This window comes from Mycobacterium sp. MUNTM1, assembly GCF_054660795.1.
On record NZ_BAAGDE010000002.1, the window covers coordinates 1 to 112,028 of the forward strand.

The window sequence follows — 112,028 nt, forward strand, 5'->3', positions numbered from 1 at the left end:
CCGCTTCCGTCGTGCGGCGCCAAGTCGTGCGACCGGCCCGGGCGGCTGTTGACACTGCGGCCAAATGGTGCCACCCTCACTGATCGATCGACAAATAATTGACGTCGACCGATCAGTGAGGTGCAGTCATGGGCGGAAGAGTCGAGGGCAAGGTCGCGTTCATCACCGGGGCGGCCCGGGGGCAGGGCCGCAGTCACGCGGTGCGCCTGGCGCAGGAGGGCGCCGACATCATCGCCGTCGACATCTGCACCCCGATCAGCAGCAACAGCGAGATCCCGGCGTCGACGCCGGATGACCTGGCCGAGACGGCCGATCTCATCAAGGGGCTCAACCGGCGCATCGTGACCGCCCAAGTCGACGTGCGCGACTACGACGCCCTGAAAGCGGCGGTGGACAGCGGGGTTGAACAACTCGGCCGCCTGGACATCATCTGCGCGAACGCCGGGATCGGCAACGGCGGCCAGACGCTCGACAAGACCAGTGAAGACGACTGGCGGGACATGATCGACGTCAACCTCTCCGGGGTCTGGAAGACCGTCAAAGCCGGTGTGCCGCATTTAATTTCCCAGGGCCAGGGCGGATCGATCATTTTGACCAGCTCGGTCGGTGGGCTCAAGGCCTACCCGCACACCGGTCACTACATCGCCGCCAAACACGGCGTCGTCGGACTGATGCGTACCTTCGCGGTCGAACTCGGCCAGCACTTCATCCGGGTGAATTCCGTTCACCCGACCAATGTGAACACGCCGATGTTCATGAACGAGGGAACCATGAAGCTGTTCCGGCCGGATCTGGAGAACCCCGGCCCGGACGACCTCAAGGTCGCCGCGCAGTTCATGCACGTCCTCCCGGTCGGCTGGGTCGAACCGGTAGACATCAGCAACGCGGTGCTGTTCCTGGCTTCCGACGAATCGCGTTACATCACAGGCCTTCCGGTCACCGTCGACGCGGGGAGCATGCTCAAGTAGCCGCAGACGCCGGTTGCACCGGGCGGGCCCACGCACCGCTGCTGCGGATTGCAACGTGGTGGCCACGGACAGTTCATAGCCGCGACATCTGCCGTCAGGTTCAGGCCGCATCAGTTCCGCTATTACGATCAGCCAATGCGCGCGGTCGAACGCGAGCTGGCCAGAGAACGCGAGGGCAGGTCGATGACGACGAGCGAAGAACCCACGGCCGCAACCGAGGAGCCCGACGACGAGCAGCCAAGCGCGCCAGAAGAAGACGGTAAACCCAGACACCGCGGCGTCATCCAGGCTTTCACCGCACTGTGCGTCCGGTACGTCGAACGGTTAATGCCCGACCCCTACCTGTTCGCGGTCATCCTCACCGTCATCGTCGCCGCGCTGGTCGCGCTGCTGGTCCGCGGCGCCTCGGCGGGCGGCATGCTCAAGGCGTGGTACGGGGGCGTATGGGGATCGCAGAACATCTTTACGTTCGCCTTCCAGATGGTCTTGATCCTCGTGACCGGTTACACGCTCGCCGAGGCGCCGGTTCTCAAGCGAGCCATCGTCCACATCGCGGGCAAACCGAGGAACCAGGTGCAGGGAGCCCTGCTCTGCTTCGGCTTGAGCGCCGCTCTCTCCCTTTTGAACTGGGGGCTCGGGCTGGTCGCGGGTGCGCTGATCGCGCGCCAGGTCGCAAGGCGCTTCACCGACACACATTTCGGCTACCTCATCGCGGCGGCGTTCATGGGCTTCATCGTCTGGACGCAGGGATTGTCGTCGTCGATCGCGCTGGCGAACACGGATGACGGCAGCCCAATCAACGTGATCCACAAGATGACTGGCGCCACGGTGCCGCTCAAGCTGACGATCTTCGAGCCCTACAGCTGGCTATCGGTGATCGTGGTGCTGGCGCTGCTCGCGTTGGCGATCTGGCGCATGCAGCCGACGCAAAGCCTTGCGCCCGACCCCGCCGTGTTCGAGGACGAGAGCCAGCCCGAGGCCAAGGCCAAGGGCAAGCGATCGTTCGCCGAATGGCTGGAAAACCAGTGGATCCTCAACGTCCTCGTGTTCGCCGCGGGCATTGCCTACTTCTGCCTCAGCGGTTTCGCGCTGAACATCTCGTCGATGATCATGTTGTTCACGATCACCAGTGCGCTGCTGCATCGCACGCCGATCCGGTTCATCCGGGCATTCACCGGTGCCGCGAAAGTGTCCGGTCCGCTGCTGCTGCAGTACCCGCTCTACGGCGGCCTGGTCGCCCTGCTCGGCTATGCGCCGCCGCACGCCGGCGGCAAGTCCGTGCCCCTGCAGACCCTGCTGGCCCACGGGCTGGTGAGCGGCGCGACGCAGTACACGCTGCCGTTCCTGACCTTCATCGGCTCGTTGATCATCAGCTTGTTCGTGCCATCCGGCGGCGGCCACTGGGCCGTGCAGGGCCCGATCGCGGTCGACTCGGCGCGCGCGGTCGGTCAGATCTCGCCGGCATACCTCGGGTTGATGTCCATGGCGGTCGCCGTCGGCGAAGGGGTGGCGAACATGATCCAGCCCTTTTGGTTGCTGCCCCTGCTCGCGATCGCGAAACTCAATGTCCGTCAGGTGATGGGCTTCACGATCGTCGCGTTCCTGATCGGGCTGGTGGTTTTGGGTGCCACCACTCTGATTGCGCCCTACGTGGTTTGACGCCGCGCGACGCCGAGAACTCGCACATCCGTGGTGGCCAGGGGCGGGATCGAACCGCCGACCTTCCGCTTTTCAGGCGGACGCTCGTACCGACTGAGCTACCTGGCCGGAGGGCAGCGATTTCCTCGCCGCGCTTGGCGACCCTGACGGGACTCGAACCCGCGACCTCCGCCGTGACAGGGCGGCGCGCTAACCAACTGCGCCACAGGGCCTTGCTGCTGCTCCGCGTCACCGCGTCGCGTACCCCCAACGGGATTCGAACCCGTGCTACCGCCGTGAAAGGGCGGCGTCCTAGGCCACTAGACGATGGGGGCCAGAACCGAATCACTCCGGGGTACTCGCAACGTGGTTTCGTTGGGAGCCACGTCAGCTTAGGTCACGGTGTGCCCAATCCTCAAACGAGCCTCGTTTTCGGTCCAAGTATCCTGAATCTCCGCGGCCCCTATAGCTCAGTTGGTAGAGCTACGGACTTTTAATCCGCAGGTCCCAGGTTCGAGCCCTGGTGGGGGCACCATACGGCGCGCGGCCCGCTCCGCGCACCGCAATCAGCGCCCGAGCACCGCGCTGCTGTAGGTGACATCGGCGAAGGCCGCCGCGACGTCGTCGTCGGCGTAGGCAAACCCGTTGGCCGCATGCAGCTCAGCAATCGTCCGGGAGCTGGTCTGCCAGCCGCGCCGGCTCAGGTGGTCGACGATGTGGCTGCGCTGGCCGTGGTAGACGAGATCGTTGAAGTCGATCTCGAACCCGAGTTCGCTCATCCGGTCGTGGTGGGCGCGCCACCGCGGGTCGGCGAAAACGGCAGTGTCAGGTACGAATTCGAAGGCGAGACGGCTGCCGGGGGCGCTCAGCGTGGTGATGTTGTCGAACAGGGCGTCTTGGGCCTCGTCGGGCAGGTACACCACCAGTCCTTCCGCACTCCATGCCGATGGGGCCTGCGGATCGAACCCGGCCGCCTGCAGGGCGGAGGCCCAGTCGTCGCGCAGGTCGATGGCGACGGTCCGCCGCTCGGCGGCCGGCTCGGCCCCCAGGTCGCCCAGCGTCAGCGTCTTGAATTCGATCACCTCTGGCATGTCGACCTCGTAGACGACCGTCCCCGCCGGCCAGGGCAGCCGGTAGGCGCGGGAATCGAGTCCCGACGCCAGGATCACCACCTGGCCGATGCCCCTGCCGGTCGCGTCCAGAAAGAATTGGTCGTAGAACCGGGTTCGGCAGGCCATCCCCCGCGCCATCCGCTGCGGGTCGAACTCGGCGTTGCCGCCGGCTGGGATTTCGCCGTTCACCAGCCGGACGTAGACGTCGATCCCGACCGCGCGCACCAGCGGTGCGGCGTACGGGTCGTCGATCAGCTTGGCATCGGATGACAGCGCCCGCTGCGCGGCCACCATCGTCGCCGTCGCCCCGACACTCGTCGCCAGGTCCCAACGATCACGTTCGGCGCGCGCCATGATGCCCCCTTAACCGGGTCAGAAAAAACATAGACAATCTAGTTAGTATCACAAGGTCGCATCCCGGTCGGCGGGACTACTCTCCGAGTTATCTGCCCCCCGTTCTACGCCGGAGGACCCCATGACCGACTTCGCCCAACGGACGATCGAGCTGGCCCGCCGAAACGTGACCGAGGGCGGCCGCCCGTTCGCGACCGTCATCGTCCAGGACGGGGCGGTGCTGGCCGAGAGCGCCAACAAGGTGGCCCAGACGAACGATCCCACCGCCCACGCCGAGATCCTGGCGATCCGCGAGGCCTGCATGAAGCTGAACACCGAGCACCTCGTCGACGCCACCATCTACGTGCTGGCCCATCCCTGCCCGATGTGCCTGGGCTCGCTGTACTACTGCTCACCCAAGGAAGTCGTGTTCCTGACCACCCGGGACAGCTACGAGCAGTACTACGTCGATGACCGTAAGTACTTCGAGTTGTCCACCTTCTACGACGAGTTCGCGAAGGAATGGGACCAGCGACGCCTGCCCATGCGCTATGAGCCCGACGACGACGCCGTCGAGGTCTACCGGCTCTGGAACGAGCGCAACGGCGGCCGCCAGTCGACGGTGGTCCCCTCGGCCTGATCGGCGTCCTTGGCAGCGCGGGCGGCCTTCGCTAGTATTTGCGTATGCATGCAGATAGTGGCAAAGGTCGACTGCCCGATGACCAGGCCAACCTCGTGGTCGAGGTGTTCCGAATGCTGGCCGATGCCACTCGCGTGCAGGTGCTCTGGTCGTTGACCGACGACGAGATGTCGGTCAACGAACTCGCCGAGCACGTGGGCAAGCCGGCGCCGTCGGTTTCCCAGCACCTGGCGAAATTGCGGATGGCACGCCTGGTCCGCACCCGCCGGGAGGGCACGACGATTTACTACAGCCTGGAAAACGACCACGTCCGCCAACTCGTCATCGATGCGGTCTTCAACGCCGAGCACGCCGGCCCCGGAGTGCCCGGTCACCACCGCCGCGACAGCGGGCTCAAGGCCGTCGCCGAGCCGTCCCGCCCGCCCAGCCGGCAGCGCAGCGCCGGCCGCTGAGTGCGCAACAGCCACAAAGCATTTCACAAAGGAGAGAACAGCAATGAGCGAAGACCACACCCACGACGCGCCACACGCGCACGAGCACCAGCACGGCGACGTGACGCACGACCATGCGCACACGAGCCACGAGCACGAGCACGTCGAGCACGAACACTCACACGCGCACGCCGACGGCACCGAACACACCCACACGCACGTCCATCAGGCAGGCCTGGAAGAAGTTCACGGTCACACCCACGCGTAGCGCGACCGGCGCCCGGTCGGGTCAGGAGACCGCCGGGCAGTAATGCTTGGGGTTACCGCGCTCGTCTTCGGGCGGCAGGTTGCGCGCCGGGGTTTGCACCAGGGGCGTATCGAGCGGGATGCGACCGCTGGCGCGGTCCAAGCCGGCCCGGGCCCGAGGATGCTTGCGGAATCTGGGCGGCACCAGGGCGAACACGCCTCGCACGAGGTCGCCGAAGCGCCGGTGCAGCCACTCGTCGCGGCGTGACCAGCGATAGCCCATCAGCTCGCGCACCGGCGGATCGTAGAGGCCGACCGTCAGCCAGACGAAGAACGGCGCCAGCAACTTGCGTTGTGCGGCCCATAGCGGATTCGGAATCCATTGCGCGAACGGGGGTTTCGGCAGCTCGGTCAGATCGAGCACGGCCCGGGCCGCCCAATTGTTCTCCAGCACGTTGCGGCACATGTGGTCCCAGTAGACCTGGAACTCCTCCCAGGAAGCCGGCACCGGCCGCATGCTCATGCCGTACATCCGGTACCACTCGACGTGTTCGTCGAACAGCTGGCGCTTCTGCTCCTCGGTGATGCCGCCGCAGAATCGCTCGGCCACATGGATGGTGCCCATAAAGAAGGTGGAGTGCGCCCAGTAGAAGACGTCGGGGTTCAAGGCGTGGTAGCGCCGGCCCTGTTCGTCGACCCCCTTGATGTCGGTGTGGTAGTCGCGCACCTCGGCACCCGTGCCCGGGGCGCGGTCCCCGTCGAACACGACTCCCCCGATGGGATACAGCGAACGCAGCAGACGCGGCCAGCGCTCGCGGAAGAACGTGGAGTGATCGATGACCGCCGCCCCCAGCTGCGGGTGCATGTTCTGCATCGAGCCCGCCCACGGACCCTGCAGCATGCCTCGCCAGTCCCCGAAGTACCGCCAGGTCAGCGAGTCGGGCCCCAGCGGTGCCGGCGGCGCGTCGTACCCCGCCGGCGACACCGGGCAGCCGGCCGCGACACCGCCGGACGCGTCGGACTGCCCGGCCGAAACCGACTGCTCAGCGGCGCCGACGGCGTCACCACGTGTTACGTCGCTGGTCAGAGGGTGGGATGCGGACGTATCTTGAGTCACTATTGGATTCCTGTAGGTACCGTGAATTTTTGACTACAGCCGTTGTCATTCTAGAGCTTAGGAGCGATGTGCAGACGGGTCAACGACGGGGGCGCTGGACCGGCGTTCCCTTGGAGAGTCGCCTCGCCCTTCGCCGTGACAACCTCATCAGCGCCGGCGTGCAGCTCCTGGGCAGTCCCGGCGGGCCGGCGCTGACCGTGCGCGCGGTCTGCCGCCAGGCCGCGCTGACCGAACGCTATTTCTACGAAAGCTTTGCCGACCGTGACGAGTTCGTGCGCGCGGTCTACGACGATGTGTGCACGCGCGCGATGAATACGCTGACGTCGGCGACCACCCCGCGTGAGGCCGTCGAGCGATTCGTCGAGCTGATGGTCGACGACCCGGTCGGCGGACGCGTGCTGTTGCTGGCACCGGCGGTGGAACCGGTGCTGACCCGCTCCGGCGCGGAGTGGATGCCCAACTTCATCGACCTGTTGCAGCGCAAGCTGTCGCGGATCGGCGATGCCGTGCTGCAGAAGATGATTGCCACCAGCCTGGTCGGCGGGCTCTCGGGCTTGTTCACCGCCTATCTGCACGGGCAGCTGGGTGCCACCCGCAAGCAGTTCATTGATTACTGCGTCAACATGCTCTACATCACGGCCGCGCCCTACGTCCCGGCCGCCGAGCTCGGCAAGTCGCAGTAACGCGCGTTTTCTTTTCCGCCGCATCGGCAAGCCGTACAACTGAACCTACAAAAAACGTCGGCCCGAAACCGGCATCAAAACGTCACCTGGCGCGCCGGATCAGGAACTTGATGCTACTGAAGTACACAGATATATTGACTGCTACCCATCGACACAGATAACTGGAGGCCCTATGTCAGCCGAGCTGACAAACCTACAGCTGCTGCACGAGCTCGAGCCGTTCGTCGAGAAGTACCTGAACCGGCACGAGTCCATGCACAAAAACTGGAACCCGCACGACTACATCCCGTGGTCGGACGGAAAGAACTACTACGCGCTCGGTGGGCAAGACTGGGAGCCCGGCCAATCCCAGCTTTCTGACGTCGCCCAGGTGGCGATGGTGCAGAACCTGATGACCGAAGACAACCTGCCGTCGTACCACCGCGAGATCGCGATGAACTTCGGGCTAGACGGCGCCTGGGGTCAGTGGGTCAACCGGTGGACCGCGGAGGAGAACCGGCACGGCATCGCGCTGCGCGACTATCTGGTGGTGACCCGCGCGGTCGACCCGGTCGAGCTGGAGAAGCTGCGCATCGAGGTGGTGAACCGCGGGTTCAGCCCGGGCCAGAACCATCAGGTGCGCGCCGACCTGTTCGCCGAGAGCCTGTTCGACTCGGTCATCTATGTGACGTTCCAGGAGCTGGCGACCCGGATTTCGCACCGCAACACCGGCAAGGCCTGCAACGAGACCATTGCCGACCAGCTGCTGGCCAAGATCTCGGCCGACGAGAACCTGCACATGATCTTCTACCGCGATGTCAGCGAGGCCGGTTTCGAGGCTTCGCCGAACCAGGCGATGAGGTCGCTGCACAAGGTGTTGCGCAACTTCCAGATGCCGGGCTACCAGGTGCCCGAGTTCCGCCGCAAGGCCGTCGCCATCGCCGTCGGCGGTGTGTACGACCCGCGCATCCACCTCGACGATGTGGTGATGCCGGTGCTGAAGAAATGGCGCATTTTCGAGCGCGAGGACTTCACCGGCGAGGCCGCCGCGATGCGCGACGACCTGGCTGTGCTGATCAAGGAACTCGAGCAAACCTGCGAGAAGTTCGAGATTTCCAAGCGGCGCCAGCTCGAGCGGGAAGAACGCACCGGCAAGAGGACCACCGCAGCCGAGCTGCACAAGACCGCCGGCACGCTGACCATGAGCCGGCGGTAACCAAGCGGTGCGCATCGGTTCCATCGCGCTCGCCAGCCCGGTGGTTCTGGCACCGATGGCGGGCGTGACAAACGTCGCATTCCGGACGCTGTGCCGCGAGCTCGAGCTGGCCAAGGTCGGCACCGTAAGCGGGCTTTATGTGTGCGAAATGGTAACGGCGCGTGCGCTTGTCGAGCGTCATCCGGCGACCATGCACATGACCACGTTCGCCGACGACGAGTCGCCGCGCTCGCTGCAGCTCTACACCGTCGACCCCGCGACCACCTACGCGGCCGCCAAGATGATCGCCGACGAAGGCCTGGCCGATCACATCGACATGAATTTCGGCTGCCCGGTGCCCAAGGTCACCAAGCGGGGCGGCGGGTCGGCGCTGCCGTACAAGCGGCGGCTGTTCGGTCAGATCGTCGCCGCAGCGGTGCGCGGCACCGAAGGCACCCAGATACCGGTGACCGTCAAGTTCCGCATCGGCATCGACGACGAACACCACACGCACCTCGACGCCGGCCGCATCGCCGAGGCCGAAGGGGCCGCGGCCGTCGCGCTGCATGCCCGCACGGCGGCGCAGCGCTACTCCGGCACCGCCGACTGGGAGGAGATCGCCCGGCTCAAGCAGCAGGTGCGGACGATCCCGGTCCTCGGCAACGGCGACATCTATGACGCCAGCGACGCGCTGACCATGATGGCCACCACGGGCTGCGACGGCGTCGTCATCGGCCGCGGCTGCCTGGGCCGGCCCTGGCTGTTCGCCGAGCTGTCGGCCGCGTTCACCGGCAATCCGCCACCCACGCCGCCGACGCTGGGCGAGGTCGCCGCCATCGTCCGACGGCACGGCGAGTTACTCGCCGCGCACTTCGGCGAGGACAAGGGCATGCGCGACATCCGCAAGCACATCGGCTGGTACCTGCACGGCTTTCCGGCCGGCTCCGAGCTGCGCCGGGCCCTGGCGATGGTCAAGACGCTCGACGAGCTGGACTCGCTGCTCGACCGGCTGGACGGCACCGTGCCGTTCCCGGACGAGGCGACGGGCCCGCGCGGCCGGCAGGGTTCGCCGGCCCGGGTGGTGCTGCCGGAGGGTTGGCTCACCGACCCCGACGACTGCACGGTGCCGGCGGGTGCCGACGTGATGCACTCCGGCGGCTGAGCCGACAACTCGAGATCGCGTCTGGACCAATAACTCAGTACGATGTGGGCTTTGTTGCGTACGTCTGGGTGGCGGATGGATTTCGCGCCGCTGCACCAGGGCAACAAAGTGGTTGGCACCAGCGGCGGCGCTCGCGACGCGGGGCTGCGCTGACATTACGCACGCACACGCTGACGTCTGCAGCAGAGCTTCGGAGGCCGGTACGACATGAGTGACGCCCAGAGCGACGCCACTCGTAATGGTCGGCGCGGGCCGGGCGGGGCACACGCCTACCCGATCGCGCCGGAACCGGCGCCGTTGGGCGCCGCGCCCTGGGAGCGATTCTTCGAGCCCCCCGCCGACGACAGCCTGCACCGCTGGCAGCCTGAGGCCCCGATGGAGGCCGTCGCGGCGCGCGAGGAAGAACCCGAACAGGGCGGATCCCACACCGGCGGCGGCGTCAGCGTCGCCGATCTGATCGCCAAAATCGGTGCGCCCGGACGGCCCGTCCACCATCGTGCTGCCGCGGAGGATCCCGAGCTCGAGCCATTCGACGCCGAGCCGTTGCGCGCCGAGCCGTTCGACGCCGAGCCGGGCCTGCCGATCGAGCTGCAGACGACACAGGTGATCGACGACCTGGCCTACTCCATGGACGCCGTCGCCGAACTTCGCGCCCTCGAGGCCACGGACTATCCGATCGACGACGACTGCGACGACCTGGCCCCGGACACCGGCGCCGAGAAACCCAGACGCCGGCGGCGTCCGCTGCTGGTGGCCGCGCGGTCGACGGCCGCCCTGGCCGCGGTGCTGGCCCTGGCCATGACCGGTGGCGCGTGGCAGTGGAGCTCGTCGAAAAACGCCAGGCTGAACACGATCAGCGCGCTGGACCAGAACTCCAGCGACATCCGCGATCCGGGCGGACAGTACGGCGACGAGGACTTCTTGATCGTCGGACTTGACTCGCGGTCGGGCGACAACGCCAACATGGGCGCCGGCACCACCGACGACGCCGACGGCGAACGCTCGGACACGGTCATGCTGGTCAACATTCCGGCCAACCGCAAGCGCGTGGTGGCGGTGTCGTTCCCCCGCGACCTGGCGATCACCCCGATGCAGTGCGAGGCGTGGAACCCCGAAACCGGCAAGTACGGGCCCCTCTACGACCCGAAGACCAAGACCTACGGCCCGAAGATGGTCTACACCGAGACCAAACTGAACTCGGCATTCGCCTTCGGTGGGCCGAAATGCCTGGTCAAGGAAATCCAGAAGCTGTCCGGCCTGAACATCAACCGCTTCATCGCCGTCGACTTCTCCGGCTTCGCGAAGATGGTCGACGCCCTCGGCGGCGTCGAGGTCTGCTCGAGCACCCCGCTGCACGACTACGAGTTGGGCACGGTCCTCGAACACGGCGGGCGCCAGGTTCTCGACGGGTCCACCGCCTTGAACTATGTACGGGCGCGCCAGGTCACCACCGAAGTGAACGGCGACTACGGCCGGATCAAACGCCAGCAGCTGTTCCTGTCATCGCTGCTGCGGTCGTTGATCTCCGAGGACACGCTGCTGGACCCCAACAAGCTCAACAACGTCGTCAACATGTTCATCAGCGACACCGTCGTCGACAACGTGCAGTCCAAGGACCTGATCCAACTCGGTCAGTCGTTGCAGGGCATGGCGGCCGGGCACGTCACGTTCGTCACCGTGCCGACCGGGGTGACCGATCAGAACGGCGACGAGCCGCCGCGGATGGCCGATATGCGGGCGCTGTTCGACGCCATCATCAACGACGATCCGCTGCCAGAGGAAAACGACCAGAACGCCCAGAATCTGAGTACGTCTCCGACGAAGGGCCCGTCGAAGGCGCCCACCACGAAGAAGACGCCGGCACCGGCGCAGGAGGCGCAACACGAGCAGGTCACCACGACCTCGCCCAGCGGCGTGACGGTGCGGGTGTCCAACGCGACCACGCAAACTGGCCTGGCGGCCACCGCAACCAGCCAGCTCAAGCAGGACGGCTTCAACGTGATGTCGCCCGACGACTATCCGAGCTCGGTGAACGCGACGACCGTGCTGTTCTCGCCCGGCAACGAAGAGGCCGCCGCCACCGTCGCCTCCTCGTTTGCCAACGCGAAAGTGCAACGGGTTTCCGGCTACGGACAGGTCGTGCAGGTGGTCCTGGGCCCCGACTTCAAGTCGGTCGCCAGCCCGCAGCCCAGCGGATCGTCGATGAGCCTGCAGATCGAACGCGGTTCGAGCAATGCGCCGGCCAAGCTGCCCGAGGACCTGACCGTCACCAACGCGGCCGACACCACCTGCGAGTAGCGGCTTTTGACGGCGTTCCGCCGCCCGTTTCGGTCGGCGAGACCGTAGGCTTGATGCCATGCGGACCGCCTACCACGAGCAACTCTCGGAGTTATCCGAGCGCCTCGGCGAGATGTGCGGCTTGGCAGGAATCGCCATGGAGCGGGCCACCCAGGCTCTGCTGCAGGCCGACTTGGTGCTGGCCGAACAAGTCATCTCCGATCATGAAGCCATCGCCGCGCTGAGTGCGCAGGCCGAGGAAAGCGCCTTCGTACTGCTGGCATTACAGGCACCGGTGGCCGGCGATCTGCGGGCCATCGTGAGTGCCATCCAGATGGTGGCGGACATCGACCGGATGGGCGCGCTGGCGCTGCACGTCGCCAAGATCGCCCGGCGGCGCCATCCCCAGCACGCGTTGCCCGAAGAGGTCAACGGCTACTTCGCCGAAATGGGCAGCATCGCAGTCGAACTCGGCAACAGCGCCCAAGAGGTGGTGTTGTCGCGCGACCCGGAGAAGGCCGCCCGGATTCGCGAAGAAGACGACGCCATGGACGATCTGCACCGGCATCTGTTCTCGGTGCTGATGGACCGGGAATGGAAGCACGGCGTCGCGGCGGCGGTCGACGTGACGTTGCTGGGCCGGTTCTACGAGCGCTTCGCCGACCATGCGGTGGAGGTGGCCCGGCGGGTCATCTTCCAGGCGACCGGCAGGCTGCCCGAGGAAGAAACGAGATCCGCCTCGCAGTAGGTGCGGCGCCCGGCTAGCCGAATCGGCCGGAGATGTAGTCCTCGGTCGCCTTCTGGCTCGGGTTGGAGAAGATCTTCTCGGTGTCGTCGACTTCGATCAGCCGCCCCGGCTTCCCGACGGCCTCCAGGTTGAAGAACGCCGTGTAGTCGCTGACCCGGGCCGCCTGCTGCATGTTGTGCGTGACGATGACGATGGTGTAGTCCTGCTTGAGTTCGCTGATCAGCTCTTCGATGGCCATCGTCGAGATCGGGTCCAGCGCCGAACACGGCTCGTCCATCAGCAGCACATCGGGTTGCACGGCGATGGCCCGGGCGATGCACAGGCGCTGCTGCTGCCCGCCGGACAGTCCGCCGCCGGGCCGGTCCAGCCGGTTCTTCACCTCGTCCCACAGGTTCGCCCCACGCAGCGAGTACTCGGCCGTCTCGTCGAGCACCTTGCGGTTGCGCACACCCTGCAGCTTCAGGCCTGCGACAACGTTGTCGCGAATTGACATGGCGGGGAACGGGTTTGGTCGCTGGAACACCATTCCGATGGCCCGGCGCACGCCGACCGGGTCGACGCCGGCGCCGTAGATGTCTTCGTCGTCGAGCAGCACGCTGCCCTCGACCCGTCCGCCGGGCACCACCTCGTGCATCCGGTTGAGCGTGCGCAACACCGTCGTCTTGCCGCAACCCGACGGGCCGATGAATGCCGTCACGCTGCGGGGCAGAACCGATAGCGTCACATCCGAGACCGCGTGAAACGATCCGTAATAGATGTTGACGCCCTTGAGGTCCAACCGTTTGGCCACTTAGTGCTCCTGCCTATGACTTTCTGACGCCCAGAAATTTCGCTATCACCCGGGCCGCGACGTTGATGGTGGCGATCACCAGGATGAGGGTTAATGCGGCGCCCCACAACCGATCCGTGGGGATGGGGTTGAGGCTCGCGCCGGCCGTCGTCTGGTTGAACATCATGCCGGGCAGCGTCCCCATGAACCCGCTGAAGATATCGAAGTTCATCGATTGTGCGTAACCGACGAGGATCAACAGCGGCGCCGTCTCCCCCATCACCCGGGCCATAGCCAGCAGTATCCCGGTGACGATGCCGGACAGCCCGGTGGGGATGACCACCCGGGCAATGGTTTTCCACTTGGTGATGCCCAGCGCGTAACTGGCCTCGCGTAGGTCCACCGGGACGATCCGCAGCATCTCCTCGGTGGCGCGAACGATCACCGGGAGCATCAGCAGGACCAGCGCCAGCGACACCGCGAACTCCGACCGGGGAAGTCCCAGGGTTGCCACGCACAGCGCATAGATGAACAGTGCCGCAACGATTGACGGCACACCGCTGAGAATGTCCACCATGAACGAGGCCAATCTGCCCAGCGCGGTGCCGCCGCCGTACTCGACCAGATAGATCGCGACCATCAGGCCCAGCGGGACGGAGATGAGGGCGCACAGCAATCCCTGCAGCACGGTGCCGACCAGCGCGTGGTAGGCGCCTCCTCCGGTCACGAATGCCGTCATCCCCGCTTGCGAGTGCGACCACCATGTGGTTGACGCCACCGCCTTGAAGCCCTTGGCGACCACCGACCACAGCACCATCACCAGCGGGGTCACCGCGACCAGCAGCGACAGCGAAACCAGCAGGGTGGCAACATAATTCGTGATGCGTCGGCGCCAGCTGACCGGCGAGAACGTCCGCGGCTTGAGCGGGCGGTCCAGCATCGAGGTCATCGGGCGGCCTTCCGCCCGGCTCCGGCGACGGCGCCCCGCGCCAGGGCGTCGACCAGGAAGGTGAGCACGAACAGCGTCAGCCCGGCGGCGATGTACGCACCGGCCTTGTACCGGTCGTCGAATTCGGCCGCGGCGCCGGCGATCTTGGTCGCGAAGGTGGAGCCCCCGTCGAACAGCGACCAGCCGAACGCCGACTGGGTGCCCCGCAGGATGATCAGCAGCGCCACCGTCTCGCCCAAAGCGCGGCCCAGCCCCAGCATCGAGCCGCTGACGTAGCCCGACCGCCCGAACGGCAGCGTGACGGTCTTGACCACTTCCCAGCGCGTGGCACCGAGCGCCAGCATGGCCTCGATCTGGTCCTGCGGCGTCTGGACGAACACCTCGCGCGTGACCGCGGTGATGATCGGCAGGATCATCACCGCCAGGACGACGCCGCCGGTGAAGATGGTGCCCCCGCCGGCGGGCGACGCGTTGCCGCTGGCGAACAGAAAAAACCAGCCCAGGGAGCGATTGAGCCACACGGCGACGGGCCGCAGCTGCGGCGCCAGCACGTACAGACCCCACGCTCCGTAGATGATCGACGGCACTGCCGCCAGCAGATCGACCGAGTAGGCCAGCGGTGTGGCGACCCGCCGCGGCGCGTACTGGGTGATGAAGATGGCCACGCCCAGCGCGACCGGCATGGCCAGGATCAACGCGAACAGCGACACGAACACGGTGACCGGGACCAGGCTGGCGATGCCGAAGTGCATCGCGGAGGGGTCCGTGGTGACCCAGACACCGCCGTAGCTGAAGAAGTTCTCCCGATTGCGGTGCAGCGCCGGTATCGCACGTCCGAGCAGAAAGGCGGCGATTGCGGCGATGACCACGATGATGACCACGCCCGACGACTGCGCGAGCCAGCGGAAGACCCGGTCCGCCACATGCGGCCGGCCCTCGCCCCAGGGGCTGGTGGGTGTGGTCTGCTGCTCCGGATACGGCGCAGCCACCACGGCGCCCGAGCCCGCGTCGATGGGATTTGGCGTTGTCACTGTGATCCCGCCACAGTTCTGTTGTCGCTCCTTGAAACCCGATTCACTTGGTCACTGCATCGCATTGATGGCCGTGATCAGTCGCTCCCTGACCTTATCGGGCAGCGGAACGTAGCCGGCCTTCGCGAGTTCGCCCTGCGCGCTCGTGGCGGATATGGAGAGAAACGATTTGACGGCCGCCGCGGTCTGCGCGTCGTAGCCCTTTGAGCACACGATCTCGTAGGTGACCAGCAGCAACGGGTAGACGCCCGGTTCCTCGGAGCCGTACATGGCATTGAGGTCGAGCACCAGGTCCTGGCCTTCGGCCAAAAATCGCGCCGCGTTGACGGCGTTCCCGGCCGTGTCGTTGGTCAGCGGAATCACGCCGCCGCGGGTGGCGATCTTGGCGTAGGGCACGCCGGCCTGGTCGGCGAAGCCCTTCTCGACGTACCCGATGGCGCCCGGGGTGGCCCGCACCGCCTGGATGACGCCGGCAGACTTCGCGGCGCCCTCGCCGACGCCGCCCTGAAATTCCGTGCCGACCCCTTTGGACCAGCTCTGCGGCGCGGCCGCGGTCAGATACTTCTGAACGTTGTCGGTGGTTCCCGACGAGTCGGTCCGGTAGATCGGCGTGATCTTGGTGTTGGGCAGCGGCGTGCCCGGATTCAGGGCGGCCAGGATCGGATCGTTCCAGCTGGTGATCCTGCCGGTGAAGATCTTGGCAAGCGCGTCGCTGTTGATCACCAGAGGCGGATTTCCGGGCAGGTTGTAGACGATCCCGATGGGGCCGAAGACCATCGGCAAGTCCCACGCCGGATTCCCGTCGCAGCGCTTGGCGGCGGGTCCGATCTGGTCGGCGACCAAGGGAGAGTCCGCGCCCGCGAAATCGACGTGTCCGGCGATGAACTGCTCACGGCCGGCGCCCGATCCGGTCGGGTTGTAGGACAGGCCCTTGCCCGGGCAGTACTGGCCCCACACCTGGTTGAACACCGTGACGGCGTTCTCTTGAGCGGTCGAGCCCTCCGCCGTCAGCTTGTCCTTGCCGCCGCAGCCCGCCGTTCCGGTGACGCCGGAGCTCGGCGCAGGGGCCCCGTGGGGGTTCTCGTCGCTGCCGCAGGCGGTGAGCGCTCCGGCACCCAGCGCCGTGACCAACGCCGCGGCGGCCAGCGCCCTGCCCTGCCTGTCGAGCCTCACCATCTCGCTTTCCTGACGCGTTCCGGACGCATGTGGGCGGCCGCCGGCCATCTCTCATGTGAGGTTGCCAAGCGCCGGCGGGAATATGCGCCGGCGCGGTCCACAGCAACATCTCGGTGGCCAACACCAGATTAACGATCGGGGTAGGTGCGGCTCGTACCCGCGTCAGTGCGCCGCGGGTACGACCGCGTACGCGGTGTCGACGCTGTAGGTGCTGAAGCCCAGCCGCTTATAGGTGCGCACCGCGGCGACGTTGTCCGACTCCACGTAGAGCATCACGGTGGGGTCGGGGGCGTCGGCCAGGCGCCGGCCCAACCAGTCGAGCCCGACGGCGGTCAACGCCTGCCCCAGGCCGCGGCCCTGGGCCGACGGGTCGACGCCCACCACGTACACCTCGCCCAGCCCGGGCCGATCTAGATGCACCTTCGTCCAGTGGAAACCCAGCAGCCTGCCCGCCTCGCTGCCCGAGTCGGCGAACGCGAGGAACAGCCCCGCCGGGTCGAACCACTGTTCGTTGCGGCGCTCCGCCAGCTCGACGTCCGTCCAGCCGCCCTGTTCGGGGTGGTAGGCGAACGCGGCGTTGTTGACCCGCAGCAGCTCGGCGTCGTCGGCGGTGCCCGCATAGGTGCGGATCGTGACCCCAGGCACCGACGGCACCGTGCCGGGCAGATCGCGCAGGGAGCGCCGCATCTGCATCAGCTCCCGCACCGGCGCCAGGCCCAGCGCCGACGCGGTCGCGCGGGCCGGCTCGAGGGTGCCATGCGCCCAGAAGCGGTTTCCCGCACCGGTTTTGGCCAATGCTGCGCGTGCCAGTGTGGACCCGATGCCGCGCCGGCGCGCCTGCGGGTGCACCACCAGTTCGGCCATCCCGGTCTCCCCTTCGCGCGCCGGGCTCAGGTTGAGGTAGCCGACGATCGCGTCGCCGGCCGGGGCGGGGTTCGTGATCAGCAGGTGCTCGGTCCGGTCGTGCCCGAGCTCGCGCAGCACCTGCTCGCCGACCGGTGCGACGCCATCGGATTCGGTTGCCGCACTGACAAGTTCGCGTACGCCGCGCTGCTCTTCGACGGTCAGCGTCCGGCGCCAGTCGGGCGCCGTCACTGCGTGTGCAACGGATCGACCAACGGATCTTGGGCGTCCTGCGATTCGGATTCGGGGTCGGCCTCGTCGGATTCGTCGGGCTCGGCGACCGGCGTGCGGCCCCGCGCCGGACGGACAGCCTTGTAACCGACGTTGCGGACCGTGCCGATCAGCGCTTCATACTCGGGACCGAGTTTGGCCCGCAGCCGGCGCACGTGCACGTCGACGGTGCGGGTGCCGCCGAAGAAGTCGTAGCCCCACACCTCGTGCAGCAGCTGCGCGCGGGTGAACACCCGCCCGGCATGCTGAGCCAGGTACTTCAGCAGCTCGAATTCTTTGTAGGTGAGATCCAGCGGGCGCCCCCGCAGGCGGGCGGTGTAGGTGCCTTCGTCGATCACCAATTCGCCCAAGCTGACCTTGCCGGCGCTCTCCTGGTCCGCGAGGCCGCCGCGACGGCCGATCACCAGCCGTAGTCGCGCGTCGACCTCGGCGGGGCCGGTCGTGGGTAGCAAAATCTCGTCCAGGCCCCAGTCCGAGCTCACGGCCACCAGCCCGCCCTCGCTCACCACCGCCAGCACCGGGACCGAACGGCCGGCGGTGCTCAGCAGGCGGCACAGGCCGCGCGCCGAGGACAGGTCGGTGCGCGCGTCGACGAGCACCGCATCCGCGGTCCCGGCCTCGAGCAACGAAGAGGGTTCCGGCGGCGCCGTCCGGACGGCGTGTGGAAGCAGGGACAGCGACGGCAGGACCGGGTCGGGATGAAGCTCCGAGGTCAGCAGTAGTAGCTCCAACTAGCCCCTCCAGCTCGGGGGAACGGCATCTCCCAATTTCACGACGTCGTTAAGCGTTAGTTACCAGGTCATCTAACGATAACGTGTCACCTGGTTTTTTCGCGTGGCAGACGAACCGGTGTGAGCGCCGCCACGACCGATCCGGCGGCGACCCGCTTTCCGGTGTTGGGCCACAATGTGCGGGTGCGCAAGGTGCTGATTGCTGTGACCGCGACGGCGATCCTGGTCGCGGTGATCGCACTCGGCGCGATCGGTTTCGACTACGGGACCAGCATCTATGCCGAATACCGGCTGTCGTCCAGCGTCCGTAACGCGGCCAGGCTGGGCAGCGACCCGTTCGTGGCGATCGTGGCGTTTCCCTTCCTTCCGCAGGCGATGCGCGGCAACTACAGCCAGGTGGAGATCAAGGCGAACGCCGTCGAGCACTCGATGACCGGCAAGGCCACGCTGGAGGCCACGATGTACTCGGTGGACCTGGCCCGGGCGTCATGGCTGATCAGCCCGGATGCGCAGCTCGCGGTGGGCAAGCTGGAGAGCCGCATCATCATCGACTCGACGCACCTGGGCCGGTTCATGGGCATCAGCGACCTGATGGTCGAGGCACCGCCCAAGGTGACCAACACCTCCACCGGCGGCGTGACCGCGTCGGGCATCTCGGACAGCCACGGGCTGGTGTTCACCGGCACACCCAAATCGGCGGGCTTCGATCGCCGGGTCAGCGTCTCGGTCGACCTGTCCATCGCCCCCGAAGACCCGGCGACGCTGGTGTTCACCCCGACCGGCGTGCTCACCGGCTCGGACACGGCCAACCAGACCGTGCCGGCGGACAAACAGGGCGCCGCGCTGCACGCCTTCAGCGCGAGACTGCCCAACCAGCGGCTGCCCTTCGGGGTCGCGCCGACCACCGAGGGCGCCCGGGGATCCGACGTCATCATCGAGGGCATCACCCATGGAGTAACCGTGACCCTCGATGGGTTTAAACAGTCATGACCCGCGCCAACGACGATGCAGAGCGAAGCGATGAGGAGGAGGGGCTCAGATGACCGCAGTCGTCGTGATCGTCGCGGTGCTGGCCGTGGCAACCCTGGCCGGGTGGTTGCTGACCCGGCGCTCCGGACGCATCCGTGAAGTCGGCGCCGAGCCGGATCGGGATACCGACGCCGATATCGCGGCGCTGGGGCTGTCCCGCAGCGGGCCGACCGTGGTGCACTTCAGCGCCCCGTGGTGCGGGCCCTGTGACCGGGTCCGCCGGGTCGTCGAGCAGGTCTGCGACGACCTGGGCGACGTGGCGCACGTCGAGGTCGACCTGGACGCCAATCCGGAGACCGCACGCCGGTATTCGGTGCTGTCCCTGCCCACCACGTTGATCTTCGACGTCGACGGCCGGCAGCGGTACCGCACGTCCGGGGTGCCCAGCAGCGCCGACCTGCGCTCCGCCCTGAAACCGCTGTTGGCTTGACCACCATGTCATTGGGTAAGCTGACCGACGTGTTAGCCCGCCTCGAGCCCACGCTCACCCAGCGTCGCGCAGTCGAACTGTGCCGCACTGCGGGCTGTTGTTGTTGCTGTTGCTGCTGAGTAGCCGCGCTTCCGCGTAGCACTCGGAGCGGCCCGGGTTCCAGACCGTGGCACGTCTCCATTCGTCGTTTCCGTCAGCAACAGAGGTATCGAGGAGTTTCTACCTTGCCAAGCAGCAACACCACCACGCAGCCCGACCTGGTCGACGTGCGTGGACCACGATTCGCAGCTTGGGTCACCACCGCAGTCCTGGTGATCGCGCTCGTCGTGTCCACGGCAAGTCCGCTGGCCGCCGCGGTGATCCTGGCCGCCCAGGCCGTCATCTTCGCCATCGGCGCGGCCCGCGGGCCGCGCAAGCACCCGTACGGCCGGATCTTCGCCACCTTCGTCGCCCCGCGGCTGGGTCCGGTGCAGGAGCGTGAACCGACCCCACCGCTGAAGTTCGCCCAACTCGTCGGCCTGATCTTCGCGGTGCTCGGAACCGCCGGATTCGCCAGCGGCGCCGTCCTGTTCGGCGTCATCGCCACCGCGGCCGCCCTGGCGGCCGCGTTTCTCAACGCGGCCTTCGGCATCTGCCTGGGCTGCCAGCTCTACCCGCTGGTGGCCCGCTTCCGACGCCCTGCGCGTCCCACCTGACCTGCTGTAACAAAAGCGATTGAAAGGATCCACCCCATGGCACGCTCCGACGTCCTGGTCTCGACCGACTGGGCTGAGAGCAATCTCGACGCCTCAGGCGTCGTCTTCGTCGAAGTCGACGAAGACACCAGCGCTTACGACGCCGGCCACATCCCCGGCGCGATCAAGCTGGACTGGCGCTCCGACCTGCAGGACCCGGTCAAACGCGACTTCGTCGACGCCCAGCAGTTCTCCAAACTGCTCAGCGAGCGGGGCATTTCCAACGACGACACCGTGATCCTCTACGGCGGCAACAACAACTGGTTCGCCGCCTACGCCTACTGGTACTTCAAGCTGTACGGCCACGACAAGGTCAAGCTGCTCGACGGCGGCCGCAAGAAATGGGAACTCGACGGCCGCGCGCTGTCCAGCGACCCCGTCAGCCGACCGGCGACGTCGTACACCGCCGCCGCGCCAGACAACAGTATCCGGGCGTTCCGCGACGACGTCATCGCCGCCATCAACGTCAAGAACCTGGTCGACGTGCGCTCCCCCGACGAGTTCTCCGGCAAGATCCTGGCGCCCGCGCACCTGCCACAGGAACAAAGCCAGCGGCCCGGCCACATCCCCGGCGCCATCAACGTGCCGTGGAGCAAGGCCGCGAACGAGGACGGCACCTTCAAGTCCGACGAGGAACTGGCCAAGCTCTACGCCGGCGCCGGCCTGGACGGCGACAAGGAGACGATCGCCTACTGCCGCATCGGCGAGCGGTCGTCGCACACCTGGTTCGTTCTCTATGAATTGCTCGGGCATCGGAATGTGAAGAACTACGACGGAAGTTGGACGGAATACGGCTCCCTGGTGGGTGCCCCGATCGAGTTGGGAAGCTGATATGTGCTCTGCACCGAAACAAGGACTGACGTTGCCCGCCAGCGTCGACCTGGAGAAGGAGACGGTGATCACCGGTCGCGTCGTGGACGGCGAGGGCCAGGCAGTGGGGGGCGCGTTCGTCCGCTTGCTGGACTCCTCGGACGAGTTCACCGCCGAGGTGGTGGCGTCGGCCACCGGTGACTTCCGGTTCTTCGCCGCACCGGGATCCTGGACCCTGCGCGCCCTGTCGAAGGCCGGCAACGGCGACGCCGTGGTGGCGCCGTCCGGCGCGGGCATCCACGAGGTCGACGTCAAGATCGCCTGACTCGCCAGCCGCCCCCGACGGCGGCGCCGCGGGACGAATAGACTTGTCCCCGTGGTGCTGTTCTTCGAGATCATGCTGGTTGTGGCGGTCGTGGTGATTTCATGGTTCGCCCTGTACACCCTCTATCGGCTCATCACTGACGAGTCGTGAGTGCCGACGAACCGCTGAGTTCCGCCGGTTCCGGCGACCGGGCGGTGGCCGCAGCCGCCGAGCGCGCCAAGCTGACCGCCGGCCGCAACATCCCGTCCTACGATGACCTGCCCCTGCCCGCCGACACCGCGAACCTGCGCGAGGGCGCCAACCTGAGCGATGACCTGCTGGCGCTGCTGCCGCTGGTGGGTGTGTGGCGCGGCGAAGGCGAAGGCCGTGGGCACGACGGCGATTACCGGTTCGGCCAACAGATCGTGGTCTCCCACGACGGCGGCGACTACCTGAACTGGGAAGCCCGATCCTGGCGGCTCAGCGAGACGGGCGACTACGAGGAACGCGGCCTACGCGAGACCGGTTTCTGGCGCTTTGTCCCCGACCCCGACGACCCCGGCGAATCCCACGCGATCGAACTGCTGCTGGCCCATTCGGCGGGCTACGTCGAACTGTTCTACGGCCGCCCGCTGACCCAGTCGTCGTGGGAGCTGGTCACCGACGCGCTGGCCCGCAGCAGATCGGGTGTGCTGGTCGGTGGCGCCAAACGCCTCTACGGCATCGTCGAGGGCGGCGACCTCGCCTACGTCGAGGAGCGGGTGGACGCCGACGGCGGCCTGGTGCCGCATCTCTCCGCGCGGCTGTCCCGCTTCGCGGGCTAGTCAACCGGCCCGCGGCCGGACTTTCTGCGTGTACTGTTCGACGTCCGAGCATCCGATGGTCGACGATATGCCCGGGAAGGGAGGTCGATCGGATGCGTCCCAAACGGTCAGCCCCGCCTGCGCTGCGGCACGCGGTGAGTGGCACCGGCCTGCTACTGATCCTGTATTTGGCCGTCCTGGATCTGCGGCCCTCGGTACTCGACGCGCTGCCGCCGTCGCTCGGGTGGTTCGGCCGGCCGGGATCGATGCCGACGCTGGCGATCGTGGTCACCGTGCTGATCGCGGCGTGCGTGCTGACCTTCCGATCCGACAGCAGCCATCGGGTGGTGGGGGTTTCGTTCACCGTGATCGCTGCGCTCGTCAGCATGGGCGCGGTCCTGGGCCTCACCTCGTACTGGGGATGTCACGACGCGAACCATCCGGCCTTCTTCACCCCGCTGATGGCGACGGCCAGCCTGGTCAAGGGTGGCACCGGCGACTTCTCGGTGAGCGGGCGAACCTGCCCCAACCCCACGCCGGTCGGGCTCGAGCTGGCCCGGATCGCGGCGCTGGCGGCGATTTTCACCGGCCTGGGCGGCGTGGTGGTCGGCGTGTTCCGGTCCCAGGTGGACCGGCTGCGCGCCAACCTGGCCGACTCTGTCACCGCCATCGTCGGTGTCGACGCCGACACGCAGTCGATGATCAGCGCGGTCGCCCGGACGCTGGACCGCCGCGGCACCCTGGTCGTCATCACCGGCGCCAGCGACGACCGGGTGGCACGGGCCCGCAGGCAGGGCGCCCGGGTGGTGCTGGTGGACTTCAACACGCCGTCCACGCTGGTTTCACTTCGGTTGTGGCGCAATCTTTCCCGGCTCTATCTGATGGCACCGGACCCGGCCGTCAACCTGATGTGGCTCGACCTGATCAGTCGTCGCCTCTCCGAGGTCGCCCACAAGCGGCGGCTGCCGCTGATCGTGCGCATGGACGACCCGTGGCTGGCCCAGGCGTGGCGCGCCCAGCAGTTCGGCGGCTCGGACACCCGCTGGGCCGCCGACGTCGTCGGCAAATACGAGGTGACCGCGGACAGACTCCTCGACGCCCTCAACGCGACGCACCGAACACAACGTGTGTTCGTCTGCGGCACTTCACAATTGACGCTGGCCCTGTGTGCGAATCTGACCCAGCGCGCGCTGGAGCGCGACTTCTACACCCCGCCCGACGCGGTGCCGTTGCCCGCGCTCACCCTGGTCGAGCGCGACGCCGAGGACTACCTGGCCGATCACGAGTTCTACCGGCAGCAGGCGGGATTCATGTCCGACGGGCCGGCCATCGACGCGGTGGCCGAGGCTCCGACCGTACCGACCATGCTGAAGTTGATCGGCGAGGCCGACCCGGCGACCTGCGCGGTGATCTTCGTGGACGCCCACGCCGCCACCACGGCGGCCCGGCTGGCCGCCCGGTTTCCCGAAATGCCCATCCACGCCTCGGATCTCAACACCAGCATCAGCGACGACTCGATCCAGGTCGTCGGCCGGCTGCAGTCCTACTCGCTGGTGCTCGACACCCAGGAGGGCCTGGTTCAGGACGCCTGGGAACGCGCGGCGAGGCTGATCCACGAGCGCTACGTCTCGACGATCGACCCGGCGGCGCCCCGGTCGGCCGCCGCGATGCCGTGGGCCGAGCTCAATGAGTTCTACCGCGGCTCCAACCGGCGTCAGGTGCGTAACGCGTTGTGGATGGTCGAACAGATCGCCGGACATAGCTGGAACACCTGGGGCAGCCCGCCGGCCCAGCTATCCGGGAGCGACATGGCGGGGTTGGCGCCGCTGGAACAGCTGGCACTGATGGGCTTCGACGATCACGCGGCGATGAACATGGCCCGCGCGGAGCATGAGGACTGGTGTCGCTACTACCGCCGCAACGGCTGGAAATACGGTGTGCCGCGCGATGATTCGCGCAAGATCCACGACAAATTGGTCGATTGGCCGACGGTCGAAGGCAACCCGGATCTGCTCAACGCCGCCGTTCGCAGTCTGGCCGGCACTCTGTGGAGCCTGCGGCAGCTGGGCTTTCGTTCCCGCCCGCTGTGGCAATCCTTCTGCCGGGTGGGGACGGTCGCCGCGGAGCAGCGCAGCGCCGGCTGGACGTGGACGTCGGATTCGGGCCACATCATGCGCGCGGCCCCGGGCGACTGGGCGATCACCGAAGACGGCAAGCTCTGGTCCGTGCGCGACGACATCTTCCGCGACACCTACGAGCCCGCCGGCGATGGGCGGTGGCGACGGAAGGGACGGGTGCAGGCCCGCCCGGCCGAGCCCGGCGAGACCATCAACACCCTGGAGGGCCCCACCACGGCCGCCGACGGGGACTGGGTGGTTCGTGGGCAAGGCGGCGAGCAATGGCCGGTGCCCGGAGCGGAATTCGCGCGCCGCTACGCCAAGGTCCACCCCTTTGAAGACGCCCGCGTTCTCGACGGCGGCACGGCCTAGTTGCGGCCGCTGACAACCCGACTGGCAGCGGATTTACGCCTTCTGATAGGGCCCAACACTGATACGGTATCGACGCATGTGAAATAGCCGCATCCGAGACTTTCGCCGTTCGCTCCGCCTCACCCAAGGAGACTTCGATGGCGCTGTTCATCAGCTACTCGAGCCAAGACCGGTCGACGGTCGACGCCCTGACGAACGCGTTGCGGCGCGGACAGCAGCAGGTGTGGTTCGATCAGGAGCTCGGCGGCGGCGATTCCTGGTGGAACAAGATCTTGGAGCAGATCCGCTCGTGCGACGTGTTCATCGTCGCGCTGTCGAACAATTGGCTGCAGTCCAAGCCCAGCCAAGCCGAGCTGCGCTATGCGAGGGCCCTCAACCGGCCGATCCTGCCCGTCCGCATCGGCGACGTCGACAGCATGCGCGTGAATCCCCTTGCCGCATTGCAGATCATCGACTACCGCGAGCCGACCGTCGACGCGGGCATCCAACTGGTCACCGCCGTGCACGCCCTGCAGAGCAAGCCGGTGCCGTTGCCGGACCCGCTGCCCGACGAGCCGCCGGTGCCGTTCGGCTACATCACCCGGCTGGGCAACATCCTCGCCGAAAAGGAGCTCAGCCCGCAGCAGCAGACCCAACTGCTGATCGAGCTGCGGTCGGGCTTCGACGAGGACGGCGACGACCCCAGCGCCCGCGGTGACATCGCCCAACTGCTGCGCATGCTGCGCCTGCGCCACGACGTCACCTACCGCACCCGAACCGAAATCGACAACGTGCTGGCCGAAATCGAGGCCAAGAACGGCGCGGCGGGAGGCCCGGCGGCCGCCGCCACGGCACAGGCGGCGACGACCGTCGCGAAAGGGCCGGCGCCGGCACCGGCACCGAAGGCGCCCGTGCCGCCCGCAGCGGGCGGCGGATCCAACAAGCGGCTGCTGATCATCGGTGGCGCCGCCGTCGCGGTGATCGCCGCGATCGCGATCGTCGTCATGTTGGCGACGCAGGGCGGCAAAGCCAAAACGCCCAAGGCCGGCCCGAACTCGGCACCCGGTGCCGGTGCGGAACCCGCCGCCGGTTCGGGGCCGACGGCCACGAATGGCTCGAACGGCTCGAAGCTGGACTCGTATCTGCTCGGCCCCGCCGAGATCGGCCCCATCATCGGCGACCAGAACCTGGTGGTCTCCGAGAAGGCCGCACAGCTGCGCAACCTGAGGGCCACGCTGTCCAACCCGAACTGCAAAGCCGCCTGGGAGCCCATCGAAAATACGGCCTATCAGGGAGCGGACGGCTACACCGCGGTCAGCGGGCAGGCCGTGCACACCGCCGGCGAGAACGCGCCGCACCGGGTGTACGAGGCCGTCGCGGCGTTCTCGTCGCCGGAGAAGGCCGCCGCGTTCGTGGCGGCGACGGCCGGCAAGTGGAGGGCGTGCGCCGGGCAGTCGATCACGATGAGCTTCAACGGCAAGTCGTCGGGGTGGACGTTCGGTGACGTCACCGGGGCCCCGCCGAAGGTTTACCAGCAGCGGACCGAAGCGGACGGCACCCGAGTGTGCCACCACGCGCTGCACGCGGCGTCCAGTGTGGTCGTCGACCTGTTGGTGTGCGGCCCGGACGCCGGCACCGGTCAGGCCGGCAAGCTCGCCGGGGAGATCGCCGCGAGGGCGAGCCAGTAACTGCCTGCAGACATGGAGCGGCCCCCGAGCCGTGTTCCTGGTTGGACAAAACCGGAAGCTCGGGGGCCGGGTGACTGCGGGGAATTCGCTAGCGCACTTGTGACGCCAGCTCTTCCGAGCAGGTGCTGCTAGCGCGCAGCCACCTCACATGTCCATGAAGCTAACAATTCGCGGACCACCTCCTTCCTTGTGTACGACCGACCGTACCGGCGAATCGGCCAGCCGACAACAGAATTCAGCGCTCAGCGATCGCTGACGATGGCGGCGTCGATCAGTTCGGCGAAGTCCGCCGCCATCGGTGACGGCTGCAGCGGACGACCGTCGAGGGTGTGCACGCGGGCGGCCAAGGTCATGCTGGAGATCAGCCAAACACCTTGGGCGGCATCCAGATCCGCGACGCGCAACGCCCGGTAGTCGCAGTCATATCCCTTGTCCCTGGCCACTTCGAACAGGGCCTGCTGGGTGGTGCCGCGCAAAATCGGATACCACGGCGGCGGGGTCAGCAGGCACGGCGTCTCGGACGCGGTGGCGATCACCACCGTCGAGCGGGGGCCTTCCAGGATGTAGCCGTCGGTGCTGACGAAAATCACGTCACCGGCGTCCTGGCGGGCGGCATGGCGCAGGGCCGCCATGTTGACCGCGTAGGACAGGGTCTTGGCGCCGGCCAGCAGCCACGGCATCGCATCGACACCGGTCGCGGGCAGCCCGCGCTCCAGCGTGATCGCCGCCAGCCCGCCACGCCGGACCGCCGTCACCCGCTCGGGAACGGCGTTGACCATGACGAAGGCCGTCGGCGCCGAACCGCCCTCGCGCCCGCGGCTGTAGATCAACCGCATCGCGCCCTCGTCGGCGCTGCCCGCGCACCACTGCCGGGTGGCCACCTCGATCGCGCTGCGCCACCGTGGCAGATCGGGCGCGGGCAGATCGGTCAGCGCGGCCGACTGAGTCAGCCGCTGCAGATGCGACTCGATCAGACAGGCCCGGCCGTCGCGGACCAACAGCGTCTCGAACACACCGTCGCCGCGGACGGCCGCCAGGTCGTCCGCGTGCAGCAGGGGCGCGTCGGGCGAATGCATTTCGCCGTCCAGCGTGACGATCACACCCTTCTGCCCGGCCATGATGGAGAAGCCTATCCAATGGCACCCGACCCGGGACCGCAAGCGGGGCGACGCCGGCGTGCACGCGCTCGCCAATCCGTAGAGTTGACTCGTGACCCGCGCTGTTCCCGCACCCGACACCGGACCCGACGCCGGCGCCGTCTGGCACTACGGCGACCCGCTCGGCGAGCAGCGCGCGGCCGACACCGAGGCGATACTCATCGACCGCTCGCATCGCGGCGTGCTCACCCTGACCGGAAACGACCGGCAGACCTGGTTGCACAGCATCTCGACGCAATTCGTCAGCGACCTGCCCGACGGCGCCAGCACGCAGAACCTCAGCCTCGACGGCCAGGGCCGCGTCGAGGATCACTGGATCCAGACCGAGCTGGCCGGCATCACCTACCTCGACACCGAGCCGTGGCGGGCCGAGCCGCTGCTGCAATACCTGCGCAAAATGGTGTTCTGGTCGGAGGTCACCCCGGCCGGCGCCGAGCTGGCCGTACTGTCGTTGCTCGGTCCGAAGCTGGCTGACAAGGCGGTCCTCGACGTGCTCGGGGTGGACGCGCTGCCCGCCGAGCTGACCGCGGTTGCCGTCGGCGACGGCTTCGTACGGCGGATGCCGGGCACGCCGGGCGGCCCGATCGAGCTCGACCTGCTGGTTCCGCGCGCCGCCGTCGATGACTGGCGAAATCGCCTGGTGCAGGCCGGGGTGCGACCCAGCGGCGTGTGGGCCTACGAAGCCCGCCGCGTCGCGGCGGTGCGACCCCGCCTCGGCGTCGACACCGATGACCGCACGATTCCGCACGAGGTCGGATGGATCGGCGGTCCCGGCGCCGGGGCCGTCCACCTGGACAAAGGCTGTTACCGCGGGCAGGAGACCGTCGCGCGGGTGCACAACCTGGGCAGGCCGCCCCGCATGCTGGTGCTGCTGCACCTCGACGGGTCGGTGGACCGGCCGTCGACCGCGGATCCGGTGCTCGCCGGCGGCCGCACGGTCGGCCGCCTCGGCACCGTCGTCGACCACGTGGATCTCGGGCCCATAGCGCTGGCGCTGCTGAAGCGCGGGCTACCCGCCGACACGGAACTGGCGACCGGACCGCAGGCCTCGGTGGCCGCGGTGATCGATGCCGATTCCCTGCCTGAAACCGAACAGATCGGCGCCGGACGGTTAGCTGTTGAACGGTTGCGGGGCGGTGCGGGATAATGAACGGTAACGTCCGCCACAGCAAGCAGGGGGCGCCAACGCCCGGTGGCGGGGCACGGTAAACTGTTGGTAGGACAATACGACACCAGGAGATCGGAGCCGCCTACTCGTTAGGCCGCTCCGTTATTGCGCGAGGGGGTTCCCCCATGGGCCGCGGCCGGGCTAAGGCAAAGCAGACCAAGGTTGCTCGAGAACTCAAATACAGTTCTCCGCAGACCGACTTCCAGCGGCTTCAGCAAGAGCTGTCCGGGACGGGTTCGGACGAGTCCAACGACCTGGACAGCGACGGATCCGACGAATCCTGGGACGACCAGGACAGCTGGCGGCGCTAGAGCCAACGCCCTGGCGCCGATGCGAGTGCACCGGCGCCGCGTTAGTTGTACCGGAGTCCGAGCTCCCTAGAATCGCGGGTGCTGACCCACCATCTTGGCCCGCGGGCCCTCTTTTCCGCCTTTGCCGACGGTCCCCAGCACCCAGCAGTCCAAATGCCGGGCGGTCAGGATGGCCAGCGCGCGGTCGGTGTCCTCGGGAGCCACGATGGCGATCATGCCGACGCCCATGTTGAACGTCTTCTCCATCTCCTCGCGCGTCACCCGGCCGCGCTGGGCGATCATGGCGAAGACCGGAGCGGGCGTCCAGGTGCCGCGGTCCATCTCGGCGACCAGCCCGTGCGGGATGACGCGCTGCAGGTTGCCAGCCAGCCCGCCGCCGGTGACGTGGCAGAAGGTGCGGACGTGGGTCTCGGCCGCGAGGGCCAGGCAGTCCTTGGCGTAGATGCGGGTGGGTTCGAGCAGCTCTTCGCCCAGGGTGCGGCCGAACTCCTCCACATAGCCCTCGAGGTTCATCCGGTCGATCTCGAGCAGCACGGTGCGCGCCAGCGAATACCCGTTGGAGTGCAGGCCGGACGAGCCCATCGCGATGATGACGTCGCCGGGTTTGACCCGGTCGGGCCCCAGCACGTCGTCGGCCTCGACGACACCGATGCCGGTGGCCGAGATGTCGTAGTGGTCCGGTTCCATCAGACCGGGGTGTTCGGCCGTCTCGCCGCCCAGCAGGGCGCAGCCGGCCCGCACACATCCCTCGGCGATGCCACTGACGATGGCGCTCAACCGTTCCGGCACCGTGCGGCCCACCGCGATGTAGTCCTGCAGGAACAGCGGTTCCGCGCCGCACACCACCAGGTCGTCGACCACCATCGCGACCAGGTCCAGCCCGACGGTGTCGTGCTTGTCCATCGCCTGGGCGACCGCCAACTTGGTGCCGACACCATCGGTGGACGCCGCGAGCAGCGGTTCGCGGTAGTCGCCGCGTAGCGCGAACAGGCCGGCGAATCCGCCCAGGCCGCCCCGAACCTCGGGTCGCGTGGCTTTTGTGGCCAGCGGCTTGAACAATTCAACGGCGCGATCGCCGGCTTCAATGTCCACCCCGGCCGACGCGTAGGTGATGCCCTGACTGCCGTGGTGGCGTCCGGGGCTCTTTCCGGGATCCGTCATCGCGATAAAGGCTACCGGGCGGCGCTGACGGCCGGTATCAAACGTCGGCGAAGGTGTGCAACCGGGTTCTTTCAGTGCACGACGGGCACTTCGTCGGCCGCGAGATCCTCGAGGCCGGCGCCGCGCGCGGCATTGGCGAGCATGTGCTCGATGACGTTCTTGCCCAACGCGGTTTCGCCGGGCAGTTCGATCGGATACTGGCCGTCGAAGCACGCGGTGCACAGTCGGGATGCCGGCTGTTCGGAGGCCGCGACCAGGCCGCGCAGCGAGATGTAGCCCAGCGAGTCGGCGCCGATGGCGTGCCGCACCGCCTCGAGCATCTCCTTCTTGTCTTCGACCGCGTTGGCGATCAGTTCGGCCGGCGACGGGAAGTCGATGCCGTAGAAGCAGGGCCATTTGACCGGGGGCGAGGCGATCCGGACGTGCACTTCGACGGCGCCGGCCTCGCGCAGCATCCGCAGCAGGGCGCGCTGGGTGTTACCGCGCACGATGGAGTCGTCGACGACGATCAGTCGCTTGCCGCGGATCACCTCGCGAAGCGGGTTGAGCTTCAGCCGGATACCGAGTTGGCGGATGGTCTGCGACGGCTGGATGAAAGTGCGCCCGACGTAGGCGTTCTTCATCAGGCCCTGGCCGTAGGGAATGCCCGACTCCTGCGCGTATCCGACCGCGGCGGGCGTGCCCGACTCGGGCACCCCGATCACCAGGTCGGCGTCGACGGGACGCTCCCGGGCCAGCCGGCGACCGATCTCCACCCGGGTGGCGTGGACGGACCGGCCGGCGATCGTGCTGTCCGGTCGCGCGAGGTAGACGTACTCGAAGACGCAGCCCTTCGGGGTGGGGTTGGCGAAGCGGGTGGAGCGGACGCCGTCGGCGTCGATCGCCAGGAGCTCTCCCGGCTCGATGTCACGCACGAACGACGCGCCGACGATGTCGAGCGCCGCCGTTTCGGAGGCCACCACCCAGCCGCGGTCCAGCCGTCCGAGCGAAAGCGGCCGCACCCCATGCGGATCGCGGCACGCGTACAGGGTGTTCTCGTCCATGAAGGTGAGGCAGAACGCGCCGCGCACGGTCGGCAGCAGGTCCAGCGCCGCCTGCTCCAGGGTGGCGTCGGCCGCGCCGTGGGCCAGCAGCGCGCCCAGGATGTCCGAGTCCGTGGTCGCGGGCGCCGGGGCGCGCTTGGCGATCAGGCCCTCGTCGCGCGCGCGGGCGGCGAGCTCGGCGGTGTTGACCAGGTTCCCGTTGTGTCCCAACGCAACCCCGGTGCCGGCCGCGGTATTGCGGAATACCGGCTGCGCGTTTTCCCAGGTCGTGTCGCCGGTCGTCGAGTAGCGACAGTGGCCGATGGCGACGTGGCCCTGCATGGCGCCCAGCGTCTGCTCGTCGAACACCTGGCTGACCAGGCCGAGGTCTTTGAAGACCAACACCTGGGACCCATCGGCGACGGCGATGCCGGCGGCTTCCTGACCGCGATGCTGCAGCGCATACAAGCCGTAATAGGTGAGTTTGGCGACGTCCTCGCCCGGGGCCCAGACCCCGAATACACCGCATTCTTCACGGGGTGCGCTGAAATCCTCTTCGGGCTCTTGGACGGTCACGATTAGGCAGCTCCCCGGGGAACGGTTGGTGACGTAACGGAGTCTACGGGCACCGAAGCCGCGTCGACGAATCCCCCGGGCGTGTTGAGCGACGAATTGCCCACCAAAATGCCTAAACCTGCAGTTCAGGGTTATGTTCAGCCCACATCGAACAGGGGCAGGCAGTGTCCAATCTCACCGGCCCGTGAACCGGAAAGCCGCAGCGCACCGGTGCTCTGGGCCTCGGCGAACGACGACATTCCGGTGGCCAGCAGCAGCCAGGTCCGCGGGTCGGTTTCCACCACATTGGGCGGCGTCCCCCGGGTGTGGGTGAGCCCGGCGACGCACTGCACGGCGACGAACGGCGGGATGCGCAGCTCCACGCTCCGCCCCGGCGCCACGGCGGCCAGGGTGCGGGCGGTCAGGCGCACGGCCGTCGCCAGGTCCTGCCGATCGGGCGCCGGCCGAGTTTCGTCGCGGAGCCAGTCCGCGACGGCCAGCACGGCCTGCCGGGTCTTCGCCGGATCGGCTTTGTCGCGCGGGGCCATACCCCAGGGTCTCAAAAGTCAGCGGTCCGACGCCCGCACGGCCAGCACGGCGATCGCCCCGGCTTCGTTGACGGCCAGGTGCGCGAGCATGGGTGCGGCCAGGCTGCCCGACCGGTCGGCCAGCCAACCGAAGAGCCAGCCCGCGATCCCGGTGACCAGCACGGTCGCGGTCGCCGGCTCACCCGTCGCGCGCGCATCGGCGATGTGCGACAGGCCAAAAGCGCCGGCCTGCAACAACCGTCCGCCGCGTGGCCCGAAAGCGGCGGACCCGACCCCGGCCAGCGCCCTGCGGAAGGCGGACTCCTCCGACCACACGGTGCCCACCGGTATTCGCAGCAGCAGCCAGTCCGGGGCCGTTGTCGGCGGCTCGCGGCCGGCCATCGAGCGGCGCACCGGCGGCAGCAGGGTGGTCGCTGCGACCGCGCAAGCCGTCGGCGACGCGACCAGCGACCCCAGCCGCAGGCCGGCCAGCAATCGGGGCGGGCACAGGCCCAGGGGCGCACGCGTTATCGACACCAGCAGGCCGCCCATGGCGGCCTGCGCCACCGGTCGCCACGAGGCCGGCAACCGGGGACTGACTAAGCTCCAGCCGACCAGCGCGGAGGCCAGAGACAACGCGCCAGCCTGACGGAAACGCCTGTCAGACATCAGGTTTCGCTGCGGGCACTCATCCGAAGAGCCGCGGCAGCACCGCCTCGGAGGTCTCGCGCAGTTCGGCCAGCGAGATCGTGAACAGTCCTTGCACCTCCACCGCGTCGGACGCGTGGTCGACCACGCCGATGCGCACCGCGGGCAGCCCCCGCGCCTCGCACATTGAGCGGAACCGGCTCTCCTCGGTGCGCGGCACCGCCACCAACACCCGCCCCGCCGACTCGGAGAACAACGTCACGAACGGATCGGCATCCTCGGGAAGCACGATGCGACAACCGGTTTCGCCGGCCAAGGCGGCTTCGACGATGGCCTGCGCCAGGCCGCCCTCGGACAGGTCGTGCGCCGCGGACACCAGGCCGTCGCGCGACGCCGAACGCAGCACCTCGGCAAGCAGCTTCTCGCGGGCCAGGTCGACCTTGGGCGGCAGCCCGCCGAGATGGTCGGCGGTCACCTGCGCCCAGATCGAACCGTCGAACTCGTCGCGGGTATCCCCGAGCAGCATCAGGGTTTCCCCGGGCTCGGTGCCCAGACCGGTGGGGATGCGCCGGCCGACGTCGTCGATTATGCCGAGCACCCCGACCACCGGGGTGGGCAGGATCGCCGTCGACCCCGTCTGGTTGTAGAAGCTGACGTTGCCGCCGGTCACCGGAATGCCCAGTGCCACACAGCCATCGGCGAGACCGCGTACCGCCTGCGAGAACTGCCACATCACTCCGGGGTCTTCGGGGGAACCGAAATTCAGGCAGTTGGTCACCGCGACCGGGGCCGCCCCGGTGACGGCGACGTTGCGGTAGGCCTCGGCCAGGGCGAGCTGGGCGCCGGTATACGGATCGAGCTTCGTGTAGCGGCCGGACGCGTCCGTCGACAAAGCGATGCCGCGGCCGGTGGATTCGTCGACCCGCAGCACGCCGCCGTCGGCGTGCTCGGCCAGCACGGTGTTGCCGCGCACGTACCGGTCGTACTGCTCGGTGATGAACGCGCGGCTGCACAGGTGCGGACTGCCCAGCAGCGCAAGCAAAGTCGCGCGCAGTTCGTCACCGGTTGCCGGCCGTGGCAACCGCGTCGAGCTGTCGGCGTTCAGCGCGTCCTGCGTGTCGGGGCGGGCGACCGGGCGCTGGTAGACCGGGCCTTCGTGAGCGACGGTGCGCGGCGGCACGTCGACGACCGTCTGGCCCTGCCAGGTGATCCGCAACCGGTCGCCGTCGGTGACCTCGCCGATCACCGTGGCCAGCACGTCCCACTTGCGGCACACCGCCATGAAGGCGTCGACGTTTTCCGGGGTGACGACGGCGCACATCCGCTCCTGCGACTCGCTGCACAGGATCTCCGCGGGCGTCATCTGGTTGGTGCGCAGCGGCACGGTCTCGAGCTGGATCGCCATCCCACCGTCGCCCGCTGACGCCAATTCCGAAGTGGCGCATGATAATCCGGCACCGCCCAGGTCCTGGATGCCGACCACGAGATGGCCGGCGTACAGCTCGAGGCAGCACTCGATGAGCACCTTCTCCATGAACGGGTCGCCGACCTGAACCGAGGGCAGCTTCTTGCGGGAGCCCTCACTGTCGAAGGTGTCCGACGCCAGCACCGACACCCCGCCGATGCCGTCCAGCCCGGTACGGGCACCGAACAGGATGATCTTGTTGCCGGTGCCCGAAGCGAAGGCCAGGTGCAGGTCCTCCTGGCGCAGCACACCGACGCACATGGCATTCACCAACGGGTTGCCGGCGTAGCACGCATCGAAGACGGTCTCGCCGCCGATGTTGGGCAGGCCCAACGAGTTGCCGTAGCCGCCGATCCCGCGCACCACGCCATCGACCACGCGACGGGTATCCGGCGCATCCGCGGCGCCGAACCGCAGCTGGTCCATCACCGCGACCGGCCGCGCGCCCATCGCCATGATGTCGCGGACGATCCCGCCGACTCCGGTGGCCGCACCCTGATAGGGCTCGACGTAGGACGGGTGGTTGTGCGACTCGACTTTGAAGGTGACCGCCCAGCCGTCGCCGATGTCGACGACGCCGGCGTTCTCGCCGATGCCGGCCAACATGCCGGCGCGCATCTCGTCGGTGGTGGTCTCGCCGAAGTAGCGCAGGTGCACCTTGGACGACTTGTAGGAGCAGTGCTCGCTCCACATCACCGAGTACATCGCCAGCTCGGTGTCGGTGGGGCGACGGCCGAGGATCTCGCGGATGCGCTGGTATTCGTCGTCTTTGAGGCCCAGCTCGGCGAAGGGCTGCGGTTCGTCGGGAGTGGTGGCGGCGTGCTCGACGGTGTCGATGGCCTGGGTGCGCGCACTCGTCCCGGAGACAGTCACGCCAGACAGTCTAGGGCTGGGCGCGGTGCTGGCGCCGAGATGGCCGACCCCCCGGCCAGGCGGGACCTATCCGCCGCGGAGCAGGTCCGCGCTTTCGGTGTCGGCGGGGTAGAACAATTCGACGGCCAGTTCGGACAGGGTGACGTCGAGTGGCGTCCCGAACGTCGTCAGCGTCGTGAACATCGACAGGCGTCGGCCCCCGCCGGCGTCGAGAACGAACGGAATCAGCAGCGACGCGCTGTCCGGGGTCCCGCGCCGCGCTTCGGCCGCGGCCGCGACCCCCGGATAGTCGCGTACCTCCTCATCGAGTGCCGCCAATCCCGGGTCGCTGGTGAGCGCCATGGTGCGCCGCAGCTGGTGCAGCAGATAACCCGCCCAGTCCGCAAAATTCAGCGTTCGCCCCGCCAGGCCGTCGGGGTGCAAGCACAACCGGTAGACGTTGGCCGGCGGCCCCAGCAGCTCCTCGGGTAGGCCGGCGGTCAGCGCGGAGGCCGCCGCGTTGGTCCCCACGATGTTCCAGCACCGGTCGATGACGATGCCCGGGTAGGGGTGGTGCGCGTCGAGCAGGCGCTGCACCGCGTCCCGAGCCGGGGCGAGCGCGGCATCCTCGAACGGACGCGATTGGTAGCGCGGCGCGAAACCGGCGGCGAGCAGCAGTGTGTTGCGTTCCCGCAGCGGGATATCAAGGCCGTCGGCCAGGGTGAGCACCATTTCCGGACTGGGGCGCGAGCGTCCCGTCTCGATGAAGCTCAGATGCCGCGCCGACACACCGACGCTCAGCGACAGATCGAGCTGGCTCACCCGTCGGCGCGTCCGCCATTCGCGCAACAACTCACCAACCGCCGCATGGCTCACCAGGCAACGGTAACCACGCGGGCGCATTCACTGCGATGACCTCGGAGGTAATTGCGCGGCCGCACAGCGCGCCGACACGCTTGCCCTACGCGCTCGATCGGAGCGCCCGATCCAAGGAGGAACCATGACGGACGTTCAATCCGCCCCGAAATTCAGCGCCGAGGTTTTCGCGGCATACTGGGCCGCACCCACCATGTCGCGCGGCTTCGACATCCTCGCCGAGGACATTGTGGGCTACTGGCCCGGCGATCCGGAGCCGGTTCGCGGCATCGAGCCCTACACGGCGAAGATCGCCGAAATACTGGCCGCTGCACCGGATTTGAAGCTCGAGGTGGTCGACAGCGCCACCGTGCCAGCCGCCGCCGAAGGCGAGGAGCTGGTGTTTTTGCACTACGTCGGCCGCGGCACCGGCCCGGACGGACCGTTCGAGATCCGCGGCATCGACCGGGTCCGCACCCGCGACGGGATCGTCGTGGAGAACGTGATCCGCTACGACCCGCTTTTCCTCGCCCAGGGCTGAGGGCGAGTTACTGCCCCACGACGCAGAACACGTTGCCCTCGGGGTCGGCCAGCACCACCCAGCGGAAGTTGTCGCCGAAGCTGTGCCGGCCGACCTCGCCGGCTCCGGCGGCCTTCAGCCGCGTCACCTCGCCGTCGACGTCGGCGGCGCTGAAGTCGAGGTGCACGCGGTTTTTCCCGGGAGTGGGGTCGGGCACCTTCTGGAATCCGAGTTTGGGTCCCTCCCCCAACGTCACCGCGGTGAACTCGTCGGCGAGCAACTCCTGCGTCGTACCACCGAACTGCTCGGCCCACCAACCGGCCAGACCCGCGGGGTCGTTGCAGTCGAATGTGACCATTTCTACGTTGAGCGTCATGGCCGGATCGTAGGTCAGCGGGGTGACAGAAAAGCCTGCATCGCGGCCGAGTAGGCGGCCACGTCGTGCGCGCCCATCAACTCCCGCGCGGAATGCATAGCCAGTTGAGCGGCGCCGACGTCGACGGTGGGGATGCCCGTGCGCGCCGAGGTCAACGGTCCGATCGTCGATCCGCACGGCAGGTCGGCCCGGTGTTCGTAGCGCTGCAACTCCACTCCGGCCTGCCGGCAGGCCAGCGCGAACGCCGCGGCGGTGCGGCCATCGGTGGCGTAGCGCAGATTCGGGTGCACCTTGAGCACCGGCCCGGCGTTGACCGCGATCGGGTGACCGGGCTCGTGTCGCTCCGGGTAGTTGGGGTGGGTGGCGTGCGCCATGTCCGCCGAGGCCAACAGCGAGGCCGGCAGCCGGCGCAGGTAATCCTCGCGGCTACCCCCGGCCGCCAGCACGATTCGCTCCAGCACGGTGCCCAGCAGGTCGGATTGCGCGCCGTGATCCGACGACGAGCCGACCTCCTCATGATCGAAAATCACCAACACGGGCAGGTGAGCCCCGGCCCGTTCCACGGCCAGCAGCGCCTCCAGCCCCGCGTAGCAACTGGCCTGGTTGTCCAGCCGGGGCGCGCTCAGCAGGCTGGCGTCGGCGCCGATCACCGCGGCGGGAGTCAGGTCGTGAGTCATCAGATCGGCCGCAAGCACGTCGGTTGCCGCCACGTCGGCACGCTCCGCAACGTAATCGACGAATGACCGCGGCGTGTCCCCGACACCCCACACCGCGTTGACGTGCCGCTGCGGGTCCAGCGTCAGGGACTTACGGTCCTCTGCCAGATGGATCGCCAGCTGCGGGACTCGAAGGATCGGCTCGTCGATGCGCACCAGCCGGTGCGCGATCCCGCCGGCTTCGTCGTCCGCCCGCACCGACAGGCGACCACTGACGCCCAGATCGCGGTCCAGCCACGAGTTGAGCCACGCGCCCCCATAGGGTTCCAGCGCCACCACCCGCCAGCCGGCGACCACCCGGTCGGGATGCTGCTTGACCCGGAGGTTGGGACTGTCGGTGTGCGCTCCCACGATTCGGAACGGCCCGTCGGCGCCGTCGGAATTCCAGGCGACCAGCGAGCCCGCCCGCACGGTGAAGTAGCGCCCGGGCTCGGACGGCCAGTGTTTAGCCTCGCTCAGTTCGGTGTATCCGGCAGCGATCAGCCGAGCGGCCACCGTGGCGCACACGTGAAATGGCGACGGAGAGGCGTCGATGAAATCGCAGAGTCCTTGCGCGCTCGCTGAGGACTTCGCCTGGTTTCGAGGCCCGCCGGACATGTTGAACATCATGGCTGTCCGTCGTTGCGCGGTTCACGTTAGGGTCGACCACGTGCCTCCCGTCCAGCCGCAACCCATCCTTGCGCCGCTGACCCCCGCGGCGATCTTTTTGGTGGTGACCATCGACGACGGCGGCGAGACGGCAGTGCACGACGCGCTGCCCGACATCCCCGGGCTGGTGCGCGCCATCGGTTTCCGCGAACCGCAGAAGCGATTGTCGGCGATCGCCTCGATCGGCTCCGACGCCTGGGATCGCCTGTTCTCCGGACCGCGGCCCGCCGAACTGCATCGGTTTCCCGAGCTGCACGGGCCGCGGCACACCGCTCCCGCCACACCCGGCGATCTGTTGTTCCACATCAGGGCCGAGAGCCTGGACGTCTGCTTCGAGCTGGCCGACCGGATCCTCAAATCGATGGCCGGTGCGGTCACCGTGGTCGACGAGGTGCACGGTTTCCGCTACTTCGACAACCGCGACTTGCTCGGATTCGTTGACGGCACCGAGAACCCGGACGGCGCACTCGCCACCAGCGCCACCGCGGTCGGCGACGAGGACCCCGACTTCGCCGGCTCTTGCTATGTGCACGTGCAGAAGTACCTGCACGACATGTCGTCGTGGAATTCGATCCCGGTCACCGAGCAGGAGCGCGTGATCGGCCGCACCAAGCTCGATGACATCGAGCTCGACGACGACGTCAAGCCGAGCAACGCGCACATCGCCCTCAACGTGATCACCGACGACGACGGCACCGAACTGAAGATCGTGCGGCACAACATGCCGTTCGGCGAGCTGGGCAAGAGCGAATACGGCACGTACTTCATCGGCTATTCGCGCACGCCGCAAGTCACCGAACGGATGCTGCGCAACATGTTCCTCGGCGACCCGCCGGGCAACACCGACCGCATCCTGGACTTCTCCACGGCCGTCACCGGCGGACTGTTCTTCTCCCCCACCCTCGACTTTCTCGACGATCCACCGCCGCTGCCCGCAGCGCCGGTGGCGGAAACGCCTGTTACACAGAACGGCTCACTTTCGATCGGCAGCCTGAAAGGACCCACGTCATGAACAACCTCTACCGCGACCTGGCACCGGTCACCGAAGCAGCTTGGGAAGAAATCGAATTGGAGGCCACCCGCACCTTCAAACGCCACATCGCCGGGCGCCGGGTGGTCGACGTCAGCGAGCCGGGCGGGCCGGTCACCGCCGCGGTGAGCACCGGTCGGCTGGCAAGCGTGGCCGCCCCCACCGAGGGTGTTGAGGCCCACCTACGGGAAAGCAAACCCCTTGTCCGACTGCGGGTTCCGTTCACGCTGTCGCGCTACGAGATCGACAACGTCGAGCGCGGAGCCAACGACTCCGACTGGGACCCGGTCAAGGAGGCCGCCAAGAAGCTGGCGTTCGTGGAAGACCGGGCCATATTCGAGGGCTACGCCGCGGCGTCCATCGAGGGCATCCGCTCCGCCAGTTCGAACAAGTCGCTGACCCTGCCGGCGGATCCGCGCGAGATTCCCGACGTCATCACCCAGGCGATCTCCAAACTCCGGCTGGCCGGCGTCGACGGACCCTACTCGGTGCTGCTGTCCGCCGACGTCTACACGAAGGTCAGCGAAACGACCGAGCACGGCTATCCGATCCTCGAGCACATCGACCGGCTGGTCCCCGGGGACATCATCTGGGCGCCGGCCATCGACGGCGCCTTCGTGCTGACCACCCGCGGCGGCGACTTCGATCTGCAATTAGGGCACGACGTGTCGATCGGGTACACCAGTCATGACGCGGACAACGTGCAGCTCTATCTTCAGGAGACGCTGACCTTCCTGTGCTACACGGCCGAGGCATCCGTCCCGCTCAGCCCGTAGGAATAACCGGGTACGCCACATCAAGGCATCGGAAATCAGCTCCGACACAGCACAATCGGAGGGATTGCGGCGCTTCGCCGCCCTGTCCGGCAGCTCGGTCGGCGCGGAGAAGCTCTGGATGGGCGAGACGCACGCGGCGCCGCAATCGGCTTCGGACAACCACCATCACGGTGACTCCGAGACCGCCATCTATATACGAAGCGGCAACCCGGAATTCGTCTTCCATGACGGCACCGGAGAGGTCCGCATCGCCGCCGCGCCCGGCGATTACGTCTTCATCCCGCCGTATCTGCCGCACCGGGAGGAAAACCCGGATCCACACACCACCGCCGAGGTGGTGATCGCGCGCAGCAGCCAGGAGGCCATCGTGATCAATCTGCCGGCCCTCTACCCGCTGGCCGACCCTCAGTAGACGGCGATCTCGATCAGGTTGCCGTCGACGTCACGGCAGTAGTGCGAGGTCATCTCGCCCAGCGCCCCGGTCTTGGTGACGGGTCCTGCGATCACGTCCACGCCACACGCGGCGAGGTGGGCGCGGACGTCATCCGGGCTGGCGCGGGTGATGAAGCACAGGTCCGCGGAGCCGGCAGCCTCGATCGCCCCGGTGAACCAGTCGGGATCGTCGGCCGACGCACCGACCGGTCGCAGGTTGATCTTCTGATCCCCGAAGCGCAGCGCCGTTCGCCCCGACGGCCCGAACGTCTCGCGCCGCATGCCCAGCACCCGCTCGTACCACCCGGCGGTGGCCTCGACGTCGCGGCAATTCAGGACGACGTGGTCGAACCGTTCCACGGTGAGTGCCACCTTCGGTCCTCCTCACCCACGCAAACGCGCGAAAAGCATTCGGCACCAGTGTAATCCGGTCGACGGGGCGCCCCGCACCGGGACGCGTTGCTTTACGCCCCGCGCATAGAACGTTTTAATACATCTCGTGGCTCCCGATCAGCTGGACCTCGACTCCGCCGACCTCCGGATATCCCGCGGCAGCGTGCCGGCCAGCACCCAACTCGCCGAAGCCCTCAAGGCGGCCATCGTCAAGCAGCGCCTGCCCCGCGGCGCACGATTACCGACCGAGCGAGAGCTCATCGATCGCACCCGCGTGAGCCGGGTGACCGTGCGCGCGGCGGTCGGGCTGCTCGAGCGCCAGGGATGGCTGGTCCGAAAGCAGGGCCTGGGCACGTTCGTGGCCAACCCGGTCAAACAAGAACTCGGGCCCGGCGTGCGCACCATCACCGAGGTACTCGCCGCCTCCGGCATCACGCCGAACGTCGACGTCCTGTCGCACCGCGTCGAAGACGCCCCGCAACGGATTGCCGAAGCACTGGGCCTGCCCAAAGTCCTGTGTGTGCACCGGCGTTTTCGCGACGGTGACCAGCCGCTCGCCCTGATGATCGCCTACCTGCCACCGGGCTTGGGCGCGGCGGTGGAACCACTGCTGAAGAGCGCGACCGACGAGCAGACCGCTCAGGCGATGGAAAGCACCTACACGATGTGGGAGCGCCGGCTGGAAGTCCCGATCTCTCGAGCTAACTACGAGATTCATGCGGCCGGCGCGTCGCTGGAGGTGGCCGGCGCCCTGAACCTGCCGCTGGGGTCTCCCGTGCTAGTGCTCGAACGCACCAGCTACGACCACGACGACAAACCCCTCGAGGTCGTGGAGTTTCACTACCGACCCGAGAGGTACAGGTTCTCGGTCACGCTGCCGCGCACCGTGCCGGGCCCCGGCGCCGGCATCGTGGAACGGCGCGAGCCCAGCTGAGCGGGGCCAAAACTTCTGGAAGGCCGCGCTCGCTCAGCCAATTCTCAACAGATTCTTCGGTGCCGCTTCGCTCGGCTCCAAGCATTCCCCAAGCCGCGGGCAGCACCATCGAACTCATGACGAATGAGCAGCTGTGCGCGAACCTGGTCGAACGCTACCTGCGCACCCGCGGGCGGCGCTATTTTCGCGGCCACCACGACGGCGAATATTTCTTCGTCACCAACACCCCGCGGCGCTTGCACGTTCACTTCGAGATTTCGCCCGCGCACGACGACGTGTTGGTCATCCGCGTGACTCCCGGATGCTATTTCCCGGCGGCCGACCGCCCGTGGCTGACGTACTTCTGCGATCGGTGGAACCGCCTGGACCGCGGGGTCACCGCGATCGTGCACGGCTCGTCGGACCCGCAGCGCATCGGCGTGACGGCCCGCAAGTCGCAATGGATCCGAAACGGCGCCTCCTTCAACGATTTCGCGTCGTTCGTCGATCGGACCGTCGCGGACGCCACCGAGCTCTTCGGCGAGCTGAGCCCCACCGTCGAATTGCCGTCCACGGAACGGCCGTTGCTGCGCGACGCCGGCTGACGTGTCAGACCGACTACTTACGTCGACGGGGCATCCGGGCGCGGCTCACCCAACCGGGCCCGGATCGCGCCCCACGGATCGGCGTAGCGCCCGGGCGTATTCCGATAGGCCGCACGGCTTTTGAGGAACCGTCGGGCCAGCGGCGAGATCAGCCGCATCGGGTAGCGCCGCCACCCGGCGGCCGCGCGCATCTCGGCGAGCATGTCCGGCCACGCATGGCTCTGGAATCGCAGGAGCTGCTGGGACCCAACGGTATCCATCCAGTCCGTGACGAACCAGTCGTCGTCGCTGTCCGGATCGCCCGGCCGGCCGCCCGGCAGGACGTCGACCAGACCCCGCGCGGCGGCCAGCGACTTACCGACCTCCCCCTGCCGAAGCAGGTGCGACTCGTCGCCCGCGATCAGCAGCGTCTCACCGGCGACATCCGCGGTGACCGCGGCGGCGAACGCGCGCGCGACATCGCGGACGTCGACGGTGTGAATGCGGCCGTCGGCCGGCAGGGCGCTCTCGAAGAACAACGCATCGACGCTGAACGGCATGGCGTCCGGCTCGACGCTGATCACCCCGGCCAGGCGCAGGATGACCCACTCGAGATCCGACGCCCGCAGGTGCTGTTCCGCTTCGGCCTTGTGCGCGCCGTAGAGGTCGGCCGGATTCATCGGGGAGTCCGGGCGCAACAGCTCGTGATGCCGGTGCGGGTTGCGCGCGCCGTACACGGCGTTGCTCGACGCCTGGATGAACCGGACCGGATGCGGCCTCGACTGCGCCGCGCGCAACAGCGTGACGGTCGCGTCGACGTTGACGCGACGCCCCAGCGCGGGCTGGCGATAGATCAGCGGCGGGATCACCGCGGCCAGGTGGACGATGGCGGTGGGCGACGTCTCGGCGAGCAGCCGATCAACCTGATGCGGCTCGGTCAGATCCGCCCAGCGTGCCTCGGCGCCGGCCGGCAGCGCCGCCGCGGCTTTGCGCTGGGGGGCGGTGCCCAGGTCGGTCGCGACGACGCGATGGCCGTCCGCAATTAGCCGCCGCACCGTTTGCGAGCCGACAAGTCCGAAACCCCCCGTGACCAGAACCTTTTCGGACATGCTCCCCCGCTACGCGTTCGCCCCCCAGCAAACGGATATGACATTCTCTTAAATGGAGAGTAGCATATGTCGATCGAAGGCTCAGGTTTGAGACCGGCGTCACACCGGCAATTAATAGCAAAGGGTGCAGAAACGGACGGCGGGAGCCATGAAGGGTAACGGTGTGGACGCGGCGGACAACCACGAAACCGCAAAATGGGATCCGGCTTTCACCGAACAGGTGGCGAAGGTGCTCGGACCGGCCATCAAGCGGTACTACCGGGCCGAGGTGCGCAACATCGACAACGTCCCGGCGTCGGGCGGAGCCCTGGTGGTCTCCAATCACTCGGGCGGCATGCTGACCCCGGACGTGCTGATCTTCTCGCCCGCCTTCTACAACAGGTTCGGCTACGACCGACCGGTCTACACGCTGGGCCACTACGGACTGTTCATCGGGCCTTTGGACGGCTGGCTGCGCCGCCTCGGGGTGATCGAGGCAAGCCGTGAAAACGCCGCCACCGCCCTGCATTCCGGCGCGGTGGTGCTGGTGTTCCCCGGCGGCGACTACGACTCCTACCGGCCCACCTTCAGCGCCAACACCATCGACTTCAACGGACGCACCGGCTACGTGCGGACCGCAATCGAAGCCGGGGTTCCCATCGTCCCGACCGTGTCCATCGGCGCCCAGGAGACCCAGTTGTTCCTGACCCGGGGCAACTGGCTGGCCCGCAAGCTCGGGCTAACCAAGGCACGGATGGACATCCTGCCGATCAGCGTCGGATTCCCCTTCGGACTGAGCGTCATCTTCCCGCCCAACGTGCCCCTGCCGGCAAAGGTCGTCACCGAGGTTCTCGAGCCGATCGACGTCACCGCCCGGTTCGGTGCCGACCCCGACGTCGACGAGGTCGACGCCCACGTACGCGCCGTCATGGAAGCCGCGCTGCAGCGGCTCGCCGGCGAGCGCCGGTTCCCGATCCTGGGCTGACGGCGCCCGGGTCGCTGGAGGTGGCGTGTGAAAAGGCTCAACGGCATGGACGCGATGCTGCTCTACAGCGAGACGCCCAATCTGCACACGCACACGCTGAAGGTGGCCGTCATCGACCCGGCCGACTTCGACGGCGATTTCGGTTTCGAGGTGTTCCGTCACCATGTGCGTCGTCGCCTCCATCTTCTAGAACCGTTGCGCTACAAGCTCGTTGACATTCCCTGGCATCTACATCACCCCATGTGGCAGGAGAACTGCGACGTCGACCTGGACTATCACCTGCGGCGGGTGCAGGTGCCGGCGCCGGGTGGCCGGCGTGAGCTCGATCGGGTGATCGGCGAAGTGGCGTCCACTCCCCTGGATCGCAGTCGCCCGCTGTGGGAGTTCCATTTCGCCGAGGGGCTGGCCGGTGGCCGATTCGCCTTGATCGGCAAGGTTCACCATGCGCTGGCCGACGGTGTCGCATCGGTCAACCTGCTGGCCCGCGCGATGGACCTGCGCGACGGGCACACCGACGAGCGCGACAACGACGAGGCCGGTGTCACCGCGTCCACGGCCGACCTGCTGCGTGCGGCGGCGCGCGACCACGTCCGCCAGATCGGTGAACTGCCCCGGCTGCTCAAGGACGCGGCCGTCGGCATGATGCGGGTGCGCCGGCGGTCGAAAGAGCGCGGGCCTCACCCCGACCTGGCCGAGGCGTTCGACGCACCGCCGACGTTCCTCAACCATCGCGTCTCGCCGCAACGGCGGTTCGCCAGCACGTCGTTGTCGCTGCCGGAGGTGAAAGCGACGGCAAAGGCGTTGGGAATCACGGTGAACGATGTGGTGCTGGCGATGGCGACCGGTGGGCTGCGAACGCTGTTGCTCGCGTACGACGGCGCGGCCGAGCGCCCGATCATCGCCTCGGTGCCGACGGCCACCGACAAGTCGGACCGGATCACCGGCAACGAGATCAGCGGGCTGATGATCTCGCTGCCGGTCCACGTCACCGACCCCACGGAGCGCGCCCGGCTGGTCGCCCTGGCCACCACGATCGCCAAGGAAGACCACGAGGTCCTCGGCCCGGAGCTCTACGGGAAAATGATGGCCTACCTTCCGGCCGCCTTCGCGCCCGCCGCATTTCGGTGGCTGGGACTGCGCGACGCGCCGAACAAGCTGATGAACGTCGCGGTGTCCAGCGTGGTGGGGCCGCGCGAGCGCGGCCACTTCGGCGGCGCGGCCGTCAGCGAGATCTATTCCACCGGCGTGCTGTCGCCCGGCGCCCCGGTCAACATCACCGTATGGAGTTACGTGGACCGGCTCGGCGTCGCGGTGCTCACCGACGACCAGACGTTCAACGACCCGCACGAGGCGACGGATGCCATCGCCGCGTCATTTGCCGAATTGCGTGATGCCGCAGGCGTTTCCGCTCAGCCGGCGAGCACACCATCCAGCACCGAATAGAACAGGCCCAGGCCGTCGTCGGAAGGACCGGTCAGTGCCTCGATGGCGTGCTCGGGATGCGGCATCAGCCCCACCACACGGCCGTTGGCGGAACTGACCCCCGCGATGTCGTGCAGCGACCCGTTGGCGTTCTCGTGGTACCGGAACACCACCCGCCCCTCGCCCTCGAGCTCCTCGATCACCTCGGTCGGCGCCACGTAGCGCCCCTCGCCGGACTTCAGCGGGACCAGCAGATCGGCGTCGGGCTCGAATCGCGACGTCCACGCCGTCGAGGTCGAGGCCACCCGCAACCACACGTCGCGGCAGATGAAGTGCAGGCCCACGTTGCGGGTCAGCGCCCCGGGCAGCAGCCCGGCCTCGCAGAGCACCTGGAAACCGTTGCAGATGCCCAACACTGGCATCCCTCGCCGCGCGGCCTCCACCACCTCGGTCATCACCGGGGCGAACCGGGCGATCGCACCGGCGCGCAGGTAGTCGCCGTAGGAGAAGCCGCCGGGCACCACCACGGCGTCCACGCTCCGCAGATCGGCGTCGGCATGCCACAGGTTGACCGCCTCGGCACCGACCCGTCGCGCCGCGCGGGCGGCGTCCACATCGTCGAGTGTGCCGGGAAAGGTGATGATCCCGATGCGTGCCGTCACTGCGTCTCCCGGCTGATCGTCCAGTCTTCGATCACGGTATTCGCCAGCAGCGATTCCGCGATCTCGGCGAGCGCCGAATCGTCGACACTGTCGTCCACTTCGAGCTCAAAGCGCTTGCCTTGCCGAACTTCTGAGATTCCCGGATGTCCGAGGCGACCCAGCGCTCCCACAATCGCTTGACCTTGCGGGTCGAGAATCTCCGCTTTGGGCATCACGCTCACGATCACCCGGGCCACCGGCGCTCCTCCTCAGTTGGCGTTTCGGCGCCAACTCTACCGGCGAAAGCGCAGCTCGGGGTCACGGGCACGAGGCGATGTAGGCCTCGCACAGGGGCGCGCTCATGGCATTGAGCACCGGATCGTCCGCCATGGCCGGCCAGGCCGTCTGCGGCGGGGCCGTCGACCACAGCGTGACCTCGCTGATCGTGCTGCTGGCCGGGTGGGCGAACAGGTAGGTGTGCATCACCACCGGGCCGCTGATCACGGCGGCCATCCGAGTCGATTCATCGGTGGTCAGCGACGGTGACTGCTGCGGTGCGCGCTGCTGGCAGGCCCGCAGCGCGGCGACGGCGTTGCTGAACGCCGTGGTCGCGATGGCCCCACCGTGGGAGGTGTCACCGCGCCAGTGCAGAACCTGGGCCTGCAGTAGCCATTGCCCGTCCGGATGCTGCACCGTCGCGCGGGCGGCCACGGCCGAGTCGCGGGGATCCTGGGGTATCGCCGGCGCGGCGCACAGCTCCTCGAACCGGAACCGCGGGCCGGGCGCCGAACCGGTGGTCTGCACGGCCTGGCCGGCCAGAGCGGGCCAGTGGTACACCGCGTCCAGGGGGACGGCGTGCTGATCGATCCACGCGGTGTTCGGGATCCGGTCGCACAGCCCCGGGCAGGTCTCCGGCTCCGCGTGCGCAGGAACGACGACGATCAGAGCAACTGCGAAAGTGCCGGCGACCAGCATCGTGGCCAGGATTACGCGCATCGGCAGCTTGTCCATCAAGGCACAATCGTAGATATGCAACTGACGCATTTCGGCCATTCGTGCCTACTTGCCGAGTTCGACCACACCCGCGTGCTCTTTGACCCCGGTACCTTCGCGCACGGATTCGAGGGAATCACCGGCTTGACCGCCATCTTGATCACCCATCAGCATCCCGACCATGTCGACGCCAAACGGCTGCCGGCATTGCTTGAGGGTAACCGGGATGCGGCGCTGTACGCCGATCCGCAGACCGCCGCGCAACTCGGCGCGCCCTGCCGCGAGGTGCACGTCGGCGACGAGCTGCACATCGGTGAACTGACGGTTCGTGCGGTCGGCGGCAAACACGCGGTCATTCACCCGGAAATCCCTGTGATAGAGAACATTTCGTTTCTGGTGGGCGACGCCGGCCACCGCGCGCGGCTGATGCATCCCGGTGATGCGCTCTTCGTGCCCGACGAGCCGGTGGACGTGCTGGCCACCCCGGCGGCCGCGCCGTGGATGAAGGTGTCCGAGGCGGTCGATTACCTGCGTGCGGTGGCCCCGGAGCGCGCCGTTCCCATTCACCAGGGGATCATCGCCCCGGAGGCGCGGGGCATCTACTACGGACGCCTGACCGAGATGACCAGCACCGACTTCCAGGTGCTGCCCGAGGAAGACGCCGTCACGTTCTAGCCGGCGTCACGCTGGCGTGACGCTCGCGTCCGGCGGTCACGCTGGCGTGACGCTCGACGACAAGTGGCGCTCCCCGCTGGCTAGGTGATGTCGTCGGCGGCGCCGCGCCCGGCGGCGCGGCCGGAGAAGATGCAGCCGCCCAGGAAGGTGCCCTCCAGGGCGCGATAGCCGTGCACGCCGCCGCCACCGAACCCGGCCACCTCGCCGGCGGCGTACAGGCCGCTCAGCGGCGTGCCGTCGGCCTTCAATACCCGTGAGGCAAGGTCGGTTTCGATGCCGCCCAACGTTTTTCTGGTCAGGATGTGCAGCTTGACCGCGATCATCGGCCCGGCCTTCGGGTCGGTCAGCCGGTGCGGCGCCACCACCCGGCCCAGCCGGTCGCCCAGATAGTTGCGAGCCGCGCGGATCGCCGTGATCTGGCCGTCCTTGCTGAACTTGTTGGCCACCTCCCGGTCGCGGGCGGTGACCTCGGCCTCCACCGTGGCGTAGTCAAGCGGCTGCACGTCGGGCAGCTTGTTCATCGCGGTCACCAGGTCGCGCAACGAGTTCGCGCTGACGAAGTCCACGCCGCGGTCCACAAACGCCTGCACCGGCCCCGGCGGCCCGGAACGCGCCCGGTTTCGCAGCAGCTCGCGCACGCTCTGGCCGGTCAGGTCGGGATTCTGTTCCTGACCGGACAGCGCGAACTCCTTCTCAATGATCTTGGCGTTCAACACAAACCAGGTGTAGTCGAACCCGGATTTGGTGATGTGTTCCAAGGTGCCCAGCGTGTCGAAGCCGGGGTAGAGCGGGACCGGCAGCCGCCTGCCGCTCGCGTCCAGCCACAGCGACGACGGACCCGGAATGATCCGGATCCCGTGCAGCGGCCAGATCGGGTCGTAGTTGGTGATGCCCTCGGTGTAGTGCCACATCCGGTCGGGGTTGATGACCCGCGCGCCGGCCCGCTGGGAGATGGCGATCATCCGGCCGTCGACGTGGGCCGGCACCCCGCTCAGCAGTTGCTCGGGAACGCGGCCCATCCGCTTGGGCCAATTCTTGCGCACCAGTTCATGATTGGCGCCGATGCCGCCGCTCGTAACGATTACCGCGTCGGCGCGAAACTCGAACTGTCCTACCGCTTTTCGCGATGACGCAACTCCCCTGGGCGTGGCCGAGGGCTCCAGCACCGTACCGCGGACGCCGGTCACCGCCTCGCCCTCGACAATCAGCTCGTCGACCTGGTGGCGGTGCGCAAACCGCACCGACGAGCGGTCGCGCAGCTGACGGGCGAAGATTTCGACCAGCGCGGGTCCGGTGCCCCAGGTGATGTGGAAGCGCGGAACCGAATTGCCGTGTCCCTGTGCGTCATACCCCCCGCGCTCGGCCCAGCCCACCAGCGGGAAGAGCTTGAGCCCCCGCGACCGTAGCCAGTTGCGTTTCTCCCCGGCGGCGAAATCGACGTAGGCGTGCGCCCATTGGCGTGGCCAGTAGTCCTCGGGACGGTCGAAGGCCGCCGTGCCGAGCCAGTCCTGCAACGCGAGTTCATGGCTGTCGCGGATACCCAACCGGCGCTGCTCGGGGCTGTCGACGAAGAACAGGCCGCCGAAGGACCAGAAGGCCTGCCCGCCGAGGTTGGCGCTGTTCTCCTGATCGACGACGAGCACCCGTAAGCCGCGATCCACCAGTTCGCAGGCGGCGACCAGGCCGGCCAGGCCCGCCCCGACGACGATGGCATCAGCGCCGAACCCCGCAACCGAAGAATCGCTCATGCCGGACCAGGGTAGTGCCCCGACGAGCAGGTCGGGCAGGCGCTTGGTCAGGCGGCGTCGAGCACCGCTTTGGCCGGCTCCCAGCGATACACGGTGGGCGTGCAGGCGTGCATCAAAGCCAGGTCGACCGCGTCCACCATGGCCTGCAGCGGCCCGGGCTTGCGCAGGTGACGGGCTGCGACCGCAACCCGCACGATGCCGCCGCGGCGAGCGATCCGCTCGGCGGACAGCACCACCATCCGACACCACCACGGTTCGGTGAGGAAGCCTTCGCCGATGCCGAGGACACGTGCGCGCACGGTGTGGTGGCGGACCAGGTCGGTGATCCCATGCAGATCAGCCAGCAAACGGAATCCGTTGTCCGGCAACGCTTTCACAACGCCGGGTGATACCACCCAGCCGGGCGCCGCGAACAGCCGGGTACGCAGCCCGAGGTGCTCGAGCACCCGGTCGGCAGCCGTCAATCGCAGGTTGGCCTCGTGGGCCCGCAGGATGGCGAATTCGCCGCGGCGCTTTTTCGTCGCGGCGTCGTCGTAGCCGTGCAGCACGATGGCGTCGCCGCCGGCACGACGGTTGGTCAGCCATTCGACGGTTTGTGGGTCGTGGTCGAGGCGGTAGTCACCGGACAGGCGGGGAGCCACGAGCAGTGACACCGGTACCTTGCGGGCATCCATTTTCGCGCAGAACGCCTCGACGTCGGGAAGGGTGCGGTCACCGATCCCCGAGACCGAGACGATCAATTTTCCAGACACACCAGCAGTTTGCCGACTCCAAGTGTCGGAATGGTGAAGGACACGCAGACAGCAGGCGTATATGCGCTCGCCCAAGCGCGATAACTGATTTCGGCGGTTGTCAGACCTGCGCTGACGACAACCGCCGTGCGCGTCAGCCGAGGTGATCAGTTCGATATGCTAAGCAACGCCATGGATGAGGCCTCGTACGCAGCGGCCAAAACGCCGCTGCCCCACGCCCACACCGGGCAGCCGGGCGTCGAGGAACGGGAATATCCCGACAAGCTCGATGCCGCGCTGTTGCGGATCTCCGGCGTGTGCATCTTGGCCACCGTGATGGCGATCCTGGACGTCACCGTCGTCAGCGTCGCGCAACGCACCTTCATCGACCAATTCGCGTCCTCACAGGCGGTCGTGGCCTGGACGATGACCGGCTACACCCTCGCCCTGGCGACGGTGATCCCGATAACCGGCTGGGCGGCCGACCGGTTCGGCACCAAACGCCTCTTCATGGGTTCGGTGGTGGCGTTCATACTGGGCTCGCTGCTCTGTGCGGTTGCCGCAAACATCGTGCAGCTCATCGTCTTTCGCGTAGTGCAGGGCATCGGCGGTGGGATGCTGCTGCCGTTGGGATTCATGATCCTGACCCGCGAAGCGGGCCCCGGGCGGCTCGGGCGCCTGATGTCGATCCTGAGCATCCCGATGCTGCTCGCCCCGATCGGCGGGCCGATCCTGGGCGGCTGGCTGATCGACACCTCGAGCTGGCGGTGGATCTTTCTGATCAATGTGCCGATCGGATTTCTCACGATCGCGCTCGCGGCCATCATCTTCCCGCGGGATCACCCGGCCCGGTCGGAGACCTTCGACGCCGTCGGCGTGCTGCTGCTCTCGCCGGGCCTCGCCACGTTCTTGTTCGCGGTGTCCTCCATCCCGGGCCGCGGCACCGTGGCCGACCGCCACGTGCTGGTACCGGCGGCGATCGGGCTGGCATTGATCGCGGGCTTCGTCGCGCACGCGTGGCGTCACGGCGACCACCCGCTGATTGATCTGCGGCTCTTCCGCAACCCCGTGCTCACTCACGCCAACGTGACGATGCTGGTGTTCGCCGGCGCCTTCTTCGGCGCCGGACTGCTGCTTCCGAGCTATTTTCAGCAGGTGCTGCACCAGACGCCGATGCAGGCGGGCGTGCACATGATCCCCCAGGGGCTGGGCGCCATGCTGACCATGCGGCTCACCGGCCCGCTGGTGGACAGGCAGGGCCCGGGCAAGATCGTGCTGGTCGGGATCGCGCTGATCACCGCCGGCCTGAGCGCCTTCGCCTTCGGGGTGGCCACCCAGGCCCACTACCTGCCCATCCTGCTCGTCGGTCTGGCGATCATGGGCCTCGGCATGGGCTGCACGATGATGCCGCTGTCGGTCGCCTCCGTGCAGGCGCTGGCGCCCCATCAGATCGCCCGGGGAACGACGCTGATGAGCGTCAGCCACCAGGTGGGCGGCTCGATGGGCACCGCGCTGATGTCGATGATCCTGACGAACCAGTTCAATCGGAGCCCCGACATCCTCGCGGCAAACAAGCTCGCCGCCCTGCATCAGAAGGCGGCCCTCGACGGGGTGCCGGTCGATCCGTCGGCGATACCCCGGCAGTCGCTCGCCCCCGGATTCGCGAGCAATGTGGTGCACGATCTGTCGCAGGCCTATACCGCGGTATTTGTGATTGCCGTCGTACTGGTGGTGTGCACCTTCATTCCGGCATGGTTTTTGCCGAAAAAGCCGGCAAGCGAAACCGCCGGCGAATAGGATTGTTGCCCGTAACCACGCGACCAGGCCGTTTGCCGGTTTAGCGCCCGTGCAAGACGCAATCTTCGCGGCGCGAATTACACGCGTGCGAATAAGCGAATACGCTTAAAAACCCTTCAGCCGGGGCAACCCTGCGGATATGCTCAGCGGCGCCATGCAGAAGACCCGCTCCGCAGCCCTCAATGTCCCGTTGCCTACCGCTCCGGGACCGTCGCTGCGCTCGGATGAATACCCCGAGAAGCTGGACGCGGCGCTGTTTCGGATCGCCGGGGTGTGCGGCCTGGCCTGCATCATGGCGGTGCTGGACAGCACCGTCGTCGCCGTCGCGCAGCGCACCTTCATCGCGCAGTTCGGGTCCACCCAGGCCATCGTCTCGTGGACGATCGCCGGTTACATGCTCGCGTTCGCCACCGTGATCCCGATAACCGGATGGGCGGCGGATCGGTTCGGCACCAAACGCCTGTTCATGGGTTCGGTGCTGATCTTCACGATGGGATCCCTGCTGTGCGCGATCGCACCAAACATCCTGCTGCTCATCCTGTTTCGGATTGTCCAGGGCGTCGGCGGCGGCATGCTGTTGCCGCTGAGCTTCGTGATCCTGACGCGCGAGGCCGGACCGAAGCGGGTCGGGCGCCTGATGGCGGTGGGCGGGATCCCGATTCTGCTGGGCCCCATCGGTGGGCCCATCCTGGGCGGCTGGCTGATCGGCGCCTACGGCTGGAAGTGGATCTTTCTGATCAACCTGCCGATCGGGCTGACCGCCTTCGCCCTCGCCGCGATCATGTTCCCGAAGGATCGTTCGGCCCCGTCGGAGGCGCTCGACATCACCGGCGCGCTGCTCTTGTCGCCCGGCGTGGCGATCTTCTTGTGTGGGGTGTGTTCCATCCCGGGCCGGCACACCGTCGCCGACCGCTACGTGTTGGTCCCGGCCCTCCTCGGCGTGGCCCTCATCGCCGCGTTCATCCTGCATGCCTGGTATCGCACCGATCACCCCCTGATCGACCTGCGACTGTTCCAGAATCCGGTGGTCACCCAGGTGAATGTGACGTTGCTGGTGTTCGGCGCCGCCTCGGTCGGCACCGGCCTGCTGGTGCCGAGCTTCTTCCAGATCGTCGGCCACGAGACGCCGATGCAGTCCGGCCTGCACATGCTGCCGATCGGGATCGGCGCGGTGCTGACCATGCCGCTCGGCGGGGCCTTCATGGACAAGCGCGGGCCCGGCAACATCGTGCTGATCGGACTGCCGCTCATGGCGGTGGGGCTGGGTGTCTTCACCTACGGCGTCGCGAAGCAGGCCGCGTATTCACCGGTCTTGGTGACGGGGCTGGCGATCATGGGCCTGGGCATCGGCCTCACCACCACGCCGCTCTCCGCGGCGCTGATGCAGGCGCTGGCGCCGCATCAGGTTGCCCGCGGGACGACGCTGATCAGCGTGAACCAGCAGGTTGGCGGGTCGATTGGGGCCGCGCTCATGGCGGTGATCCTGACCAATCAGTTCAACCGCAACGAGGCTCTGATGGCGGCGAATGAGATGGGCGGGGTGCGCCCGGCCCCCGGCAAGCACGGCCTGCCGTCCGACCCGGCCGCCCTGCCGCGACAGCCGCTTGCCCCCGATCTGGCCAGCCACGTGTCGCACCACCTGGCGCACGCCTACACCGCGGTGTTTGTGCTGGCCGTCGTCCTGGTGGCGTTCACCATCATCCCGGCATCGTTCCTGCCGAAGAAGCCGCCCGCCCAGCCCGCCGGCGAATAACGGGATCACCCGGCGAACAGCATCCTCGCGATCCGTCGCGCCGTCTCCATCGGGTCGGTCGCCCTGATCTGATCGTTGACGGCATCGTTGAGCCACAGCGTCGCAAAGCCGTGCACCAGCGACCACGCCGCCAATTCGGCCCCGCCCCGGATACCCGATCCGCCGAAATCGATGACGGCCAGGCTACCGCTGCGGGTCGGCGTCGAGATCGTCTTCCTGGCGGCCGCCGTAGCGGTCGCCGTCGGCAGCCGCTAACAGCCACGCGTATTGGAAGGCGGCTTCCTCCCAGCCCTTGTAACGGCCGCTGACGCCGCCGTGTCCGGCGTTCATCTGGGTCTTCAACAGGACCGGGCTGCCCTCGCCGTTGGCGTGGCGCAGCGCCGCGACCCATTTGGCCGGCTCCACGTAGTAGACCCTCGTATCGTTCAGCGACGTCATGGCCAAAATCGACGGATACCGCTTGGCCTCGACATTCTCGTACGGGGAATAGGACTTCATATAGGAGTAGACCTCCTTGTCCGCCAAGGGGTTTCCCCATTCGTCCCACTCGGTGACGGTCAGCGGCAAGGAGGGATCCAGGATGGTGGTCAGCGGGTCGACGAACGGCACCTGCGCGAGGATTCCGGCGAAGAGCTCCGGTGCCAGGTTGGCCACCGCCCCCATCAGCAATCCGCCGGCGCTGCCCCCGAGCGCCACCAGTTGACGCGGCCGGGTCACGCCGGAATCCACCAAATGCCGTGCCACCGCGACGAAGTCGGTGAAGGTGTTCCGCTTCTCCAACAGTTTGCCGTGCTCGTACCAGAGCCGGCCCATCTCACCGCCGCCACGCACGTGGGCGATGGCGAACACCATGCCGCGGTCCAGCAACGACAATCGGGCGATGGAGAAGCTGGGGTCGGTGCACAGCTCGTAGGCGCCGTAACCGTAAAGCAATGCGGGCGCCGGAAATTCGATGCCGGCGCGGTGCACGATGGAGACTGGGACCCGGGTACCGTCGTCGGCGACCGCCCAGTCACGCCGTTCCACATAATCCTCGGGCCGGTAATCGCCGAGTACGGGCTGCTCGCGCAGCAGGGTGCGTTCGCCGGTGGCAAGGTCGATGTCGTAGACGCGGGCCGGAACCACCAGCGATCCCGCCCTGATCCGCAGCTTAGGAGCCTCCCAGTTGGGGTTGCCGGCCAGGCCGGCCGTCATCAGCTCGGAGTCGAATGAAATCTCTTCGGGCTGACCATATGTGCCATCGGCGTTAATGGGCCACAGCTGCATCCGGGGCAGCGCCTCGCGCCTATAGCTGACGACCAGGAGGTCGGCGAAAGCGTCGACCCCGTCCAGCCGAACATCGTCGCGGTGCGGGATAAGGGTGCGCTGCTGTGTCGGATCGTCGAGCGGCGCCTCGGTGAGGGTGAAGTTGACCGCGCCGTCGTTGTGCAGGATCAAGAACCGGTCCTGCCCACCGATGACGGCATGCTCGACCGCGTACTCGACGCCCTCGCGGCGCGGCAGCACGACGGTGAACTGCGCCTGCGGGTCCGCGGCGTCGGCGTAGCGATACTCGGAGGTGATCGAGGATCCGGAGGCGATGAAGACGTAGGCCTCGCTGCGGGTGAGTCCCACACCGAGCCAATATTTTTCGTCTTCTTCGTGATAGACCAGCTCGGCCTCTTCGCCGGAGCCCACCCGATACCGCCACACCTTGTCGGGGCGGTGTGCGTCGTCCAGGGTGAGGTAGTACACGGTCCGGTTGTCGGCGGCCCACGTCGCCCCCGCACCGATATCGACGATCTCGTCGGCGAACAGCTCGCCGGTGCGTAAGTCCTTGAACCGCAGGGTGTAACGCTCGTCGCCGAGGGTGTCGACGGAGTACGCCAGCAGATTCCCATCCAGGCTCACCGTCGCGGCCCCCAGGGAGAAGAACTCGTGCCCCTCGGCCTCGGCATTGGAATCGAGCAGGATCTGCTCGCCCGGGATCTCGGTGTCCTCGTCCAGGGTCGGCGGGACCCAGTCGTCGGGTCCGCCGACCGGACAACGGCATTGGACGCGGTATTGCTTGCCCTCGTAGGTGCGCGCGTAGTACCACCACTCGCCCTGCCGGGTGGGCACCGAAAGATCCGTCTCCTTGGTGCGCGCCTTGATCTCGTCGAAAATCTGCTGCCGCAGCGGCTCGAGGTGGGCGGTCATGTGGTCGACGTAGGCGTTCTCCGCCTCGAGATGGGCGATGACTTCGGGGTTGGTCTTTTCGCGCAGCCACTCGTACGGGTCGACGAAGACGTCGCCGTGGTGCTCACGCCGAGTCTCCACCCGCTTGGCGACCGGGGGCACCGAGCCGTCCAGGTGCGCTTCGGTCATGCGCTGGGGCCGATCCAGTCGTTGAAGCTCAGGCCGGAAATGCGTTCGTACGCTTCGATATAGCGGTCGCGGGTGGCGGCGATGATGTGCTCCGGCAGTGGTGGCGGGGGCTGTGTACCGTGGCGGTCCCAGCCGGAATCGGGCCCGGTCAGCCAGTTGCGGACGAACTGCTTGTCGAAGCTGTTCTGGACGACGCCGACCTGGTACTCGTCGGCCGGCCAGTACCGCGACGAGTCCGGCGTGAAGATTTCGTCGGCGAGCAGCAGGTTGCCGTCGCGGTCGGTGCCGAACTCGAATTTGGTGTCCGCGATGATGATTCCCTTCCGTAGCGCGTGATCGGCGGCCTGCACGTAGATCTGTAGGGTGCGGTCGCGCAGTTGGTTTGCGGGCACGGCGCCGACCAGCTCGATGACCCGGGCGAAGGGGATGTTCTCGTCGTGATCGCCCAGTGCGGCTTTCGTCGCCGGGGTGAACAGCGGTTCGGCGAACCTGCTGGCTTCGACGAGTCCCGGCGGCAACGTGATGCCGCAAACCGTTCCGGTCGCCTGGTAGTCCAGCAATCCCGAGCCGGTCAGGTAGCCGCGCGCCACGCATTCCACCGGAAGCATCTCCAGCTCGCGCACCACCAGCGCGCGGCCTAGCACCTCGTCGGGGATGCGTGGGTCGTCGGGCGGACCGGCCAGATGGTTGGGGGCGTCGACGAGACCGAAGAAGAAGACGCTCATCGCGGTGAGGATGCGGCCCTTGTCCGGGATGGTGCTGTCCAGGACGAAGTCGTACGCCGAGATCCGGTCGGAGGCGACAAGCAGCAGGTGTTCGTCATCGACGCGGTACAGCTCGCGGACCTTGCCGCTGGCCAGATGCTGGTAGTCGGACAGTGCAGGCATCCGGTCAGCCTATCGGGCACCCGCAAACGCGCTTTGTGCTGGGATCGGGGCTATGACACTGCGGTTTCTGCCCTACTCGACCAGGCCCGGCCGGCTGGCGGTCCAGCTGTTCAGCGACTTGGCCGTCGTCATCTGGACGGTGCTCTGGCTGCTCGTCGGGCTGGCCGTCTATGACGCCATCGCCACCATCGCCGATGCGGGCCGGCAGGTGGAGAACGGCGCGAACGGCATCGCCGGCAACCTCGAGTCCGCCGGCCACGGCGCCCAGCACATCCCGGTGGTGGGTGACACGGTCAGCAAGCCGCTCAACTCCGCCAGCCACGCCGCGCTGGACATCGCCGGGGCGGGCCACGATCTGGACAGCGCGGCGAGCTGGCTCGCGGTGCTGCTCGCGATGGCCGTCGTTGCCGTCCCGATCCTCATCGCGGCGCTGCCGTGGCTCTTTCTGCGGCTGCGATTCTTTCGGCGCAAGCTCACGGTGACCGCTCTGGCCGCGACCCCGGCCGGTGCGCAACTGCTCGCGTTGCGCGCACTGACCAACCGCCCACCCCGGAAGTTGATCGCCGCCAGCGCGGATCCGGTCGGCGGCTGGCGCCGCGAGGATCCGGCCACCATCGGGGCCTTGGTCGCCCTCGAACTACGGTCGGCCGGCATCGCGCTGCGCGGGAGCTAGCAGCAGCGCCCGCGCCACCAGCAGCAGCCCGGCGACGACCACAATGAGCCACGCGGCCAACGCATCCCAGAAGAACACCAGCGAGACGGTGAGCAGCGGGTGCTGGCGGAGCTCCACCGCCATGGCGAAGCTGGCCGCGGAGTACATGCCCAGCGGGAACACGAACGCCCACCACACGCCGGTGAATTGCAGCATGTTGGGGTGGCGCCTGATGCGGTGCAGCGCAAAGTAGATCAGCGGCGGGATCCACAGCGTGGCGGTCACCCAGGTCACGATGCTGACCGCGCGCACCGGACCGGCCAGCCAGGCGGGAGCCACGGCGTGGATGTTGTCGCCGGCCAGCGTGGCGATCGCCATGGCGCCCATGAGGATCCACGTGTCGGGTTCGAAGCCGTCGCGGTCCTGGCGTTCGTTGACGACCCGCCAGAGGGTCAGCCACGTCATCAGGCCGTAGATGCACAGCGCCGCGACCCAACCGGCCACCGCCACCGCCAGCCACCAGTGATGGCCGGTCTGTCGGGCCGCCCGGGCGATCACGATCGCCAAGCCGGAGGTGCCCACGCTGCCCAGCTGCCAGGGGCCGTGGGCACGATCGCGCAACTCGGTCCACCGGTGCGCCAACATGTTTCGCGCGCTGAATAGGATCAGCACCAGCCAGCAGGCCAGGCCGACCGCGCCGAGCACCCGCGCCACCCACACGTTCGACGACAGGCGGGTGTCAATCACCGCGCAGGCGGCGACGAAAGTGATCAGGCGCAGGGTGACATCGGGATCGGTCAGGTCCCACCGCAGCTTCTGGCCGGGAACGGCGACCTTCGCAACGACCAGGGCGACCAGAACCAACAGCCCGACCGTGGCGATGACACCCATCGTGTCGCTGATCAACCGGTACCCGTGGTCGTGCGCGCCGATCGACAAGATTCCCGTCGCCATCACCGCGGCGAACACATCGGGTGAGGGCTCGACATCGGCGAACGGGATCGTCACGGTCGTTCGTGTAGCTCCACGACGAGGTGCCGGATGCCGGTGTGCCGATTGCTGCGGGCCCATTCAACCGGCCGGACGACGCGGACCCCGCCGAACCGCGACAGCAGCTCCTCGAACAAGACCCGCAGCTCCAGCCGGGCCAGGTTGGCGCCCAGGCAATAGTGCACACCCTGGCCGAAGCCTAAGTGCGGGTTGGGCTTTCGCGCGATATCGAACTCGTCGGCGTTCTCGAACACGCCGGGGTCGCGATTCGCCGAACCTTCCCAGATCTGTATCTTATGTCCGGCCTCGATCGACTGCCCGCCCAGCGTGACATCGCGGGTGGCGGTGCGGCGCTTGGAGGGCGACGGCGACGTCCACCGCACCATCTCCTCTACGGCCGTGGGCAGCGCGTCGAGATCGTCGCGCAGAGACCGCAATTGGTGCGGATGGTCGGCCAGCGCCAGCAGGCCGCCAGCGACGGCGTTGCGGGTGGTCTCCGCGCCGGCGCTGAACAACAGGCTGAAGAACAGGTACAGCTCGAGGTCGGACAGGGCGGACCCGCCGTCGGCGTCGTCCAGCATCGCGTTCGCCACGACCGACAACATGTCGTCGGTCGGGTTGTCCCGCTTGGCCGCGATCAGCTGCTGACCGTACTCGTACATCCGCGACCCGGCCTCTTCGACCGACAGCTGCGACAGCGCGGCCTTGCGCGAGCCGCCGAAGTCGAACTGCGGCTCGATCGCCTCGAACAACCAGTGCCGTTCGGATTCAGGCACTCCCAGCAGGATGCAGATCATCTGCATCGGCAGTTCAGCGGCGATGTCGACCAGGAAATCGAACGGCTCGCCCGGCACCACCGCGTCCAGCAGCCGGCGCGCCCTGGTCCGCAGGTCGTCCTCGACCAGCCGGATCATCCGCGGCGTCAGCCCGGAGCTGACCAGCCGCCGGATCTGCGAATGCCGCGGATCGTCCATCATGTTGAGCACCTGACCCGCGATCGCCAGGTCCTGCAGGAGCGTGCCGCCATACGGCCGCGGGCCACCGGTGACCGATGAATACGTCACCGGATCCTTAAGGACCTCAAGCGTTTCCGCGTAGGTGGCTACCGACCAGAAGCCTTCGCCGTCCGGGGTGTTGTCGGTCGGCGCATGCCAGTACACCGGCGCCTCACGGCGATGGATCGCGAACAGATCGTGCGGAAAACCGTTGGCGAAGTTGTCCAGATCGGTGAAGTCGATCTCCGCGAGCGCGCCGGCCAGCGTCACAGGATCGCACCCGGGGTGTACTTGGCCGCGTCTGGGTAGCGGTTCACCAGCGCGTCCACCTGTGCCGCCACCTCGTCCACCTGGTCACCGGCGGCGCCGGTGAATGCCGTCTTGTCGGCGAGCGCGGCGTCCAGCGCCGCCCGGTCCAGCGGCAACCGCTCGTCGGCCGCCAGCCGCTCCATCAGGTCGGGCTCGGCGCCGTGTTCGCGCATCGCGAGCGCGGTGGCCACCGCGTGTTCGCGGATCACGTGATGCGCGGCCTCGCGCCCGACGCCGGCGCGCACCGCGGCGATCAACACCTTGGTGGTGGCCAGGAACGGCAGGTAGCGGTCCAGCTCGCGACTGATCACCGCCGGATAGGCGCCGAACTCGTCGAGCACGGTCAGGAACGTCTCGATCTGCCCGTCGATGGCAAAGAAGCTGTCCGGCAACGCAACTCGGCGCACCACCGAGCAGAACACGTCGCCCTCGTTCCACTGCGCGCCCGCCAGTTCGGCGGCCATCGAGGCGTAACCGCGCAGCACCACCTGCAACCCGTTGACCCGCTCGCAGCTGCGTGTGTTCATCTTGTGCGGCATGGCCGAGGAGCCGACCTGTCCGGGAGCGAATCCCTCGGTGACCAGTTCGTGCCCGGCCATCAGCCGGATGGTGTGGGCCAGCGACGACGGCCCGGCGCCCAGCTGCACCAGCGCCGAGAGCACGTCGTGGTCCAGCGAACGGGGATAGACCTGCCCGACGCTGGTCAATACCGTTGCGAATCCCAGGAATTCGGCCACGCGCCGCTCGAGCTCGGCGAGCTTGGCCGCGTCGCCGTCGAGCAGGTCGAGCATGTCCTGCGACGTGCCCATCGGGCCCTTGATGCCGCGCAGCGGGTAGCGGTCGATCAGCTCCCGCAGCCTGGTCAACGCGATCAGCGTCTCCTGTGCCGCCGAGGCGAACCTCTTGCCCAACGTGGTGGCCTGCGCGGCGACGTTGTGGCTGCGCCCGGCCATCACCAGATCGCGGTAGGCCACGGCCCGCTCGGCGAGCCGCGCGGCGACCGCCACGCCGTGACCGAAGACCAGTTCCAGCGAGCGCCGGATCTGCAACTGCTCCACGTTCTCGGTCAGGTCGCGACTGGTCATGCCCTTGTGCACGTGCTCGTGTCCGGCCAGCGCATTGAATTCCTCGATGCGCGCCTTGACGTCGTGGCGCAGCACCCGCTCGCGGTCCGCGATCGACGCCAGGTCGACGTCCTCGATCACCCGCTCGTAGTCGGCGATGGCTTCGGCCGGCACCGGTACGCCCAGTTCCGCCTGCGCGCGCAGCACCGCCAGCCACAGCCGCCGCTCGGCGACGACCTTGGCCTCCGGCGACCAGATCGCGACCATCTCGGCGCTGGCGTACCGGGCGGCCAGCACATTCGGAATGCTCACTTGGTCCTCACGAACACACAGCTTACGGTCGCGGTCATAGCCTATGCGGATGTACTTCGCGGGCGTCGACCTCGCCTGGGCGGGTCGTAACCCGACCGGCGTCGCAGTCGTCGACTCGGGCGGTGCGCTGGTGAGCGTGTGCGCGGTCCGCGACGACGACGAGATCCTGGCCGCGCTGCGCCCGTATCTGGGGGGCGGCTGCCTGGTCGCCTTCGACGCGCCCCTGGTGGTGACCAACCCGACCGGCCAGCGTCCCGCCGAGACCGCACTGAACCGCGATTTCCGCAGGTACGAGGCCGGTACGCACCCCTGCAACACCGGAAAGCCCGAGTTCGCCGCCGGCCCGCGCGCGGGCCGGCTGGCCGCGGCGCTGGGCCTGGATCTCGATCCGCGCTCGGCGGCCGCCCGGCGCGCCATCGAGGTCTACCCGCACGCGGCGACCGTCGCGCTGTTCCGGCTGGAGCGGACCCTGAAATACAAGGCGAAGCCGGGCCGCACCGTGGACGGGCTCAAATCCGAGCTGTTGCTGCTGATGGACGGCGTCGAGCGGCTGGCCCAGGCCCCGGTGCCGCTCCGCGTGGCCGGGCACGCCGGTTGGGTCGCGCTGCGCCGGGCCGTCGCGTCCGCACACCGCAAAAGCGAGCTGCGCCGCGCCGAGGATCCGGTCGAAGCTGGTCTGCGCCTATGTGGCGTTGTACGCCCACCAAAGCCCCCGCGACGTGACGATCTACGGCGATCTGGACACCGGATACATCGTGACGCCATCGCTGCCGGCGGATCCGGTCGGCGCGTAGCGGTCGGTCAGATCTGCACGGGCCGCTGGTCGATGGGCGCGAGCACCTCGATGAGGTCGACCACCGCACCTTGTGCCGCCGCGCGCGGATCCCGGCCCTCCACCAGGGCCGACACCACCGAACCGTCGACCGCGCAGATCAACGTGCACACCAGTTCGATGTGCACCGAACGACCCGAGCGCTCGATCGCCTCGGCGATCGCCTCGGCGCGCTGGCGCAGGCTGCGGCGCATGGTCTCGCGCAGCGCGGGCAACCGGGTGCACGCGATGTGCCGCTCGTAACGCGAGATCAGCTGATCGGTGCGGCCCGGGCCGGACACGTCGCCCACCAGCAGATCGGCCAGCACCTCGGCGATGGTCTCCGGCCCCCGGCGCCGCCGCGACAAGCCGCTGACCCGCGACCGCAACTGCGCCACCTCGATCATCGCGATGTGTTCGACGGCGCGTGCGATCAGATCGTCGAGGGAGGAGAAGTAGTAAGTGGTGGACGCCAGCGGCAGTCCGGCCCGCCGGGCGACCGCCCGGTGTCGCACCGCTTCGAAGCCGCCCTCGGACAGCAGCTCGGCAGCGGCGCTGACGAGCGCGTACCGTCGACGTTCTCCTTTTGGAGTAACCGCTGCAGTCACGAGTAGCCATCGTGCCAGCCAAAGTGGTACTGCATTGCCATTTCGGCCAAACGGCCAGGGCATAATGGCCCGCATGCCCGACTTGAGCCGACGCGCCCTGCTCGGCCTCGGCGCCAGCGCGGCCGTGGGGGCGGTGGGCGCCTACGGGCTCGACATCCTGTTAGAGCCCCGCACATCTCACGCGATGCCGGCATCGACGGCCGCCACCCAGGTGCCGTTGGCGCCGCCACCCGGCCCACCGCGCGATCCGGCTCCGCCGGCCGCGGCCGCGCCGACGATGGTGACCGGTTCCTTCGTCTCCGCCGCGCGCGGCGGGGCGACCACCAACTGGGCCATCGCCCGTCCGCCGGGCCAGACAAAGCCGCTGCGACCCGTGATTGCGCTGCACGGCAAAGGCAGTGACGCGTCCACCGTGATGGCGGGCGGCGTCGAACACGGTCTGGCGCAGGCCGTCGATGCCGGGCTGCCACCGTTCGCCGTGGTCGCGGTCGACGGCGGCGGCGGCTATTGGCACAAGCGGTCGTCCGGTGAGGACAGCGGCGCGATGGTGCTCGACGAGCTCATCCCGATGCTGGGCAACCAGAATCTGGACACCTCACGGGTGGCGTTCCTGGGCTGGTCGATGGGCGGCTACGGCGCGTTGCTGCTGGGCGGCCGGCTGGGACCGGCCCGCACCGCGGCGATCTGTGCGGTCAGCCCGGCGCTGTGGATGTCGTCGGGTGCGGCCGCACCGGGAGCCTTCGACGGTCCGGACGATTTTGCGGCGAACTCGGTGTTCGGCATGCCCGCCCTGGCCTCGATCCCCATCCGGATCGATTGCGGCGACAGCGATCCGTTTTACGCCGCGACGAAGCAGTTCATCGCGCAACTGCCCAATCCGCCGGCCGGCGGCTTCTCGCCCGGCGGTCACGACGGGGCATTTTGGAGCTCGCAGTTGCCCGCCGAGCTCACCTGGATGGCACCGCTGCTGACGGCCTGACCGGTTACGCTCGCGGAGGTGACCGCACCTTTCGACTGGAACCTCCCCTACGCCTGGCCACGCAAGCCCATCCTGGCGGAAAACGTTGTGTGCACGTCGCAACCGCTCGCCGCCCAGGCGGGCCTGCGGATGCTCGCGCAAGGCGGCAGCGCGGTGGACGCGGTCATCGCCACCGCCATCACCCTGACGATCGTGGAGCCCGTGTCGAACGGCATCGGTTCGGACGCCTTCGCCATCGTGTGGGATGGCAGGCAACTGCACGGCCTGAACGCCTCGGGCCGCTCGCCCGCGGCGTGGACGCCGGACTACTTCGGCGGCAAGGGCGTTCCAGTCCTGGGCTGGAATTCGGTGACCGTGCCCGGCGCGGTGTCGGCGTGGACCGAACTGCACGCCAAGTTCGGCAAGCTGCCCTTCGAGCGGCTCTTCGAGCCCGCAATATCGTACGGCCGCAATGGCTTTCCGGTATCGCCGACCGTCGCGGAGCAATGGGCGGCGCAGGTGCCGCTCTTCGAAAGCCAGCCCGGTTTCGCCCAGGCGTTTCTGCCCGGCGGGCGAGCGCCGAAACCGGGTGAGCGTTTCAGCTTGCCGGATCATGCCGCGACGCTCGAGACGATCGCCGCGACCAACGGCGAGGCGTTCTACCGTGGGGAACTGGCCGCCAGGCTCGAAGCGCACGCGCTGGGTAACGACGGCGCCATGCGGGCCGCCGACCTGGCCGCTCACCGCGCCGACTGGGTAGGCACGGTTGACGGCGACTACCGCGGATACACGGTGCACGAGATCCCGCCCAACGGGCAGGGCATCGTCGCGCTGATCGCCCTGGGCATCCTGGAGCATTTCGACATGGCTTCGCTGCCAGCGGATTCCGCCGACAGCGTGCACCTGCAGATCGAAGCGGTGAAGCTGGCGTTCGCCGACGCCCAGGCCTATGTCGGCGACATCGAACACATGCCGCTGGCGCCGGAACTCCTGTTGGACAAGGAGTACCTGAAGCAGCGCGCGGGACTGATCGACCGCGGGCGGGCCAAGCCCGCATCCGCGGGCGCCCCGGCGGGCGGAACCGTCTACCTCACCGCGGCCGACGCCGCGGGGATGATGGTGTCGATGATCCAGTCGAACTACATGGGGTTCGGTTCGGGCGTGGTGGTGCCGGGCACCGGGATCTCATTGCAAAACCGGGGCGCGAATTTCGTTGCCAACCCTGGACATCCGAACACCGTGGCCCCGAACAAGCGTCCCTACCACACCATCATCCCGGCGTTCGTGACCAAGGACGGCGCACCGGTCATGAGCTTCGGGGTGATGGGTGGGATGATGCAGCCCCAGGGGCACGTGCAGGTGATGGTGCGCATCGCCGACCACGGGCAGAATCCGCAGGCGGCATGTGACGGCCCGCGGTTCCGGTGGGTCGAGGGCATGCAGGTCAGCTGTGAACAGGGTTTCCCGGATTCGACGCTGGACGAATTGCGCCGGCGTGGACACGATCTGGTTGCCGTCGACGATTACAACCAATTCGGCAGCTGCCAGGCCATCTGGCGCCTCGACGGCGGGTACTTCGCGGCCAGCGATCCGCGCCGGGACGGCCAGGCCGCCGCGTTCTAGACGCGAATCTTGCCGTCGGCCGCCAACTGGGCGATGTCGCTGCGGAAGTGGCTGCCCGGCAAGCGGATTGAACGCACGACCTCGTAGGCGTGCGCCCGCGCGGCCGTCAGGTCGGCACCCGTGCCCACCACCGACAGCACCCGGCCACCCGACGAGACGATCTCGCCGTCGTCGCGCCGCGCCGTTCCGGCGTGCAGCACCCCGTCGGCCTCCGAGCCGACGATGACGTCTCCCACCCGGGGGCGTCCGGGATAGCTCTCCGCCGCCACCACCACCGTCACGGCCGCGCCGTCGTGCCAGCGCAGCTCGCCGAAGTCCGCCAAGGTGCCGCTTGCCGCCGCGTATAACAGCTGGCCCAGGGGCGATTCCAGCAGCGCCAGCACCACCTGCGTCTCGGGATCGCCGAAGCGGCAATTGAATTCGACCACCGCGGGTCCGTTCGCGGTGATCGCGAGTCCGGCATAGAGCAGTCCGCTGAACGAGCTGTCCCGCGCAACCATCTCGGCCGCAACGGGTTCGACGATGTTGCTGACCACGTCGCGATACACCTCGTCGGGCAGCCACGGGACCGGCGCGTAGGCGCCCATACCGCCGGTGTTGGGCCCGTTGTCGCCGTCGCCGACACGCTTGAAGTCCTGGGCCGGCAGCAGCGGCACCACGGTCGCGCCGTCGACGACGCAGAACAGCGACACCTCCGGGCCGTCCAGATAGGACTCCAACAGCACGGGGTGCCCCGCCTCGAGCAGCCCGGCGGCATGCGCGCGTGCGACGCCGCGATCCGCGGTCACCACGACGCCCTTACCGGCGGCCAGGCGGTCGTCCTTGACCACCCAGGCGGCATCCCCCACCGGCGGACCGAACCGGTCCAGGGCGGCGTCTAAATGCGCGGGGCTATCGACGATTTCACTGGTCGCGGTGCGCACCCCGGCCGCGGCCATGACCTCTTTGGCGAATGCCTTGGAGCCTTCGATGCGGGCGGCGTCCTTGCTCGGACCGAAGCAGGCGATGCCCGCGGCCCGCACCGCGTCGGCCACGCCGAGGACCAGCGGCACCTCGGGACCGATGACCACCAGGTCGGCGCGGACCTCGCGCGCCAGGGCGACGACGTCGTCGGCCGAGGTGACATCGACGTCGTGCTGGTCGGCCAGCCGGGCGGTGCCGGCGTTGCCGGGAGCGATCGCCAGCCCCGTGACCTCGGGGTCTTTGCGAAGCGCCAGCAGCAACGCATGCTCACGGGCTCCGGAACCAATCACCAGGACGCGCACGACACGTCAGACTAGCCCGGTCAAACGGCCCACGCCCACCGTCCCCGGATTCAGACGATTTTCTCCAGCAGGGCCCTGAGGTCGTTGCGCTGCGCCGCGGTGAGGCGTCCGAGGCGCTTGTCGAACTCGTCGGACAGCAGGGTCAGGCCTTTCCTGGCGGCCTGGCGTCCGGCCGGGGTGAGCAAAAGGCGGTGGCGACGCAGATCGCCCGGGTCGATCTCGCGGCGCACGAACCCCGCGGCCTCGAGCCGCTTCAGGTACAGCGTCACCGTCGCCTTGGGCATGCTCAGCGTCGCGGCCAGTTCGGCCGGATAGGGGTGCTCGTCGATCTCGGCGAGCAGAAACAGTTCCTTGGACTCGAGGCCCAGCGCGCAGATATCGGCCTCGGCGCACGCGATGACCGAGAGCAGCACCCGGTAGTTCAGGGACCAGATCTTGGCCGCGTCGACTGCAGACATTCGACCTGCCGGATCGTTCAGCGCGCCGACTCTCACAGCTCGAGGACAACGTCCGCGCCGTCGACGTGAACCTGAGCGCCGACGAGCTGGCCCGACTCGATGCGTTGACCAAGCCGCGGTTCGGATTTCCGCACAACATGCTGGAGATGGCGCCGGGCATCATCAACGGCGGAACGACGATCAACGGCGTCGCAGCGCCGATCTCCGAGTATGTGATGCCCGAAGGCGTTCAGCCGTACTGAGATTGGGGGATCACTCGCCCGAGTGCATCTTCAGCGCGGCGTCCACGTTGGCCTTCTTGTCCTCACCGGAACCCTTCGCCGCGGCCTTCTTGCGCTTGGCAACGACGGCATCGACCGCGCCGTTGAGCGCCGAACCCAGCGGGAAGCCGAGGTAGTGGGTGAGGAAGACGGCCATCTCCTTCAGTTCGGTCTCGGTGAGCTCCTCATTGAGAAGCGCGGCGTTGATTTGGATCTCGGCCAGGTCGCGGTTACCGATCGCGGTCACCGCCGTCAGCGTCATGATGCGCTTGTCGCGCATCGACAATCCCGGTCGCGTCCAGATGCTGCCGAACAGGTGGTCCACGGTGAGGTCGAAGTACGCGTCGCCTTCGATGTTGGGCATCTCCCAGCCGTAGACCTCGTTCATCTTCGCGAGGCCCTTGCTCCGCAGCTCGTCCATTACGCCTGTTCCTCCTTGTGTGGTACCCCAAGGCTCGCGGCCAACCGCTGGTAGGCCAACTCGGCGAGCGGCAGGTCGACCGACACCGCCTCGCCGAGGGACAGCGCCAGGCTCAAGTCCTTCTCCCCGAGCCCGCGGGCGTGCACGAAGGACTCGTATAAGAAGGTGTCCGGCTCAATGTCTTTCATGTTGTCACGGACCATGATCGCCCCCGGGCCGCTGGTGAGCGCATCGGTGTGACGTACCACCCGGCCCAGGGCCTGCAGATCCAACCCGGCCGCCTCGGCCAGCTTCATCGCCTCACACGCCGCGGCATACGAGGTGAACGTCAACATGTTGCGCGCCAGCTTCATTCGGGTTCCTGCGCCCGGCTCGCCGGCGTGGACGACCATCGCCGCCCAATGTTTGAACGCCGGCTTGATCTTCTCGTAGACCGCACGCTCGGCGCCTACCATGGTGGCGAGCTCGCCCTTCGCCGCCGCCGCGGCCCCACCGCTGACCGGCGCGTCGACGATGTGGATGCCCCGCGGTTTGTGTTCGGCCGCGAGCTCGACCGCCGTGGTGTCGCTGATGGTCGAGTGAATCGCAATGACGGTCCCGGGTTTCGCCTTGGCGGCCAGCTCGCCGACCACCTCACGCACCTGCGCGTCGTTGAGCACGGTGATGTGGATGATGTCGGCGGCGGCGACGTCGGCGACGCTGTCGGCCAGGCTGGCGCCCTTTTCGGCCAGCGGGGTCATCGCCTCGGTGCGGATGTCGTAAACCGTTACCCCGCCGGGCCATTCGGTCATCTTCGTGGCCATCGGCGCGCCCATGTTGCCCAGCCCGATGTAGCCGAGCTTCAAATCGTCACTCATGGCGCCGCTCCTCTTCGTCGCTTCGCTCTGCATCGTCACCGGCGCGACTCATGATCGGATTATCTGCCCGCCGTCAACGTTGAAGATCTGTCCGGTGATCCACGACGCCTCGTCGGAGAGCAGGAACAGGCACATGCCGACCAGATCCTCGGGCGTGCCCATCCGCGACAGCGGCAGTCCCTTGACGATGTCGGCGACCATCTCCGCCGGCGTGGTGGTCCGGTTGGCCTCGGTGTCGATGGGGCCGGGTGCGATCGCGTTGATCCGGATGTTCTGGCCGCCCAGTTCTCGGGAAAGTTGTTGCGTCAGGCCGTTGAGCCCGACCTTGGCCAGGGCGTAATAGTTCGCGTAAAGCCAGGCGGCGGTGGAAGATTGGTTGACGATCGCTCCGCCGCCGCGCTTGGCCATCTTCTTGTACACCGCACGGGTGCACCACAGCGCCCCGTCCAGATTCACGCTCATGAACTTGCGGTAGTACGCCGGGTCGATGGTGAGCAAGAAGTCGAGCTTCATGCCGCCGAAGATCGCAGCGTTGTTCACCAGGTAGTCGATGCCGCCGAACTCGGCCAGCGTGCGGTCGGCCATTTCCTTGGCCGACGCGGGGTCGGACACGTCGACCGGGATGCTGATCGCGGTGCCGCCGTCGGCGACGATCTGCTTGGCGACCGCATCGGCGGCCTCGGCGTTGATGTCGGCGACCACCACCGCCGCACCCTCGCGGGCCAGCGCCTCGGCGTACGCCTGCCCGATGCCCCCACCGGATCCGGTGACGATGCCGACTTTATTCTCGAATCGCATGTTTTCCTCTCGGTCGCCTATGTGGCGCGGTCACTGCACAGCTGTGGCAATGGTCTTGATTTCCAGGTACTCCTCGAAGCCGGCCACGCCCATTTCCCGTCCGTTGCCGGATTGCTTGTATCCGCCGAACGGCGCGTCGGCCGAGTACCAGACACCGCCGTTGACGTTGACCGTGCCCACCCGCATCCGCGCGGCGAAGTTGGCAGCACGCTCGGGATCGGCGCCGAACACGGTGCCGGACAAGCCATATGGCGAGTCGTTGGCGATGCGCAGCGCGTCGTCTTCGCCGTCGTAGGCGATCACGGTGAGCACCGGCCCGAAGATCTCCTCCCGGGCGGGCCGCGCGTCGTTGGTCAGGCCCGCGATGACGGTGGGTTCGATGAAGAAGCCGCGGTCTTTGTCCGCCGGGCGGCCGCCGCCGCAGGCGAACGTGCCGCCCTCGGCAACGGCCAGGTCGAGGTAGCTCTGGACGCGGTCCCGTTGCCGGGCGGAAATCACCGGGCCGCACACGGTTCCGGAGTCGTCGGGGTCGCCGGGCTTGATCGAGCCCATGGTGCCCGCCGCGATGGCGACGGCCTCGTCGTAGCGGGCCCGCGGCACCACCAGCCGGGTCGTGATGGCGCAGCCCTGCCCGGCGTGCATGGCCGCGGTGAACGCCGACATCGAGCACGCCCCGCCCAGGTCGGCATCGTCGAGAACGACGAACGCCGACTTGCCGCCCAGCTCCAGGAACACCCTCTTGATCGTCGCGGCGGCATCGCCCATCACGCTGCGCCCGGTCGCGGTCGACCCGGTGAACGAAACCATGTCCACCCGAGGGTCTTTCGAGAGCAGCGCCCCCACCCGGTGGTCGTTCGACGTGATGATGTTGACGACGCCGGGCGGGAAGTCGGTGTGTTCGGCGATGATTTCGCCGAGCACGGCGGCACACCAGGGGGTGTCCGGTGCGGGCTTGAGCACCACGGTGTTGCCGGCGGCCAGCGCGGGTCCGAGTTTGGCGAGGTTGATCTGGTGCGGGAAGTTCCACGGGGTGATGGCGCCGACGACACCGACCGCTTCCCGCGCGATCGTGCGCCGGGTCGGGATGCCCATCGGCGATGCCTGGCCGAGATCGGAGTTCCACTCGTAGGACTCGGCGGTGTCGGCCGCGAAGCTCAGGTCGTTGACCGGCCCCTCCAACTGGGCGGCCGACGTGAGCATCCGGGGGGCACCGACCTCGGCGATGGTGATGTCGCGCAGTTCTTCGATGTGCTCGCGCATCGCGTCGCGCAGCTGTCGGATGCAGCGCACCCGCAATTCGGTGTTGCGCGACCAGTCCGTCTCGTCGAAGGCGCGCCGCGCGGCGTCGATGGCGCGGTCCACGTCGGTCGCGTCCGCGTTGGCCGCGACGCCCAGCAACTCCTCGGTCGCCGGGTTCACCGTGGGGAAGTTGCCGGCGCTACCGGCCGACAGTTTGCCGTCGATGAAGAGTTCACTCACGCCGTCGGCCAACAAGGCCATGTCCCGCTCCCGTCTGTGCGCGGCCAACCCGGCACGCCAATCTGATGGACAGCTGTCCGATATTGTCCGAACGAACCATAGTCGCCAGATCGCCGACGGTGCAAGAGCAGATCTCGACCGGCGTCCCGAACTCGCCGATAAATAGCGATTTAGCAGTATCTTCGCGCTACGGGCTTGCTTCACGCCGTTTCGATCCACTAGCTTGGACATGTGTCCAGCGACGCACTGGTGACGATCACATCCGACGGCGACCGCCAGACCGGTCAGCCGGCGCGCAACCGTCGCCAGGAGGAGACATTCCGCAAGGTGCTGGTAGCCGGCATTGAGACCTTGCGGGAGAAGTCGTACGCGGACCTGACCGTGCGCGCGGTCGCCGCCCGCGCCAAAGTCGCCCCGGCCACCGCGTACACCTACTTCTCGTCGAAGAACCACCTGATCGCCGAGGTCTACCTCGACTTGGTGCGGCAGGTTCCTTTCTTCACCGACGTCAACGACCCGATGCCGGTCCGGGTGGACAAGGTCTTGCGTCACCTGGCATTGGTGGTAGCCGACGAGCCGGAGGTTGGCGCCGCGTGCACGACGGCATTGCTCGGCGGTGGCACCGATCCGGCGGTGGGTGCCGTGCGCGACCGCATCGGGGCGGAGATCCACCGGCGCATCGCGACGGCGATCGGGCCCGGCGCCGACCCGAACACGGTGGCCGCGCTCGAGATGATGTTCTTCGGCGCGTTGGTACAGGCCGCCAGCGGCCAGTTCACCTATCACCAGATCGCCGACCAATTGGCCTATGTAGTGAACCTGATCCTGCCCGGCCCCGGGAACACAACCCAGGAGACAAGAAGTTAGATGACCGTCCATGTGGGCGACCACGAGCTGGTCCTTGATCCCTACGACTACGACTTCCACGAAGATCCTTACCCCTACTACAAGCGGCTGCGCGACGAGGCCCCGCTGTATCGCAACGACGAGCTGAAGTTCTGGGCGCTGTCTCGGCACCAGGACGTGCTGCAGGGATTCCGCAACAGCACAACGCTTTCCAACAAGTACGGCGTCTCGCTGGATCCGGCGTCGCGGGGCCCGCACGCCAGCAAGACGATGTCGTTCCTGGCGATGGACGATCCCGCCCACCTGCGGCTGCGGACGCTGGTCTCAAAAGGCTTCACGCCGCGCCGGATTCGCGAGCTCGAGCCCCGCGTCACCGAGATCGCGACCCAGCATCTCGACGCGATGCTGGCCAAGGCCGAGGACGGTGCGGTCGACTACGTCGACGAGTTCGCCGGCAAGCTGCCTATGGATGTCATCTCCGAATTGATGGGCGTCCCCGAGCCGGATCGGGACCAGGTGCGGGCCTGGGCCGACGGGGTGATGCACCGCGAGGAGGGCGTCACCGACGTGCCACCCGAGGCGGTGGAGGCCTCCCTCAACCTGATCGTCTACTACCAGGGCATGGTGGCCGAGCGGCGCGAGAAGCTGACCGACGACCTGACCTCGGCGCTGCTGGAGGCCGAGATCGACGGTGACCGGCTCACCGACGACGAGGTGCTCGGCTTCATGTTCCTGATGGTGATCGCCGGAAACGAGACCACCACCAAACTGCTTGCCAATGCCGCATTTTGGGGCCACAAGAACCCGGATCAACTTACGCCGGTCTACGAGGACCTGTCGCGGGTGCCGCTGTGGGTCGAGGAGACCCTGCGCTATGACACCTCCAGCCAGATCCTGGCTCGCACCGTGTCCGGCGAGCTCACCCTCTACGACACCGCCATTCCCGAGGGCGATGTCCTGCTGCTGTTGCCCGGGTCCGGGCATCGCGACGAGCGGGTCTTCGACAAGCCCGACGATTACCTGATCGGGCGCGAAATCGGGCCCAAGCTATTGAGTTTCGGTAGCGGCGCACACTTCTGCCTCGGCGCGCATCTGGCGCGGATGGAGGCCCGGGTCGCGCTCACCGAGTTGTTCAAGCGAATCCGCGGTTACGAGGTGGACGAGGCCAACGCCGTCCGCGTCCACTCGAGCAATGTCCGCGGATTCGCTCACCTACCAATGAGCGTGGAGGTCCGCTGAATGCCCCGGTTTGAACCCTTGCCCGAACGCCGGCCCGCCATCGTGGCCGGCGCGTCCTCCGGCATCGGAGAGGCAACCGCCATCGAACTCGCGGCGCACGGTTTCCCGGTCGCCCTGGGCGCCCGCCGGGTCGAGAAGCTCGACGACATCGTCGGCAAGATCAACGCCAACGGCGGCGAGGCGGTCGGGTTCCACCTGGACGTCACCGACCCAAACTCGGTGAAATCCTTTGTCGCACAGTCGACCGAGGCGCTCGGCGACATCGAGGTGCTGGTGGCCGGCGCGGGCGACACCTACTTCGGCAAGCTCGCCGAGATCGCAGGCGACGAGTTCGAGTCGCAGCTGCAGATCCACCTGGTCGGCGCCTTCCGCCTGGCCTCGGCCGTCCTTCCGGGCATGCTCGACCGGCAGCGCGGCGACCTGATCTTCGTGGGTTCCGATGTGGCCCTGCGCCAGCGCCCACACATGGGCGCCTACGGTGCGGCCAAGGCCGCGCTTGTCGCGATGGTCACCAACTTCCAGATGGAACTCGAGGGCACCGGCGTGCGGGCCTCGATCGTGCACCCCGGCCCGACGAAGACCTCGATGGGCTGGAGCCTGCCGGCCGAGAAAATCGGCCCCGCACTGGAAGATTGGGCCAAGTGGGGCCAGGCCCGCCACGACTACTTCCTGCGCGCGGCGGATTTGGGACGCGCCATCACGTTCGTTGCCGAGACGCCGCGCGGCGGCTTCATCGCGAACATGGAGCTTCAGCCCGAAGCCCCGTTGGCCGACAACAAAGATCGCCAGAAACTCGCCCTGGGTGAAGAAGGGATGCCAGGACAATGACGACCACCACTGTGGTGCCCCGGGTCTCCGGCGGCGAAGAAGAGCACGGCCACCTCGAGGAATTCCGTACCGACCCAATCGGTTTGATGAAGCGCGTCCGCGACGAATGCGGCGACGTCGGCTGGTTCCAGCTGGTCGACAAGCACGTCATCCTGCTGTCCGGCGCGGGTGCCAACGAGTTCTTCTTCCGGTCCGCCGACGAAGACCTCGACCAGGCCGCGGCGTACCCGTTCATGGCGCCGATCTTCGGCAAGGGTGTGGTCTTCGACGCCAGCCCCGAGCGGCGCAAGGAGATGCTGCACAACTCGGCGCTGCGCGGCGAGCAGATGAAGGGCCACGCCGCGACCATCGAGGCTCAGGTGAAGGGCATGATCGCCGGCTGGGGCGACGAGGGCGAGATCGAGCTGCTCGACTTCTTCTCCGAGCTGACCATCTACACCTCGACGGCCTGCCTGATCGGCGTGAAATTCCGCAACCAGCTCGACCACCGGTTCGCGGAGTACTACCACGAGCTGGAACGTGGCACCGACCCGTTGTGCTACGTCGACCCCTACCTGCCGATCGAGAGCTTTCGGCGTCGCGACGAGGCCCGCGTCAAACTCGTTGCGCTGGTGCAGGAAATCATGAACCAGCGGCTGGCCAACCCGCCGAAGGACAAGGCCGACCGCGACATGCTCGACGTGCTCGTGTCGATCACGGACGACGACGGCAACCCGCGGTTCTCCGCCGACGAGGTCACCGGGATGTTCATCTCGCTGATGTTCGCCGGGCACCACACCAGCTCGGGGACCTCGGCGTGGACCCTCATAGAGCTGATCCGCCACGCGGACGTGTACGCCGAGGTGCTGGCCGAACTCGAGGAGCTCTACGCCGACGGCCAGGAGGTGAGTTTCCATGCGTTGCGGTCGATCCCGAAGCTGGACAACGTGGTCAAGGAGACGCTGCGACTGCACCCGCCGCTGATCATCCTGATGCGGGTGGCCCAGGGTGAGTTCGAGGTCGAGGGCTTTCCGATCCACGAGGGCGACTACGTCGCGGCGTCCCCGGCGATCTCGAACCGGATTCCCGAGGACTTTCCCGATCCGGATGCGTTCAAGCCGGACCGCTACAACAAGCCCGAGCAGGCCGACATCGTCAACCGGTGGACCTGGATTCCGTTCGGCGCGGGCCGGCACCGCTGCGTGGGGGCTGCGTTCGCCCAGATGCAGATCAAGGCGATCTTCTCGGTCCTGTTGCGCGAGTACGAGTTCGAGATGGCGCAGCCCGCGGACAGCTATCACAACGACCACTCCAAGATGGTCGTGCAGCTGGCCCGGCCGGCCAAGGTCCGCTACCGCAAGCGCAGCGCGTAAGGAGTAAGTCCGATGGGCGGATTCAGAATCGAAGCGGATCTGGATTTGTGTCAGGGCCACGCCATGTGCGAACTGGAGGCGCCCGACTACTTCCGGGTGCCCAAGCGGGGCAAGGTCGAGATCGTCGACCCCGAACCCCCCGAAGACGCCCGCGACGAAATCGAGCGCGCGGTCGATATGTGCCCAACACAAGCACTTTTCATCAAGACAACAGAGGAGACTGAGGGCTCATGAACCCACAGGCGTCACACTCGCGCGAAGATCTCGAGGCATGGGTCGACCGCTGGCTGCAGGCCAACAAGGACTGCGAGAAGGCCGGTGACTGGCGACCGTTGGCGGACTTCTACACCCAGGACGCCACGTACGGCTGGAACATCGGCCCCAAGGAAGACGTGATGTGCGTCGGCGTCGACGAAATCCGCGACGTCGCCCTGGGCCTGGAGATGGAGGGCCTGGAGAACTGGGTGTACGAGTACCAGAAGGTGCTCATCGACGAAAAGCAGGGCGAGATCGTCGGCTTCTGGAAGCAGATCGTCAACAAGACCGACGGCACCCAGGACGAGATCTACGGCATCGGCGGCAGCTGGTTCCGGCTCAACGGCGACCGGCAGATCGAGTGGCAACGCGACTTCTTCGACTTCGGTCACGTCGCGTACATGTTCGGCAAACTCATCGAGTCCGGGGACCTGAGCGAGGGCATGCAGAAGCGGATCGAGCGCAGCATCGCCGGCGAAAAGCTGCCCGGTTACTACCCGCTTGGCGAGGCCCCCGTCCCCATCTGGTGACAGCGGGAGCCAACCAAGCATTTGATTTGTTGCACGCGCTATGCTGACGCGACAAGGGTGCCTGTGGCACCCGTCACCTAGCTGGCCGGCATGAAGGGGCCGGTCAGCGCTGATCAATTCAAAGGCGAAATGGGGTCAGGACCATCGTGAAGACAAAAGGCGCACTGATCTGGGAGTTCAACCAGCCCTGGTCTATCGAGGAAATCGAGATCGGCGACCCGCAAGCGCATGAGGTCAAGATCCAGATGGAAGCGGCGGGCATGTGCCACTCCGACCATCACCTGGTCACCGGGGGCATCCCGATGGCCGGATTCCCGGTGCTGGGCGGCCACGAGGGCGCCGGCATCGTCACCGAGGTCGGCCCGGGCGTCGAAGACATCGAGCCCGGTGACCACGTCGTGCTGTCGTTCATCCCGTCGTGTGGGCAGTGTCCGACCTGTCAGGCGGGCATGCGCAACCTGTGCGACCTGGGCGCCGGCCTGCTCGGCGGCGCCGCCGTGTCCGACGGCACCTTCCGCATCCAGGCCAAGGGCCAGAACGTCTACCCCATGACCCTGCTGGGCACGTTCTCCCCGTACATGGTCGTGCACCGCAGTTCGGTGGTGAAGATCGACCCGTCGGTGCCGTTCGAGGTCGCCGCGCTGGTCGGCTGCGGCGTCACCACCGGTTACGGTTCGTCGGTCCGCACCGCTGACATCCGCCCGGGCCAGGACGTCGCCATCGTCGGCGTCGGCGGGGTCGGCATGGCGGCGCTGCAGGGAGCCGTCAACGCCGGCGCCCGGTACATCTTCGCGATCGACCCGGTCGAGTGGAAGCGCGACCAGGCGCTGAAGTTCGGCGCCACCCACGTCTACCCCGACATCATGGCCGCGATGGCGGGCATGGCCGAGGTCACCTACGGCCTGATGGCGCATAAGGTCGTCGTCACCGTAGGCGAGTTGCAGGGCGCCGACGTCGACAACTACCTGAACATCACCCAAAAGGGCGGCACCTGCGTGCTGACCGCTATCGGTAGCCTGCTGGACACCAACGTCAACCTGAACCTGGCGATGCTGACCCTGATGCAGAAGAACCTGCAGGGCACCATCTTCGGCGGCGGCAACCCGCAGTACGACATCCCGCAGCTGCTGTCGATGTACAAGGCCGGCAAGCTGAATCTGGACGACATGATCACCCGCCAGTACAAGCTGGAGCAGATCAACGACGGCTACCAGGACATGCTGGACGGCAAGAACATTCGCGGCGTCATCCGGTTCACCGACGCCGACCGGTAACCAGTTATCAGCCGCGTCCGCTCAGTGACCGGCTTCGGCCACCTCATGGCGCCGGGACGAATCGGCGCCATGAGCGTGCGCAATCGTCTGGTCATGTCTCCGATGGAGACGATGTACGGTACGCCGGACGGGCTGCCGTCGGAGCGCACCCGCGACTACTTCGCGGCACGCGCCCGCGGCGGGGTCGGGCTGATCACGTTGGGCGCCACCGGGGTTGACCACCATCACCCTGAGACTCCCGGCGGCCTGCACCTGGGTACCGACGACGCCGTGAGCGCGCATCGGGCGTTGGTGGAGGTGGTGCACGAACACGGCGCCAAGATCCAGCCCCAGATCGTGCATGCCGGGCCCGACGGCCTGGGACCGGAAATTTACGGCGTGGAATCGTTGGGGCCCTCGGTCATTCCCTCCTACCTCACGGGGCGCCCGTCGGCCGAGATCAGCGTGCAGCAGCTGATGCAGGTGCTCGATCTGTTCAAGGCCGCGGCCCGGCGGGCCGCCGAGGCCGGCTACGATGGCCTCGAGCTGCACGCCGCGCACGGCTACATGCTGCTGGGGTCCTTCCTTGCCCCGCAACGTAATCGGCGCACCGACGACTATCGCGGCGACTCGGCGCGGGGCCGGGTGCGGGTGGTGCTCGAGGCGCTGGCCGCGATTCGCTCCGAGATCGGCGACGCCCTGCCGATCACCCTGCGCATTTCCGGGTACGAACGGGTCGCCGGCGGCCGGGCCATCTACGAAACCGCCCGGCTGGCACCCGAACTCGTCGCCGCCGGCGTCGACGCCTTCCATGTCAGCGGCGGGGTGATCGACCGGCTGGTCACCGGCATGGTCAACGGCGCCGACGACGGTGACGAACTCAACGTCGGCGCTGCGGCCGCGGTCAAGCAGGTGGTCGATGTGCCGGTGATCGCGGTCGGACGCATCCACGACCCGGCCCGGGCCGAACGGATCGTGGCCGACGGCCGCGCGGACTTCGTCGCCATGGGCCGCCCGCTGCTGGCCGACCCCGACCTGCCGCGCAAGATCGCCTCCGGCGAGGCGCACCGGGTCCGCAAGTGCATCTCGTGCGAAAACTGCATCGACGCAATGGAACAGCGCTTCTCGGTCGACTGCGCGGTCAATCCGCGCACCGGTAAGGAGCGTCAGCTGTCCGCTGCCCGCGCCGACCGCGCGAAACGGGTGGTGGTGATCGGCGGCGGGCCGGCGGGGCTGGAGGCCGCGCGCGTCGCCGCCGAGCGAGGCCACCACGTCACGCTGTTCGAGCGGGGCCCGCAGTTGGGTGGGGCATTGCGCTGGGCGTCGGTGCTGCACCCGGAAAACCAGCCGTTCCTGCGCTACCTGTGCGACGAACTCAAGGCCGGCAGCACCGAGGTGCGGCTGGGCCACCCGGCGTCGGTGCACGACGTGGTCGCGGCCGCACCCGACGCGGTGGTGGTGGCCACCGGCGGCCGCGTCGTCGTGCCCCCGATTCCCGGCGCCGATCGCGCGCACGTGCACACCGGGCCCGGGCTGCGCGAATTGCTCGGTGGCCGTGCACAATCCGGCGCCCCCGCCTGGCAGCGCATCGGCGCCTCTGCAATGTCCGGCTGGCCGCAGCGGCTGTTGCGGCCCGGCGCGATCCGGTTCGCCAGCCGGGCCTGGATGCCGATCGGCCGCCGCGTCGTCATCGTCGGTGGCGACCTGGTGGCCCTCGAATTGGCCGAATTCCTTGCCAGCCGGGGCCGGTTGGTGGCCATACTCGAAGCCGGCAAGGACATCGCTCCCGAAGTGGGCAACAAGCGCAAGACCGAACACATGGACCGTCTCGACCGGCTGGGCGTCACCGTGCACGTCCGCGCGGCCACCGACCGCATCACCGCCGACGCGGTGGAATTCACCCCCGCGGGCGGAACCACCCGGCGGCTGGCCGCCGACAGCGTCGTGCTTGCCGGCACCGTCGAGCCCGACACCGCCCTGTTCGACGCGATAATCGACGCCCTGCCGGGCGCCGAGGTGCACGCCGCCGGCGACTGCACCGGGCTCGGCCTGATCCGCAAAGCCACCGAGGAAGGCGCGCGCGCCGCGTGCGCCATTTAGTGACAGGAGAAACAACGATGACCCAAACCGCCCAATCCCCCGCACTGACGGCGTCGCAATCGTCCTGGCGTTGCGCACAGGGCAAGGACCGCGAGGGATGGCTCGCGCTGATGACCGACGACGTCGTCATCGAGGACCCGATCGGCAAGTCCGTCACCAACCCCGACGGCACCGGGGTGCGCGGCAAGGCGGCCGTCGGCGAATTCTTCGACAACAACATCGCGCAGAACCAGCTGACCATCACGTGCGAGGAGACTTTTCCGTCCAGTTCGCCCGACGAGATCGCTCATATTCTGGTGCTGCAGAGCAGGTTTGAAGGCGGGGTCACCAGCAAGGTGCGCGGTGTGTTCACCTACAAGGTCGACGAAGCCGGGCTGATCACCAACATGCGCGGTTACTGGAACCTCGACGTGATGGAGTTCGGCAAGGAGGACTGAGTCGGCCCTCGACCAACGGATCCCCCTAGCGGCGCGTGAAGATCAGGTGCACGACGCCGCTGGGGCTGCTGATTGACTCCACGTCGAATCGCTGTTCAAGGCCCTCCAGCCCCTCCCACATCGGCTCGCCGCGCCCCAAGATGATCGGCACCACCGCGATGTGCAGGTGGTCGACGAGGTCCGCGGCAAGGAATTGGCGGACGCTCGACGGCCCCCCACCGAGGCGAATGTCGCTGTCACCAACGGTCTTTCGTGCGATCTGGAGGGATTCGACGGGACTTGCGTCGATGAAGTGGAAAGTGGTGCCACCTTCCATCTCGATCGAGCGCCGGCGGTGGTGGGTGAGCACGAAGACCGGGGTGTGAAAAGGCGGCTCTTCGCCCCACCAGCCTTTCCACTCCTCACCCGTCCACGGTCCGCGCTGCGGCCCGAACTTGTTACGTCCCATGATTTCGGCGCCGATACCCGGCGCCCATTGGCTGGCCAAGGCGTCGTCGATGCCGGTAGCCCCGCCCGACTCGCCGTGCATCGTGCGGAAGGTCCGTGTCGCGAAGAACCACTCATGTAGCCGTCCGCCGGCGTGCCCGAACGGGGCATCCATGCTTTGGCCGATACCCGTGCCGAAGCCGTCGAGGGAAACCGAAAAGTTGTGCACGCGCACTCGTGACATGGTGAGATCTCCTGAATCCATCCGCGTTGTGGGGCGTCGCAGGATTGACCCGAGACAGCAGCCGAACTCATCGGCACGCGCCGAGATTGCTTTGCGGCTCGCGGCGCGAGTGCGACCACAGCCGCTACCGCAATTTCGACGCACCTATGCTGGGCCCCATGGCGTCGATCTTCACCAAGATCATCAACCGTGAGCTTCCCGGCCGCTTCGTCTACGAGGACGACGACGTCGTCGCGTTCCTGACGATCGAGCCGATGACGCAGGGACACACGCTCGTCGTGCCGCGCGCCGAAATCGACAACTGGCAGGACGTCGACGGCCCGGCCTTCGCCCGGGTCATGGAAGTGAGCCAGCTGATCGGCAAGGCGGTGAGCAAGGCGTTCAGAACCGAGCGGTCCGGCCTGATCATCGCCGGGCTGGAGGTGCCGCACCTGCACGTGCACGTGTTCCCCACCCGCAGCCTCAGCGACTTCGGCTTCGCCAACGTCGACCGCAACCCGTCGGCGGAATCGCTGGACGAGGCGCAGGCCAAGATCAAGGCGGCGCTGGCTCAGTTGGCGTGAACCGGCTCGGACGCGGGCACGTCGCTGACGCGCGGCAGCGTCACCCGGAAGCGGCAGCCTTCGCCGGGCGCGGTGGTCACGCTGACGGCACCGCCGTGCGCGCGCACCAACGACTCGACGATGGATAGCCCCAATCCGGTACCGCCGCTGGCCCGCGCCCGCGACGAGTCGGTGCGATAGAACCGCTCGAAGACGCGCGACGCGTCCTCCTGGCTCATGCCGGGACCCTGGTCCGCCACTTCGAGCACCGCGTCGCCGCCGTCCGTGCCGACCCGCAGGGTGAGGGGGGCGCTTTCCGGGGTGTGCTGCAGGGCGTTGGCGACCAGGTTGCTCAGCACCTGGCGGATCCGCGCCTCATCACCGAGCACCTCCGGGGTGCCGGGACCGTCCAGGACCTCCATGGTGATAGTGCGCCCGGGGTCCATCGCCTGGCCGTCGTGCACGGCATCGCTGGCCAGCGCCAGCAGGTCCACCCGATGGTGTTCCAGGGGGCGTTGCACATCGAGGCGGGCCAGCAACAACAGGTCGTCGACCAGCAGGCCCATCCGGGACGCCTCGCTCTCGATGCGCGACAACAGCATCGCGACGTCGCGGGCGGCGCCCTGGCGATACAGCTCCGCGAAGCCGCGGATGGTGGTCAGCGGCGTGCGCAGTTCGTGGCTGGCGTCGGTGATGAACCGGCGCATCCGGTGTTCGGAGCCGCGGGCCTTCTCCGCGGAGGACTCCGAGGACGCCAACGCCTGCTGGATCTGCGCGAGCATCCCATTCAGCGCCTGGGACAGCCGGCCCACCTCGGTCCGCGGATCTCGTTCTGGCACACGGCGATCCAGCTGACCGGCGGCGATCGCCGCCGCCGTCTGCTCGACCTCGACCAGCGGCCGCAGGCTGCGCTGCACCACCGCGAAGCTGGCGATCCCGACCACGGCCAGCACCGCCACCCCGATGCCCATCTGCAGCCAGACCAACGAGCTGACCGTGTGCTGGACGTCGGACAGGTCGATCGCGACCGTGGTCAGCCCGTGTGGACCGTGCACCGAGACGGCCCGCCACTGAATGTCCGAGCCGTTCACCGAGGGCAGCGTCGTCGGGTTGGGGCCCACGTCGTTGTTGGCCGGTAGCGCCGGTTCGGCGTTGCGGTCGTTGATGGCGGTGAACGGGGTGCCGTCGATGCTGACGCCGCGCACATAGAACTTCGACGGCGGCCGGCCCGGGTCGGGCCCCTCGTAGGGCGGCCCCGACTGCCGCCGCGGGGCCTGCGCCCAGCCGCGCGACGCGTCGAGCAGTGTGGAGTCAATGCGGCTGACCAGGCTGTGCCGCAGGATCGACGTGACCGCGATGCCGGACACGGCGAGGCCGCAGGCGACCAGGGCCAGGGTCGCGGCGACGAGCCCTATCCGAAGGGGCAATCCACGTCGAGGCTTGGTGTCCATCTACTTCTCGCAGCCAACCGGCTCAGCGCGGTTCCCGCAGCACGTAACCCACGCCGCGCAGGGTGTGCAGCAACCGCTTTTCCCCGGTGTCGATCTTGCGGCGCAGGTATGACACGTAGGACTCGACGACATTGACGTCACCTCCGAAGTCGTAGCGCCACACGTGGTCGAGGATCTTCGGTTTGCTCAACACCGTGCCGGCATTGATCACAAAGTAACGCAGCAGCGTGAATTCGGTCGGCGACAGCGAGACCGGCTGACCCGCCTTCCACACTTCGTGGGTTTCCTCGTCGAGCTCGATGTCGGCGAAAGTGAGCCGCGCGCTGCGCGGTTCGGCGCCGCCTTTGCCGGCGCGGCGCAGGATGACCCGCAACCGGGCGACGACCTCTTCGAGGCTGAACGGCTTCGTCACGTAGTCGTCGCCGCCCAGCGTCAGGCCGGCGATCTTGTCCTGCAAGGAATCCCGGGCGGTCAAGAACAGCGCGGGGGCATCGATGCCGTCGGCGCGCAGCCGCCGCAACACCCCGAACCCGTCCATGCCCGGCATCATCACGTCGAGGATCACCGCGTCGGGCCGGGCCTCGCGCGCCCGATCCAGGGCCTGGGCGCCGTTGGTCGCCGTATAGACCTCGAATCCCTGGAACTTCAAACTCACCGAGAGCAGTTCGACGATGTTGGCTTCGTCATCGACGACGAGGACGCGGGCCTCCGGTTTCGTGTCAGTGGGGGTTGTCGAAGTCATCAGATGCTCAGGTCCCTTGCTTGAAGGTTTGCTATGTGACGGTTGTGTGCTTCCTGAAAGCTCAGTGCCAACAGACTGATAGTAGTCTGCCAGGAATCATCGCATTGCCTTGGGACGTAAAGCCCTTTCCCGGCCTGCGTCGCGAATAGACTCGTGGGATGAACCTCGCCAGAAACATCGTGTCGGCTGCGACCGCGCCCGCTCGGGTGGGACTGGCCGCCGCGGACGCGGGTTTGGGCGTCGCGAGCGCGGCCGTCGGCGTCGCGAAGCGGGCGCTGGGTGAGGGCGGTGCCGGCGGTACCAACGCCATGACGTCCATGCTGGGGATCGACGACGCGATCGTCCGGGCCAACCGGCTGGCCAGGCTGCTCGACGACGATGCGCCGCTGGGCCGCGCGATCGCGGCGGACGGTCCGATCGACCGCCTGCTGCGCCCGGGCGGGGTGGTCGACATGCTGACGGCGGACGGCGGCCTGCTGGACCGGCTGACCGCCGAGGGCGGCGCGCTGCACCGCACGCTGCAACCCGGCGGGCTGGCCGATCAGCTGGTCGCCGAGGAGGGTCTGATCGAGCGGCTGCTGGCCGAGGACGGGCTGGCCGACCGGCTGCTGGCCGAGGGCGGCCTCGTCGACAAGCTGACGGCCAAGAACGGGCCGCTGGATCAGCTCGCCGACGTCGCCGACACCCTGGCCCGGCTCACACCCGGGATGGAGGCGCTCGAGCCGGCCATCGCCACGCTGCAGGACGCCGTCATCGCGCTCACCATGGTGGTCAACCCGCTGAGCAACATCGCCGACCGGATTCCGCTACCGGGTCGCCGGCGCCCGTCGTCGCGGGCGGTGCGCTCAGCACGCGTGATCGACACCGAGGACTGACCGATTAGGCTGGGTCCGGTTCGACCCCGCCTCCTTAGCTCAGTGGTAGAGCACTCGCCTTGTAAGCGAGCGGTCGTCAGTTCAATCCTGACAGGGGGCTCCGCCTCCCGACCCGTTGGTGCTGTAGAGACGCTTTCGACGTCGAACAATCTTGCGGTTGCGCCCCTCTTGTCCGCACTCTCTACAACGGATGAGAGATCGGAGTCGAACAATCCGCTTGAGAATCCAACGTCGTCGGGACGCATGCTGCCGAGTCCATGCCGCGGGTGCCGACGAGTTTCCCGTCCTGAAAGGTGAAGTAGGTCTGCTTAGCCTGATCGAGGATCTCTCCGTTACCGTTCTTGAGCTGGCCGGTGACCTGAACGGCCGTAACTAGCGACTCGGCGGCCTGCGGGTTCCGTCGCGGCCGATGTGCAGTACAGCGAAGGATTCCCTTGGAGTTCTGACCCCTTGGTCCCAGGCCTTGAGCGCGTCGTCCGGACTTATATAGGACGCGTAGAAGAGAACTCCTAGATCAGGGCCGACGAGAACTGAGCCCACTCCACGGATGTCGCTTGAAACACCCATGATTCCGTCACGCATGTCGCGCGCCCGGTCAGCGACGAGACCAGGGTCCATGTTGAGGAGTTCAGCGGCCAGTGCAACTTGATCGGGCGTCATTTTCGCACTCCGTAATCCCAGTTCGTCACCGGATGATTAGGCCAATCCATGTCTGGTGGCCACCCAAGAATCTGTCCGGTCTGTCCATCGATCGCGTACACGTTCTTGCCATCGCCGGGTTGGGTCGGTCAATCGTGCGCACAGCGCGAAGTTCGTCACAAATGCGGCACCTAGCGAGGGGTCATCGCGATCGGCAAACTGGCGCCGTTCGGGTTCGGGCTAGTTACAAGCGGCTGCACGATCTCCTTATGGCGCCCAGCATCATCACGACCACCGAGGGCGCATGATGATCGGCTGCTCTGGTCGCTCGCCGAATACGAGCGGAACCTCACCATCAAAATGGACAGCACAGAATCGGGCCGCATCTCGCGTGAGCGGCACCGGGTTCGGACGTCGCCGGATGGTGGATGGCCCCCCTCCGCGTTGCCGCCGCCAAGCGGATGAAAGCCGACGGCCAGACGGGTAAGGCAATCGCGAAATACCTTGGGCTGAGCCCGGGACGTTGTACCGCTACCTCAACGCTGACGGCGCCGCCTCGTTTGCCGATCGGCATTCGTCCCGTCCCCGATGTTCCACTCGCGGTCGAGTTTGCGGACTCGCCGTGCTTCTCTCCAGAGCCAGGCTCCGCCTGCCGCCATCGTCACCAAGGCGATGCCGGCGGCGATGAGCCCCTCCCGGTATTGGGAGTACGCGAAGCATGCGAGGCAGATCCCGTACGCCACCAGACCGGCCGCCATCAGCAGCAGTCCGGGCTCTTTGGCCGGGCTCTTCAACGCTTGCCCCACCAATGGGCGGCTGGTCCGCAGGTGGTCGACCGGGTCGGTAGCTGTGATATAGCCCACAATTTCCTCCTCAGTCGCGAGGCTACTGACCCACGCTGGGAAAACATTGAAGGTCTGCCCTTATTTACCTGGGCATTTGCGCCGGCGGCGCAAGGCCGCAGAAAGTCTCGTCTAGCTGCGAAGACGACGGGCTACGGGTGGCCCGGGATCGCGTCGAGACCGCCCTGAATGTCTTGCAGATTCCCCTGGATGCCCTGCAGGTTGCGCTCGATCGCCTGCAGGTCGGAGAGCGCGTTCTGATCGTTCTGGGAGATCTGGTTCGAGGCCGCGGGGCGGGACTGGGGGCAGTACGCGACGATCGCGCCCGCGGTGACGGCGGTGCTTTGATTGGCGTCCCAGATCGAGTTCCGCTGCACGAACCCGACCGCATCGGCGAAGTTCGGTTGGTGCGCCAGAAACTCGCAGACCGCGTGCCCCTGGTTGGTCACGTAGTCCTGGCTGGGAACCGGCACCCCCTCCTGCTTCAACGCGGCGACCAATGCCGAGTCGGCGACGTTGACCGCCGGAGCGGACGCCTTGGGCACCACCGGCGCGGGGGGCGCGGCCGACGGCGGAGTCTCCTGCGGCTGCGCCGACGAATCCTGGCGGTGCAGCGCGAACATCACCACGACCGCGGCGACCGCGGCCACCACAGACAGCGGTAACGCCGCGAACAGAGCCAGCCGACGCAGCGCGGCCACCTTCCGGCGCCGGGACGCGAGGACACCGGTCTTCCCGTCACGCGCCGGGGCGGTGGCCAGAACCTCGGTCTCCCAGTCCTCGAACGCGCCCGGCGCGGACGACCCCGCGCTGTGGGCCAAGATCTCGTCGAGCAGCGCATCGGCCTCCAGGGACGACGGCCGCCCGCCCTGCTCGCGGATCGCTTGGCGCCGCAGCGCGACGAGCCGCAACTCCGAGTCGATCTTCTCGCGGTCGCGCATATCAATCAGTTTGAGAGCACCGCGCGATTGTCACAACTACCGGTGCACAAAAGACCGTCACCGCGTTGAAGTCACCCGGTCCGATGCGACAGACTCGCGATGGGCCCACCAACCGGAGCCGGGAATTCGAGGCAATGGACGGACGTGATCGCCGTGAGCCGTGACCGGTACGCCGCGCCACTCGTCGTCGGCGCGATCGTGTTCGCGCTCGTCGGGTGTTCGGCTCCGCACCCGACAGCGGCAACCGGCCCGACCACGTCCGCACGCGTGGCCGCGCCGCCGGTGCCGACGACACGCATGGTGCCCGCCGACGCCGGAACGCCCGGTGGCGCGCAGCCGCGACTGGCGTCCGACCCCGCGCAGCTGGCCGACGACCTCGTCGCCGACGAGCGAGCGCTGCGTGATCCGGGGACAGCCGAGCCGGCGTTGACGGCCGCGGCGCATCGCGAGCAGGCGGCCTACCGCGCGATCGGACGCCACCCGGAATGGGACGCCACCACGCGCCCGCGCATCCCGCCGGAACTGGTCGACGCCTACGACCGCAACGTCGACGCCCGTCGCCAACTCACCGCGTTGACCCCGGTGCGAGAAACCCTGCCGGCGTGGCGAATCGAGCCGCCGGCGCCGGCCGGCGAGCTGCTGAACTACTACCACCAGGCGGAAACGGAATCCGGGGTCGGCTGGAACTACCTGGCCGCGATCAACTTCGTCGAAAGCCGCTTCGGCAGCATCGTCGGTGCGAGCACCGCCGGCGCCCAGGGCCCCATGCAGTTCCTGCCCTCGACGTTCGCCGGCTACGGCCAGGGCGGCGACATCCATTCACCGCACGACAGCATCCTGGCGGCGGGCCGCTTCCTGGCCGCCAACGGCTTCGCCAACGATCGTGATCACGCCATCTACGGCTACAACCACGCCAGCGAATACGTGCGCGCGGTCGACCAGTACGCGGCGCTGATCGCCGCCGATCCCGCGACGTTCGCCGCCTACTACCGCTGGGACGTCTACTGCCTGACGACGGCGGGCGACGTGCTGCTGCCCATCGGCTACGACGAGGCGTCACCGATCCCGGCCGCGGCGTATGTGGCGGCCCATCCGCAGTAGCCGCGCGGTCAGAGATACTTGCGGGCGATGTCCTGCAGGTGCGATCGCACGTCTTGACCGGTGGCCTTCTCCAGCCTGATGCCGAGCTCGCCCGCGAGATTCACGAAGCCCATCAAGAGCATCAGGTCGCCGTCGGGCTCGTCGAGCACGTTCTCCACCAGCCGGCTCCAGGTGAAGTCGGGCCCGCCGTCGGACGACCAAGCCGTCATGACGTCGATGGCTCGGCGAACGTTCTCCCTCACGTCCATTCACGGAGCCTGCCATGCCGGCGACCCCGCCGCAGGGCTGAGGAAACGCGTCAGCGGGCGCGCCGAAGAACGGCTGCGCCCGCTGACATCGGATCAACGATCAGTAGAGCGGCACCCACACACCGAAGAACCAGTAGCCCCAACCCCCGTACTGCCAGTTGAAGACCGGGAGAACGGTGAAGGTGTTGTAGTTGAAGGGTCCGAAGTCGGCACGTGCGGCAGCCACATCACGCGGCGGACCGTCCCACGGCCGGTTCCAGCCCCCCGGAGGCGGCGGACCGTCCCAGCCTCCCGGAGGCGGCGGGCCCTCCCAGTGTGGCGGCGGGTGGCCCGGAGCCGGGCCGTCGTTCCAGCCGTAGCCGTGCTCGCGCGGCGGCGGGGGCGCCCCGTGACCCACGATGCTGAACTGGACATCAGGGCCCGCGGGACCACCGATCTGCGCGCTGGCGGTGACCACATCGTGGCGCGGGATGTACGGCGGGTGCGGCGGCTGCGTGGCCGGCGGATTCAGCGCCTCGTACCGCTGCCGGTTGTTCGGCGGCGGGTTCTGGTTCGCGGGCGCATTGGTCTGCCCGCCCTGCCCCGGCGGATTTTGGCCGTGCTCGTTGGGCGGGTTGTTCTGCCCCGTCTGGGCCGGGTTCTGCCCGTGCTGGTTGGGCTGCGGGGTGTTGCCGCCGCCCTGCGGCGGGTTGTTCTGACCGCCCTGCGGCGGGTTGTTCTGACCACCCTGCGGGGGGTTGTTCTGTCCGCCTTGCGGCGGGTTGTTCTGACCACCCTGCGGCGGGGTGTTCTGACCACCCTGCGGCGGGGTGTTCTGACCGCCCTGCGCGGGCGGACTGTTGTGCCCGCCCTGCGGCGGGTTGGCCGGCCCGCCCTGCGCCGGCGGAGTGTTACCGCCGCCCGGCTGACCACCTGGCTGGCCGCCCGGGCCGCCGGGGTTACCCCCGCCGCCACCACCACCGCCGTGGCAATTCGGGCACGGGGGCGGCGGGTCGAGCGGGGCCGAGTAGGCCGACCCTGCGTTCAGCGTCGCCGCGGAGATACTCAGGCCAGCGGCCAACGCGGCGGCGCTCACGACACGTTTCATAGACATAGCTGCGTCCCCTCTTGGGAGTTGTCGCACCTGCACTACGGGCAGGTGAGATCCAACTCGAATGGCTTGGTCACCTGCTGCGGTTGCTGCGGGTTGCTCATGTCGGTACCGGTAGCGGTGCCCTTGATCGCCCAATCCTTGCCCTTGACCGCGGCCCCGGCACTGCCGCTCTGGTTGGGCGCGGCGTCGGAGAACCCGAGTGCGACACCGTTGACGGTGCCCAGCCCGACCGAATGCACCAGCGGCGGGTTGCCGTTGCTGACCACGGCACCGAGACCGGCGGTCGGGTCACCGATGCCGATGGTGATGTTGTCACCGGCAGTGTTGCAGGTGACCTGCCCGCTGATGTTCTGATTCTGCCCGTCGACGGTGAGCACCGGACCCGATGCGGCCGGCGCCGCCGACGAGCCGGACGACCCGGTACTGGACTTGTTGCTCGAACATCCGGCGCTGGCGGCGACCACCAGGGCCACCCCGGCTACGCCGACCACGATCCCACGCTTCACTACTGCTTCCCTTCGTGTCGCTGGTTCCGCTGCCTCTTACGTCGGCCGCGTCTACACAAATGAACTAGCTGGCCCCGCGGGCCGACGCGTTACGGCCGGTCCACCTGATACCCGGTACCCGAGAAATGCAAACGCTACGTTACGTGCCCCTGGTTGCCCGATCACCGGCCCGCGCGCGCCCCTCACGGAAGCACCCGGAGCCCCCACTTGCCCAACAGCGGATTGATGAGCATGAAGTAGGTCGTGTAGTCATCGCCGTCGGGCGATGACATCAACAGGCCGACCGCGCTGACGGTACCGTCCGGGTTCATCACGAAGCCGGGACTGCCGCTGTCGCCGTCCAGGCTGAACACGCTGGCTTCGACCACGTCACCATTGATGCCTTTGACGGCGCCACACGTCTCACCGGTTACGGCGCCGATCTTGCAAAACGGCATGCCGACCTGAATCTGCTGGCGGCTCAATACATCCCGAACCTGATACCTGCCGCCGACGTCACCCACCGGCATGCCGACACTGGGCTCCAGACGGATGATCGCGGCGTCTCGCTTGTCGCCGTCGTGCTCGCTGGCCGAGATCCTGCCCAGCGGAGCGTCATTGCCGTAGGTCCATTCGTTGCCGTCGTGCGAGTCGCAGTGCCCGCTGGTCATCAGGTAGTAACTTCCGTCGGATCCCTGGGCCGCGAATCCGGCTGTGCACCTGCCGGATTCGTGATCGACGCCGATGCCCGGCGAGGGCGGGGGCGACGGCAGGGCCGGGGGCGGCGCTGCCAGAGCGGTTTTCGCCGCCGCCGTCGCGGTCACCATCACCGCTCCCAACAGCCCCAACCCCCGCAACCACGGTATGGTCACGCCGTCCTCCTCCGCTTGCGCCCGGCAGATAGTAGCAGCGCCGCCAACCCGAAATGAGGTGGCGACCAGTCCGTTCCGGGCACGTGGTTCACCCGGCGTCGACGTGCCGGGCAAGGAAGTCCAGCACGGCGCCGGCGAAGATGTCGTTGCGGTCGCCGGCCACCATGTGTCCGGCGCCGCGGACATCGGTGAATTCGACCTGCGGGAAACGCGTGAGGAATTCGTCGGCGCGCTCCTGGCTGACCAGGTCGCTCATCTGACCGCGGACGAGCAGGATGGGCACCCCGCCGCGCACGATCGACTCGACGGCGGCGTGCATCCGGTCGGGGTCGGTGACCTCGAATGGCGGGAAAGCGGCAGTGCCGCTGATGAATTGCGGATCCCAGTGCCAGTACCACCGATCGCCGCGGCGGCGCAGGTTGGTGGTCAGGCCCTCCAGATCGGTCGGTCGCGGCCGGTGCGGGTTGTATTCGGCGATCGCGTCGGCGACTTCGTCGAGTGAGCCGAAGCCCGATTCCACCCGGTCGGCCATGAAGGCATGGATCCGGTTCGCGCCCGACTGGTCCATGTTCGGCACGATGTCCACCAACACGACCGCACTGGCGATGCCCGGGCACAGCTCCCCGGCGAGCAGCATCGACGTGAAACCGCCCAGCGAGGCACCGACCAACACCGGGCGCGGGGGCAGCGTGCGCAGCACCTCTTGGACGTCGGCGGCGAAACTGACGACGCGGTAATCGCCGTCGTCCGACCAGTCCGATTCGCCATGGCCGCGCAGGTCGACGGTGACGGCCTGCCAGCCACGCGCGGCGACGGCGGCCGCCGCCTTGCCCCAGGACCGGCGGGTCTGTCCGCCGCCGTGCAAGAACACCACGGCGCGCGCCCGCGGATCCCCCAGGCGGTCGGCGACGATCTGCACCCCGCCGGGGCCCTGGATCGTAAACGGTTCGGCTGCCGTGGGCATCAGGTGATACTAAGGCGCCCCCGCGAAAAGCTCGCGTTGGCTTAACGTCAACGGCATGCGGCGGCGTCAATCAAGACGACGCCGCGCGCACCCGGACCAGAGCCGAGGAGAACGCATGCATCTTGACGAGTACATGTCGCTGGATGCGACCGCCCTGGCTGAGCTGGTCGAGCGCAAGCAGGTCACCCCGGCCGAGCTGCTCGCCCTGGCGCGGCAACGAGCGGACGCGGTGAATCCACGCCTGAACGCCATCGTGTGTCGCCTCGACGACGCCGCCGACCGCCAGGCCGCCGACCCGAAGCTGAGCGGGCGGTTCGCCGGTGTGCCGTTCCTGATCAAGGACCTCGGCCAGGAATACCGCGGCTTTGCCACGTCGTGCGGGTCGCGCTCGCTGGCCCACGACGTGGCGGACCGGCACGCGCTGGTCACCCAGCGATTCCTGGACGCGGGACTGGTGATCTTCGGGAAGACGAACACCCCGGAGTTCGGGGCCAAGGGCGTCACGGAACCCGACTACTGGGGCCCTGCCCGCAACCCGTGGAACACCGGGCACACGCCCGGCGGCTCCTCGGGCGGATCGGGGGCGGCCGTGGCGGCGGGCATCGTTCCCGCCGCCGGCGCCAACGACGGCGGCGGGTCGATCCGCATACCCGCCGCGTGCAACGGGCTGGTCGGCCTCAAACCCAGCCGGGGCCTGGCGCCGTACGGCCCACAGACCGGTGAACTGATGCTGGGCATGGCGACCCAGGGCGTGGTGTCGCGCACCGTGCGCGACAGTGCGGCGCTGCTCGACGCGATCGTCGGGCCCCACCCGGGCGCCGCCTATCGGGCTGCGCTGCCCGACAAGCCCTTTGGCGAACAGATCAGGCACCGTCCGGGCACCCTGAAAATCGGCTACTCGGCGCGCTCGGCAATCAATGCGCGGCCGGACCGCGAGGCCGTCGCCGCGGTCGAAAAGGCCGCCGCGCTCTTGCGCGAGTTGGGCCATCAGGTCGATGAGGTCGCGCCGCCCTACGACGACGCCGCGCTGGGCCGTGACTTCCTGACCATCTGGTTCGCCCAGCTATACCAGCAAGTCGCCGACATCAAACGGCGAACCGGCGCGCGCGACAACGACTTTGAGGCCGATACCCTGGCCATCGCCGAACTCGGCCGATCCGGCGGCGTGCTACCCGTCATGTCCGCGCTGGAAAACCGGAACGACTACATCCAATCCCTGGCCGCGTTCCACGACAGCTACGACTTCTTTGTCACCCCGACGCTGGCCACCCCGCCCCTCGCGGTGGGTGCCACGACAACGTCGGCGGTGTTGCAGCGGGTGGCCCGGCTGGTCAGCAGGGTGCGGGCCGGAAAGCTGATGGGGCTCAGCGGGATCCTCGACGACCTGATCCAGGAGAGTCTGGGCTGGGTGCCCTACACGCAGCTGGCCAACCTGACCGGCCGGCCGGCGATCAGCGTGCCACTGCACTGGACCGACGCCGGGCTACCGCTAGGTGTGCAATTCGTCGGGAAGCTGGGCGCGGACGGCGATCTGCTGCAGTTGGCCGCGCAGCTCGAGGAGGCGCGCCCGTGGGCTGACCGCCATCCGGCGCCCGTGACCCCGAATTAGTGTGTGGCTGAACGACTCTACGCGGTGGGCCGGTCGCCTTCGCCCGCGCTCGCGCCACGCCACAGGCGCGCGAAGCGCCGGGCGATGTCACCGAGGCGACCGCCCGCGTGCTGCGAAGCCTTGATGCGGCCAAGGGTCTCCCGCCCCTCGTTCGCGTAGTCCTTGACGGATTCGTCGCCCTCTTCGGCGCGCATGTCTGCTCTCCAATCGTGATTGTCATTCCGGCGCCTGACGCTCGGGTGGTTCCGAGGGCGTCAAGCGCTCGGGCGGTTCTGCCGGCGTCAGCCGTTCGGGCGGTTCCGTCGGCGTGAGCCGCTCCGGCGCCTCGCCGGGAGTGCCCGGCTGCGTGGGCTCCGAATTCTGCGGCCGCTCCGCCGAAAACGGCCTGAGGCGTGTGTCGATCATGCTCAGTCCTCTGCTCGGCTCATACCCGCGTACCCGTCGTACCGGGGCAGCCAAACGCTCGCGGCGGCACCAGAACCTCCGCGCCGGCGTCCCTAGCGGTGGGGGGTCGCGCCGCAGAAGTTCGCCATCTGCGGATTACGCGCGTGGCTGCGCGCCACGGCCGGATGGCGCAGCCAATCGATCCCCGTGCCCATCACCGAGGCGAACCAGTTCGGCCCGATGTTGCCGAGCACCTCGACCCGGGTGCGCACCGGGGATGCGTCGTGCTGGTTCGCAATTGCCACAGGTGCAGAACCTACTGCGCCGCGCGCTGAAGCGGCCGGATCCGCCGCTTACACTCCTTCCGTGGTTAATCCGGCGCAGCCGAGGTCGGCGGTGAACAGGGTTCCGCTGCTCGTCGGCGTTGCCACCGTCGTGCTGCTTGCCGTCCTCGCCGCACCCATCAAGCAACGATGCGGTGCGCCGGGATTTACGTGCGCGTCGGCGCTGGACAACGACGGCAACATCCACTTCTACTACGAGGTCGAACCCGTCGGTGTCTACCTCGCCGAAATCGCCACCGGCACCAACATCGCGCTGTTCTACAGCTGCGGTGAGGACCTGGTCAAAGCCCGGTAGCCGACGGTGGTGGTTTGCTGGCCCGGCCGGCGGGGCAACGGTGCGGCTGGCCGTATCCGCTGGATAACAAGTTCGGATCGATCCGGGCGCCGACGTGGCCGGTCCGAGACCTTGCGGAGACCACCGCGACCGCGACCGGGCAGAACATGCTGGTAGATCGGGTACGACGGGCACGAATCGGGGCTGGTCGGCCCGACGAGCGCCCCTGCGACGCCCGTGTGACGGGTGCTCTCGATTGGGGGCTTCATAGCAAGCTAACGCATACTTGTGACCATGCTTGAAGCGACATCGCCGCGCGGCACCGTTGCGGTGCCTGGTGATGTGCTGGGCGTGGGCAGAGGTTTGTGATGGCCCGCTCGGGCGGCGCCCATCGCCGTCATCGAGCCGTCCGTCAACCCTCCCGTATACGCAAGGGGCTGACGCGCACCCTGGGCGCGCTCGTCTCCGTGGCGGCCGTGGGGCTCACCGGGGCGGGCTACTACGTGGCACACGGCGCGTTGGGCGGCATCACGGTCTCGAACGCCCTGCAGCCCGACGATCCGCGGTCCAGCGGCGACAACATGAACATCCTGCTGATCGGGCTGGACTCGCGTAAGGACCAGGACGGCAACGACCTGCCCAACTCGATCCTGAAGCATCTGCACGCCGGCGACTCCGACGACGGCGGCTACAACACCAACACGATGATCCTGGTGCACGTCAGCGCCGACAACAGAGTGGTGGCCTTCTCGATCCCCCGCGACGACTGGGTGCCCTTCACCGGCGTCCCGGGATACAACCACATCAAGATCAAAGAGGCGTACGGGCTGACCAAGCAGTATGTCGCACAAAAGCTGGCCAACCAGGGCAACAGCACCCAGAAGGAACTCGAAACCAAGGGCCGCGAGGCGGGGCGGGCGGCGACGCTGCGCGCGGTGCGAAACCTGACCGGCGTCCCCATCGACTACTTCGCCGAGGTCAATCTGGCGGGCTTCTTCGACCTGGCGCAGACCCTCGGCGGCGTCGACGTCTGCCTGAATCACCCCGTGTACGACGAGTATTCGGGCGCCGACTTCCCGGCCGGGCGGCAGCGGCTGGACGCGTCCGAGGCGCTGTCGTTCGTCCGGCAGCGGCACGGCCTGGACAACGGCGACCTGGACCGCACCCACCGGCAACAGGCGTTCATCTCGTCGGTCATGCAGGAGTTGCAGGCCGCGGGCACCTTCACCAACATCGACAAGCTGAAGAACCTGATGGCGGTGGCACGCAAGGATGTGGTGCTCTCGTCGGGCTGGAACGACGACATGATCCAACGGCTCGGTGGGCTGGCCGGCGGCAACGTCGAGTTCCGGACGCTGCCGGTGGTGCGCTACGACACCATCGACGGCCAGGACGTCAACATCGTCGACCCGGCGGCGATCAAGGCCGAGGTGGCGGCGGCGATCGGCTCCGACACCTCGACGACGACAGCGCCGGCCACCACCGCCGTGCAACCCGACCCGTCCACGGTGGTCGACGTGGTCAACTCCGGCAGCATGAGCGGTCTGGCCCGCGAGGTGTCACGCGCGCTGAAAAAGAAGGGCTACACCCCCGGCCAGGTCCGCGACCGCGAATCCGGCGACCCGACCACCACCACGGTGGAGTACGGCGCCGGCGCGCAGACCGACGCGCAGAACCTGGCCAGCCTGCTCGGCGTGGACGCGCCCAAGCAGCCCAGCGCCAGCATCGCGGCCGGACACATCCGGCTCACCGTGGACACCAATTTCTCGATGCCTACGCCCGACGAGACCCAGATGGACGACTCGACGAGCACCAGCTCCAGCACGACGTCGACCAAGGCCAAGAGCTACTACTACAACGGCACGACCACGACGTATCCGACGCCCGATCAGGGAAAGCCGATCGACGGCGGCGGCGTGCCCTGCGTCAACTAGCGGCCGTCGCAGCGCGGCCACGCCGCCACCGACTGAGCCACGCTCTAGGCGTGCGTGCCGCCGTCCATCCGTATTTCGGTGCCCGTGATCCAGGCGCCGTCGTCTGAGACCAGCATGGCGATCACACCGGCGACCGCTTCGGGTCCGGCCATTCCCGCGCCGCTGGATTCGGTCGTGGTCGGCAGGATCGGCATCAGCCGGGGAAACAGCGACCAGTCGGCGTCCTTGGGGATGTAGCCGCCGGTGGCATCGGTGATGCCGGACTTGATGCTGCCCGGGGCGACGCACGCCGCGCGCAGGCCGTCCTTGGCGTATTCCAGCGCCAGCGAATGAGTGAAGGCCTGGATGCCGCCCTTGCTCGCGGCGTAGGCGGCCATGTACGGGTGCGCGAACGACGCCGAGGTGGAACTGAAGTTCACGATCGCGCTGCGGGGATTCGCCAGCAGGGACGGGAGCGCTTCGCGCACCACCAGGAAGGTGCCCGTCAGGTTGACCGCGATGATCCGGTTCCACTGCTCGAGGCTGGTCTCGTGGGTGTGCCAGGCGCGCAGGATGCCCGCCGCGTTCACCAGTGAATCCAGCCCGCCCAGCTTCTCGACGGCCGAGCCCACGCCGTCGATCACCGAGTCCTCGTCGCCGACGTCCATCGGCATCGTGGTCAGCCGGTCGGCGGTGCCGGCCTCGCCGGCCTGGCCCTGCGTGTTGCCCAGGCCCTCGGTCGAGACGTCGGCGGCCACCACGTCGGCGCCCTCGCTCAGTAACCGTAGCGCGGTGGCCTGACCGATCCCCGAGGCCGCGCCGGTGACCAGGATCCGTTTGCCCTCAAGCCTTTTCATCTATTTCTCCCGGCTAGACCACTCCGCGGAGCGCGTCGGCGCCGAAGGCCGGTTCCAGCATCGCCGAGAAATCCGGGCCGCGGCGCAGCAGCACCCCGCCGTCGACGTTGATGATCTGGCCGGTCACGTAGCTGGACGCGTCGCTGAGCAGAAACATCGCGACATTCGCGATGTCTTCGACCTCGCCCGGTCGGGGCAGCGGCGTGATGGCGCGGTAGTCGGCGCTCAGCTCGGGCGAATCGAGGATGGGGGCCACCAGCTCGGTGCGGATCAGGCCGGGGCGAATGCTGTTGACCCGCACCCATGATGCCCCGAGTTCGTCGGCGGCCAACTGCATCAGGTGGTCCAGCGCCGATTTGCCGACGCCGTAGGCGCCGAACCAGCGGTGGGTGTTGCTGGCCGCGATCGACGAAATGCCGACGAACGATCCGCCGCCACCGCGCACCAGCTCGCGCGCGGAGTGCTTGAGCACGTACATGGTTCCGTTGACGTTGAGGTCGATGGTCCGTCGCCACAACTCCGAGTCGATCTGGGTGATCGGCCCGATGGTCTCCGATCCGCCCGCGCAGTGCACCACGCCGTGCAGCCGGCCATGCCAGGCCGTCACGGCGTCGACGGCGCGCGCCGCCTCCTCTTCGTTGGTGATGTCGGCGGGCTCGTACCGAATGGAGCCGTCGCCGGGCAGGGCTTCGATCTCCTTGACGGCCGCCGCGAGCCGATCGGCGTTACGGCCGACGATCATGACGGAGGCGCCGGCCGCGACCAGCCCGGTGGCCACGCCTTTGCCGATCCCGCTGCCGCCGCCGGTGATCAGATAGGTCCGGTCTTCGAACGAAAGCTGCACGCGAGGCCCTTTCAAACTGGAACAAGTTCTAGCTATAGAAGCATGTCCCCTCGGGGTGAATATCGCTACCCCCGGTCTCGTTAGGCCTCTGCCGCGCGGCGCTACGGCGTGTCGCGGCGCGCCAGCTTGGTCGGCTTCGCGTCGCGCCAATCCTCGACGTGCGGGGGCTGGCCAACCGGCCACCGGTTTTCGTTGAACGCCGCCCAGTGGGCATGCCCCAGCAGGTGCACGTGGAACGCGTGCCGCAGCGCCTCGGTGTACCCCATCGCGTCGGAGGCGGCGTTGACCGAATCCTTGATGAGCAGCGACGCCATCGTCGGCCGCTCGGCGATGCGTCGCGCGAATTCGAGTGTCTTTTCCTCTAATTCGTCGACAGCGAAAACCTTGGACACCATGCCGAGCCGGTGGGCCTCGTCCGCGTCGATCGAATCACCGGTCAACAGCAGCTCTTTGGCCTTGCGTGGTCCGAATTCCCAAGGGTGAGCGTAGTATTCGACACCGGGCATGCCCAGCCGGACGGCGACGACGTCGCTGAACTTGGCGTTGTCGGCCGCGACGATCAGGTCGCACGCCCAGATCAACATCAAGCCGGCCGAGATCGCGTTGCCCTGCACCTGGGCGATGGTGATTTTGCGCAGATCGCGCCAGCGGCAAGTGTTTTCGAAGAAATAGTGCCACTCCTGGTGGTACAGCTTCTCCATGATCGGCTCGAGCGTCGCCCCGCGCGAACGGAAGCTCGGGTGCTGCCCCGGCCCCGGCGCGCGCTCGGCCAGGGCCTGCTCGGAACCTAAATCATGGCCGGCGGAGAAGTTCCTGCCGCGCGCCGCCAGGATCACCACTCGAACCGTGTCGTCGGCCTCGGCCCGGCCGAACGCCTCGTCGAGCTGGACCAGCAGGAGCCGACTCTGCGCGTTGTGGGCGTCGGGCCGGTTCAGCCAGATCCGGGCGATGCGGCCCTCGTCGAGCGTCTCGTAGGCCACCAGCTCCGGGGAGTTGGCATCGGCCGCCCCGGTGTCGGCTTGCTCGGAGACTGTCATTCCGCCCACCTCGTTCGTCGTTGAATTGGCCTTGTTTACAGATTACGGCCAGTGTGTAACCGCACACGCGCTGGGGTGATCGGCCGCCGGGCCTGCATTCTCACCCGGCGGTCGCGGGCCGCCGGCCCAGCGGCAGCAGCCGATGGTCGCGGGTGAACACCAGCCGGGCGATGCCCATCGCGACGACCACGGTGGTGGCCGCGACCGAACCCAGGATCAAGAACATCACCACGGCCTGCACCAGCACGGCCTGCAGCGGCGGCACCCCGGCGAGGATGAGGCCGGTCATGGCGCCCGGCAGGAACACCAGGCCGGTGGCCTTGGTCGTTTCGATCTGCGGTGATATGGCCGAGCGCAAGGCGATTCGCAGGTACGGCGCCGCGGCCTGCCTCGACGGTTGCCCCAGGGCGAGGCGGGCCTCGACCTCGTCGCGCTTGTCGCGCAGCTCGTCGACCAACCGCCGAGCCACCAGCACCATGGCGGTCATCGAGTTGCCGATCATCATCCCGGCGACCGGCACCAGCGTGCGCCCCTGCAGCGGGAACACCCGCAGGCCGAAGATCACCCCCAGCGTCACCGCCGCCGCACCGGTGAACGCGGCCACGGCCAACGGCGCAAACCGCGGCACCTCCGGTGCCCTGCGCCGGGCGACATCCCCCGCGTAGGCCACCATTGCCGCGACCCACGCCCATGACCACCACAGCGACCGGCCCGGCTCGAACAGCAGCGTCAGCGCGCCGCCCACCAACAGCAGCTGCGCCAGCGCGCGGGCCGCGGCCCACAGCAGCTGGCGCTCCAGACCCAGCCGCCGCCACAGCGAGATCCCGGCCGCGAACGCCACCAAGATCAGCGACGTCGCCAGGCCCACCCAGCCGACTTGACCGTTCATCACGCCACCGAACCGTCGCCGGGCTTCGAGGCGACCGGCCCCAGGCCCAGGCTGCGGCCGGACTCCAGGCGCAGGACCCGGTCGGCCGCCCTTTCCACCTGCGCCGAGTTGTGGGTGACCCATAGGGCGGGGGTTCCGTCGGCGGCCAGGTCGCGCACCGCGCGCTCGATGACTTCGGCCGCCCCGGTGTCGACGGCGGAGGTCGGTTCGTCCAGCAGCAGCACCTGCGGTTGCGCCATCAGGGTGCGGGCCAGGCACACGCGTTGTGCCTCGCCACCCGAGAGGGCGGCCACGTCGCGGTCCAACCACGACCCGGTCAGCGCCACGCGGGCCAGCGTTTCGCGTATCCGCGCGTCGGACGCGTCGGGATCGGCGGCCCGCAGGTTGTCGGCGACCGTGCCGGGAAATGGCGTCGGCCGCTGAAAGCACATGCCCACCCGGCGTCGCAGCCTCAGCGGGTCGAGCCCGGTGATGTCCGACCCGTAGAAGGACACCCGTCCGCTCGTCGGCAGCTCCAGCCGGTTGCACAGCCGAAGCAGGGTCGATTTGCCCGAGCCCGACGGGCCGAACACCGCCGTCACACCGTGCCCCGGAATGGCGGCGGTCAGCCCGTCCAGCGCGCGCACTCCCTGCCGTTCCACGACAACGTCGACGAACTCGAACACCACATCGTTTCCGGCGTCCTGATCGATCACCCGCTTATCCTGCATCACCGCGGCGGCGCTCGATCGTGTCTTCGCGAGCTGCGCGGCGAGGCCCTGCAAACCAGCCATAAATGCGGCCAGAGCCCGTTAGCTGGTGAGACGGCCTGCGACCGGTCGGCGGCGTCGCCTACAGTTAAGTCATGCCTACAAAATCTGACCCTGGCGAAATCGGCGACGTCGAGCCGGTGGCCGACGACACTGCGAGCCAGGCCAGGCGGGTCGTCGCGGCGTACGCCAACGACGCGGACGAGTGCCGGGTGTTTCTGTCCATGCTGGGTATCGGGCCGGCGAAACTCGACGCGTAAATGTCTCCCGGGGGCGGGCGAGGCTCGAAAACGGCCGGATTCGGCAATTCCGACTTCGTCGTGGTCGCCAACCGGTTGCCGGTGGATCAGGAGCGCCTCCCCGACGGCACCACCGCCTGGAAGCGCAGCCCGGGCGGGCTGGTCACGGCGCTCGAGCCGCTGCTGCGCCGCCAGCGCGGGGCGTGGGTCGGCTGGCCCGGGATCGTCGCCGAGGACAGCGACCATGATGACGAGCCCATCGTTCAGGAGGACCTGGAGCTTCGGCCGGTCAAGCTGAGCGCCGACGATGTCGCCGAGTACTACGAGGGTTTCTCGAACGCCACGCTGTGGCCCCTGTATCACGACGTCATCGTCAAGCCGATCTACCATCGCGAATGGTGGGAGCGCTACGTCGCCGTCAATCGCCGCTTCGCCGAGGCCACCTCCCGCGCCGCGGCACAAGGCGCGACGGTCTGGGTGCAGGACTACCAGCTGCAGCTGGTCCCGAAGATGCTGCGCGAATTGCGGCCCGACCTGACCATCGGCTTCTTCCTGCACATTCCTTTCCCGCCCGTCGAGCTGTTCATGCAGATGCCGTGGCGAACCGAGATCGTCGAGGGCCTGCTCGGGGCCGACCTGGTCGGCTTCCATCTCGCCGGCGGCGCACAGAACTTCCTGTTCCTTGCCCGGCGGCTGATCGGCGCCAACACCTCGCGCGGGGCGGTGGGAGTGCGGTCGCGGTACGGCGAGGTCGAGCTCGAGTCCCGGGTGGTCCGGGTCGGCGCCTTTCCCATCTCCATCGACTCCAGCTCGCTGGACCAGGCGGCCCGGCACCGCGACATCAAGCGCCGTGCCCGCGAGATCCGGGCCGAACTGGGCAACCCCCGCAGGGTGCTGCTCGGCGTCGACCGGCTGGACTACACCAAGGGCATCGACGTTCGGCTGAAAGCCTTTTCGGAGCTGCTCGCGGAGGGCCGGGTCAAGCGCGACGACACGGTGCTGGTCCAGCTGGCCACACCCAGCCGCGAACGGGTGGACAGTTATCAGCAGCTGCGCAACGACATTGAACGCCAGGTCGGCCACATCAACGGCGAGTACGGCGAAGTCGGGCATCCGGTGGTGCACTACCTGCACCGCCCGGTCCCCCGCGACGAACTGATCGCGTTCTTCGTCGCCGCCGACGTCATGCTGGTCACGCCGCTGCGCGACGGGATGAACCTGGTCGCCAAGGAGTATGTCGCCTGCCGCAGCGACCTCGGCGGCGCGCTGGTCCTGTCCGAATTCACCGGCGCCGCCGCCGAACTCCGGCAGGCGTACCTGGTCAACCCGCACGACCTCGAAGGCGTCAAGGACACCATCGAGGCCGCCCTGAACCAATCCACCGACGACGGACGGCGCCGGATGCGGTCGCTGCGCCGCCAGGTCCTGGCGCACGACGTCGACCGCTGGGCGAGGTCGTTCCTCGATGCGCTCGCCGAAGCCCGATCCGGTGATGCCGATTAACTCGCGTGGGCAGGACCCCATGGTGTTGCCGCCCGAACGCTGTGATACTCAGGTTCAGCGTCGCAGGCGAGGGAGGAGTATCAGATGAAGCTCCGTCACGGGATGGCCGCGGGTGCCGGCATCTGCACGGCCGTCGCGGTGGGAATCGCGCTGCAGTCCGGTCAACCGGCCAAGGCGCTCGGGCCACCGGCCGACGGTAACTATTCGTTCAACGAGGCGGGCGTGTCCGGGGTGACCTGGACCATCACGGCGATATGCGATCAGCCGTCCGGAACCCGGAACATGAATGACTACTCCGACCCGATCGTGTTCGCGATGGGGTGTGCGCTCAACGTCGTCAGCTTTACCGATGAGCGGATCAGCGCCGCGGACAAGTTGCAGAACTTCAGCGGCCGTGCCCGGATGTCCAGCATGCTCTGGACTTTCCAAGTCACCAAGGACAATGGCGTGTCCTGTCCGGGCGGCGGCACCGCACCGTCCACCGAAACCTTCGCGTTCAGCGACGAGACGATGAGCGGTACCCACACCACGCTGCACGGACCCGTGTGCGGCATGCAGCCGGAGATGAAGAAGCAACCGTTCTCGCTGTCGATGATCGGGCCGCCGCCCAGCCCGGTGCAGCGTTACCCGTTGTACTGCAACGGCATTGCGATGTGCTACTGAACGTCGGCCGGGGAGCTTAGATCGGCGTGATGTAGGCGATCAGCCACTGCTTGCCGACCTTCTTGAAGTCGACCCGCAACCGGCTGCCGTCATACAGCGGCTGGCGTGACTTGTCGGTCACGGTCCGGTTCATGAAGACCATCACCGACGCCGATTCCCGCTTGGCCGACATCACCCCCACGCCAACGACATTGGCCTGCACGACAACTTCGCGCTTCTTGGCCTCGGGGATGATCTGGTTGTTCGCGCTCTTCTGAAACTCGGCGCGGTAGTCGGGGGTCAGCAACGGATACGCCGCCGACAGGCTGCGCTCGACGGTTTGGTAGTCGTACGCGAAGACCTCGGGGATTTCCTTGGCCGCCTTCCCGGGCAGCACCGCACGCGCCTCCTGCTCGCCGCGCGTCTGCACCCGGTCCCAGTACATCCAGCCCGCCACCGCGGACAGCCCGACGAACGCCACCGCCACGAGGCAACCCGCGACGAGAAGCAGCCAACGCCGCCATCGCATCAATTGCCCCCGTCGGGATATTTCAGGTCGTAGCCACTCATCTTCCCGGCCTCGTCTTCGTGCACGATGACGCGCAGGCGATACGGCATGGACGGCTTGTTGACGCCGTCGATGTCGGCGACGGTGACGCGCACCGAAACCAGCACCGAGGCGTTATCGGTAACGGCGTCAACGCCTTCCAACGCGGCGCCGTTGACAACGGCCTCGGATGTGGCATTGGTGGAGCGGAACAGTGCCTTGAGATTTTCGGCATTGTTGTTCGCGCCGAGCATCCCGCGCAGCGGGCCACTGGTGCCGTTGATGAAGCGGTTCACGCTCTCGTCGATGTTGTCCTGCTTGTAGCTGAACATGTTGACGACCGTCTGCGTCGCGGTGTCGACGAAACGCTGATCGCGCGCCTGCGCCGCGGTGGCGTGACGCTGCTGGACAAGCAGCACCGCCACACCACCGGCCAGCGCGCCGACCGCCAACAGCGCAGCGGCGAACGAAATCCACGCGACCAAAGCGCGGTGCGGCTGCCGTCGTGGTGGCGGCTTGATGGATTTGAGGGCCTTGACGGGTTTCGCCGACGGCTTGGGCGCGGCCGCGACCTCGGCGCGGACCGTGACGTCCGGCGCCGGCTCGCCCCTGGCCGGGCCCGCCGCGCGCGAAGCGCGTCGACGAACCCGCGGCGTGGTCTTTGGTTCGTCTGCCACGGCAGGGTCCATTACATCGGCCTTGGATCAAGCATGAGGTCCACCCAGTTCTCGGCGCCGGAGGTACCGGTGGCGCCGGCCGCGAAGATACCAGTGCCACCGGCCGGATCGACAAACGCGCCGGTCTTCTGGTCGTAGGTCGCATAGGCCGGCGGCCCGCTGGCCTGCGGCTGGCCGCCGGGCGGCGGACCCCACGGCTTCTCCGGGCCCGGGCCCGCCGGCGGCGGGTTAATGCCCAACGGCGGTGCCGGCGGGGGCAGCCACTTCGGGTACGGGAGCTGCGGCGGCACCGGCGGCACCCCGGGCGGCTGCCACGACGTGAACGGCGGTGGCGGCCCGTTGTCATTGGGCGGCGGCGGGTCGAAGGCCGGCTGCTTGTTCGGCAACGGCCCCGGCCCCGGCTCCACGCCCGGAGGCGGCGGCCCGACGATGGGTGTGCCCGGATCCGGTTCGGCGCCCGGCGGGATGTATGGAAACTTGTTGGGCGGCAACACGTTCAACCCGTTGGTCATCGGGGTGTCGTACGGCACCGGCGGTCCGCGCCACGGGTTTCGGCCGACCGGCACGTAGCCCTTCGGGTCGCGGCACAGCTGGATCGTCGGGGCGCGCTTGCCGGGGAACTCCTGGCATGGGTAGTTGCGCGCGCCGCGCACGGTGCTCGGATCGTTTTGCGCGGTCTTGCAGTACATGTCCTTCGGCAGCTCGCGCACCGTCTCGTCGGCCGGGGTGCGCATCAACGGCGGCGGCAGGAAGCCGACGGCGCAGGGCGGCGGGTCGTTGAGGTCGAGCTTGAAGTCCAGCTTGCCGCCTTCGTCGATAGGCGGGCCGCCGGCCATCGTGATAATGGCGGCGAACAGCGCCGGCAGGACGACCAGCAGCTGCTCGATCGACTTGTGATAGATCACGCCCACCCGGCCAAGGTTGGCCAGGCTGGCCGCCAGCGCCGGGAACGAGGGGCGGATGCCGGAGAACGCGGTGCTGGCCTCGTCGGTGGCGCCCGGCGCCGTCGCCAGCGTGTCACGAAGCTGCGGGTCCGCCTGGCGCACCTCGGAGGTGAACCGCGCCAGCCCGTCGGACAGCGACTTGATGTCGCCGCCGGCGCGGATCTGGGCCTGCAGGAACGGGCCGGCCTGATCGATCAATTGCGAGACCTGCGGATAGTTGGCGTTGGCCTCGTCCACCAGCAGCCGGGCTGACTCGTACAGCCTGGCCATCTCGGGACCGGAACCGTTGGCCGCGATGAACGTCTCGTGCAGCAGCTCGCGCAGCCGGGTGTCGCCCAGGCTGTTGACCAACGTTTCCGAGCGCTTCAACAGGTCGGCGACGTCTTGGCCGATCCGGGTGTTCTGGCGCGCGATACGAGAACCGTTGACCAGCTTGCTCGTTGCCGGTGAGCTGGGGGGCACCAGGTCGATGTATTGCTCGCCGACCGCCGACACACTCTTGACGGTCGCGGTGACGTTGGACGGGATGGCGGTGCCGCTGTTCAGCCGCATGTCGGCGATGACGCCGTTGGGGCTCAGGCCCACCGACTCGACCCGGCCGACCGCCACGCCGCGGTAGGTGACGTTGGCATTTTTATACAGGCCGCCACCGGCAACGAAATCGGCGCTCACGCCGTAGGTTCCGATACCGAACGTCGCGGGCAGCCGCAGGTAGAAGATCGCCATCACGGTCAGCGTGATGACGGTGATCACCGCGAAGATCGCCAGCTGGATCTTGGTCAGTCTGTCGTGCATCTGCGCCCGCCCCCTAATGCCCCGAAGCCGTGCCGGGCGGAATCTTGAACGGATCGGCCGCCTGTCCGGACAGGTTGGCCAGTTCGCCGGTCAAGAAGTCGGGCGGATTGAGGATTTCGTTCATGTGGGCCATGTTCGGGTCGAAATACGCCGTGGTGAAGAACGTTTCACCGAGCCGACGCACTGTGAGGTCGAAGGTGGTGAACACGTTGAGGTAGTCGCCACGCACGGCCTGCTTGATGCCGTAGTTGGGGAACGGGAAAGTCAGCAAGATCTGCAACGAAGTGACCAGGTTTTTCCGGTTGTCGTTCAGCGCCTTCACGACCGAATACAGGTCCTTCATGTCGGCGGCGAAGTCCACCTTGGTCTTTGCCAGGATGTTCGAGGTGACGTTCGCCAGCTTGTGCAGTGCACCGAAGGCCTCGACGATGTGATCGCGGTTTTTGTTGAGCACGCGAATCGCCTCGGGCAACGTGTCCAGCGCTCGGCCAAGGTTGTCCTTGTCGTGCGCCAGGTTCGCCGAGAACCGGTTCAATCCGTCGACCGCATCGATGATGTCGTTGACCTGACGGTTCAGCCCCGAGGTCAATTCCGCCAGCCTGGGGACAAGATCGACGAACTGGTCCTGGCGCCCCGCGACGGCCCGGTAGGTCTCGTCGGTGATCTCTTCCAGCGCACCGACATTGCCCTTGTTCACCACGACGCCCAGCGCCGAGAGCACCTCCTCGGTGGTCGGATAACGGCCGGTGTTGGCCTCCGCGATCTTCGACCCGTCCTTCAACTTGCCGACGGCCGGTTTGTCCTTCGGACGCGCCAGGTCGATGTGCATCGAACCGAGCAGCGACGTCTGGGCGACCGTCGCGGTCGAGTTGGCGGGCAGCACCACGTTTTTGTCGAGCGCCAATTTGACTGCGGCATAGAACGATCCGTCGGCCCGCTGTTCGGCCGAGATGCCGGCGACGCTGCCGACGGTGACGTCGTCCACCATGACCGGAGAGTTCTGCGGCAGGGTCGCGACGTCGGGCAGCTCGACGGTGATCGAATAGGCGCCGCTGCCGTGGCCGGCGGTGCCCGGCATCGCCAGGGAGTTCAGCCCGCTGAACTGGCAGCCGGCCAGCAACACGCTGCCCGTCGCCAATCCGCCTGCACGCAACCACATTCGGTTCATCCGCCACCGCCCAAGTCGGCGGCCGGCCCGCTGGGCGCCTGGCCCGGAGCCGGACCCGGCAGCGGACCGAACGCGTTTCCAGGGGTGGGGCCAGGGCCGGGCGCGGGAGCGGCACCCGCCGGTGCCGGTTGGCCCGGCCCGGGAGCGGCCTGCGGAGCCGTGGGGACCAGCAGGGCCTGCAGGTCTGCCGGGTTCTGCGCGGCCGGCGGCGTCTGGGTGCCCTTGGCTGGGATCCAGGTCAACTGTGGCACCGGGGTCGCCGACTTGGCCTGGGTTTCCGGAGTGTCGTAGATGATCTGGCCCTTGTACGCCGTGATCGTGTTGAGCGGGTGGAACATCAGCGGCGGGTAGTTCACGGTGAGCCGGCGCAGCACCGGGCCCAGCCGCTCGCGGCAGAGTTCGGCGCGCTTGAAGTAGTCGGGTGCCCTGGGCCCGGCGGCGGTTTCGAAGGAGCCACCGCAGATGAACTGCACGGGGTTGGCGAATTCCGGTATCGACAGCAGACCGTTGAGCGTGCCCTGCGCGGGGTCATAAATGTTGTAGAAGTTGGCGATACCCGGGCCTGCCACGTGCAACACCTGCTCGATGTTGTCGCTCTGATCGCTGAGCGTCTTCGCAAAGTCGTTGAGGTTGTTGACCGTATCGACGATCGTCGAGTTGTTCTCGTGCAGGAAACCCCGGATGTCCGACAGCGCCTTGTTGAGGGTGCCCAGGGTGGTGTCGAGGTGGCGCGAGCTGTCGGCGAGCACCTGCGAAACCGAGGCGACGTTGCCGGCGAACTGGACGATCTGCTCGTTGCTGGACGAGAGGGCGTTGACCAGTACCTGCAGGTTTTTCACCGTGCCGAAGATGTCGCTGCGCGAATCCCCAAGGCGCCCAGCGGCTTGCGAGAGCTCACGCAATGCGTTGTGGAACGACTGGCCCTTGCCGTCGAAGGTATCCGCGGCCTGGTTGATCGCCGCGCCCAATGGACCCTGCATGGATCCGGCGGTCGGGCCGAGCTGGACGGCCAGCTGGGTCAGCGACTCCTTGACCTCGTCCCATTCCACCGGGACCGCGGTGCGGCCCAGTCCGATGCTGGCGCCGTCGGCCATCTCCGGGCCGCTGGTGTACGCGGGCGTCAGCTGAATGAACCGGGCCGCCACCAGGTTTGGGGACATGATGATCGCCTTGGCGTCCTTTGGAACCTTCACGTCCTTGGAGACCGACATGGTGATCTTGACGTCGGACGGCCGCGGCTCGATCGTGTCGATGGTGCCGACCGGGACACCGAGGATGCGCACCTGGTCACCGGGGTACAGGCCGACGGCGGAGGTGAAGTAGCCGACGATCTTGCGGTTATTCGCTTGCGACGACAGCACATACACGCCACCCACCAACACCGCGACGAGCGCGATGATGGTGGCGTAGCGCAGCGCCCTGCTGCCGAGGATCCGCTGCGTCATGGCGCCTTCGGCCTGATCGTCCAGCGTTCCTGAATCAGGCCGCGCAGGTAGTCGGCGAGGCTGGCAGGCATCTTGCCGGGCTGGTAGAAGAAGTCGAACATCGTGGCAACCAACGGCGCCGGGATCACGCCGTAGACGTTGACGTTGAATCCGGGACCCGAACCGACGACCTCACCCAGCTCGGTGGCGTAGGTGGGCAGCCGCTTGAGGGCCTCGGTGATGTAGTCGCGGCGCTCGTTGAGGTTGGACAGCACGTCGTTGAGCTTGCCCAGCGCGGGACCGAATTCCTTGCGGTTGTCGGCGACGAAGCCGGAGATCTGTGTGGAGAGATCCTGGATCCCCGAGATCAGCTGGGCCAGGGCGCCGCGCCGTTCGTCGAGGGCGGCGAACAATTCGTTGCCGTCATCGACCAGTTTGTTGACCTGCTCGGCGCGCTGGGACAGCACGCCGGTGACCGACTTCGCGTGCGCCAGCAGGCTTTGCAGCGCCTCGTCCCGGCGGTCCAGGGTGCGCGACAGCGACGTCACGCCGTCCAGCGCGCCGCGCAGCTGCGGGTTGGCGTCATGCAGCGTGTCGGTCAGCACGTTCAGCGCCTTCTCGAACTGCGGCTTGTCCAGGTTGTTGGCGTTCTGTCCCAGGTCCTCGAGCGCACCGGCGAGCGTGTACGGCGTCGTCGTCCGGCTGAGCGGGATGGTGGTCGCCTTGCCGCCGCCGGCCGGGGTCACCGAGATGGAGCGCTCACCGAGGATGGTGTCGGTGCGAATCGCGGCCAGCGACTGGTCGCCGACCGCGACGTGGCGGTCGACGCTGAAGCTGATCTTGGCGCTGTCGCCGGCCAGGCCGACCGAGGTCACCTTACCGACCTTGAAGCCCGAAACGTAAACGGCGTTACCGGGATTGATGCCGCCCGCGTCGGTGAAGTAGGCGTCGTAGATCTTTCCTTGAGGCCAGAACGGTAATCCGGAGTAGCCGAACGCGATGAGCACGACACACACCACCAGCACCACGCCGAAAATGCCGGTGCGCAGTGGATCGCGCTCACGCCTTGCGTTACTTGGCAAAAGCGCACCTCCCCTTGCTGGGATCCACCTGGCCACCGAGCGGCAGCAGGATGTCGCTGCCGGCCGGGCCGTTGATCTTGATCGTGACGGAGCAGAAGTAGATGTTGAAGAACGACCCGTAGGCGCCGAGAGCGGACAGCCGCAGGTAGTCCTCGCCCAGCTGCTCGACGTCGTTGTTCACCTCGGCCTTGCGGTTGTCTATCTCGGTGGCCAGCGGGCGGGTGTTCTCCAGGATGCCCTGCAGCGGGCGACGCGAATTCTTCAGCAGCTCAGTCAGATCCGTGGTGGTCGAGGCCAGGGGTGGGATGGCGCCGGCGATGTCGTCCTTGTGCTGGGCCAGCCCGGTGATCAGCTGCTGCAGCTGGTCGACGCTGGCCGAGAACTGTGCGCTGCGCTGGTCCACGGTGGTCAGGACCGTGTTGAGGTTGTTGATCACGTCGCCGATCAACTGGTCGCGCTGGCCCAGCGCCGAGGAGAACGCGCTGGTGTCGGCCAGCACGTCGGACAACGCCCCGCCCTGGCCCTGCAGCAACTGGATGACTGCGCTGCTGATCGTGTTGACCTTGTCGGCGTCAAGGCCTTTGAGCACCGGTCGCAGTCCACCCAACAGCGCGTCGAGATCCAGTGCGGGCTGGGTGTGCTGGCTGTTGATCGTCGCGCCGGCCGGCAGCTTGCGCAGCTCCCCGGGCCCCGACGTGATCTCCAGGAACCGGTCGCCGACCAGGTTTTCGTAGCGGATCACCGCGCGCGTGGACGAATACAGCGTGTAACGCTTGTCGACCCCGAACTTGACGTCGATGGTGTTATCGGGGTTGAGCTTGATGCCCGACACCGCGCCGACCGGCACCCCCGCGATGCGCACCTTCTGGCCGGACTTCAGCCGCGACACGTCGGTAAACGTTGCGTGATAAGTACTTTCGGGACCGAACCGGAAGTCACCGAAGACCACCACCAGGCCCGCCGACACCAACAGCATGGCCACCGCGAAGATGCTGACCTTGATCATCATCTCGCGGTGCGACGGCATTCCCGAACTGTCCGGCATCAGAAGTCGTCCCGTTCCGCGAACGCGCCGTGGAACAAGAACTGCAACGTAGAGGGCGCGTCGAACTGCAGCTCGGTGAACGGCTCGTACGGGATGTTGGCGTTGTCCGTCACCAGGAACGGCGCCCGGTACCACGACCCACCGTGTTGCTTGTTCGGGATGTCGGGCAGGCCACGGCAGTTCGGGCCGCCGGAGGCATTCACGATCGGCAACGATTCCGGATACGTATACGACGGCGCACCCAGCACGAAGCTCGACGACGTGAACAGGCCGGCTTTCTTCACGCCGAGGATCGGTCCGAATTCCTTCAGGCCCCGGTCGATTCCGGCGAACAGGCAGCCGAATTCCGGCGAGTACTCGGCGGCCACCTTGAGCGGTGCCCGGAGCCGGTTGATCGCATCGATGAAGTCCTGTTCGGCCGGAGCCAGAGTGTCATACGCGTTGTTCGACAGGCCGATCGTGGCCAGCAGCGTGTCGTTGAGATTCTTCTGCTGATCCACCACCGTCTTGTTGATTGTCGGCAGGTTGTCGATCACGGTGGTCAGGTCCGGCGCGGCGTCGGCGTAGGTGTTGGCTACCACCGCCGTCTTGCGGAAGTCCTCCTGTAACGCCGGCAGCTTCGGGTTCGCCTGCTGCGTCAGCGTATTCAGACCGGTCAGGATGCCGCCCAGGTCGTCGCCGTGGCCACGGAGGCCCTCGGCGAACGCGCTCAACGTGCCGTTGAGTTCGACGGGATCGATCTTGTGCAGCAGGTCCATCAACGACTGGAACAAGGTGTTGACTTCCAGCTGCACCGAGGAGGCCGCCACGTGCGCGTCCGGACGCAGCGACGTCGGCGAGGGAGCCTGCGGCGGAATGAATTCCACCGCCTTGGCACCGAAGATGGTGTTGCCCGCGATGTGCACCGTCGCGTTGGACGGGATGAAGTGCATGTCGTCGCTGTTGATACCCAGCGTCAGCCGCGCCTGGTCACCGGAGTAGTCGATGGTTTCGACCTTGCCGATCTGAATACCCCGGTACTTGACCTTGGCGCCCTTCTCCATCACCAGCCCGGCCCGGGGCGCCGACACCGTGACGTTGTCGATCGACGCGAAGGCCGCCGTGTAGGAAAGGTAGGTCAGCACAGCGAAAGCCACC

At 67.7% G+C, this 112,028-nt stretch carries 114 protein-coding genes, 5 tRNA genes and 4 pseudogenes (1 of these 123 running past the window's edge); 57 read left to right on the forward strand and 66 right to left on the reverse strand.

The features are described 5' to 3' along the window. The first annotated feature begins 128 nt into the window (after positions 1-128). Positions 129-968, forward strand: coding sequence for a mycofactocin-coupled SDR family oxidoreductase (locus ACYQ8K_RS01485; protein ID WP_459966620.1), 840 nt, complete (start codon positions 129-131; stop codon positions 966-968). A 282-nt stretch (positions 969-1,250) separates the two neighbouring features. Then, positions 1,251-2,627 carry a TIGR00366 family protein gene (locus ACYQ8K_RS01490; protein WP_459966816.1) on the forward strand — a complete coding sequence of 459 codons (1,377 nt, stop codon included), beginning with the start codon at positions 1,251-1,253 and terminating at the stop codon, positions 2,625-2,627. A 31-nt stretch (positions 2,628-2,658) separates the two neighbouring features. Here the strand turns inward: ACYQ8K_RS01490 and ACYQ8K_RS01495 are convergent. From ACYQ8K_RS01495 to ACYQ8K_RS01505, 3 genes are all read right to left on the reverse strand, one after another. Further along, positions 2,659-2,735: transfer RNA gene (locus ACYQ8K_RS01495), tRNA-Phe, on the reverse strand. 27 nt (positions 2,736-2,762) lie between these two features. After that, positions 2,763-2,839 (reverse strand) — tRNA-Asp (locus tag ACYQ8K_RS01500). Between the two features lie 29 nt (positions 2,840-2,868). Further along, positions 2,869-2,941, reverse strand: a tRNA-Glu gene (locus tag ACYQ8K_RS01505). Positions 2,942-3,065: 124 nt separating this feature from the next. Here ACYQ8K_RS01505 and ACYQ8K_RS01510 point away from each other — a divergent pair. Further along, a tRNA-Lys gene (locus tag ACYQ8K_RS01510) sits at positions 3,066-3,141 on the forward strand. Between the two features lie 31 nt (positions 3,142-3,172). On the opposite strand, the gene ACYQ8K_RS01515 is transcribed toward ACYQ8K_RS01510, so the two are convergent. Next, positions 3,173-4,072: a class I SAM-dependent methyltransferase gene (locus tag ACYQ8K_RS01515; RefSeq protein WP_459966622.1), complete on the reverse strand. Its 900-nt coding sequence runs from the start codon at positions 4,070-4,072 to the stop codon at positions 3,173-3,175. A gap of 121 nt (positions 4,073-4,193) precedes the next feature. Here ACYQ8K_RS01515 and ACYQ8K_RS01520 point away from each other — a divergent pair, with 121 nt between their 5' ends. From ACYQ8K_RS01520 to ACYQ8K_RS01530, 3 genes are read left to right on the forward strand one after another with little or no spacing between them, the layout of a single operon-like run. Next, entirely contained in the window at positions 4,194-4,691 is a 498-nt protein-coding gene (locus ACYQ8K_RS01520; protein WP_459966623.1) for a nucleoside deaminase, read from the forward strand. A 44-nt stretch (positions 4,692-4,735) separates the two neighbouring features. Then, entirely contained in the window at positions 4,736-5,143 is a 408-nt protein-coding gene (locus ACYQ8K_RS01525) for an ArsR/SmtB family transcription factor (protein WP_459966624.1), read from the forward strand. 43 nt (positions 5,144-5,186) lie between these two features. Further along, positions 5,187-5,390 (forward strand): zinc transporter Slc39a7, encoded by a 204-nt coding sequence (locus ACYQ8K_RS01530; protein ID WP_459966625.1) that lies wholly within the window; start codon positions 5,187-5,189, stop codon positions 5,388-5,390. A gap of 21 nt (positions 5,391-5,411) precedes the next feature. On the opposite strand, the gene ACYQ8K_RS01535 is transcribed toward ACYQ8K_RS01530, so the two are convergent. After that, entirely contained in the window at positions 5,412-6,485 is a 1,074-nt protein-coding gene (locus ACYQ8K_RS01535) for an oxygenase MpaB family protein (protein WP_459966626.1), read from the reverse strand. Between the two features lie 68 nt (positions 6,486-6,553). Here ACYQ8K_RS01535 and ACYQ8K_RS01540 point away from each other — a divergent pair, with 68 nt between their 5' ends. From ACYQ8K_RS01540 to phoU, 5 genes are all read left to right on the forward strand, one after another. After that, on the forward strand, positions 6,554-7,168 hold the full coding sequence (locus ACYQ8K_RS01540) for a TetR/AcrR family transcriptional regulator (RefSeq protein ID WP_459966628.1): 615 nt from the start codon (positions 6,554-6,556) through the stop codon (positions 7,166-7,168). Between the two features lie 172 nt (positions 7,169-7,340). Then, on the forward strand, positions 7,341-8,363 hold the full coding sequence (locus ACYQ8K_RS01545; RefSeq protein WP_459966629.1) for an acyl-ACP desaturase: 1,023 nt from the start codon (positions 7,341-7,343) through the stop codon (positions 8,361-8,363). A gap of 7 nt (positions 8,364-8,370) precedes the next feature. Further along, positions 8,371-9,504 (forward strand): tRNA dihydrouridine synthase DusB, encoded by a 1,134-nt coding sequence (gene dusB / locus ACYQ8K_RS01550; protein ID WP_459966630.1) that lies wholly within the window; start codon positions 8,371-8,373, stop codon positions 9,502-9,504. Between the two features lie 207 nt (positions 9,505-9,711). Then, positions 9,712-11,802, forward strand: a complete 2,091-nt coding sequence (locus ACYQ8K_RS01555) for an LCP family protein (RefSeq protein WP_459966631.1) — start codon at positions 9,712-9,714, stop codon at positions 11,800-11,802. Between the two features lie 58 nt (positions 11,803-11,860). Further along, complete coding sequence (gene phoU, locus ACYQ8K_RS01560; RefSeq protein ID WP_459966632.1) at positions 11,861-12,529, forward strand: phosphate signaling complex protein PhoU; 669 nt, start codon at positions 11,861-11,863, stop codon at positions 12,527-12,529. A 13-nt stretch (positions 12,530-12,542) separates the two neighbouring features. Here the strand turns inward: phoU and pstB are convergent, their stop codons facing one another. The 6 genes from pstB to ACYQ8K_RS01590 all read right to left on the reverse strand — a co-directional run bounded on the left by pstB (position 12,543) and on the right by ACYQ8K_RS01590 (position 18,319). Next, on the reverse strand, positions 12,543-13,319 hold the full coding sequence (gene pstB, locus ACYQ8K_RS01565; protein WP_065028428.1) for a phosphate ABC transporter ATP-binding protein PstB: 777 nt from the start codon (positions 13,317-13,319) through the stop codon (positions 12,543-12,545). A gap of 13 nt (positions 13,320-13,332) precedes the next feature. Beyond that, positions 13,333-14,247 carry a phosphate ABC transporter permease PstA gene (gene pstA / locus ACYQ8K_RS01570; protein WP_459966633.1) on the reverse strand — a complete coding sequence of 305 codons (915 nt, stop codon included), beginning with the start codon at positions 14,245-14,247 and terminating at the stop codon, positions 13,333-13,335. Next, entirely contained in the window at positions 14,244-15,278 is a 1,035-nt protein-coding gene (pstC, locus tag ACYQ8K_RS01575) for a phosphate ABC transporter permease subunit PstC (protein WP_459966634.1), read from the reverse strand. The genes pstA and pstC overlap by 4 nt, the downstream gene beginning before the upstream one ends. Before the next feature lie 51 nt (positions 15,279-15,329). Continuing rightward, positions 15,330-16,451, reverse strand: coding sequence for a phosphate ABC transporter substrate-binding protein PstS (gene pstS / locus ACYQ8K_RS01580; RefSeq protein ID WP_459966817.1), 1,122 nt, complete (start codon positions 16,449-16,451; stop codon positions 15,330-15,332). A gap of 165 nt (positions 16,452-16,616) precedes the next feature. Beyond that, positions 16,617-17,549 carry a mycothiol synthase gene (mshD, locus tag ACYQ8K_RS01585; RefSeq protein WP_459966635.1) on the reverse strand — a complete coding sequence of 311 codons (933 nt, stop codon included), beginning with the start codon at positions 17,547-17,549 and terminating at the stop codon, positions 16,617-16,619. Continuing rightward, positions 17,546-18,319, reverse strand: a complete 774-nt coding sequence (locus tag ACYQ8K_RS01590) for a winged helix-turn-helix transcriptional regulator (RefSeq protein WP_459966636.1) — start codon at positions 18,317-18,319, stop codon at positions 17,546-17,548. Before ACYQ8K_RS01590 ends, mshD begins: the two co-directional genes overlap by 4 nt. A 177-nt stretch (positions 18,320-18,496) precedes the next feature. Here ACYQ8K_RS01590 and lmeA point away from each other — a divergent pair, with 177 nt between their 5' ends. The 9 genes from lmeA (at position 18,497) to ACYQ8K_RS01635 (ending at position 26,585) form a co-directional block, all read left to right on the forward strand. Beyond that, positions 18,497-19,309 carry a mannan chain length control protein LmeA gene (lmeA, locus tag ACYQ8K_RS01595; RefSeq protein ID WP_459966819.1) on the forward strand — a complete coding sequence of 271 codons (813 nt, stop codon included), beginning with the start codon at positions 18,497-18,499 and terminating at the stop codon, positions 19,307-19,309. 49 nt (positions 19,310-19,358) lie between these two features. Next, positions 19,359-19,778, forward strand: a complete 420-nt coding sequence (locus ACYQ8K_RS01600) for a thioredoxin family protein (RefSeq protein WP_459966637.1) — start codon at positions 19,359-19,361, stop codon at positions 19,776-19,778. A 5-nt stretch (positions 19,779-19,783) separates the two neighbouring features. After that, a complete protein-coding gene (locus ACYQ8K_RS01605) occupies positions 19,784-19,897 on the forward strand; it encodes a putative leader peptide (RefSeq protein WP_459966638.1) in 114 nt (37 codons plus the stop codon). A gap of 105 nt (positions 19,898-20,002) precedes the next feature. Then, positions 20,003-20,473: a DUF4395 domain-containing protein gene (locus tag ACYQ8K_RS01610; RefSeq protein ID WP_459966640.1), complete on the forward strand. Its 471-nt coding sequence runs from the start codon at positions 20,003-20,005 to the stop codon at positions 20,471-20,473. 36 nt (positions 20,474-20,509) lie between these two features. Then, positions 20,510-21,343: a sulfurtransferase gene (locus ACYQ8K_RS01615; RefSeq protein WP_459966641.1), complete on the forward strand. Its 834-nt coding sequence runs from the start codon at positions 20,510-20,512 to the stop codon at positions 21,341-21,343. 1 nt (position 21,344) lies between these two features. Further along, complete coding sequence (locus ACYQ8K_RS01620; RefSeq protein ID WP_007777644.1) at positions 21,345-21,647, forward strand: DUF1416 domain-containing protein; 303 nt, start codon at positions 21,345-21,347, stop codon at positions 21,645-21,647. Positions 21,648-21,793: 146 nt separating this feature from the next. Next, a complete protein-coding gene (locus tag ACYQ8K_RS01625; protein WP_459966642.1) occupies positions 21,794-22,450 on the forward strand; it encodes a heme-binding beta-barrel domain-containing protein in 657 nt (218 codons plus the stop codon). Positions 22,451-22,542: 92 nt separating this feature from the next. After that, positions 22,543-24,918, forward strand: a complete 2,376-nt coding sequence (locus ACYQ8K_RS01630) for a hypothetical protein (protein ID WP_459966644.1) — start codon at positions 22,543-22,545, stop codon at positions 24,916-24,918. Between the two features lie 137 nt (positions 24,919-25,055). Further along, the gene (locus ACYQ8K_RS01635) at positions 25,056-26,585 is read left to right on the forward strand and encodes a sensor domain-containing protein (RefSeq protein ID WP_459966646.1); all 1,530 of its coding nucleotides are present in this window, start codon (positions 25,056-25,058) and stop codon (positions 26,583-26,585) included. A 242-nt stretch (positions 26,586-26,827) separates the two neighbouring features. Here the strand turns inward: ACYQ8K_RS01635 and ACYQ8K_RS01640 are convergent, their stop codons facing one another. Continuing rightward, entirely contained in the window at positions 26,828-27,685 is an 858-nt protein-coding gene (locus ACYQ8K_RS01640; protein WP_459966820.1) for an aminodeoxychorismate lyase, read from the reverse strand. A gap of 109 nt (positions 27,686-27,794) precedes the next feature. Between ACYQ8K_RS01640 and ygfZ the strand changes: the two genes are divergently transcribed. Both ygfZ and ACYQ8K_RS01650 read left to right on the forward strand, forming a co-directional pair. After that, positions 27,795-28,889 (forward strand): CAF17-like 4Fe-4S cluster assembly/insertion protein YgfZ, encoded by a 1,095-nt coding sequence (gene ygfZ / locus ACYQ8K_RS01645; protein ID WP_459966647.1) that lies wholly within the window; start codon positions 27,795-27,797, stop codon positions 28,887-28,889. Between the two features lie 146 nt (positions 28,890-29,035). Further along, entirely contained in the window at positions 29,036-29,221 is a 186-nt protein-coding gene (locus tag ACYQ8K_RS01650) for a DUF3073 domain-containing protein (RefSeq protein ID WP_459966648.1), read from the forward strand. A 66-nt stretch (positions 29,222-29,287) separates the two neighbouring features. On the opposite strand, the gene purM is transcribed toward ACYQ8K_RS01650, so the two are convergent. The 6 genes from purM to ACYQ8K_RS01680 form a co-directional block, all read right to left on the reverse strand. After that, positions 29,288-30,382: a phosphoribosylformylglycinamidine cyclo-ligase gene (gene purM / locus ACYQ8K_RS01655; RefSeq protein WP_459966650.1), complete on the reverse strand. Its 1,095-nt coding sequence runs from the start codon at positions 30,380-30,382 to the stop codon at positions 29,288-29,290. A 71-nt stretch (positions 30,383-30,453) separates the two neighbouring features. Continuing rightward, a complete protein-coding gene (gene purF / locus ACYQ8K_RS01660) occupies positions 30,454-31,980 on the reverse strand; it encodes an amidophosphoribosyltransferase (protein WP_459966651.1) in 1,527 nt (508 codons plus the stop codon). Positions 31,981-32,117: 137 nt separating this feature from the next. Next, positions 32,118-32,507, reverse strand: coding sequence for a sterol carrier family protein (locus tag ACYQ8K_RS01665; RefSeq protein WP_459966652.1), 390 nt, complete (start codon positions 32,505-32,507; stop codon positions 32,118-32,120). An 18-nt stretch (positions 32,508-32,525) separates the two neighbouring features. Beyond that, complete coding sequence (locus ACYQ8K_RS01670) at positions 32,526-33,155, reverse strand: Rv0804 family intramembrane glutamic endopeptidase (RefSeq protein ID WP_459966653.1); 630 nt, start codon at positions 33,153-33,155, stop codon at positions 32,526-32,528. 19 nt (positions 33,156-33,174) lie between these two features. Beyond that, the gene (purL, locus tag ACYQ8K_RS01675) at positions 33,175-35,472 is read right to left on the reverse strand and encodes a phosphoribosylformylglycinamidine synthase subunit PurL (protein ID WP_459966654.1); all 2,298 of its coding nucleotides are present in this window, start codon (positions 35,470-35,472) and stop codon (positions 33,175-33,177) included. Between the two features lie 66 nt (positions 35,473-35,538). Then, positions 35,539-36,327, reverse strand: a complete 789-nt coding sequence (locus ACYQ8K_RS01680) for a helix-turn-helix domain-containing protein (RefSeq protein ID WP_459966655.1) — start codon at positions 36,325-36,327, stop codon at positions 35,539-35,541. 124 nt (positions 36,328-36,451) lie between these two features. On the opposite strand from ACYQ8K_RS01680, the gene ACYQ8K_RS01685 reads away from it, so the two are divergent. Then, complete coding sequence (locus ACYQ8K_RS01685) at positions 36,452-36,847, forward strand: nuclear transport factor 2 family protein (RefSeq protein WP_459966656.1); 396 nt, start codon at positions 36,452-36,454, stop codon at positions 36,845-36,847. Between the two features lie 7 nt (positions 36,848-36,854). On the opposite strand, the gene ACYQ8K_RS01690 is transcribed toward ACYQ8K_RS01685, so the two are convergent. Together ACYQ8K_RS01690 and ACYQ8K_RS01695 are read right to left on the reverse strand one after the other, a co-directional pair. After that, positions 36,855-37,202 carry a VOC family protein gene (locus ACYQ8K_RS01690; RefSeq protein WP_459966657.1) on the reverse strand — a complete coding sequence of 116 codons (348 nt, stop codon included), beginning with the start codon at positions 37,200-37,202 and terminating at the stop codon, positions 36,855-36,857. A 14-nt stretch (positions 37,203-37,216) separates the two neighbouring features. Next, positions 37,217-38,524 (reverse strand): M18 family aminopeptidase, encoded by a 1,308-nt coding sequence (locus ACYQ8K_RS01695; RefSeq protein ID WP_459966822.1) that lies wholly within the window; start codon positions 38,522-38,524, stop codon positions 37,217-37,219. Position 38,525: 1 nt separating this feature from the next. Here ACYQ8K_RS01695 and ACYQ8K_RS01700 point away from each other — a divergent pair, with 1 nt between their 5' ends. The 3 genes and pseudogenes from ACYQ8K_RS01700 to ACYQ8K_RS01710 all read left to right on the forward strand — a co-directional run. Then, the gene (locus ACYQ8K_RS01700) at positions 38,526-39,578 is read left to right on the forward strand and encodes a Dyp-type peroxidase (RefSeq protein WP_459966658.1); all 1,053 of its coding nucleotides are present in this window, start codon (positions 38,526-38,528) and stop codon (positions 39,576-39,578) included. Next, on the forward strand, positions 39,575-40,372 hold the full coding sequence (locus tag ACYQ8K_RS01705; protein WP_459966659.1) for a family 1 encapsulin nanocompartment shell protein: 798 nt from the start codon (positions 39,575-39,577) through the stop codon (positions 40,370-40,372). The genes ACYQ8K_RS01700 and ACYQ8K_RS01705 overlap by 4 nt, the downstream gene beginning before the upstream one ends. 4 nt (positions 40,373-40,376) lie before the next feature. Continuing rightward, positions 40,377-40,784: pseudogene (locus ACYQ8K_RS01710) on the forward strand (cupin domain-containing protein); the annotation flags it as partial. On the opposite strand, the gene ACYQ8K_RS01715 reads toward ACYQ8K_RS01710, so the two are convergent. Then, positions 40,778-41,176, reverse strand: coding sequence for a VOC family protein (locus ACYQ8K_RS01715; RefSeq protein ID WP_459966661.1), 399 nt, complete (start codon positions 41,174-41,176; stop codon positions 40,778-40,780). The pseudogene ACYQ8K_RS01710 and the gene ACYQ8K_RS01715 sit on opposite strands and share 7 nt — an antisense overlap. A gap of 127 nt (positions 41,177-41,303) precedes the next feature. Between ACYQ8K_RS01715 and ACYQ8K_RS01720 the strand changes: the two genes are divergently transcribed. After that, positions 41,304-42,131: an Rv0792c family HTH-type transcriptional regulator gene (locus ACYQ8K_RS01720; protein ID WP_459966662.1), complete on the forward strand. Its 828-nt coding sequence runs from the start codon at positions 41,304-41,306 to the stop codon at positions 42,129-42,131. A gap of 116 nt (positions 42,132-42,247) precedes the next feature. Then, positions 42,248-42,715 carry a hypothetical protein gene (locus ACYQ8K_RS01725; RefSeq protein ID WP_459966663.1) on the forward strand — a complete coding sequence of 156 codons (468 nt, stop codon included), beginning with the start codon at positions 42,248-42,250 and terminating at the stop codon, positions 42,713-42,715. Between the two features lie 17 nt (positions 42,716-42,732). On the opposite strand, the gene ACYQ8K_RS01730 is transcribed toward ACYQ8K_RS01725, so the two are convergent. Then, the gene (locus ACYQ8K_RS01730) at positions 42,733-43,803 is read right to left on the reverse strand and encodes an NAD-dependent epimerase/dehydratase family protein (protein ID WP_459966664.1); all 1,071 of its coding nucleotides are present in this window, start codon (positions 43,801-43,803) and stop codon (positions 42,733-42,735) included. A gap of 148 nt (positions 43,804-43,951) precedes the next feature. Here ACYQ8K_RS01730 and ACYQ8K_RS01735 point away from each other — a divergent pair, with 148 nt between their 5' ends. Further along, the gene (locus ACYQ8K_RS01735; protein WP_459966665.1) at positions 43,952-44,767 is read left to right on the forward strand and encodes a lysophospholipid acyltransferase family protein; all 816 of its coding nucleotides are present in this window, start codon (positions 43,952-43,954) and stop codon (positions 44,765-44,767) included. A gap of 27 nt (positions 44,768-44,794) precedes the next feature. After that, positions 44,795-46,210: a WS/DGAT/MGAT family O-acyltransferase gene (locus tag ACYQ8K_RS01740; RefSeq protein ID WP_459966666.1), complete on the forward strand. Its 1,416-nt coding sequence runs from the start codon at positions 44,795-44,797 to the stop codon at positions 46,208-46,210. Here ACYQ8K_RS01740 and purQ read toward each other — a convergent pair. From purQ to ACYQ8K_RS01755, 3 genes are all read right to left on the reverse strand, one after another. Then, entirely contained in the window at positions 46,177-46,851 is a 675-nt protein-coding gene (gene purQ, locus ACYQ8K_RS01745; protein WP_459966667.1) for a phosphoribosylformylglycinamidine synthase subunit PurQ, read from the reverse strand. The two genes, ACYQ8K_RS01740 and purQ, sit on opposite strands and share 34 nt — an antisense overlap. After that, positions 46,848-47,087 (reverse strand): phosphoribosylformylglycinamidine synthase subunit PurS, encoded by a 240-nt coding sequence (gene purS / locus ACYQ8K_RS01750; protein WP_044487430.1) that lies wholly within the window; start codon positions 47,085-47,087, stop codon positions 46,848-46,850. The genes purQ and purS overlap by 4 nt, the downstream gene beginning before the upstream one ends. A gap of 61 nt (positions 47,088-47,148) precedes the next feature. Continuing rightward, the gene (locus ACYQ8K_RS01755; RefSeq protein ID WP_459966668.1) at positions 47,149-47,883 is read right to left on the reverse strand and encodes an ATPase; all 735 of its coding nucleotides are present in this window, start codon (positions 47,881-47,883) and stop codon (positions 47,149-47,151) included. Here ACYQ8K_RS01755 and ACYQ8K_RS01760 point away from each other — a divergent pair. Further along, positions 47,860-48,498 (forward strand): MBL fold metallo-hydrolase, encoded by a 639-nt coding sequence (locus ACYQ8K_RS01760; RefSeq protein ID WP_459966669.1) that lies wholly within the window; start codon positions 47,860-47,862, stop codon positions 48,496-48,498. The genes ACYQ8K_RS01755 and ACYQ8K_RS01760 overlap by 24 nt on opposite strands. An 80-nt stretch (positions 48,499-48,578) precedes the next feature. On the opposite strand, the gene ACYQ8K_RS01765 is transcribed toward ACYQ8K_RS01760, so the two are convergent. After that, positions 48,579-50,246 (reverse strand): FAD-binding dehydrogenase, encoded by a 1,668-nt coding sequence (locus ACYQ8K_RS01765; protein ID WP_459966671.1) that lies wholly within the window; start codon positions 50,244-50,246, stop codon positions 48,579-48,581. Between the two features lie 47 nt (positions 50,247-50,293). Beyond that, positions 50,294-50,998 (reverse strand): DUF2334 domain-containing protein, encoded by a 705-nt coding sequence (locus ACYQ8K_RS01770; protein ID WP_459966672.1) that lies wholly within the window; start codon positions 50,996-50,998, stop codon positions 50,294-50,296. 156 nt (positions 50,999-51,154) lie between these two features. Between ACYQ8K_RS01770 and ACYQ8K_RS01775 the strand changes: the two genes are divergently transcribed. Both ACYQ8K_RS01775 and ACYQ8K_RS01780 read left to right on the forward strand, forming a co-directional pair. Next, positions 51,155-52,774, forward strand: a complete 1,620-nt coding sequence (locus tag ACYQ8K_RS01775; RefSeq protein ID WP_459966673.1) for a DHA2 family efflux MFS transporter permease subunit — start codon at positions 51,155-51,157, stop codon at positions 52,772-52,774. A 139-nt stretch (positions 52,775-52,913) separates the two neighbouring features. Continuing rightward, a complete protein-coding gene (locus ACYQ8K_RS01780) occupies positions 52,914-54,527 on the forward strand; it encodes a DHA2 family efflux MFS transporter permease subunit (protein WP_459966674.1) in 1,614 nt (537 codons plus the stop codon). 5 nt (positions 54,528-54,532) lie between these two features. On the opposite strand, the pseudogene ACYQ8K_RS01785 reads toward ACYQ8K_RS01780, so the two are convergent. The 3 genes and pseudogenes from ACYQ8K_RS01785 to ACYQ8K_RS01795 form a co-directional block, all read right to left on the reverse strand. Beyond that, positions 54,533-54,673 (reverse strand): annotated as a pseudogene (locus ACYQ8K_RS01785) (TetR family transcriptional regulator); the annotation flags it as partial. A 37-nt stretch (positions 54,674-54,710) separates the two neighbouring features. Next, positions 54,711-56,873 (reverse strand): S9 family peptidase, encoded by a 2,163-nt coding sequence (locus ACYQ8K_RS01790; protein WP_459966675.1) that lies wholly within the window; start codon positions 56,871-56,873, stop codon positions 54,711-54,713. Beyond that, the gene (locus ACYQ8K_RS01795; protein WP_459966677.1) at positions 56,870-57,760 is read right to left on the reverse strand and encodes a phosphoribosylaminoimidazolesuccinocarboxamide synthase; all 891 of its coding nucleotides are present in this window, start codon (positions 57,758-57,760) and stop codon (positions 56,870-56,872) included. Before ACYQ8K_RS01795 ends, ACYQ8K_RS01790 begins: the two co-directional genes overlap by 4 nt. Before the next feature lie 52 nt (positions 57,761-57,812). On the opposite strand from ACYQ8K_RS01795, the gene ACYQ8K_RS01800 reads away from it, so the two are divergent. Further along, entirely contained in the window at positions 57,813-58,433 is a 621-nt protein-coding gene (locus tag ACYQ8K_RS01800; RefSeq protein WP_459966678.1) for a hypothetical protein, read from the forward strand. On the opposite strand, the gene ACYQ8K_RS01805 is transcribed toward ACYQ8K_RS01800, so the two are convergent. The 3 genes from ACYQ8K_RS01805 to purB are packed head-to-tail and all read right to left on the reverse strand — an operon-like array spanning position 58,398 to position 62,082. Further along, positions 58,398-59,420 (reverse strand): tellurite resistance/C4-dicarboxylate transporter family protein, encoded by a 1,023-nt coding sequence (locus ACYQ8K_RS01805; RefSeq protein ID WP_459966679.1) that lies wholly within the window; start codon positions 59,418-59,420, stop codon positions 58,398-58,400. The genes ACYQ8K_RS01800 and ACYQ8K_RS01805 overlap by 36 nt on opposite strands. Continuing rightward, positions 59,417-60,667, reverse strand: a complete 1,251-nt coding sequence (locus ACYQ8K_RS01810) for a cytochrome P450 (protein ID WP_459966680.1) — start codon at positions 60,665-60,667, stop codon at positions 59,417-59,419. Before ACYQ8K_RS01810 ends, ACYQ8K_RS01805 begins: the two co-directional genes overlap by 4 nt. Continuing rightward, entirely contained in the window at positions 60,664-62,082 is a 1,419-nt protein-coding gene (purB, locus tag ACYQ8K_RS01815) for an adenylosuccinate lyase (protein WP_459966681.1), read from the reverse strand. Before purB ends, ACYQ8K_RS01810 begins: the two co-directional genes overlap by 4 nt. Positions 62,083-62,131: 49 nt before the next feature. Here purB and ACYQ8K_RS01820 point away from each other — a divergent pair. Next, positions 62,132-62,876 (forward strand): annotated as a pseudogene (locus ACYQ8K_RS01820) (DUF429 domain-containing protein). Positions 62,877-62,883: 7 nt separating this feature from the next. On the opposite strand, the gene ACYQ8K_RS01825 reads toward ACYQ8K_RS01820, so the two are convergent. After that, positions 62,884-63,501, reverse strand: a complete 618-nt coding sequence (locus ACYQ8K_RS01825; protein WP_064882309.1) for a TetR/AcrR family transcriptional regulator — start codon at positions 63,499-63,501, stop codon at positions 62,884-62,886. A gap of 61 nt (positions 63,502-63,562) precedes the next feature. Here ACYQ8K_RS01825 and ACYQ8K_RS01830 point away from each other — a divergent pair, with 61 nt between their 5' ends. Further along, complete coding sequence (locus ACYQ8K_RS01830) at positions 63,563-64,480, forward strand: alpha/beta hydrolase-fold protein (protein ID WP_459966823.1); 918 nt, start codon at positions 63,563-63,565, stop codon at positions 64,478-64,480. Positions 64,481-64,498: 18 nt separating this feature from the next. Further along, positions 64,499-66,082, forward strand: a complete 1,584-nt coding sequence (locus ACYQ8K_RS01835) for a gamma-glutamyltransferase family protein (protein ID WP_459966682.1) — start codon at positions 64,499-64,501, stop codon at positions 66,080-66,082. Here ACYQ8K_RS01835 and purD read toward each other — a convergent pair. Continuing rightward, on the reverse strand, positions 66,079-67,347 hold the full coding sequence (purD, locus tag ACYQ8K_RS01840) for a phosphoribosylamine--glycine ligase (RefSeq protein WP_459966683.1): 1,269 nt from the start codon (positions 67,345-67,347) through the stop codon (positions 66,079-66,081). The genes ACYQ8K_RS01835 and purD overlap by 4 nt on opposite strands. Before the next feature lie 50 nt (positions 67,348-67,397). Continuing rightward, positions 67,398-67,805, reverse strand: coding sequence for a MarR family winged helix-turn-helix transcriptional regulator (locus ACYQ8K_RS01845; protein WP_459966684.1), 408 nt, complete (start codon positions 67,803-67,805; stop codon positions 67,398-67,400). A gap of 65 nt (positions 67,806-67,870) precedes the next feature. Between ACYQ8K_RS01845 and ACYQ8K_RS01850 the strand changes: the two genes are divergently transcribed. Next, positions 67,871-68,047: a hypothetical protein gene (locus ACYQ8K_RS01850; protein WP_459966685.1), complete on the forward strand. Its 177-nt coding sequence runs from the start codon at positions 67,871-67,873 to the stop codon at positions 68,045-68,047. 10 nt (positions 68,048-68,057) lie between these two features. Here the strand turns inward: ACYQ8K_RS01850 and ACYQ8K_RS01855 are convergent, their stop codons facing one another. From ACYQ8K_RS01855 to ACYQ8K_RS01870, 4 genes are read right to left on the reverse strand one after another with little or no spacing between them, the layout of a single operon-like run. Beyond that, the gene (locus tag ACYQ8K_RS01855) at positions 68,058-68,486 is read right to left on the reverse strand and encodes a carboxymuconolactone decarboxylase family protein (RefSeq protein ID WP_459966686.1); all 429 of its coding nucleotides are present in this window, start codon (positions 68,484-68,486) and stop codon (positions 68,058-68,060) included. Next, positions 68,486-69,343 carry an NAD(P)-dependent oxidoreductase gene (locus ACYQ8K_RS01860; protein ID WP_459966687.1) on the reverse strand — a complete coding sequence of 286 codons (858 nt, stop codon included), beginning with the start codon at positions 69,341-69,343 and terminating at the stop codon, positions 68,486-68,488. The genes ACYQ8K_RS01855 and ACYQ8K_RS01860 overlap by 1 nt, the downstream gene beginning before the upstream one ends. Positions 69,344-69,391: 48 nt before the next feature. Further along, a complete protein-coding gene (locus tag ACYQ8K_RS01865; protein WP_459966688.1) occupies positions 69,392-70,141 on the reverse strand; it encodes an SDR family oxidoreductase in 750 nt (249 codons plus the stop codon). Positions 70,142-70,171: 30 nt separating this feature from the next. Beyond that, positions 70,172-71,641, reverse strand: a complete 1,470-nt coding sequence (locus tag ACYQ8K_RS01870; protein ID WP_459966689.1) for an aldehyde dehydrogenase — start codon at positions 71,639-71,641, stop codon at positions 70,172-70,174. Between the two features lie 210 nt (positions 71,642-71,851). Here ACYQ8K_RS01870 and ACYQ8K_RS01875 point away from each other — a divergent pair, with 210 nt between their 5' ends. The 9 genes from ACYQ8K_RS01875 (at position 71,852) to ACYQ8K_RS01915 (ending at position 80,460) form a co-directional block, all read left to right on the forward strand. Further along, on the forward strand, positions 71,852-72,487 hold the full coding sequence (locus ACYQ8K_RS01875) for a TetR family transcriptional regulator (RefSeq protein WP_459966690.1): 636 nt from the start codon (positions 71,852-71,854) through the stop codon (positions 72,485-72,487). After that, positions 72,488-73,705, forward strand: a complete 1,218-nt coding sequence (locus tag ACYQ8K_RS01880; protein WP_459966691.1) for a cytochrome P450 — start codon at positions 72,488-72,490, stop codon at positions 73,703-73,705. It begins immediately after the preceding gene. Then, positions 73,706-74,533, forward strand: a complete 828-nt coding sequence (locus tag ACYQ8K_RS01885; RefSeq protein ID WP_459966692.1) for an SDR family oxidoreductase — start codon at positions 73,706-73,708, stop codon at positions 74,531-74,533. Then, positions 74,530-75,885 carry a cytochrome P450 gene (locus ACYQ8K_RS01890; RefSeq protein ID WP_459966693.1) on the forward strand — a complete coding sequence of 452 codons (1,356 nt, stop codon included), beginning with the start codon at positions 74,530-74,532 and terminating at the stop codon, positions 75,883-75,885. Before ACYQ8K_RS01885 ends, ACYQ8K_RS01890 begins: the two co-directional genes overlap by 4 nt. 12 nt (positions 75,886-75,897) lie before the next feature. After that, positions 75,898-76,119 (forward strand): ferredoxin, encoded by a 222-nt coding sequence (locus ACYQ8K_RS01895; RefSeq protein ID WP_459966695.1) that lies wholly within the window; start codon positions 75,898-75,900, stop codon positions 76,117-76,119. Beyond that, the gene (locus ACYQ8K_RS01900) at positions 76,116-76,670 is read left to right on the forward strand and encodes a nuclear transport factor 2-like protein (protein ID WP_459966696.1); all 555 of its coding nucleotides are present in this window, start codon (positions 76,116-76,118) and stop codon (positions 76,668-76,670) included. The genes ACYQ8K_RS01895 and ACYQ8K_RS01900 overlap by 4 nt, the downstream gene beginning before the upstream one ends. A 146-nt stretch (positions 76,671-76,816) precedes the next feature. Next, a complete protein-coding gene (locus ACYQ8K_RS01905; protein ID WP_459966697.1) occupies positions 76,817-77,944 on the forward strand; it encodes an NDMA-dependent alcohol dehydrogenase in 1,128 nt (375 codons plus the stop codon). A 45-nt stretch (positions 77,945-77,989) separates the two neighbouring features. After that, positions 77,990-80,023 carry an oxidoreductase gene (locus tag ACYQ8K_RS01910; protein WP_459966824.1) on the forward strand — a complete coding sequence of 678 codons (2,034 nt, stop codon included), beginning with the start codon at positions 77,990-77,992 and terminating at the stop codon, positions 80,021-80,023. Between the two features lie 17 nt (positions 80,024-80,040). Continuing rightward, positions 80,041-80,460: a ketosteroid isomerase family protein gene (locus tag ACYQ8K_RS01915; RefSeq protein WP_064882273.1), complete on the forward strand. Its 420-nt coding sequence runs from the start codon at positions 80,041-80,043 to the stop codon at positions 80,458-80,460. A gap of 25 nt (positions 80,461-80,485) precedes the next feature. Here the strand turns inward: ACYQ8K_RS01915 and ACYQ8K_RS01920 are convergent, their stop codons facing one another. Next, positions 80,486-81,130: a dihydrofolate reductase family protein gene (locus ACYQ8K_RS01920; RefSeq protein ID WP_459966698.1), complete on the reverse strand. Its 645-nt coding sequence runs from the start codon at positions 81,128-81,130 to the stop codon at positions 80,486-80,488. A gap of 158 nt (positions 81,131-81,288) precedes the next feature. On the opposite strand from ACYQ8K_RS01920, the gene ACYQ8K_RS01925 reads away from it, so the two are divergent. Beyond that, positions 81,289-81,693 carry an HIT family protein gene (locus ACYQ8K_RS01925; protein ID WP_459966699.1) on the forward strand — a complete coding sequence of 135 codons (405 nt, stop codon included), beginning with the start codon at positions 81,289-81,291 and terminating at the stop codon, positions 81,691-81,693. Here ACYQ8K_RS01925 and ACYQ8K_RS01930 read toward each other — a convergent pair. Then, complete coding sequence (locus ACYQ8K_RS01930) at positions 81,681-83,123, reverse strand: sensor histidine kinase (RefSeq protein WP_459966700.1); 1,443 nt, start codon at positions 83,121-83,123, stop codon at positions 81,681-81,683. The genes ACYQ8K_RS01925 and ACYQ8K_RS01930 overlap by 13 nt on opposite strands. 22 nt (positions 83,124-83,145) lie before the next feature. Further along, positions 83,146-83,865 carry a two-component system response regulator PhoP gene (phoP, locus tag ACYQ8K_RS01935; RefSeq protein WP_459966701.1) on the reverse strand — a complete coding sequence of 240 codons (720 nt, stop codon included), beginning with the start codon at positions 83,863-83,865 and terminating at the stop codon, positions 83,146-83,148. A gap of 158 nt (positions 83,866-84,023) precedes the next feature. Here phoP and ACYQ8K_RS01940 point away from each other — a divergent pair, with 158 nt between their 5' ends. After that, positions 84,024-84,740 carry a hypothetical protein gene (locus ACYQ8K_RS01940; RefSeq protein WP_459966702.1) on the forward strand — a complete coding sequence of 239 codons (717 nt, stop codon included), beginning with the start codon at positions 84,024-84,026 and terminating at the stop codon, positions 84,738-84,740. A 28-nt stretch (positions 84,741-84,768) separates the two neighbouring features. After that, a tRNA-Thr gene (locus ACYQ8K_RS01945) sits at positions 84,769-84,840 on the forward strand. A 1,075-nt stretch (positions 84,841-85,915) separates the two neighbouring features. On the opposite strand, the gene ACYQ8K_RS01950 is transcribed toward ACYQ8K_RS01945, so the two are convergent. Next, positions 85,916-86,242, reverse strand: a complete 327-nt coding sequence (locus tag ACYQ8K_RS01950; RefSeq protein ID WP_459966703.1) for a protein UsfY — start codon at positions 86,240-86,242, stop codon at positions 85,916-85,918. A 131-nt stretch (positions 86,243-86,373) separates the two neighbouring features. Then, on the reverse strand, positions 86,374-87,162 hold the full coding sequence (locus ACYQ8K_RS01955; protein ID WP_459966705.1) for a DUF732 domain-containing protein: 789 nt from the start codon (positions 87,160-87,162) through the stop codon (positions 86,374-86,376). A gap of 153 nt (positions 87,163-87,315) precedes the next feature. On the opposite strand from ACYQ8K_RS01955, the gene ACYQ8K_RS01960 reads away from it, so the two are divergent. Continuing rightward, complete coding sequence (locus tag ACYQ8K_RS01960) at positions 87,316-88,263, forward strand: lytic transglycosylase domain-containing protein (RefSeq protein WP_459966706.1); 948 nt, start codon at positions 87,316-87,318, stop codon at positions 88,261-88,263. 8 nt (positions 88,264-88,271) lie between these two features. Here the strand turns inward: ACYQ8K_RS01960 and ACYQ8K_RS01965 are convergent, their stop codons facing one another. The 5 genes from ACYQ8K_RS01965 to ACYQ8K_RS01985 form a co-directional block, all read right to left on the reverse strand. Further along, positions 88,272-88,511: a hypothetical protein gene (locus ACYQ8K_RS01965; RefSeq protein WP_007772536.1), complete on the reverse strand. Its 240-nt coding sequence runs from the start codon at positions 88,509-88,511 to the stop codon at positions 88,272-88,274. Between the two features lie 100 nt (positions 88,512-88,611). Continuing rightward, complete coding sequence (locus ACYQ8K_RS01970; RefSeq protein WP_459966825.1) at positions 88,612-89,598, reverse strand: MAP_0585 family protein; 987 nt, start codon at positions 89,596-89,598, stop codon at positions 88,612-88,614. 41 nt (positions 89,599-89,639) lie between these two features. Beyond that, positions 89,640-90,110, reverse strand: coding sequence for a lipoprotein LpqH (locus ACYQ8K_RS01975; protein ID WP_459966707.1), 471 nt, complete (start codon positions 90,108-90,110; stop codon positions 89,640-89,642). A 182-nt stretch (positions 90,111-90,292) separates the two neighbouring features. Continuing rightward, complete coding sequence (locus ACYQ8K_RS01980) at positions 90,293-90,961, reverse strand: S1 family peptidase (protein WP_459966708.1); 669 nt, start codon at positions 90,959-90,961, stop codon at positions 90,293-90,295. An 88-nt stretch (positions 90,962-91,049) separates the two neighbouring features. After that, positions 91,050-91,925 carry an alpha/beta fold hydrolase gene (locus ACYQ8K_RS01985; protein WP_459966709.1) on the reverse strand — a complete coding sequence of 292 codons (876 nt, stop codon included), beginning with the start codon at positions 91,923-91,925 and terminating at the stop codon, positions 91,050-91,052. 115 nt (positions 91,926-92,040) lie between these two features. Between ACYQ8K_RS01985 and ACYQ8K_RS01990 the strand changes: the two genes are divergently transcribed. Beyond that, positions 92,041-93,534 (forward strand): amidase, encoded by a 1,494-nt coding sequence (locus ACYQ8K_RS01990; RefSeq protein ID WP_459966710.1) that lies wholly within the window; start codon positions 92,041-92,043, stop codon positions 93,532-93,534. Positions 93,535-93,551: 17 nt separating this feature from the next. Here the strand turns inward: ACYQ8K_RS01990 and ACYQ8K_RS01995 are convergent, their stop codons facing one another. The 3 genes and pseudogenes from ACYQ8K_RS01995 to ACYQ8K_RS02005 all read right to left on the reverse strand — a co-directional run. Continuing rightward, positions 93,552-93,728 (reverse strand): hypothetical protein, encoded by a 177-nt coding sequence (locus tag ACYQ8K_RS01995; protein ID WP_459966711.1) that lies wholly within the window; start codon positions 93,726-93,728, stop codon positions 93,552-93,554. A gap of 22 nt (positions 93,729-93,750) precedes the next feature. Next, a complete protein-coding gene (locus ACYQ8K_RS02000) occupies positions 93,751-93,939 on the reverse strand; it encodes a hypothetical protein (protein WP_459966712.1) in 189 nt (62 codons plus the stop codon). A gap of 101 nt (positions 93,940-94,040) precedes the next feature. Next, a pseudogene (locus ACYQ8K_RS02005) lies at positions 94,041-94,223 on the reverse strand (C4-dicarboxylate ABC transporter); the annotation flags it as partial. 91 nt (positions 94,224-94,314) lie between these two features. Between ACYQ8K_RS02005 and ACYQ8K_RS02010 the strand changes: the two are divergent. Both ACYQ8K_RS02010 and ACYQ8K_RS02015 read left to right on the forward strand, forming a co-directional pair. Next, entirely contained in the window at positions 94,315-94,557 is a 243-nt protein-coding gene (locus tag ACYQ8K_RS02010) for a hypothetical protein (RefSeq protein WP_459966826.1), read from the forward strand. 347 nt (positions 94,558-94,904) lie between these two features. Then, complete coding sequence (locus tag ACYQ8K_RS02015) at positions 94,905-96,470, forward strand: LCP family protein (RefSeq protein ID WP_459966713.1); 1,566 nt, start codon at positions 94,905-94,907, stop codon at positions 96,468-96,470. Between the two features lie 44 nt (positions 96,471-96,514). Here the strand turns inward: ACYQ8K_RS02015 and ACYQ8K_RS02020 are convergent, their stop codons facing one another. The 5 genes from ACYQ8K_RS02020 to ACYQ8K_RS02040 all read right to left on the reverse strand — a co-directional run bounded on the left by ACYQ8K_RS02020 (position 96,515) and on the right by ACYQ8K_RS02040 (position 100,840). Further along, positions 96,515-97,306 carry an SDR family NAD(P)-dependent oxidoreductase gene (locus ACYQ8K_RS02020; protein ID WP_459966714.1) on the reverse strand — a complete coding sequence of 264 codons (792 nt, stop codon included), beginning with the start codon at positions 97,304-97,306 and terminating at the stop codon, positions 96,515-96,517. A 13-nt stretch (positions 97,307-97,319) separates the two neighbouring features. Beyond that, entirely contained in the window at positions 97,320-98,150 is an 831-nt protein-coding gene (locus tag ACYQ8K_RS02025; protein WP_448295783.1) for an SDR family oxidoreductase, read from the reverse strand. A gap of 101 nt (positions 98,151-98,251) precedes the next feature. After that, positions 98,252-99,187 carry an enoyl-CoA hydratase gene (locus tag ACYQ8K_RS02030; protein ID WP_459966716.1) on the reverse strand — a complete coding sequence of 312 codons (936 nt, stop codon included), beginning with the start codon at positions 99,185-99,187 and terminating at the stop codon, positions 98,252-98,254. A 100-nt stretch (positions 99,188-99,287) separates the two neighbouring features. Continuing rightward, positions 99,288-100,076, reverse strand: coding sequence for an ABC transporter permease (locus tag ACYQ8K_RS02035; protein WP_459966717.1), 789 nt, complete (start codon positions 100,074-100,076; stop codon positions 99,288-99,290). Then, a complete protein-coding gene (locus ACYQ8K_RS02040; protein ID WP_459966828.1) occupies positions 100,076-100,840 on the reverse strand; it encodes an ABC transporter ATP-binding protein in 765 nt (254 codons plus the stop codon). Before ACYQ8K_RS02040 ends, ACYQ8K_RS02035 begins: the two co-directional genes overlap by 1 nt. An 80-nt stretch (positions 100,841-100,920) precedes the next feature. Between ACYQ8K_RS02040 and ACYQ8K_RS02045 the strand changes: the two genes are divergently transcribed. From ACYQ8K_RS02045 to ACYQ8K_RS02055, 3 genes are all read left to right on the forward strand, one after another. Further along, the gene (locus ACYQ8K_RS02045) at positions 100,921-101,085 is read left to right on the forward strand and encodes a hypothetical protein (RefSeq protein ID WP_007772513.1); all 165 of its coding nucleotides are present in this window, start codon (positions 100,921-100,923) and stop codon (positions 101,083-101,085) included. Continuing rightward, a complete protein-coding gene (locus tag ACYQ8K_RS02050; protein ID WP_459966718.1) occupies positions 101,086-102,567 on the forward strand; it encodes an alpha,alpha-trehalose-phosphate synthase (UDP-forming) in 1,482 nt (493 codons plus the stop codon). Between the two features lie 84 nt (positions 102,568-102,651). After that, positions 102,652-103,230, forward strand: coding sequence for a hypothetical protein (locus tag ACYQ8K_RS02055; protein WP_459966719.1), 579 nt, complete (start codon positions 102,652-102,654; stop codon positions 103,228-103,230). 16 nt (positions 103,231-103,246) lie between these two features. Here the strand turns inward: ACYQ8K_RS02055 and ACYQ8K_RS02060 are convergent, their stop codons facing one another. The 8 genes in view from ACYQ8K_RS02060 to ACYQ8K_RS02095 are tightly spaced (at most 13 nt apart) and all read right to left on the reverse strand, a layout consistent with a single transcriptional unit that may run on beyond the window. Continuing rightward, on the reverse strand, positions 103,247-103,738 hold the full coding sequence (locus tag ACYQ8K_RS02060) for a mammalian cell entry protein (protein WP_459966720.1): 492 nt from the start codon (positions 103,736-103,738) through the stop codon (positions 103,247-103,249). Then, positions 103,738-104,445 (reverse strand): mammalian cell entry protein, encoded by a 708-nt coding sequence (locus ACYQ8K_RS02065; protein WP_459966721.1) that lies wholly within the window; start codon positions 104,443-104,445, stop codon positions 103,738-103,740. The genes ACYQ8K_RS02060 and ACYQ8K_RS02065 overlap by 1 nt, the downstream gene beginning before the upstream one ends. Further along, positions 104,445-106,172 (reverse strand): virulence factor Mce family protein, encoded by a 1,728-nt coding sequence (locus tag ACYQ8K_RS02070; RefSeq protein WP_459966722.1) that lies wholly within the window; start codon positions 106,170-106,172, stop codon positions 104,445-104,447. Before ACYQ8K_RS02070 ends, ACYQ8K_RS02065 begins: the two co-directional genes overlap by 1 nt. 13 nt (positions 106,173-106,185) lie before the next feature. Continuing rightward, complete coding sequence (locus ACYQ8K_RS02075) at positions 106,186-107,340, reverse strand: virulence factor Mce family protein (RefSeq protein WP_459966723.1); 1,155 nt, start codon at positions 107,338-107,340, stop codon at positions 106,186-106,188. After that, complete coding sequence (locus ACYQ8K_RS02080) at positions 107,337-108,785, reverse strand: virulence factor Mce family protein (RefSeq protein ID WP_459966724.1); 1,449 nt, start codon at positions 108,783-108,785, stop codon at positions 107,337-107,339. The genes ACYQ8K_RS02075 and ACYQ8K_RS02080 overlap by 4 nt, the downstream gene beginning before the upstream one ends. After that, the gene (locus tag ACYQ8K_RS02085) at positions 108,782-109,846 is read right to left on the reverse strand and encodes a virulence factor Mce family protein (protein WP_459966725.1); all 1,065 of its coding nucleotides are present in this window, start codon (positions 109,844-109,846) and stop codon (positions 108,782-108,784) included. The genes ACYQ8K_RS02080 and ACYQ8K_RS02085 overlap by 4 nt, the downstream gene beginning before the upstream one ends. Further along, positions 109,836-110,891, reverse strand: a complete 1,056-nt coding sequence (locus ACYQ8K_RS02090; RefSeq protein ID WP_459966726.1) for a virulence factor Mce family protein — start codon at positions 110,889-110,891, stop codon at positions 109,836-109,838. Before ACYQ8K_RS02090 ends, ACYQ8K_RS02085 begins: the two co-directional genes overlap by 11 nt. Beyond that, positions 110,891-112,028 carry the 3' portion of a virulence factor Mce family protein gene (locus tag ACYQ8K_RS02095; protein ID WP_459966727.1) on the reverse strand. It continues 65 nt past the right edge of the window, so 1,138 of the gene's 1,203 nt are visible here — the last part of the coding sequence; the start codon falls outside the window, past its right edge; its stop codon occupies positions 110,891-110,893. The genes ACYQ8K_RS02090 and ACYQ8K_RS02095 overlap by 1 nt, the downstream gene beginning before the upstream one ends.

Bases quoted from the DNA above. Each gene is read 5' to 3' on its own strand.
- ACYQ8K_RS02070 (WP_459966722.1), bottom strand. From the start codon at position 106,172: ATGCACGACAGACTGACCAAGATCCAGCTGGCGATCTTCGCGGTGATC.
- ACYQ8K_RS01665 (WP_459966652.1), bottom strand. From the start codon at position 32,507: ATGGCCCCGCGCGACAAAGCCGATCCGGCGAAGACCCGGCAGGCCGTG.
- ACYQ8K_RS01940 (WP_459966702.1), top strand. From the start codon at position 84,024: ATGAACCTCGCCAGAAACATCGTGTCGGCTGCGACCGCGCCCGCTCGG.
- ACYQ8K_RS01920 (WP_459966698.1), bottom strand. From the start codon at position 81,130: ATGTCACGAGTGCGCGTGCACAACTTTTCGGTTTCCCTCGACGGCTTC.
- ACYQ8K_RS01930 (WP_459966700.1), bottom strand. From the start codon at position 83,123: ATGGACACCAAGCCTCGACGTGGATTGCCCCTTCGGATAGGGCTCGTC.
- ACYQ8K_RS02000 (WP_459966712.1), bottom strand. From the start codon at position 93,939: ATGATCGACACACGCCTCAGGCCGTTTTCGGCGGAGCGGCCGCAGAAT.
- ACYQ8K_RS01865 (WP_459966688.1), bottom strand. From the start codon at position 70,141: ATGCGATTCGAGAATAAAGTCGGCATCGTCACCGGATCCGGTGGGGGC.
- ACYQ8K_RS01525 (WP_459966624.1), top strand. From the start codon at position 4,736: ATGCATGCAGATAGTGGCAAAGGTCGACTGCCCGATGACCAGGCCAAC.
- ACYQ8K_RS01965 (WP_007772536.1), bottom strand. From the start codon at position 88,511: ATGGACGTGAGGGAGAACGTTCGCCGAGCCATCGACGTCATGACGGCT.
- ACYQ8K_RS01605 (WP_459966638.1), top strand. From the start codon at position 19,784: ATGTCATTGGGTAAGCTGACCGACGTGTTAGCCCGCCTCGAGCCCACG.
- ACYQ8K_RS01910 (WP_459966824.1), top strand. From the start codon at position 77,990: ATGGCGCCGGGACGAATCGGCGCCATGAGCGTGCGCAATCGTCTGGTC.
- ACYQ8K_RS01520 (WP_459966623.1), top strand. From the start codon at position 4,194: ATGACCGACTTCGCCCAACGGACGATCGAGCTGGCCCGCCGAAACGTG.
- ACYQ8K_RS02060 (WP_459966720.1), bottom strand. From the start codon at position 103,738: ATGCGATGGCGGCGTTGGCTGCTTCTCGTCGCGGGTTGCCTCGTGGCG.
- ACYQ8K_RS01725 (WP_459966663.1), top strand. From the start codon at position 42,248: ATGACGAATGAGCAGCTGTGCGCGAACCTGGTCGAACGCTACCTGCGC.
- ACYQ8K_RS01555 (WP_459966631.1), top strand. From the start codon at position 9,712: ATGAGTGACGCCCAGAGCGACGCCACTCGTAATGGTCGGCGCGGGCCG.
- ACYQ8K_RS01925 (WP_459966699.1), top strand. From the start codon at position 81,289: ATGGCGTCGATCTTCACCAAGATCATCAACCGTGAGCTTCCCGGCCGC.
- pstA (WP_459966633.1), bottom strand. From the start codon at position 14,247: ATGACCTCGATGCTGGACCGCCCGCTCAAGCCGCGGACGTTCTCGCCG.
- ACYQ8K_RS02075 (WP_459966723.1), bottom strand. From the start codon at position 107,340: ATGAACCGAATGTGGTTGCGTGCAGGCGGATTGGCGACGGGCAGCGTG.
- ACYQ8K_RS01760 (WP_459966669.1), top strand. From the start codon at position 47,860: ATGCAACTGACGCATTTCGGCCATTCGTGCCTACTTGCCGAGTTCGAC.
- ACYQ8K_RS01775 (WP_459966673.1), top strand. From the start codon at position 51,155: ATGCTAAGCAACGCCATGGATGAGGCCTCGTACGCAGCGGCCAAAACG.
- ACYQ8K_RS01970 (WP_459966825.1), bottom strand. From the start codon at position 89,598: ATGAAACGTGTCGTGAGCGCCGCCGCGTTGGCCGCTGGCCTGAGTATC.
- ACYQ8K_RS01765 (WP_459966671.1), bottom strand. From the start codon at position 50,246: ATGAGCGATTCTTCGGTTGCGGGGTTCGGCGCTGATGCCATCGTCGTC.
- ACYQ8K_RS02030 (WP_459966716.1), bottom strand. From the start codon at position 99,187: ATGACAGTCTCCGAGCAAGCCGACACCGGGGCGGCCGATGCCAACTCC.
- ACYQ8K_RS01600 (WP_459966637.1), top strand. From the start codon at position 19,359: ATGACCGCAGTCGTCGTGATCGTCGCGGTGCTGGCCGTGGCAACCCTG.
- ACYQ8K_RS01915 (WP_064882273.1), top strand. From the start codon at position 80,041: ATGACCCAAACCGCCCAATCCCCCGCACTGACGGCGTCGCAATCGTCC.
- ACYQ8K_RS01895 (WP_459966695.1), top strand. From the start codon at position 75,898: ATGGGCGGATTCAGAATCGAAGCGGATCTGGATTTGTGTCAGGGCCAC.
- ACYQ8K_RS01880 (WP_459966691.1), top strand. From the start codon at position 72,488: ATGACCGTCCATGTGGGCGACCACGAGCTGGTCCTTGATCCCTACGAC.
- ACYQ8K_RS01650 (WP_459966648.1), top strand. From the start codon at position 29,036: ATGGGCCGCGGCCGGGCTAAGGCAAAGCAGACCAAGGTTGCTCGAGAA.
- ACYQ8K_RS02020 (WP_459966714.1), bottom strand. From the start codon at position 97,306: ATGAAAAGGCTTGAGGGCAAACGGATCCTGGTCACCGGCGCGGCCTCG.
- ACYQ8K_RS01705 (WP_459966659.1), top strand. From the start codon at position 39,575: ATGAACAACCTCTACCGCGACCTGGCACCGGTCACCGAAGCAGCTTGG.
- ACYQ8K_RS01990 (WP_459966710.1), top strand. From the start codon at position 92,041: ATGCATCTTGACGAGTACATGTCGCTGGATGCGACCGCCCTGGCTGAG.
- ACYQ8K_RS01870 (WP_459966689.1), bottom strand. From the start codon at position 71,641: ATGGCCTTGTTGGCCGACGGCGTGAGTGAACTCTTCATCGACGGCAAA.
- ACYQ8K_RS01780 (WP_459966674.1), top strand. From the start codon at position 52,914: ATGCTCAGCGGCGCCATGCAGAAGACCCGCTCCGCAGCCCTCAATGTC.
- ACYQ8K_RS01700 (WP_459966658.1), top strand. From the start codon at position 38,526: ATGGCTGTCCGTCGTTGCGCGGTTCACGTTAGGGTCGACCACGTGCCT.
- ACYQ8K_RS02065 (WP_459966721.1), bottom strand. From the start codon at position 104,445: ATGGACCCTGCCGTGGCAGACGAACCAAAGACCACGCCGCGGGTTCGT.
- ACYQ8K_RS01845 (WP_459966684.1), bottom strand. From the start codon at position 67,805: ATGTCTGCAGTCGACGCGGCCAAGATCTGGTCCCTGAACTACCGGGTG.
- ACYQ8K_RS02045 (WP_007772513.1), top strand. From the start codon at position 100,921: ATGCCTACAAAATCTGACCCTGGCGAAATCGGCGACGTCGAGCCGGTG.
- ACYQ8K_RS01530 (WP_459966625.1), top strand. From the start codon at position 5,187: ATGAGCGAAGACCACACCCACGACGCGCCACACGCGCACGAGCACCAG.
- ACYQ8K_RS01695 (WP_459966822.1), bottom strand. From the start codon at position 38,524: ATGTTCAACATGTCCGGCGGGCCTCGAAACCAGGCGAAGTCCTCAGCG.
- ACYQ8K_RS01485 (WP_459966620.1), top strand. From the start codon at position 129: ATGGGCGGAAGAGTCGAGGGCAAGGTCGCGTTCATCACCGGGGCGGCC.
- phoP (WP_459966701.1), bottom strand. From the start codon at position 83,865: ATGACTTCGACAACCCCCACTGACACGAAACCGGAGGCCCGCGTCCTC.
- ACYQ8K_RS01615 (WP_459966641.1), top strand. From the start codon at position 20,510: ATGGCACGCTCCGACGTCCTGGTCTCGACCGACTGGGCTGAGAGCAAT.
- ACYQ8K_RS01755 (WP_459966668.1), bottom strand. From the start codon at position 47,883: ATGGCCGAAATGCGTCAGTTGCATATCTACGATTGTGCCTTGATGGAC.
- ACYQ8K_RS01735 (WP_459966665.1), top strand. From the start codon at position 43,952: ATGAAGGGTAACGGTGTGGACGCGGCGGACAACCACGAAACCGCAAAA.
- ACYQ8K_RS01730 (WP_459966664.1), bottom strand. From the start codon at position 43,803: ATGTCCGAAAAGGTTCTGGTCACGGGGGGTTTCGGACTTGTCGGCTCG.
- ACYQ8K_RS01620 (WP_007777644.1), top strand. From the start codon at position 21,345: ATGTGCTCTGCACCGAAACAAGGACTGACGTTGCCCGCCAGCGTCGAC.
- ACYQ8K_RS01955 (WP_459966705.1), bottom strand. From the start codon at position 87,162: ATGCGCGACCGCGAGAAGATCGACTCGGAGTTGCGGCTCGTCGCGCTG.
- ACYQ8K_RS02080 (WP_459966724.1), bottom strand. From the start codon at position 108,785: ATGACGCAGCGGATCCTCGGCAGCAGGGCGCTGCGCTACGCCACCATC.
- ACYQ8K_RS01545 (WP_459966629.1), top strand. From the start codon at position 7,341: ATGTCAGCCGAGCTGACAAACCTACAGCTGCTGCACGAGCTCGAGCCG.
- ACYQ8K_RS01900 (WP_459966696.1), top strand. From the start codon at position 76,116: ATGAACCCACAGGCGTCACACTCGCGCGAAGATCTCGAGGCATGGGTC.
- ACYQ8K_RS01860 (WP_459966687.1), bottom strand. From the start codon at position 69,343: ATGAGTGACGATTTGAAGCTCGGCTACATCGGGCTGGGCAACATGGGC.
- ACYQ8K_RS02050 (WP_459966718.1), top strand. From the start codon at position 101,086: ATGTCTCCCGGGGGCGGGCGAGGCTCGAAAACGGCCGGATTCGGCAAT.
- ACYQ8K_RS01855 (WP_459966686.1), bottom strand. From the start codon at position 68,486: ATGGACGAGCTGCGGAGCAAGGGCCTCGCGAAGATGAACGAGGTCTAC.
- ACYQ8K_RS01800 (WP_459966678.1), top strand. From the start codon at position 57,813: ATGACACTGCGGTTTCTGCCCTACTCGACCAGGCCCGGCCGGCTGGCG.
- ACYQ8K_RS02035 (WP_459966717.1), bottom strand. From the start codon at position 100,076: ATGAACGGTCAAGTCGGCTGGGTGGGCCTGGCGACGTCGCTGATCTTG.
- ACYQ8K_RS02090 (WP_459966726.1), bottom strand. From the start codon at position 110,891: ATGCCGGACAGTTCGGGAATGCCGTCGCACCGCGAGATGATGATCAAG.
- purM (WP_459966650.1), bottom strand. From the start codon at position 30,382: ATGACGGATCCCGGAAAGAGCCCCGGACGCCACCACGGCAGTCAGGGC.
- ACYQ8K_RS01670 (WP_459966653.1), bottom strand. From the start codon at position 33,155: ATGTCTGACAGGCGTTTCCGTCAGGCTGGCGCGTTGTCTCTGGCCTCC.
- ACYQ8K_RS01515 (WP_459966622.1), bottom strand. From the start codon at position 4,072: ATGGCGCGCGCCGAACGTGATCGTTGGGACCTGGCGACGAGTGTCGGG.
- ACYQ8K_RS02015 (WP_459966713.1), top strand. From the start codon at position 94,905: ATGGCCCGCTCGGGCGGCGCCCATCGCCGTCATCGAGCCGTCCGTCAA.
- ACYQ8K_RS01995 (WP_459966711.1), bottom strand. From the start codon at position 93,728: ATGCGCGCCGAAGAGGGCGACGAATCCGTCAAGGACTACGCGAACGAG.
- ACYQ8K_RS01690 (WP_459966657.1), bottom strand. From the start codon at position 37,202: ATGACGCTCAACGTAGAAATGGTCACATTCGACTGCAACGACCCCGCG.
- ACYQ8K_RS01885 (WP_459966692.1), top strand. From the start codon at position 73,706: ATGCCCCGGTTTGAACCCTTGCCCGAACGCCGGCCCGCCATCGTGGCC.
- phoU (WP_459966632.1), top strand. From the start codon at position 11,861: ATGCGGACCGCCTACCACGAGCAACTCTCGGAGTTATCCGAGCGCCTC.
- ACYQ8K_RS01795 (WP_459966677.1), bottom strand. From the start codon at position 57,760: ATGCCTGCACTGTCCGACTACCAGCATCTGGCCAGCGGCAAGGTCCGC.
- ACYQ8K_RS01635 (WP_459966646.1), top strand. From the start codon at position 25,056: ATGGCGCTGTTCATCAGCTACTCGAGCCAAGACCGGTCGACGGTCGAC.
- ACYQ8K_RS01985 (WP_459966709.1), bottom strand. From the start codon at position 91,925: ATGCCCACGGCAGCCGAACCGTTTACGATCCAGGGCCCCGGCGGGGTG.
- ACYQ8K_RS02055 (WP_459966719.1), top strand. From the start codon at position 102,652: ATGAAGCTCCGTCACGGGATGGCCGCGGGTGCCGGCATCTGCACGGCC.
- ACYQ8K_RS01890 (WP_459966693.1), top strand. From the start codon at position 74,530: ATGACGACCACCACTGTGGTGCCCCGGGTCTCCGGCGGCGAAGAAGAG.
- ACYQ8K_RS01790 (WP_459966675.1), bottom strand. From the start codon at position 56,873: ATGACCGAAGCGCACCTGGACGGCTCGGTGCCCCCGGTCGCCAAGCGG.
- ACYQ8K_RS01685 (WP_459966656.1), top strand. From the start codon at position 36,452: ATGACGGACGTTCAATCCGCCCCGAAATTCAGCGCCGAGGTTTTCGCG.
- ACYQ8K_RS01630 (WP_459966644.1), top strand. From the start codon at position 22,543: ATGCGTCCCAAACGGTCAGCCCCGCCTGCGCTGCGGCACGCGGTGAGT.